The sequence below is a fragment of the Pseudaquabacterium inlustre genome, assembly GCF_038066595.1.
Taxonomy (GTDB): Bacteria; Pseudomonadota; Gammaproteobacteria; order Burkholderiales; family Burkholderiaceae_C; genus Pseudaquabacterium; species Pseudaquabacterium inlustre.
Window position 1 is genome coordinate 452,597 of sequence record NZ_JBBUTH010000001.1, and the last position, 113,247, is coordinate 565,843.

Sequence of the window (113,247 nt, forward strand, 5' to 3'; positions counted from 1 at the left end):
CGATAAAAATGTCCGCTGGTGTTGTAGAGGCCGCGACGCAGCTCCACCGGCTTGTCGCCATAGGTGAAGGACAGCCGCTCGACGCTGAGCAGCGGCGCGCCCGCGGGCACGGCCAGCAACTCGGCGTCGGCCGCATCGGCGGCCAGCGCGCGGATCTTTTCCTCGGCGCGGATCATGCGCACGCCGAATTCGGTTTCGAACATGCCGTACATCGGGCCCTTGTAGTCGGCCAGGCGTTCGGCCGTGAGGCCCTTGAACAGCGCGCCGGGCAGCCAGATCTCGTCCAGCACCACCGGGCGCTCGGCCGCAGGGGCGGCGCTCTTGTCGGGCATCAGCAGCAGGCGGCGCAACTGCACCACGGCGTCGCCGCTCTTGATCTCGAGCGCGCGCGCCACATCGGCGGGCGCGCGGGCGCGGCGGCAGTCCAGCAGGCGGCGCGCCAGGCGCTGGTCGCTGCCGTCGTCGGGCATCAGGCGCAGGAAGCGGTACTGGATGTGTTGCTCGGCATGCGTGGCCACGAACGTGCCCTTGCCCTGGCGGCGCACCAGCAGGTTCTCGGCGGCCAGCTCGTCGATGGCCTTGCGCACCGTGCCCTGGCTGACCTTGTAGCGCGCGGCCAGCTCCAGCTCGCTGGGAATGGCCTCGGCCGGTTTCCAGGTGCCGGCCTGCAGCTCGCGCGTGATCAGGCCCTTGATCTGCTGGTAAAGCGGCGCGAACGCCGGCCCAGCCTCGCCTGCCTCGGCGGCATGGGCAGGGGTGGACGAAGGCGGCTGCACGGGCATGTGCCGCATTGCAGCACAGCCCGCCGGCATGCGTCCAGCAAATGCTGACAGATGTCTTATATAAGACATGAGACCTTTGACAAGCTTCGGGGCAACCCTTAGACTCGCCTACACTGCGCGGTGCCCCCGCTCGGCAGCGCGCCGCCAGATGTTCCGGCCTCGCGCAGGTGCCCAGGCCCATGTGGCCGGCGCCCGCCGGGCCCGCGGTCAAGCGCACCGGCCTTGCGCCGGTACATGACGGTTACATCATCCCTCCCTGATCCCTTCCTGGAGCCCACCATGAGCAAGAAGCCCGTTCGCGTCGCTGTCACCGGCGCCGCCGGCCAGATCGGTTACGCCCTGCTGTTCCGCATCGCCTCGGGCGAAATGCTCGGCAAGGACCAGCCGGTGATCCTGCAACTGCTGGAGATCCCCGACGAGAAGGCCCAGAACGCGCTGAAGGGCGTGATCATGGAGCTGGAAGACTGCGCCTTCCCGCTGCTGGCCGGCATCGAAGCCCACAGCGACCCGATGACCGCCTTCAAGGACACCGACTACGCCCTGCTGGTCGGCGCCCGTCCCCGCGGCCCCGGCATGGAGCGCGCCGACCTGCTGGCCGCCAACGCCCAGATCTTCACCGCCCAGGGCAAGGCCCTGAACGCCGTGGCCAGCCGCAACGTGCGCGTGCTGGTGGTGGGCAACCCCGCCAACACCAACGCCTACATCGCGATGAAGTCGGCCCCGGACCTGCCGGCCAAGAACTTCACCGCCATGCTGCGCCTGGACCACAACCGCGCCGCCAGCCAGATCGCCAGCAAGATGGGCGTGGCCGTGGGTGACATCGAGAAGCTGGCCGTGTGGGGCAACCACTCGCCGACGATGTACGCCGACTACCGCTTTGCCACCGTGAACGGCAAGTCGGTGAAGGACACCATCAACGACCACGAGTGGAACGCCAACACCTTCCTGCCCACCGTGGGCAAGCGTGGCGCTGCCATCATCGCCGCCCGCGGCCTGTCGTCGGCCGCCTCGGCCGCCAACGCCGCCATCGACCACATGCGCGACTGGGCCCTGGGCACCAACGGCAAGTGGGTCACGATGGGCATCCCGTCGAACGGCGAATACGGCATCCCCAAGGAAGTGATGTTCGGCTACCCGGTCACCTGCGAAGGCGGCGAGTACAAGATCGTCGAGGGCCTGCCCATCGATGCCTTCTCGCAAGAGTGCATCAACAAGACCCTGGCCGAGCTCGAAGGCGAGAAGGACGGCGTCAAGCATCTGCTGTGACCGTTTGAGCCCCGGGCGCCTGGCGCCCACCCCCGAGGGGTTTGCAAAGCCGGACTGGGCAACCCAGATCCGGCTTTGTCGTTTCTGTCACCAGCGCGCGCCCCTGGCCGCTGGGTGGCCTGTCCCCTGCCGGGGACCGGTCTCGGGCTTTGCGTGGGGCAGGGATACTTGCGGCATGACACAAGCCCTGCTGCCCCACCAGGCGCTCGTCGACGAAGGCGACGCGGCGCCCGACATCCCGGTTTGCGACCACTACTGCGGCACCGAGCAGCGCATGCGCAAGGCGCTGGCGCTGCAGGCCGAGCTCGGCCCGGTGTTCGACATCACGCTCGACTGCGAGGACGGTGCCCCGGTGGGCGCCGAGGCCGAGCACGCCGCGCTGTGCGCCGAGCTGGCGCTGTCGGCCGACAACCGCTTCGGCCGCGTGGGCGCACGCGTGCACCCGGTGGACCACCCGCACTTCGAGGCCGATCTGGACACGCTGATCGGCCGCGCCGGCGACCGCCTGGCCTTCTTGATGGTGCCCAAGCCGCGCCACCTGGCCGATGCGCAGCTGGCACTCGATCGGATCGCGCAGGCCGCGCAGCGCCATGGCCGCGGCCAGGCCTTGCCGGTGCACATGCTGGTGGAAACGCACGGCGCGCTGCGCGACGTGCACGCCATCGCGCAGCTGCCGCGCATCGAGAGCCTGTCCTTCGGGCTGATGGATTTCGTCTCGGCGCACCGCGGCGCCATCCCGCACACCGCGATGGGCGTGCCGGGCCAGTTCACGCACCCACTGGTGGTGCGCGCCAAGCTCGAGATCGCCGCCGCCTGCCATGCCGCGGCCAAGGTGCCCTCGCACTGTGTGGTCACCGAGTTCAAGGACAGCAAGGCGCTGGCCGCCGCCGCCACGCGAGCCGCGCGCGAGTTCGGCTACACGCGCATGTGGAGCATCCACCCCGACCAGGTGCGCGTGATCGTCGATGCCTTCGCCCCCAGCACGGCCGAGGTCGACCAGGCGCTGGAGATCCTGCTGGCCGCCCAGGCAGCCCAGTGGGCACCGATCCGCCACCGCCATGGCGGCCAGGACCAACTGCACGACCGCGCCAGCTACCGCTTCTTCTGGCAGGTGCTGTTGCGCGCCCGCCGCACCGGCCAGCCACTGCCCGCCGAGGCCGCGCTGGCACTGTTCGGAGAACCCGCCTGATGCGCCGCCCTGCAATGCACGCCGCCCGGCGCGCCGGCTGCAGCCTGGTGCTGCTGGCCGCCACCGGCCTGGCCCAGGCGGCCGACAAGGCCCCCGTCCAGACCCCCGCCAAGCCGGTTGCCAAGTCGGCCACCCAGCCAGCGATCAAGCCGGCCGCCAAGCCCACCGTCAAGCCGGCACCGACACCTGGGGCAGCCCCCTTGGCCGCGGCCACGGCGCCGGCCGAGCCACTGAACCCCGGCCAGCTCGACGTGGCCGACCGTGTGCTCACCGGCGTGGCCGACTGCGAGTTCAAGCAGCAGATCTCGGTGCAGCCAGTGGCCGGCCAGCACGGGCACTTCGAGGTGCGCTTCCAGAAGGCGCGCTATGTGATGGTGCCGCGCGAGACTGCCACCGGCGCCGTGCGCCTGGAAGACCCGCGCAGCGGCATGCTGTGGATCCAGATCCCGGCCAAGTCCATGCTGATGGACAGCCGCCGCGGCCAGCGCGTGGTCGACCATTGCATGCAGGCCGAGCAGCGTGCGGCCGTGGCCGCCGTCAAGGACGCTGCCACCAGCCTGGGCATCGAGCCCGTGAGCCCCACCGCGGCCGCACCCTCGCTGGCCGCCACCGCCACCGCCACCGCCACCGCCACCGCGCCGCTGGCCTCGGCCGCCGCATCGGCCCCCAGCAGCCAGCAACCGTGAACTGAGGCACGCCGGGCCGGCCCGCACCGGGCCGCTGCCGGCGCCGCGGGCTCAAGTCGCACCGCCCGGCGCCGAACAGGCCGGCGGAGACCGCGCCGACGGCGCGGCCTCCCGGCAAGGCCCGGGTTGTTCAGGGGTCTTTCAGGTCATTCCCGGCGCAGCGGACACGCCAGGCCGGGCTTCCGTATGCTGCGCCGCGGCATTGACTTTCATCAACCCGAAACTTCCATCATGACGACTGTGTTCCTGGCCCTCGTGCCGCTCCTGTTCGCAACCGGCAGCCTCGCCTGGCTGATGACCATGGGTGCGAAGTCGCAAGCCGAGGCCGACGCCTGGGCCGAGCAATGGGTGCGCGACAACGGCTGAGCCGGACCCTGCCCTGCAGCAACCCGCCCTGTCGGCGGGTTTTTTTTCGCCGGTTCCGGCCGGCCGCAGCCCTCAACAGCCGCACGCGGGCGCGCTTTGTCAGCCACAGGCATGGTGCGCTGCGTCAGAATGTCCAGTTCCCGTGTCGCGCGCTGCGGATTCCGCTTGGCAAGTCTTATATAAGACATAAAATATCGGACAAACCCGAATGCCAAGCCGGGGTGCGCCAGGGCGCGCCGCAGCGCAACGCATCGCCACACCATCTCTCCCGTCGTCGAACCCCCTCTCACAGGAGCCCTCGAGATGCTGCAAGCCTATCGCCAACACGTGGCCGAACGTGCCGCCCTCGGCATCCCCCCGCTGCCGCTGTCCGCAGCCCAAGTTTCCGAGCTGATCGAGCTGATCAAGGCCCCGCCCGCGGGTGAAGACGCCTTCCTGCTCGACCTGCTGACGCACCGCGTGCCCCCGGGCGTGGACGACGCCGCCAAGGTCAAGGCCAGCTTCCTGGCCGCCGTGGCGCACGGCGAGCTGAGCGTGGGCCTGATCTCCAAGGCCAAGGCCACCGAGCTGCTGGGCACCATGGTGGGCGGCTACAACGTGCATCCGCTGATCGAGCTGCTCGACGACGCCGAAGTCGCCGGCGTGGCCGCCGAAGGTCTGAAGAAGACCCTGCTGATGTTCGACTACTTCAACGACGTGGCCGCCAAGGCCAAGGCCGGCAACGCCAAGGCCGCCGAAGTCGTGAAGAGCTGGGCCGATGCCGAGTGGTTCACCTCGCGCCCCGAGGTCGAGAAGAAGATCACCGTCACCGTGTTCAAGGTGCCCGGCGAGACCAACACCGACGACCTGTCGCCGGCCCCCGATGCCTGGAGCCGCCCGGACATCCCGCTGCACTACCTGGCGATGCTGAAGAACACCCGCAGCGATGCGGCCTTCAAGCCCGAGGAAGACGGCAAGCGCGGCCCGATGCAGTTCATCGAGGACCTGAAGAAGAAGGGCCACCTGGTGGCCTACGTTGGCGACGTGGTGGGCACTGGCTCCAGCCGCAAGAGCGCCACCAACTCGGTGATCTGGGCCACCGGCCAGGACATCCCCTTCGTGCCGAACAAGCGCTTCGGCGGCGTCACGCTGGGCGGCAAGATCGCCCCGATCTTCTTCAACACGCAGGAAGACTCGGGCTCGCTGCCGATCGAGGTGGACGTCAGCAAGCTGGAGATGGGCGATGTCATCGACATCCTGCCCTACGACGGCAAGATCGTGAAGGACGGCGCCACCGTCACCGAGTTCAAGCTCAAGAGCGATGTGCTGTTCGACGAAGTGCGCGCCGGCGGCCGCATCAACCTGATCATCGGCCGCTCGCTCACCGCCAAGGCGCGTGAGTTCCTGGGCCTGCCCGCCAGCACGCTGTTCCGCCTGCCGCAGGCCCCGGCAGAGAGCAAGGCCGGCTTCACGCTGGCGCAGAAGATGGTGGGCCGCGCCGTCGGTCTGCCCGAGGGCCAGGGCGTGCGCCCGGGCACCTACTGCGAGCCGAAGATGACCACCGTGGGTTCGCAAGACACCACCGGCCCGATGACCCGCGACGAGCTGAAGGACCTGGCCTGCCTGGGCTTCAGCGCCGACCTGGTGATGCAGTCGTTCTGCCACACCGCGGCCTACCCGAAGCCGGTGGACGCCAAGATGCACCGCGAGCTGCCGCCCTTCATCAGCAGCCGTGGCGGCGTGGCCCTGCGCCCGGGCGACGGCGTGATCCACAGCTGGCTGAACCGCCTGCTGCTGCCCGACACCGTGGGCACCGGCGGCGACAGCCACACCCGCTTCCCGATCGGCATCAGCTTCCCGGCCGGCTCGGGCCTGGTGGCCTTCGGCGCGGCCACCGGCGTGATGCCGCTGGACATGCCCGAATCGGTGCTGGTGCGCTTCAAGGGCCAGATGCAGCCCGGCGTCACGTTGCGTGACCTGGTGCATGCCATCCCGCTGTACGCCATCAAGGCCGGTCTGCTGACCGTGGCCAAGGCCGGCAAGAAGAACATCTTCTCTGGCCGCATCCTCGAGATCGAAGGCCTGCCCGACCTGAAGGTGGAGCAAGCCTTCGAGCTGAGCGACGCCTCGGCCGAGCGCAGCGCCGCCGGCTGCACCATCAAGCTCAACAAGGAGCCGGTGCAGGAGTACCTGAAGTCCAACATCGTTCTGATGAAGAACATGATCGCCGACGGCTACCAGGACGCGAAGACGCTGGCCCGCCGCATCGAGAAGGTGGAGCAGTGGCTGGCCAACCCGCAGCTGCTGGAAGCCGATGCCGACGCCGAGTACGCCGCCGTCATCGAGATCGACCTGGCCGAGATCACCGAGCCCATCGTCTGCTGCCCGAACGATCCGGACGACGCCAAGACGCTGAGCGACGTGGCCGGCACGAAGATCGACGAGGCCTTCATCGGCTCGTGCATGACCAACATCGGCCACTTCCGTGCCGCGGCCACCGTGCTGGGCGGCGCCCGTGACATCCCGGTCAAGCTGTGGGTGGCCCCGCCGACCAAGATGGACGCCAGCGAGCTGATGAAGGAAGGCCATTACGCCAACTTCGGCGCCGCCGGTGCCCGCACCGAGATGCCCGGCTGCAGCCTGTGCATGGGCAACCAGGCCCAGGTGAAGGAAGGCGCGACCGTCATCTCGACGTCGACCCGCAACTTCCCGAACCGCCTGGGCAAGAACACCAACGTGTTCCTGGGCTCGGCCGAGCTGGCCGCCGTGGCCTCCAAGCTGGGCAAGCTGCCGACGAAGGACGAGTACCTGGCCGCCACCGGCGTGATCACCGCCAAGGCCGACCAGATTTACAAGTACATGAACTTCGACCAGATCGGCGAATACGCCGACGTGGCCAAAAGCGTGACGGTCTGAGCCTTCTGACGGGCGCACAGCCCGCCTGAGCAACGGCCCGCCGGGGAGACCCGGCGGGCCGTTGTGCTTTCAGCGCCGGTGGCCCGCCCCCCGCCGCACCGCCCGCCAGGCTGCCCGCAGCGACATCACTGCACCGGTCAGCATCAGGCCCAGCGCCACCAGCGCGGCCGCGCGCAGCCACGGCGTGTTGAAGTCCTCGCCATCGGGCCAGTCCATCACGTGCAGGCGCCAGAAGAAGTCGTACCAGACCCAGGCCTCGTTGCGCACGGCCAGCAGTTCGCCGCTGTGGGCGTCGACGTACAGGCGGGTCTGCAGCGCATCGTCGAAGCGCACGCGCCACAGGCCCTGGGCGCCGCCCTGGGCCTCGCGCACGATGCCCAGGCGCTGCGGTGCGCGGCCCAGGTGCCGCACCTCGGCCAGCGGGCCACCGCCGCGGTACAGCTGCGCGGCAAAGGCCTGCACCGCGGCCGCATCGGGCGGGGCCCAGGGCTGGCCGTCGGCGCGCAGCCAGCGGGGCTCGGCGCCACCGGCCACGCGCACGCGCCAGGCCGGGCCGGCAGCGCTGGGCACGGCCTGCATCGCCGTCACCGGGCCCGGCAGTTGCGCCAGGGCCGTGGCGCTGCGGGCCAGCGCCTCGACCGGCAGCGCCAGCTGCGGCGTCGACACGGCCTCGCGGCCCTTCACCCAGGCCTGGAACGGCAGCCACGCGAACAGCGCCCCGCCCAGCACCCAGGCCAGCACCTGCAGGCCCACCACCCAACCCAGCCAGCGGTGCCAGCGGAACAGCCGCGCCGCCAGCGAGGGCGGGGCATGGCGGGGGCCGGCGGCGGCGTTGGCAGGGGTGGTCGTGGCGCGCATCGCCGGATGCTACGGCCCGCCCTGGCGCGCCGGTGGCGATGGCGGGTTTGTCGCCATCCGCACAGCCGGCGGGCGGTGGCCGCTCAGCCGTGGCGCCCGCCGCCGCCGATGATCAGGTTGAACACCTCGCGCAGCAGGCCCAACTCCACCGCCGCGGCGCCACGCAGCTGCGGCAGCGGCTTGAAGACCGCCCCGTGCGCGGCCAGCAGCGGCTTGGGTGCATCGGGCGTGGTGAAGCGCAGCAGGTGCACGCGCACCACGCTGCCGTCGGCCGCGCGCACATGCTCGATGAAGCGCGGGCTGTGCACCACCACCTCGTCGTCAGGCAGACCCAGCCGGGCCACGGCGGCCTGGCGCACGGCCTCGGCGTCGGCCGGGCTGGCGCCATCCACCTCGGCCGGCGTGGCGCCCTCGGGCAGCGGGCCGGGCCACAGCAGGCTGCCGTCCGGCCAGTGGGCGAACACCAGCGCGGTGCTGTAACTGTCGAAATGGCAGAGGATGGCGCGGTGGCTGGCCAGCAGCGCGCCGCTGCTGGCCAGCGGGGCCGGCTCGGCCGTGAGGGTTGGCGGCGATGTCATGAATGCTCCATTCGGGGCCCCGGATGGGCGCACCGTCTGCAAGCGCCGCGCCAGTGCCTTGGCCAGGGCCGTTCACGCCCTCGCAGGCCATGCCGTGCCTGCTACGCTTGCCGGCCCTGGCGCCCACCGGCGCCGCCTGCCGATGACCGGATCGATGACCGTTGACACCCGCTCCCGCCGCGCCCCCATCCCCCAGGGCGCCGTTCTCCGCCGCCCGCTGCGCCCGCTGGCCCTGGGCCTGGCCGGCCTGATCGCCTGCACGGCCGGCACCACCGCCAGTGCCGCCGAGCTGAAGCTGCGCATCCTGGAGACCACCGACCTGCACATGAACCTGCTGGCCTGGGACTACTACCAGGACAAGCCCACCGACGAGTACGGCCTGGCGCGCACCGCCACGCTGATCAAGGCCGCGCGTGCCGAGGCGAAGAACAGCCTGCTGTTCGACAACGGTGACCTGATCCAGGGCTCGCCGCTGGGCGACTACGTGGCGCGCGTCAAGCCGCTGCCGGCCGGCCAGGTGCACCCGGCCTACAAGGTGCTCAATGCGCTGGGCGTGGACGCCGGCAACATCGGCAACCACGAGTTCAACTACGGCCTGCCCTTCCTGCGCCAGGTGATCGCCGGCGCGGCCTTCCCGTATGTCAGCGCGAACGTCACGCTCGACGACGGCGACGGCAACCCCGCCAACGACAAGCCTGCCTTCACGCCCTACGTGATCCTGGAGCGCAGCTTTGCCGACGAGACGGGCGCGAAGCGCACGCTGAAGATCGGCGTCATCGGCTTCGTGCCGCCGCAGATCCTCACCTGGGACCGCGCGCAGCTGACCGGCCGCGTGACGGTGCAGGACATCCAGGAGACCGCCCGCCGCTACGTGCCCGAGATCCGCGCCAAGGGCGCCGACCTCGTGGTGGCCATTCCGCACTCGGGCTTCGAGCGCGGCGAGACGCCGCGCTTTGCCGAGAACTCGGTGGCGCGGCTGGCCGAGATCCCCGGCATCGACGCCATCCTGTTCGGCCACTCGCATGGCGAGTTCCCGGGCCGCTTCTTCGCCAGCTACCCCAAGGTGGACCTGGCCCGCGGCACGATCAACGGCGTGCCCTCGGTGATGCCCGGCCGCTGGGGCGACCACCTCGGCGTCGTCGACCTGGTACTTGACGACAGCCGCGGCGCCTGGAAGGTGAAAGACAGCCGCGCCGAGATCCGCCCGATCCGCGACCGCGCCACGCGCAAGGCCCTGGTCGAGCCCGACCCGCTGGTGGCGCAGCTGATCGCGCCCGAGCACGAGGCCACGCTGCGCTATGTGCGCGGCGAGGTGGCACGCAGCACCGCACCGATCACCAGCTACTTCGCCCAGGTGGCCGACGATCCCTCGGTGCAACTGGTCAACAACGCGCAGATCGCCTATGCGAAGCGCGCGCTGGCCGGCACCGAGTACGAGGGCCTGCCCATCGTCTCGGCCGCCGCGCCGTTCAAGTCGGGCGGGCGCATGGGCTGGAGCTACTACACCGACATCCCGGCCGGCACGCTGTCGATCCGCCACATCGCCGACCTCTACATCTACCCCAACACCATCAAGGCCGTGAAGCTGAGCGGCGCCCAGGTGCGCGAGTGGCTGGAGATGTCGGCCGGCGCCTTCCGCCGCATCGACCCCCAGGGCCCGGCCGAGCAGGCGCTGATCGACGAGCGCTACGTGCCCTACAACTTCGACATGATCGATGGGCTGAGCTACCGCATCGACGTCACGCAGCCGGCGCGCTATGACGTGGCCGGCAAGCTGGTGGCGCCCGAAGCGCGGCGCATCGTCGACCTGCGCCACCAGGGCCAGCCGGTGAAGGACGACGCGCCCTTCATCGTGGTGACCAACAACTACCGCGCGGCCGGTGGCGGCAGCTTCCCCGGCCTGGACGGCCGCCAGATCGTGATGGACGCGCCCGACGAGAACCGCGAGGCGCTGGTGCAGTACCTGCGCTCGGCCGACCGGCTGGACCCAAGCGCCGACGGCAACTGGCGCATCCAGCCGGTGCCGGGCGTGTCGCTGCGCTTCACGTCCAGCGCGGCGGGCATCGCGCAGCTGCCGCGCACGCCCCAGGTGCGGCTGGTGAAGGACAACGGCGACGGCTCGGCGCTGTACGAGCTGGTGCGGTGAGCGCGCCGCTGCAGCTCACGCGCGAGGACGCGGCGATCGCCGAGCGCCTGCACCGCGCGGTCGAGCACCTGCGCCAGCACGGGCTGAGCGCCGAGATCGAGCAGCTGGCCCCGCTGGCCGCGCAGGCGCGGCACCCGGTGCTGCGCGGCGAAATCCACCGCCTGCTCGGCTTCTACTGGCTGCGGTGCGAGCGCTACGCGCTGGCGCTGCAGCACAGCGACGCCGCGGCGCAGGCACTGCCGGCCAGCACCGACTGCAGCTACAACGCGATGTACGCGTGCTTCCGCCTGGGCCGGTATGACGAGGCCGTGGCCCGCGGCCATGCCGCCATCGCCCGCCATGGCGAAAGCCATGTCTGGCACAACCTGATGTCCACCACGCTGGGCCATGCCGGCCGCAGCCATGAGGGCCGGCCACACGGCACGCGCGCGCTGGCGCTCAAGGATGCGCTGACGGCCGGCGTGGCCGGGTGCGACCTGTCGGCCGTGCCCTGCGCGCCACCCGCGCAACGGCCGGCGCCGGGCCGCTGGGTGATCAGCTTCTCGCTGTTCGGCCAGGGCGCCAAGTACCTGCGCGGCGCAGTGCACAACGCCCAGGCCGCGCGCTACCTCTACCCCGAGTGGCGCTGCCGCTTCCATGTCGATGCCAGCGTGCCGGCCGACACGCTGCAGGCACTGCGCGACGCCGGGGCCGAGTTGCGCATGCAGCCCGAATCGCTGCCGGCCGCGCGCTGGGGCACGCTGTGGCGCTTCCTGGTGGCCGACGATCCGGCGGTGGACCGCTACCTGGTGCGCGACGCCGACTCGCTGCTGAACCTGCGCGAGGCCGCGGCGGTGCAGGAATGGCTGGCCAGCGGCCGCCACTTCCACCTGATGCGCGACCACTTCGACCACAGCGAGCTGGTGCTGGCCGGCATGTGGGGCGGCGTGCGCGGCGCGCTGCCGCCCTTGCAGGCCCTGGCCACCGCCTTCCTGGCGCAGGAAGCACGCGTGCAGGCCCGCACCGCCGACCAGGAGTTCCTGCGCGAACAGCTGTGGCCCACCATGCGCCAGAGCGTGCTGGCGCACGACAGCCAGTTCGGCTTCGGCGAGGTGCACCCGTTCCCGGCGTGGGCGCGGCTGCCGGACGGCTGCCATGTCGGCGGCGCGTGGGAAGCCCTGCTCGGCGAGCCGCCGGCGGGCTGACGGCCGCTCAGCCCGCCTCGGGCGCGATCATCTCCGCCCAGTCGTACAGCGCACCCAGGATGTCCTGCGCGCGCTCGTCCTCACCCGCCTGCTCGCCCAGCGTGTCGATGCGGGCCATGAAGTCGGCCACCGTCATCACGCCGCCCATGCCCTCGTGCAGCCGGGCGCTGCAATGCGCCTGCCAGCGGCCGCGCTCGGCATCGGTCAGGCTGTCGGGCCAGTTGCGGGCGCGGTAGCGGAACAGCAGCTCGTCGAGCCGCCCGTCCTCGAAGGCCGGGTGCTTGCCGGCCAGCGCCGTGCCGTCCAGCGTGCGCAGGCGCTCCAGCGTGCGGCGGTCTCCGGGGCCGATGAAGCCGCCGTACAGGTCTTCGTCGACGTCGGGCGTGCTGCCAGTCTCAGGCCGCTGGAACACCTGCGCCCAGGGCACGCTGGCCAGCTCGGCGGCATGGGCCTGCGCCCAGGCGGCACGCTGCAGCCCGCCCTCGATGTCCTGGCCCCAGTGCGCGGCGCGGGCCGGCGGCAAGGTCTTGAGGTTGCCGATGACCACCGGGCTCTTGTTGACGTGGATGGTCTTGACCGGCAGGCGCGTCATGCCCTCGGGCAGCTGGTCGCTGCGCGTGAACATGCGCAGGCGCAGCGTCTCGACATCGAGCTCGGGCAGTTCGGCCGGGTCGGCCGACAGGTCCCACACGATCAGCTCGTTCTTGTTGGTGGGGTGCACGCCCAGCGGCCACACCAGGGCCAGGCAGCCGCGCTCCACCGGGTACATGCCCGACAGGTGCCAGAAGGGCTTTCCCATGCCGATCTCGGACCACACGGCGTCCTTCCGGCGCAGCTTCAGGCAGAAGTCCCACAGCCGCGGCTGGCGACTGCGGATCAGCCGCGCCAGCGCGATGGTGGCGCGCACGTCGCTCACGGCGTCGTGGGCCGATTCATGCGCCAGCGCATTGGCCGCGCTCAGGTGCTCGAGCTTGAAGCTGGGCCGGCCGTCGTCGTGCTTCGGCCACTCGATGCCCTCGGGCCGCAGCGCCCAGGCGCAGCGCACGGTGTCCAGCAGGTCCCAGCGGCCGCAGCCGTTCTGCCACTCGCGGCCGTAGGGGTCGATCAGGTTGCGCCAGAACAGGTGGCGCGTGACCTCGTCGTCGAAGCGGATGGTGTTGTAGCCCACGCCCACCGTGCCGGGCGCGGCCAGCGCGGCGTGGATCTGCGCGGCGAAGGCGTGCTCGGGCAGGCCGGCTTGCGCGCACTGCTGCGGCGTGATGCCGGTCAGCAGGCAGCTCTCGGGATCGGGCAGCGTGTCCAGCGGCGGCTGGCAGAACAGCTCCAGCGGCGGGGCGATCTCGTTCAGCTCGGCATCGGTGCGGATGCCGGCGAACTGCGCCGGCCGGTCGCGGCGCGGCACGCGGCCGAAGGTCTCGTAGTCGTGCCAGAAGAAGCTGAAGTCTGAATCGCTCATCCCGGCACGATACGCGATGACTGGCCCCCGGCGGGGCCGGCCCTCACTTGCGGCGCGCGGCCTTGGGCGCCTCGGCGGTGTCACCGCCCTGGCGCAGCGCGTCGGCCATGCCGATCAGCACGCCACTGGCCAGCGCGGCATAGCTCTCGGCCAGGGTCTGCGCGGCCTTCAGGCCGGCGGCGCGGGTCTCGCGCATGGCGGCCTGCATCTGCGCCAGCTGGCCTTCGAGCTGCTCGGTGGCGGCCCCGGCGCGTGCGCCGGTCTGCGTGGCACCGGGCACCAGCTTGTCCATCACCTGCTGCCAGGGGCCGGCCAGGCCGTCGCCGGCGGCGCCGGTGGCCTTTTTCACGGCGCCGAACAGCAGGTCTTCCATCTTCTCCAGGTCGCCCAGGGCCTTCTTCAGCTGGGTCTCGCGCAGGTCGACACCGCGGTCGACGAACTGCTGCAGCGCCACGCGGTTGGCCTCCACGGCCTTGAGCAGCGCATCGTCCATGCCGGCCACCGCAGTGTCCAGCATCTTCTCCACCTGGGCCGGGGCGGCCGGGTTCTGCGCGGCACCGGCGCTGGCGGCCTGGGCCACCGTGTCGAGCACCTTGCGGATGTTCTTCAGGCTCAGCTCACGGCCCTGCAGCGCGCGCAGCGTGCTGTCGTACACCGCCTGGCGCAGCTGCGCGGTCTGCTTGGCGCTGGCGCTGGCGAACATCTCGGCCAGGGCTTGCGGATCGACGCCGGACTTCATCATCGGTAGCCTCCTCGGGGTTCACGTGGGTGGATGCGACACGCGGCGGCACAGCGCCGCTGCCCGTGCATGGTGCCATGCGTGACCGCCGCGAGGCTGACAAACAGGTTCAGCGGGCGCGCACCGCGCGCGCCACGTCGTCGGCATCGAGCTGCAGCTTGACGAACAGCTCGTTGCCGCGCGAGACGCCGGCCGCCCCGCCCTCGCCCTGGCGGCTGCGTGTGGCGCCCACGTACAGCACGCTGCCGGCCGAGCGCCGCCACGAATAGGTCAGCGAGCCGGTGTGGCCCATGTCGCGCTGCGCCAGCACGCCGGGCTCGGCCAGGCGGTCGAAGGAGGTGCGCTGCCAGATCAGGCGCAGCTTCTGCTGCGCGTCCAGGTGCCACACACCCAGCACCTGGCCCGCCGTCTCGCGGTAGGTGCGGCGGCCGTCGCGTTCCAGCCAGGCGGCCGAGACGCTGGGCTCCAGCTCCAGCCGGGGCAGCGGCCGCGTGGTCAGCGACAGCGAGCCGCTGGCGCCTGGGCGCACGGCATTGGCCTGCACATCGGCCAGGCGGCCCAGCTGCGCGTCCAGCGACAGCAGCGGCGCCCAGGTGGCTGGCGTGAACACCACGGCGGTCTTCCAGAAGCGCGGCTGCAGCCAGCGCTGGCCGACGCCGGTGCGCACACCCTCGCCACCGTGCCAGTACAGCGAGGCCTCGAGGTTGTGCGCGCCGGTGAGCCACACGCCCGGGCTCAGCGCCTGGCTGACGGCCTGGCCCGAGGCCTTGTCGCGCACCCGCTCGCCCTCCAGGTTGAACCAGAACTCGTTGAACGGCCCCAGTGCGTGCCAGCCACGCGCCACGCGGCCGCCCAGGCGCGTGATGCCGGCCTGGTTGACGAAGCCCACGTCGTCGCGGAAGCCGCTGGCGATGTCGTCCAGCGTCAGGTCGGCCTCGTGCTCGGGCTGCTGAAGCGCCAGCCGCAGGTAGGCGCGGTGGCCGGCGCGCGCCGGGCCGCGCTGCAACTGGCCGGCGCCGTCGGGCTGGGCGCTGGTGTGCGAGCCCAGCAGCTGCGCCCGCACGCGCCAGGCCTCGTCGATCTGCCAGGCCAGGTCGGGGCCAGCCACCTGGTTGTCACCGCGGTCGCCGTCGTAGCGCCGCACGGCAGCCAGCGCGCCCCACTGCAGCGCGCCGCCATCGGCGCGCAGCCGCGCCACGGCCACGCGCGAGGCCGGCTGCTCGGCCGCATCGGTGCCGAAGGCACCCGGCAGCAGCACGGCGCCGCCGCCACGGTCGTCGATGGCGAAGGCGCTGCCGGCCAGGCGGGCACCGCGCCAGGTGGCGCGCAGGCCGCCGCGCGGCGCGGTGAGGCTGCGCGTGTAGACCGCATCGGTGGGCGAGCGCAGCAGGTCGCTCGATTCGTAGAAGAACGGCCGCTTCTCCGGAAACGACAGCGCGAAGCGCGTGTTGCCGGCCAGCTGCGGCACATCCAGCGCCACCTGCGAGAAGTCGGGGTTCAGCGTGGCATCCACCACCAGCTCGGGCAGCGGCCGCCACTTCACGTCCAGCGCGGCCTCGGTGCGGGTGCGCCGGGTGTCGGGCCCGCCGGCGGGCTGCTCGCGCTCGCGCCGCCAGGTCAGGCTGGGCCGCAGCGTCAGGAACTGGTGGTCGTCGGGCATCACCAGGCCCTGCAGCGGCTGCAGTGTGGCGATGAAGCTGGGCGCCTCGCGCGGCACCAGCACCGAGGTGTGCAGGAAGAACTGCTCGCGCGGGATGCGCCGGCCGACCATGATGCGCCAGGGGCCGTCGTGCTCGCGCGTGAAGCGCAGGCTGGCGAACGGGATGCGCATCACCGCCGTCCAGCCCTGGGCGTCGCGGTGGGCGGCGCCGTCCCAGTCGAAGTCGGGCGCGAAATCCTCGTTGTCGTCGGCCGCGGTGTGCATGCCGTCGGCGGTGCTGCCGGCGGCGTTGACGCGGAAGAACTGCGCCGACTGGCGCGCGCCGATGGCGTCGAGGTAGACCACCACGAAGTCCTGCGTGCGGTTCACCAGGTCGTGCCGCACCAGCGGCGCGCGGATGGCCTGCGGCTGAGCGTCGAAGCAGCGCACGCCCACGTAGATGGCCTGGTCGTCGAACAGCACGCGGGCCTCGGTGGCCTGGGCCGGCCGGTTGCCGGTGAGCGGCGCCTTCTCGACGAAGTCACGGTGCACCGGGGCGCGCTGCCAGGCCGGGTGGTCGAGCCGGCCGTCCAGCGGCGGGCGCTCGCCAGGGGCCAGGCGCAGGGCCTGCATCGGCAGGCCGGCGGCCGCTGCGGCGGGCCCGGCGCCCCCCGGTGGCGACCCCGGGAGCACCGGCTGCGCGCTGGCCGCCCCCAGCGCCACGGCCGTCAGCAGCGGCACGGCCAGCCGGTGCGTGGCGCGGGCCCGCCGGCGCAGGCCGCGGGCATCCTCTTGTGTGTGTTCTCCCATGGGCCGGATTCTGCCGGGCGCGGGCACCGGGCCGGCACAGCGCCCCCAGGCCGCTGCAGGCCATCGGCCACCCTCACACGGTGGGACGCGGCGTGCGGCCGGGGCGGCGCGAGCGCTGTTGCAGCGCCTGCGCCTTGATCAGCGTGACCAGCGGCGGCGCGCTGCGGAAGGCGGCGGCCCGCGCCGCCATGGCCTGCTGCAGCAGGGCCTGCACATCGGGACGCGACAGGTCGGCGGCACTGCGCAGGCGCAGGCCCAGCCGGTCGTCGCCGGCCGGCTGCAGCAGGCCCGCCGGCGCCTGCAGACCGCTGCCGTGCAGGAAGAACAGGCCCACCCAGCGCGGGTAGCCCACCACCGACAGCAGCGCATCGGCACTGCGCGGCGTGGGCCCGATGGCCAGCACCAGCGCGTCACGGGTGTCGTAGACCAGTTCGTAGCCGCGCGGGACCAGCGCATGCAGCCGCGCCCGCGCCTCGCGCATCTGCGCGGCGATGTCGGGGCTGTACTTGTCGCAGAAGGCGGCGATGCGCTCGTCCACCGCGCGCAGGGCCTGGGCCGGGCCGGGGCCCGGCGCGGGCGACGGGGCCACCGGCTCGCTGGCGCGCGCGCCGCCACGGCCCACCCATTGGCCCCACCCCGCCAGAATGCCCATCGCTGCCCCCTGCCCTTGGGCGGCCGTGCTGGTGCCGGCCGCGTGGCGCGGATTGTCCGGGGCCGGCCACCGTGCCGGGCGGCGCGGCCCAGGTAACGCCGCGCAACAGGCGCTGCCGAACGTGGTACGCAGCGGTTCCGCCGTGGCGCTCAGCGCAGGCCGGCGCGCGCGGCGTCCGGGCTGTCGTACAGGTGGGGCGCCACGCCGCGTGCGGCCAGCGCCCGGCCCAGCTTGGCGCGCAGGAAGCCCGAGGTGCTGTAGCGCGTGACGTTCAGGTAGTGGCGGTCCACCAGCTCGCGCACCATCGCGGCCCAGGCGTCCTGCGCCGGCTCGTCGAGCGTGAAGTGGTCGTAGTTCACCACCGCGTAGACGCGCTCGCCCAGCGGCGCCAGCTGCGCCTCGATGGCGGCGCGCACCTCGGCCACGTCGGCCGGCGTGCGCACGGCCAGGTGCTCGAAGTCGATGAACAGCGTGCGCTGCGCGGCATCGAACTGGAAGCGCCGGGCCAGCGGCAGGTGCAGCAGCCGTTCGCGCAGGCCCATCGGGGCATCGGCGAACAGCGCCGCGTCCATCGTGCGCGGCGGCTGCTCGATCACCGGCCGGAAGTCCATCGCGTCCAGGATGTCGCGCTGCAGGTCCAGGCCCGGCGCCACCTCCACCAAGGCCAGGCCCTGCGGGTGCAGCGCGAACACCGCGCGCTCGGTCACGTACAGCACCTGCTGGCCGCGCCGGCGCGCCTGCTCGCCCGAGAAAGTGATCTGCTCGACCTGCTGCACGAACTTCCGCACCGGCGCGCCATCCGGCCCCGGCGCGGTGAAGGTGCCCACGAACACCACCCGCCGCGCGTTCTGGCTGATGTTGATGAAGCCCCCGGCGCCGGCCAGGCGGCTGCCGAAGCGGCTGACGTTGAGGTTGCCCTGGGCATCGGCCTGGGCCAGGCCCAGGATGGCGATGTCCAGCCCGCCACCGTCGTAGAAGTCGAACTGGTAGGGCTGGTCGATCACCGCCTGGGTGTTCACCGCGGCGCCGAAGTTCAGCCCGCCAGCCGGGATGCCGCCGATCACGCCGGGCTCGGCGGTCAGCGTGATCAGGTCGATGACGCGCTCCTCGGCGGCCACCGCGGCCACGCCCTCGGGCATGCCGATGCCCAGGTTGACCACCTGGTTCGGGCGCAGCTCCAGCGCCGCGCGGCGGGCGATGACGCGGCGCGGGTGCACCACCGGCCGGGCACTGTGGTGCAGCGCATCGGGCAGCTTGGCCGGCGGCGGGCTCAGTCGCGCCAGCACCTCGCTGGCCGGCAGGCGGATCTCGCCGGCGAAGGCCGGGCTGTAGGGCTCGGCGAAGGTCTGCTGGTGGTACTCGGACCGCTCGGCCACCACCACGCAATCCACCAGCACGCCCGGGATCTTGACCTGGCGCGGCGGCAGCGAGTGGCCTTCCGCCAGCCGCTCCACCTGCACGATGACGATGCCGCCGGAGTTGCGCGCCGCCATCGCAATCGCCAGCGCCTCCAGCGTCAGCGCCTCGCGCTCCATCGTGATGTTGCCGTCGGTGTCGGCGGTGGTGCCGCGGATGAAGGCCACGTCGATCGGGAAGGCCTTGTAGAACAGGTACTCCTCGCCATCCAGCTCGATCAGGCGCACGCGCTCTTCGGTGCTGTGCGCATTGATCGCGCCGCCGCCCTGGCGCGGGTCGACGAAGGTGCCCAGCCCCACCTTGCTGAGGTGGCCGGGCTTGCCGGCGGCGATGTCGCGGAACAGGTGCGAGATCACGCCCTGCGGCAGGTTCCAGCCCTGGGCCTGGCCGCTGGTGGCCAGCTTCTGCAGCGCCGGCACCAGGCCCCAGTGACCGCCGATCACGCGGCCCACCAGGCCGGCGTGGCCCAGGTGGTTCAGGCCGCGGTGGGCGCCGTCGCCCTGGCCGGCGGCGTACACCAGGCCCAGGTTGCGCGGCGCGCCACTGGCCAGGAAGCGTTCTTCCAGCGCCACCGCCAGGTTCTCGGGAAAGCCGATGCCGACGAAGCCGCCGGTGGCCAGCATGTCGCCATCGGCCAGCAGGGCCACGGCCTCGGCGGCGCTGACCACCTTGCCGCGGTGGCGCCCGCGCAGCGCGGACATGCGTTCATGGGCATGGGACGGCGGGGCGGACATCGCGAAGCTCCGGGCGGTGACGACAGCCCCGATCTTCGCCTGCCTGCGGCCCGCAGCCGCCGGCCGCGCGCGTTACTTGATGAACTGGCGCAGCACCGCGCGCAGCGCCTCGACCAGCATGGTGTGGTCGATCGGCTGGCTGTGGCGAAAGCGCAGCGTGCGCGGATCGGGCCCGCGCAGCACGCGCTTGGGCGCGCGCCGCGGGCCGGCGGCGGCATGCACCAGCTGCAGCTGCGTGGCGTTGCGGTGCGGCGTCAGCGACAGGAAGGGCCGGCCGTTGTTCAGGTACACCAGGTTGCCCCACTTGAGGCTGGGCACCAGCAGCGGCGAGGCAGCCATCACCGCCTGGTGCACGGCGCGCGTGGTGTGGGCCTGGCGCTCGGGCATCAGCTCCAGCCAGGCATCGAGCAACTGGTCGGGCAGCACCAGCGGATGCGCCCGGGCCCCGGCCGGCAGCGGCGCGCGGCGGGGCGTGACACGCATGTCCATCACGCCCTCCGGCGACGCGCGGTCATCGGGACTGGCAAGCGACACATCGGCGCCTCAGTGCCGGGTCCAGCCCAGGTACTGCTCGAACAGGCGCAGCGCCAGCGCGCGCAGCGCGTCGTCGCCGCGCGCATGGGCCAGCTCCAGGCACTGCATCGCGTAGCGGCGGTCGTAGCGCATGCGCTGCGGCCCCACCACGATGCCGGCCGCACGCGCGCCATCGGCGAACTGCTGCAGCAGGCCACGGCTCAGGCAGGCGCCAGGCACCAGCGCCGGCACCACACCGCCCACCAGCCAATCGGCCGGCAGCGGCGGAAATTCGGTCACCTCGGGCACGGGGATCATCGCGGCACCTCCTGTTTTGGGGTTGCTGGCGATGATGGGCCCCGGCCACCTGGGCCGAAGGGCCGAGAAGGGCCGGAAAGCCCGCCCGTTAGCGCCGATGTGGGTGCGCGCTCACCTGCCCTGCGCCGCGCGCCGCCGCCAGGCCAGCAGCGCCACGGCACCGCCCAGCCACAGCGGCACGGTGGCCGGCTCGGGCACGGCGCTGACTTCGAAGTGGAAAGTGGCCCGCGTGACGCCGTGGCCACCGACGTTCAGGAAACCGTAGGCCTGGCCCTTGTTCAGGTAACCGTCCCAGGGCATCGCGGCGGTGGTGGTGAGGTCCCAGCTGTCGCCGTCGAACAGGCTGTCGTCGGCCCGGTGAAAGCTCAGCACCGCGCGGTCGAGCTTCACCGTGCGCTGCAGCTGCAGCGGCTGGCTGTCGACGCCGACGTTGACCCACACCGTCTCGTCGGGCACGGTAAACAGATCGGTGGTGGCGTACATGCTGATGTCGATGGACCAGCGGCCGCCGCCCAGGTCCTGCTCCTGCTCACGGATGCCGAAGTGCAGCGTCCGGCCATCGGCCCAGACGGTGTCGAAGCCCTCGTCGATGCCGTCGAACTGCACCACGGCGGACGATGCGCCGGTCTGCGAGCCCCTGAAGAAGAAGCTGTACGTGCTGCCCGGCAGCACCAGCGATTCGGCCTGGGCCGACAAGGGCGCGGCCAGGGCCGCGGTGGTGGCCAGCGCCAGGGCCTGGCGCAAGAACGGACGGTGCATGGACAGGGTCTCCGTTGAATTTGACGACGTTGTGCGTCAGATTCTGGCGAAGCCCTGCCGACACGGGAAGCCCCGTTCCCCCGCGAGCCAGGGGGGTGGATTGGTAACAGGCTGTCAGGCGGCGCCGGCGCGCGGCCGGGCGCAGGCGCTCAGGTCTTGGGCAGCGTGACGCCGCGCTGGCCCTGGTACTTGCCGCCGCGGTCCTTGTAGCTGGTCTCGCAGACCTCGTCGCTCTCGAAGAACAGCACCTGGGCGCAGCCCTCGCCGGCGTAGATCTTGGCCGGCAGCGGCGTGGTGTTGCTGAACTCCAGCGTCACGTAGCCTTCCCACTCGGGCTCGAAGGGCGTGACGTTGACGATGATGCCGCAGCGCGCATAGGTGCTCTTGCCCAGGCAGATGGTCAGCACGTTGCGCGGGATGCGGAAGTACTCCACCGTGCGCGCCAGCGCGAAGCTGTTGGGCGGGATGATGCAGACATCGCTCTCGATGTCGACGAAGCTCTTCTCGTCGAAGTTCTTCGGGTCCACCACGGTGCTGTGGATGTTGGTGAAGACCTTGAACTCGGGCGCGCAGCGGATGTCGTAGCCGTAGCTGCTGGTGCCGTAGCTGACGATCTTCTGCCCCGCGGGCGACTGGCGCACCTGGCCGGGCTCGAACGGCTCGATCATGCCGTGCTGTTCGGCCATGCGGCGGATCCACTTGTCGCTCTTGATCGTCATCGTCGTTCACTCCGGGAATGCCCGGGCATTCTAGGTGGGGGCGGTTGGGGCGGCCCCGCATGGCGGCGCGGCGCGCGCTGTGTTGCACTGCACACTCCACCCGACCGACCGGAGCATGCCGCCATGGCCGCCAGCCCCTTGCGTCCCGCCAACGAACTGCTGGTGCAGTACGCCGCCTACCACCGCGACCGGCGCAACATCCTGAGCCACTTCGTCGGCATCCCGATGATCGTGCTGGCCATCGGCGTGCTGCTGGCGCGCGTGCCGCTGGGGCCCACCAACCTGTCGTGGGTGGTGTGTGCGCTGGCCGCGCTGTGGTACCTGGGCCGCGGCCAGCCGGTGCTGGGCGCAGCCACCGTGGCGGTCAACGCCGTGCTGATTGCGCTGGCCCAGCCGCTGGCCGCCGGCGGCACCGGCACCTGGCTGGGCTGGGGGCTGGGCCTGTTCATCGTCGGCTGGGTGATCCAGTTCGTCGGCCACCACTGGGAGGGACGCAAGCCGGCCTTCGTCGACGACCTGGTGGGCCTGCTGGTGGGCCCGATGTTCGTGGTGGCCGAATGGCTGTTCGCGCTGGGCTGGGGCCGTGCGCTGGCCGACGAGATCACGCAGCGGGCCGGCCCCGAGCGGCGCGGCACCGCCGCCGCCGGCGCACCGCAACCGCACTGAACGCTGCTGACCGCGCCCGACACCCGCCCGATGCCCCCACCCGCCCTCGGCCCCGACGCCTGCGACCCGGTGCTGGTGATGGGCGCGGGCAGCATCGGCGGCTGGCTGGGGGGCCGCCTGGCCGCCGCCGACGTGCCGGTGGTGATGGTGGGCCGGCCGCGCACGCTGGATGCGATGCGCGCACGCGGCCTGACGCTGACCGACTGCGACGGCGGCCGCCTGCACCTGCCGCCCGAGCGCCTGACGCTGGCCGAATCGGTGCCCGAGGGCCTGCGTCCCGGCCTGGCGCTGATGTGCGTGAAGACCGCCGCCACGCCCACCGCCGCGGCCGAGCTGGGCGAGAAGCTGCCAGCCGGCACGCCGGTGATCTCGATGCAGAACGGCCTGGGCAATGCAGCGCGCATTGCCGCCGCCGCGCCGCGCCTGGCCGCGCTGCCCGGCATGGTGCCCTACAACGTGGCCGAGCTGTCGCCCGGACACCTGCACCGCGGCACCGGCGGGCGGCTGGCGGCGCAGGCCCATCCGGCGTTGGCGCCCTGGTGGCCGGTGCTGCAGGCCGCGGGCCTGGACGTCGACGTGCACGAGGACCTCACCGCCGTGCAGTGGGGCAAGCTGCTGCTGAACCTGAACAACGCGGTCAACGCGCTGTCGGGCCTGCCCTTGCGCGCGCAGCTGCTCGACCGCGACCTGCGCCGCTGCACCGCCGCGCTGATGCGCGAGACGCTGCGCTTGCTCGACCGCGCGGGCATCGTGCCGGCACGGCTGTCACCGCTGCCGCCGGCCTGGCTGCCGGAGGTGCTGTCGCTGCCCTCGCCGCTGTTCCGCGCGGTGGCCGCACGCATGCTGCGCATCGACGACAAGGCGCGCTCCAGCATGGCCGATGACCTGGCGCTGGGCCGCGTCACCGAGGTCGACGCGCTCAACGGCGAGGTGCTGCGCCTGGCCGCGCAGCTGGGCCTGGCGGCGCCGGTCAACGCGCGCCTGGTGGCGCTGGTGCACAGCTGGTCGCGGCTGTCGCCGCCGCTCGGCGGCCCGGCACTGCGCGAGGCCCTCGGCGTGTAGCCGCGGCGCGGGCCCTCACAGGCCGTGCGCCGCCTCCAGCAGGCTGCTGGCGCCCTCGTACTGGCCCAGCAGCTTGACCAGCACCGGCAGCGCCTCGGCCAGCAGCGGCTTGAGCGTGTGCGGCGGATTGATCACGAACATGCCGCTGCCCAGCATGCCGAAGCCGCGCTCGTCGGGCTCGGTCACGGTCAGGCGGGCGTGCAGCCAGCCCTTGCGGGCCTGGGCTTCGGCCACGGTGCGCAGCCGGGGCGCCAGCTGGGCCGAATCGCGCAGCGTGAGCTGCGGGTACCAGACCAGGATCACGCATTCGGCAAAGCGCGTCAGCGCATCGCGGCAGGCGGCCACCACGGCGGCGTAATCGGTCTTGATCTCGTAGGACGGATCGATCAGCAGCACGCCACGGCGGCTGGTGGGCGGCAGCTGGCCCTTGATGCCGGCAAAGCCATCGGACTTGCTGACCGCCACCTGCCGGTCGCCCGCGAAGGCCTGGGCCAGCAGGTCGTGGTCGGTGGGGTGCAGTTCGAACAGGCGCAGCTGGTCCTGCGGCCGCATCATCGCGCGGGTGAGCTTGGGGCTGCCGGGGTAGAACTGCAGTTCGCCGGGCGGGTTGAAGGCCCGCACCTGCGCCACGTAGTCGGCCAGCAGCGGCGGCAGGCGCTTGCCCTCCAGCACGCGGGCCACACCGCGCTGGTATTCGGCATGCTTTTGCGCCTGCGGCGCGTGCAGCGCGTAGGCGCCGGCGCCGGCATGGGTGTCCACCAGACGCCAGGTCTTGTCCTTCTGGTTCATGTGGTGCAGCACGGCCAGCAAGGTGGCGTGCTTGAGCACGTCGGCATGGTTGCCGGCGTGGAAAGCGTGGCGGTAGGCGAGCATGGGCCGCACTGTGCCATGAGACGCGCACCGCGCCGGCCCTGCACCGCGGGCCGGCCCCAAGTTGAACGGCGATTCATGTTTGCCTACGATCGGCAGATCGCCGCGCACCGGAGCCTGCATGACCGCCCTGCCCTACCACGCCATTCCCCTGGTCAAGGGCCTGCCCCTGGTGGGCAACCTGCCCAAATTCCTGCGCGATCCGCTGGCCAATGCGCAGGGCCTGGCCGAGCATGGCAACGTGGTGCGCTCGCGCACCTTCTTCGAGACCGTCACGCTGCTGGGCCCCGAGGCCAACCAGTTCGTGCTGCACGACCGCGAGGGCAACTTCAGCAGCCGCGGCGGCTGGGCCTACTGGATCGACCAAGTGTTTCCCGGCGCCATCATGGCCATGGACGACCCGCAGCACAAACACCACCGCCGCATCATGCAGGGCGCCTTCAAGCGCCAGGCCATGGACCGCTATGTGCGCGACATGGGCCCGGTGATCGAGGCCGTGGTGGGCGCCTGGCCGGCCGGGCGGCTGCTGGTGTTCCCGCAGGTCAAGGCGCTGACGCTGAACATCGCCGCGCGGGTGTTCATGGGCCTGGCGCTGGGCCCCGAGGCCGACCGCATGAACCAGGCCTTCGTCGACACGGTGGCCGCCTCGCTGGCCCTGGTGCGGCGCAGCGTGCCGCCGCTGGCCATGTGGCGCGGCGTGCGCGCCCGCCGCTACCTGGTGGGCCTGATGCGCAGCAGGATCGCCGAGAAGCGCGCCACCGAGACGCCCGACCTGTTCAGCCAGCTGTGCCACGCCCGCAGCGAGGACGGCGAGGCCTTCACGGATGACGAGGTGGTCGACCACATGATCTTCCTGATGATGGCCGCGCACGACACCACCACCTCGGCGCTGACCACGATGTTCTATTGCCTGGCACGCGAGCCCGAATGGCAGGAGCGCCTGCGCGCCGACGCCCAGGCGCTGGCCCCCGCCCATCTGGCGCTGGCCGATCTGCCCGGCCGCGAGCGCACCGAGTGGGTGATGAAGGAGGCGCTGCGCCTGTACCCGCCGCTCACCTCCATCCCACGCAAGGCCGCGCGCGACTGCGAGTTCGGCGGCTACCGCATCCCGCGCGGCACGCCGGTGGGCGTGTCACCGATCCACACCCACCACATGCCCGAGCTGTGGACCGAACCCACGCGCTTCGACCCCGAGCGCTTCTCGCCGGCCCGCGCCGAGCACAAGCGCCATGCCTATGCCTACCTGCCCTTCGGCGGCGGTGCGCACCTGTGCATCGGCCAGCACTTCGCCGACATGGAGGTCAAGGCCGTGATGCACCAGGTGCTGCGCCGCTGGCGCTGGACGGTGCCCGAGGGCTACCGCATGCCCTACCAGCTGGTGCCCATCGCCAAGCCGCGCGACGGCCTGCCGATCACGCTGCAGCCGGTCTGACCGCCGCCGGCACGCCCACCGCGGCCAGGAAGCAGCGCGCCAGTTCGCGAGCCAGCGCCGCGTCGTGCAGGCGCACCGGGCCGCCGTCGTGCAGCACGGCGTTGACCAGGGTGCTGAACACCATCTGGAAGGCGAAGTCCATACGCCGGCGGCGCTGGCGGGCCGGCACCGCGCCAAGCTCGGGCCCCAGGCGGGCATAGACGCGGTCGACCACCTGGTCGTTCAGGCGCATCAGCGGGCCCCAGTACAGGTGGGTGCGTGCGGGGTCGCTGACCGCGGCGCGGAAGATGCCCTGGTGCGCGCGGTGCACCTGCACCAGCCACTGCATCAGCAGCGCCACCTGGCGCGCCGCGCCGGCGCGCTGCATCGCGGCCGAGGCCAGCAACTGCTGCAGATCGGCAAAGGCGGCGGCCCCGGCCTCGCGGCACAGCTCGGCAAACCAGGCGTTCTTGTCCTCGAAGCGGGTGTAGAACGAGCCCACGGCCACGCCGGCGGCCGCCGCCACCTGGGCCACCGACAGCGAGGGCAGGTCGTGCGTGGCCAGCAGCGTGCGGCCGGCGTCCAGCAGCGCCTGGTGCTTGCGCTGGCTGCGCGCCTGCTTGGCCGCGCGCACGCCCACGCGGGCCGGCACAGGCGCGGCATCGGGCACGGCGGGTGGCGGCGGCGGCATGGCGGGCACGGCAGAACGCAGCAGGCTGAGATGGGGGCCACGGCATGATGCCATCGGCCAGGCTGCCGTCGTCCACACGCCACAACCTGTGCTGCCGCTTGACGCCGGCCGCGGCCAGCCCGCACCATCGCGGCACCATGCTGATGACCCAGGCCCGCTCGCTGCGACGCCGCTCACGACGACATCGTTGAGCGGAATCGCTGTTGCCGGGCCTTGATCGACGCAAGGCCACCCTCCGAAGGCCACGATTCCCATCGTGGCCTTCGTCATTTCCGGGTTCCGGCTGCTGCGCGCCAGGGCGAGCAGGCGCTGCGGACCCGGCGGCCTGGGGCACATGGGGCGTGATCCCTTCGGTTTCCTTCTCCCGGCATCGATGCCACCGAACCCCGAACCCGCCATGACTGCCCTGCTGCAAGCCACCCCGCCTGTCGCCGCCCCCTTCCACCCGCCCCCGGCCGTGATGCCCGTGGCCCAGCGCCCGCCGCAGGTCTTCGTGCGCGGTCAGGGCAGCTGGCTGTGGGACGCCCAGGATCGCCGTTACTTCGATGCCGTGCAGGGCTGGGCCGTGAACACGCTGGGCCATGCGCCGCCCGCGGTGGCCGAGGCGCTGGCGCACCAGGCCGGCACGCTGCTGCAGGCCGGACCGGGCTTCTACAACGCACCGGCCATCGCGCTGTGCGAGCGGCTGTGCGCGCTGAGCGGCCTGGCCCATGCCTTCATCACCACCAGCGGTGCCGAGGCCAACGAGGGCGCGGTGAAGCTGGCGCGCAAGTGGGGCCAGCAGCAGCGCGGCGGCGCGGCCACGGTGATCACGATGGCCAACAGCTTTCACGGCCGCACGCTGGCCATGATGGCGGCCAGCGGCAAGCCCGGCTTCGACCGCATCTTCGCGCCGGCCGTGCCGGGCTTCGTGCACATGCCCTTCAATGACCTGGCGGCGGTGCGGCAGGCCATCGGCACCGACACCGTGGCCGTGATGCTGGAACTGGTGCAGGGCGAGGCCGGCGTGGTCGAGGCGCAGCCGGGCTTCGTGCAAGGCCTGCGCGCGCTGTGCGATGCCCACGGCCTGCTGCTGATCGTCGACGAGGTGCAGACCGGCATCGGCCGCTGCGGCACGCTGTTCGCGCACACCCAGTGGGATGTGCAGCCCGACATCGTGACGCTGGGCAAGGGCCTGGGCGCCGGCGTGCCGGCCGGTGCGGTACTGGCGCGCGCAGGTGTGTGCCGCTTCGTGCCCGGTGACCAGGGCGGCACCTACAACGGCAATGCGCTGGTGTGCGCCGCCGCGCTGGCGGTGCTGGACGCGGTGAGCGCACCCGGCTTCATGCAGAACGTACACAACCGGGGAGAACAACTGGCCGCCGGGCTGGCGCGGCTGTCGGCCCGCCACGGCCTGGGCGGCGTGCACGGCCGCGGCCTGCTGCGCGCGCTGGCGCTGCCACCGCAGCTGGCCTCGGGCGTGGTGGCCGACGCGGCACGCACGCTGCCAGGCGACTGCGGCCTGCTGGTCAACCCGGCCCAGCCGCAGCGCCTGCGCCTGATGCCGGCGCTGAACATCACGGCGGCCGAGGTCGACACCCTGCTCGCGCTGCTGGACCGCGCACTGGCCATCGCCACCGCGCCCCCAGCCTGACACGGGCGCCGGCGGGCCGGCGGCCACGTCGTCAATCGAGGGAAATGTTCAGCGAGGTGGCCAGCGCGATCCACTCGGCCGAGTCGCCGTCCCATTCCTTGCGCACCTCGGCCGGCTGGGCCATCGGCATCAGCGGAATGCCGAACTGCTCGCGCAGGTCCTTCATGCGCTGGCTGGCCGAGGCCTCGCGCACCGCCTCGGCCAGCTTGTCGAGGATGTCGCGCGGCGTGCCGGCCGGCGCCGCGAAGGGCAGCCAGCCCTCCATCGTGTACACCGGCGCGCTGAAGCCCTGTTCGGCCAGGGTGCTCAGCTCGGGCAGCTTGGGCGTGCGCGCACGGCCGGTGGCGGCCACCGCCCGCAGCGTGCCCTTCTGGATGTGCGGCAGCAGGCCCTGCACGCTGCCCACGGCGGCCTGGATCTGGCCCGAGACCAGGTCGACCACCATCGGTGCCTCGCCACGGTAATGGGCGATGACCATGTCGAGCTTTTCCTGCTTGTTCAGCGCGTCGCCCAGCATGTGTGCCCACGAGCCGGCGCCGTAGGTGCCCCAGGCCACGGGGTTCTTGCGCGCATGGGCGACCAGCTCGCGCGTGGTCTTGACCGGCACCTTGTCGTTGACCGCCAGCAGCAGCGCCCCGCTGGGGAACAGCGCGATCGGATCGAAGTCCTTCACCGGCGTGTAGCTGAGCTTCTTGTACAGCGCCTTGGCCTGCCACAGCGGCCCCGAGGTGCTGATGATCAGCGTGTGACCGTCCGGCGCGGCCTTGGCCACCTCGGCCGCACCCAGCGTGCCGCCGGCGCCGGTCTTGTTGTCGACCACGAAGGACTGGCCGAACTTGCGCGTCAGCGCCTCGCAGTAGGCGCGGGCATAGGCATCGGTCAGGCCACCGGGCGGGAACGGCACCACCACGCGCACCGGCTTGCTGGGCCAGCCGCCCTGGGCGCGCACGCCCGCGGCGGGCAGCAGCGCGGCGCCGGCCACCGCGGTGGCGGCGCCCAGCAGCTGGCGGCGGCGCAGGCCGGCAGCGGCTGCGCAGGTGTCATCGGATGCCGGGCCGGTCGGGCGCGGGGCGTCGTCGTGCATCGGGGTGTCTCCTGGGGTGTGGGCCGATTCGGCCGCCATGCTGTCGTGCATGGCACCGATCTGCTTGTCACCCGGTGGACACCGCCAGCGCGCAGCGGTTCCGCCTTTGCGAACCCGGTGTTTTCCCGGGCTGCCGCAGATGCCAGGATCAGGCGCCCAGGTAGGCCGCCTGCACCTTGGGATCGGACAGCAGGGCCTGGCCCGCGCCGTCCATGGTGATCACGCCCGACTCCATCACGTAGCCGCGGTCGGCCAGGGCCAGCGCGCGGCTGGCGTTCTGCTCGACCAGCAGGATGGTGGTGCCGCGACTGTGGATGTCGGCCACCACCTCGAAGATCTTGTCGACCATGATCGGCGACAGGCCCATGCTGGGCTCGTCGAGCAGCAGCACCTTGGGCCGGGCCATCAGCGCGCGGCCCATGGCCAGCATCTGCTGCTCGCCGCCGCTCATGGTGCCGGCCAGCTGCGTGGCACGCTCCTTCAGGCGCGGGAAGATCGCGAACACCTTGTCGATGTCGGTCTCCACCTCCCCGTCATTGCGGGTGTAGGCGCCCATCTGCAGGTTCTCGACGATGGTCATGCGCGTGAAGGTGCCGCGGCCCTCGGGCACCATCACCAGGCCCTGCTTCACCAGGTCCCAGGCGCCCTGGCCCTTGATGGGCTTGCCCAGGTAGCGGATCTCGCCGTTGGCCACCGGCTGGGTGCCGGTCACGGCCTTCAGCGTGGTGGTCTTGCCGGCACCGTTGGCGCCGATCAGGCACACCAGTTCGCCCTGGCGCACCTGGAAGCTCGCGCCCTTGACGGCCTGGATGCCGCCATAGGCCACCTGCAGGCCCGAGACCTCGAGCAGCACGTCGTTCTTGTTCGTCATGTGGGGTGCCCCGCGAAAGTCAATGCGCCTTGTGGCCGGAACCGAGGTAGGCCTCGATCACCTTCTCGTTGCGCTGCACGTCGGCCGGCGAGCCCTCGGCGATCTGCTTGCCGTAGTCGAGCACGGTGAGCCGGTCGCACAGGCCCATCACCAGCTTCACGTCGTGCTCGATCAGCAGGATGGTGCGGCCGTCGTTGCGGATGCGGTCGATCAGCTCGCGCAGCACCAGCTTCTCGCTGGCGTTCATGCCGGCGGCCGGCTCGTCCAGCGCGATCAGCTTGGGGTCGGTGGCCAGCGCGCGGGCGATCTCCAGGCGGCGCTGGTCGCCGTAGCTCAGCGTGCGCGCCTTGTAGTCGGCGAAGCGGCCGATGCCCACGTAGTCCAGCAGCTCGCGGGCCCGCTCGGCGATGGCCTTCTCCTCGGCCTTGAAGCCCGGCGTGCGCAGGATGGCGCCGACCAGGCCCGACTGGCTGCGCACATGGCGGCCGACCATCACGTTCTCCACCGCCGTCATCTCGGCGAACAGGCGGATGTTCTGGAAGGTGCGCGCGATGCCGGCCTTGGCCACCTCGTGCACGGCAGTGGGCTGGTAGGGCGCGCCGCCCAGCTGGAAGCTGCCGCTGTCGGGCGTGTACAGGCCGGTGATCACGTTGAAGAACGTGGTTTTGCCAGCGCCGTTGGGACCGATCAGGCCATACACCTGGCCCTTGTGGATGCTGATGCCCACGTCGCTCAGGGCCTGCAGGCCGCCGAAGCGCTTGGACACGTTCTTGACGTCGAGGACGATGTCGCTCATCGGTGAATACTCCGTTCGTCCCCGGGGATCAGGCCTTGACCGGCTGCGGCGCAGCCTTGCCATGCTCGGGCGAGGGCCACAGGCCGCGCGGGCGCAGCAGCATGATGGCGATCATGGCCAGCGCGATCAGCAGCTGGCGCAGGATGGCGGCGTCGATGCGGCCGTCGGTGACGCGCTGCAGGTCCAGCTCGCCGGCCACCCAGCGCAGTGCCTCGGGCAGCGCCGCCAGCAGCACCGCGCCCAGCACCACGCCCGGGATGTGGCCGATGCCGCCCAGCACCACCATGGCCACGATCATCACGCTCTCCTGCAGCGAGAACGATTCGGGCGAGACGAAGTTCTGGAAGGTGGCGAACATCACGCCCGACACGCCGCCGAAGGTGGCGCCCATGCCGAAGGCCAGCAGCTTCATGTTGCGGGTGTTGATGCCCATGGCCTTGGCGGCGATCTCGTCCTCGCGGATGGCCATCCAGGCGCGGCCGATGCGGCTGGTCTCCAGGCGGTGGCAGATGATCACGCTGACCACCACCAGCAGCAGGAACAGGTAGTAGTACTTGGTGACCGACGAGAACTCGATGCCGAACAGCTCGCCGGAGCGGCCGAAGTCCATGCCGAAGATCTTGATGCTGTCGATCTGCTGCAGGCCCTTGGGACCGTTGGTGATGTTCACCGGGCGGTCCAGGTTGTTCATGAACACGCGGATGATCTCGCCGAAGCCCAGCGTCACGATGGCGAGATAGTCACCGCGCAGCTTCAGCGTGGGCGCGCCCAGCAGCATGCCGGCGATGCCCGCCAGTGCCGCCCCCAGCGGGATGACCGCCCACACGGGCAGGTGCATGCCGTAGGGGAACATGGCCTTGATGGCCGGGAAGGTGTCGGTCAGGTGCGGGCTGGCCAGCAGGCCGAACATGTAGGCACCCACGGCGTAGAAGGCCACGTAGCCCAGGTCGAGCAGGCCGGCATAGCCCACCACGATGTTCAGGCCCAGCGCCAGCAGCACGTACAGCAGCGCGAAGTCCAGCATGCGCACCCAGAAGTTGCCGGCATGCTGGGCCAGCAGCGGCAGCAGCAACAGGCCCACCGCGGCGATCAGGAACACGACGAGTTTGTTCTTCATGGTTCTTGCTCCGTCGTCAGGTCAGGCGCGGTCGGCCACGCGCTCGCCCAGCAGGCCCTGCGGCCGCACGGTGAGCACCAGGATCAGCACCGCGAAGGCGAAGATGTCGGCGTACTGGCTACCCAGCACGCCGCCGGTCAGGGCGCCGATGTAGCCCGAGCCCAGTGCCTCGATCACGCCCAGCAGGATGCCGCCCACCACCGCACCGGCCAGGTTGCCGATGCCGCCGAACACCGCGGCAGTGAAGGCCTTCAGGCCCGGCAGGAAGCCCATGGTGTGCTGCACGGTGCCGTAGTTGGCGGCGTACATCACGCCGGCCAGCGCGGCCAGCGCGGCGCCGATGATGAAGGTGGCCGAGATCACCATGTCGGGCTTGACGCCCATCAGCGCGGCGACGCGCGGGTTCTCGGCCGTGGCGCGCATCGCGCGGCCCAGCTTGGTCTTGTTGACCAGGTACATCAGGCCGGCCAGCGCCATGGCGGTGACCGCCAGGATCAGGATCTGCGTGGTGTTGATGACCGCGCCGCCGACGAAGAAGGGCTCGCTGGGCAGCAGGATCGGGTAAGGCTTGGTGCTGGGCTTCCAGATCATCATCGCGATGGTCTGCAGCAGCAGGCTCATGCCCATGGCCGTGATCAGCGGCGCCAGCTTGGGTGCGTTGCGCAGCGGCCGGTAGGCGATCTTCTCGATCGCGAAGTTCAGCAGCGCACACACCACGATGGCCGCCACCAGCGAGATGATCAGCAGCAGCCAGCCGGGCAGACCGGCATCCTTGAGCGCCATGACCACGGTCCAGCTGGTCAAGGCCCCGACCATCAGCACTTCGCCGTGGGCGAAGTTGATCAGGTTGATGATCCCGTAGACCATCGTGTAGCCCAGTGCCACGAGCGCATACATGCTCCCGAGCACCAGACCGTTGATGATCTGTTGCAAAAAGATGTCCATCGCGGAGGGTCTCCGTTCCTGAAGGGCCGCCCGGTGCGGTGCGGCGGAGTGCCCCACCCGACGACCCGGGGAAATCGTTGTCTTGTCGTTATTAGCAAGAAGCCGGCCGGGCTGCATCGGGGGCCGTCTCCAGGCTGGGCGGGATTGTAGGCAGGGGGTATCCGGCAATTGCCCGGTAGTTGCCCCCGCACGGCCGAACATTGTTCGGAATCAGGGCCCGGCCACCGAGGATGGCTCGGCTCTCAGGGGCTTCCCGCATACGCCATCCGGGCCCTGAAATGGCTGCTCAAAGGCCGCTGGACAACCGGCCCACCACACCCCGGCGACGCGCGGCGAACGGAAATCCGGCCGCTGCGGCGGCCGTGCGAACGGACATCCGTTCAGGTCGGCGGCTCGGCCTCGTCGTCCAGCCGCCGCAGGAAGGCCAGCTTCTCGGCGATCTTGCCCTCCAGGCCGCGCGGCACCGGCTGGTACCAGCGCGGTTCGGGCATGCCCTCGGGCAGATAGGTCTCGCCGGCCGCATAGGCATGCGGCTCGTCGTGGGCGTAGCGGTAGGCGTGGCCGTAGCCCAGTTCCTTCATCAGCCGGGTCGGCGCATTGCGCAGGTGGACGGGCACCTCGCGGCTCTTGTCCTGCTTCACGAAGGCGCGCGCGGCGTTGTAGGCGTTGTAGCCGGCATTGCTCTTGGCCGCCACGGCCAGGTAGATCACGGCCTGGCCCAGCGCCAGTTCGCCCTCGGGGCTGCCCAGGCGCTCATAGGTGAGCGCAGCGTCGTTGGCGATCTGCATCGCGCGCGGATCGGCCAGGCCGATGTCTTCCCAGGCCATGCGCACGATGCGCCGCGCCAGGTAGCGCGGATCGGCGCCACCGTCGAGCATGCGGGTCAGCCAGTACAGCGCGGCATCGGGGTGCGAGCCGCGCACCGACTTGTGCAGCGCCGAGATCTGGTCGTAGAAGTTGTCGCCGCCCTTGTCGAAGCGGCGTGCATTCAGGCTCAGCGCATTGCCGACGAATTCCGCCGTCACGCGGTTCACGCGCGCGGCGCCGGCGGCCGTCTGGCACTGCTCCAGCAGGTTCAGGAAACGCCGGGCATCGCCGTCGGCATAGCCCACCAGCGTGTCGACCGCGGCCTCGTCGAAGTCCAGATCCGCCAGGGCCGTGGCGCGCGCGCGGGCCAGCAACTGCTTCAGTTCGTCGTCGCCCAGCGACTTCAGCACGTAGACCTGGGCGCGCGACAGCAGCGCCGAGTTGACCTCGAAGGACGGGTTCTCGGTGGTGGCGCCGATGAAGGTGAACAGGCCCGATTCCACATGCGGCAGCAGCGCGTCCTGCTGTGCCTTGTTGAAACGGTGGATCTCGTCGACGAACAGGATCGTCGGCTTGCCATGCGCCAGGTGTGCCTCGGCCTGCTCCATCGCGGCACGGATGTCCTTGACGCCCGAGAACACCGCCGACAGCGCGATGAACTCGCAGCCGAAGGCATGGGCGGTCAGGCGCGCCAGCGTGGTCTTGCCCACGCCCGGCGGGCCCCAGAAGATCATCGAGTGCGGCTTGCCCGACTGGAAGGCCAGGCGCAGCGGCTTGCCCTCGCCCAGCAGGTGGCGCTGGCCGATCACCTCGTCCAGCGTACGGGGCCGCAGCGCCTCGGCCAGCGGCGGTGCCGGTTCGGCCGAGAACAGGTCAGGCATGGGCAGACGGCGGAAGACTCATGCCGGCATTGTCGCAGTGGCCCGGCGCCGGCCAGCGCCCGGCCGCGGCACGGGTCTGGGCAGGAACAGGCCGGTGCGTGGGGCGCTTTTCAGCGCTTCGCGCCGGCGTGGCCGGCCCATGATGCCGGCAACTCTATCCAGGCCGGCCGAACGCCGGCACACCCAGCCCGCGAGGACTTGCCATGAGCGCCACCACCGCCATCGAAAACCAAGCCGTCTCCCAGGCCGCGCAGGCCGCCGCCGTGCGGGGCGCGCCGCGCGAGGTGCTGTCGTTCAAGCTGGGCGCCGAGGAATACGGCATCGACATCCTGAAGGTGCAGGAAATCCGCGGCTACGAGTCGCCGACCCGCATCGCCAACGCGCCCAGCTTCATGAAAGGCGTGGTCAACCTGCGCGGCGTGATCGTGCCCATCGTCGACATGCGCGTGCGCTTCGCCCTCGACGAGGTGCGCTACGACGCCTTCACCGTGGTCATCATCCTGAACGTGGCCCAGCGCACCGTGGGCATCGTGGTCGACTCGGTCAGCGACGTGCTGGACCTGGGCGGCGAGCAGATCAAGCCCGCGCCCGAGTTCCACGGCAGCATCGACGCCAGCTACATCACCGGCCTGGGCACCGTGAAGACCGGCGACGTGGAACGCATGTTGATCCTGCTGGACATCGAGCAGATGATGAGCAGCCCCGAGATGGGCCTGACCGACCACTTCTCGCACTGAGCCCTCCGCTCACACACCCTCGGCTGGCTGCGCCGGTCATGCCGGCATGCATCCCGCCGGGGCGCTGTCGCCCCACCTTGCCAAGCCACGCGCCCACCGGGCGCCCAGCCCGCGGAACATGCACATGCCCAGCCAGCGTCCGCAGTACCACCGCCGCCGCCACACGCACGGCGGGTCAGGCGTGCTCCGCGCCGGCCTCGCCTCGCTGGCGTTGACACTGGCCGCCATTGGCCCGGTGCATGCCGAGTTGCCCCTGGTGAGCGAGACAGCCGACTCGCCCGCTTCGGGTGAGTGCCAGGTCGAGATGGCGCTCCTGCGCACCACCGCGCTGGGCCAGTCACGCCTGCATGGGCAGCAGGCCTATGCCTCCTGCGGCACCCCCTGGAACGGCCAGTTGGGCCTGCTGATCGCGCGCGAGCATGGTGGCGGCGGTCCGCGCGCCACGCTGCTGGGCCTCCATGGCAAATCCACGCTGGTGGCCCCGGACGAGACACGCACCGGCTGGGGCATTGCCTACGGCATCACCAGCGACCACCTCAGCGGCGAAGGCTGGCAGCACGGCAGCTCGCACCTGACACTGGTGGCCACGCGGCGCCTGGGCGCCGCGCTGATCGGCCATGCCAACCTCGGCTGGCAGCGCGCGCAGCGTGACCATTCCAGCACCACCGTGTGGTCGCTGGGCATGGAGACCGAAGGCGGCACCTGGGGCTGGGCCGCCGACGTCTATGGCGACGACGAGAGCCGTCCGTGGATCTCGGTCGGTGTCGTGCTGTGGCCCAACGATCGGCTGGCCCTGAGCCTCAACCATTCGCGCCAGTTCGACGCGCAGCGTGCCACGCAGTGGACGCTGGGCAGCCGCATCAAGTTCTGACGCCGCGCCCGCGGCAGATCACTGCTGCATCAGTTCCGCCCCCTTGGGCGGCTCGAAGCGGAAGGTGTCGGCCGGCAACGCCACGCCCTGCTGCACGGCGCTGAACTGCAGCAGCGAGCGCTGGCCGAAGCTGTCGGTGATCTCCAGCGCCGCCAGCTCGCGGCCCTTGAAGCCCACACGCAGTTGCTTCACGGTGCCCTCGGCCGCCTTGGGCGTGGCCAGCACCCACTCGATGCCATCGGCCGCCGGCTGGGCCTTGAGCGTGAAGTCGCGCTCCAGCCCGGCGCCGGCCAGCAGCGCCGCCGGCGTGCCGCTGACGGCCTTCTCGGCCGGGCGCACGCTCACCTGGTTCAGGTCGGCGTCGAACAGCCACACCTTGGCGCCATCGCCGACGATCAGCTGCTGGTAGGGCTTGTCGTAGCTGAAGCGGAAGCGGTCGGGCCGCTGGAAGGCGAAGCTGCCCGACGAGGTCTTCTTCTTGGCGCCATCGGGCGAGCTCACCGTCTGCGTGAACTGCGCGCGGGCCGACTTCACGTCGCGCACGAACTCGCGCAGCGTGTCCACGGCATCGGCCTGCGCCGCGCCGGCAAACAGCATCGCGGCGGGCAGCGTCAGGGCTCGCAGCGCCGCGGCGCCGGTCTTCAGCAAGGGGGTCATTCTTCGCGCTTGGGCACCAGCAGTTCGCGGTTGCCATTCGTGGCCATGCTGGATACGAGGCCGGATTTCTCCATTTGTTCCAGCAGGCGCGCGGCGCGGTTGTAGCCGATGCGCAGGTGGCGCTGCACCAGCGAGATGCTGGCCTTCTTGTTCTGCAGCACGATGGCCACCGCCTGGTCGTACATCGGGTCGCTCTCGCCATCCCCGCCGCCGGCGCCGCCTGCGCCACCACCGCCATCACCGTCACCGTCCAGCACGCCGCCCTCCAAGATGCCCTCGATGTAGTTGGGCTCGCCCTGGCTCTTCAGGTACTCGACCACGCGGTGCACCTCGTCGTCGCTGACAAAGGCGCCGTGCACGCGCACCGGCAGGCCGCCGCCGGGCGTCAGGTACAGCATGTCGCCCTGGCCCAGCAGGGCCTCGGCGCCCATCTGGTCGAGGATGGTGCGGCTGTCGATCTTGCTGCTGACCTGGAAGCTCAGGCGCGTGGGGATGTTGGCCTTGATCAGGCCGGTGATCACGTCCACGCTGGGGCGCTGCGTGGCCAGGATCAGGTGGATGCCGGCGGCACGCGCCTTCTGCGCCAGGCGGGCGATCAGTTCCTCGATCTTCTTGCCCACCACCATCATCAGGTCGGCCAGCTCGTCGATGACCACCACGGTGTAGGGCAGGCGCTCCAGCGGCTCGGGCTCCTCCGGCGTCAAGCTGAAGGGATTGGGGATCTTCTCCTCGCGCGCCGCCGCCTCGTCGATCTTCTTGTTGTAGCCGGCCAGGTTGCGCACGCCCATCTTGGACATGAGCTTGTAGCGCCGCTCCATCTCGCCCACACACCAGTTCAGCGCGTTGGCGGCCTGCTTCATGTCCGTCACCACCGGGCACAGCAGGTGCGGGATGCCCTCGTAGACGCTCATCTCCAGCATCTTGGGGTCGATCAGGATCAGGCGCACGTCGCGCGCCTCGGCCTTGTAGAGCAGGCTGAGGATCATCGCGTTGATGCCCACCGACTTGCCCGAGCCGGTGGTGCCGGCCACCAGGCAGTGCGGCATCTTGGCCAGATCGGCCACCACCGGCGCGCCGATGATGTCCTTGCCCAGGCCCATGGTCAGCTGGCTGGCCGCGCTGTTGTAGACCTCGCTGCCCAGGATCTCGGCCAGGCGGATCATCTGCCGCTTGGCGTTGGGCAGTTCCAGCGCCATGGTGTTCTTGCCGGGAATGGTCTCGACCACGCGGATGCTCACCAGCGACAGCGCGCGCGCCAGGTCCTTGGCCAGGTTCACCACCTGCGAGCCCTTGACGCCGGTGGCCGGCTCGATCTCGTAGCGCGTGATCACAGGGCCGGGGCTGGCCGCCACCACGCGCACCTCGACGCCGAAGTCCTTGAGCTTCTTCTCGATCAGCCGGCTGGTCATCTCCAGCGACTCGGCCGACACAGAATCCTGACGCGTCGGCGCGCTGTCCAGCAGGTCCACCTGCGGCAGCTTGGTGTCGGTGAGCTCGCGGAACAGCGGCTGCTGGCGCTCCTTGGCCACGCGCGCGCTCTTGGGCACCTCCACCACCTCGGGCTCGATGACGATGGGCACGTGGTCCTCGATCTCGGCGCGCTCGACCTCGACCTCGATCTCCCGCTCGCGGGTCATCACCTCGGCGATGCGCAGGTCTTCCTTCTGCTCGCGCGCCTGCTCGCGGCGCTGCCACAGGCCCTCGATCCAGCCGCCCAGCCGGTCGGCCGCCCGCGCCCACGAGAACTGCAGCGCCAGCGCCGCCCCCACCACGCCGAGGGCGATCCACAGCACGCCCGAGCCGGCGAAGCCCAGCCACTTCATCGACAGCTGGCCCACCACCGCGCCCAGCACGCCGCCGGCCTGGCCGCCGGGCAGCACGCCGTCCAGGCGATACAGCCGCGTCCATTCCAGGCCGCAGCTGCCCAGCATCAGCAGGGCCACGCCCAGCCACACCATCCACTCGGGGCGCGCCGTGGCATCGGCGCCGGCCTCGCCACGCAGCCAGCGCGCCAGCGTGGCCAGCCAGGCGCGCGCGCTGGCCAGCATCAGCCACCACGCCGAGTAGCCGAAGACGAACAGGCTCAGATCGGAGAACCAGGCGCCCAGCAGACCGGCGCGGTTGGCGATGGCGCCGCCGCTGCCCGAGGTCGAGAAACCCGGGTCGCCCGTGTTGTGCGTGGCTAGCGCCAGCAGCGCCAGCAGCCACAGCAGGCCACCGCCCAGCAAGGCGAACTGCGCCCGCAGGCGCGAGATGGGGGCGCCCCCGTCAGCGGGACGCTGCGTGGCCAATCCGGCCGCGCCGTCGCCGCGCAGGGAACCGAGCGGATAGGTCATGCGCCAGATTGTGGCGCATGGCCTGGGTCACTCTTGCGTGGCGCGTTCCTTGATGATCACAGAGCCGTTTTCCTGCGTCTCGATGACGCCGCGCTCTTCCAGGTCCTTCATGACCCGGCTGACCATCTCGCGCGAGGCGCCCACCACCTTGGCCATGTCCTGGCGCGAGACCTTGCTGCGGATGATCTTGACGCCGTTCACGTCTTCGGCCATCTCCAGCAGCGTGCGCGCCACGCGGCCATACACATCCAGCAGCGCCAGCGACTCGATCTGCCGGTCGGCATGGCGCAGGCGGCGCACCAGGCCGCGCAGGATGGAGTAGCTCAGCGACGAATGCTCGGGCAGGCAGCGCTGGAAGTCGGCGCGGCCCAGGATCAGCATGTCGGTCTGCACCTCGCAGCGCACCGTGGCCGAGTGGGCCTCGTTGTCGATCAGGCTCATCTCGCCCACATAGTCGCCGGCCTCCAGCACCGCCAGGATGACCTCGCGGCCCCGGGTGTCGGCGGTCAGCACGCGCGCCCGGCCATTGAGCAGGATGAACAGCGCATTGCTCTTGCGGCCCTGCTCCACCACCAGTTCGCCACGCCTGAAGCGCCGCTTGACCACGCTGTCGGCAATCGCCTGCGCCTGGTCGTTGGTCAGCATCGAGAACAGCGGAACGCGCCGGATCAGGTCCAGGTTGCTCAACATCGACATCGTTTGTCCCTTCCTACCGTGTGCGGGCAGTGTGCTTTTGTCTTCGGCGATCTGTAACCTGAAGCAACGGTGACAAACCACCGCATTTCTGTACGGTTTTCTCTATTGTGCCGATTGAATGCCTTCACCCACGTCGGGGAAGACCGCGTGACAGAATTTGCGCCTTGCTGCAGTCCGCTGCGCTGCCGTCCATCCCGGCGGCCCCAACCCGAGTCCATCCATGAGCGCCACCTCCACCCACGCCCAGCTGTTGATCCTGGGCTCCGGCCCCGCCGGCTACACCGCCGCCATCTACGCCGCCCGCGCCAACCTGAAGCCGCTGCTGGTCACCGGCCTGGCCCAGGGCGGCCAGCTGATGACCACCACCGAGGTCGACAACTGGCCCGCCGACGTGATGGGCGTGCAGGGCCCCGAGTTGATGGAGCGTTTCCAGAAGCATGCCGAGCGCTTCAACACGCAGATCGTGTTCGATCACATCCATACGGTCGACTTCTCGAAGCGCCCGTTCACGCTCACCGGTGATTCGGGCAGCTACACCTGCGACGCGCTGATCATCGCCACCGGCGCCTCGGCCAAGTACCTGGGCCTGCCCAGCGAAGAGGCCTTCATGGGCCGTGGCGTCTCGGCCTGCGCCACCTGCGACGGCTTCTTCTACCGCAACGACGTGGTGGCGGTGGTCGGCGGCGGCAACACTGCGGTCGAGGAAGCGCTGTACCTGTCCAACATCGCCGCCACCGTGCACCTGGTTCACCGCCGCGACAAGTTCCGCGCCGAGCCGATCATGGTCGACAAGCTGATGGAGAAGGTGGCGGCCGGCAAGATCGTGCTGCACACCCACCGCGTGCTCGACGAGGTGCTGGGCGACCCATCCGGCGTGACTGGCGTGCGCCTGAAGGCCACCGAGGGCGAGGCCACCGAGGACATCCCGCTCAAGGGCTGCTTCATCGCCATCGGCCACCAGCCCAACACCGAGATCTTCCAGGGCCAGCTGGAGATGAAGGACGGCTACCTGGTCACGCGCTCGGGCCTGAACGGCTTCGCCACGATGACCAGCGTGCCCGGCATCTTCGCCGCCGGCGACGTGCAGGACCATGTCTACCGCCAGGCCATCACCTCGGCCGGCACGGGTTGCATGGCCGCGCTGGACGCACAGCGCTTCCTCGAACAGCAAGCCTGAATCTTCAGCACCCGGCCGCCGGGTACGGCGACCACCCGCAGGGCGGGTGCGGGCCGGTTTGGGGCGGCCCGGCACTCGGCCCGCGTCGCGCCAGCAGTGCCTGCTAGCCCGTCGGGCGATTTCAGGCTATAATCATTGTCTTTGCCGAATTCGGCCGGCGCGAAGCATTGGTTTTCCAGTGTTGGGATTTCCAGTGCGTCGGGCAAGCCGGCTTAGAACGCAATTCGAAGGGCAGCCACCAGGCGACGCGGGACACCGGTACCAACCGATCCCACATCCCCTGCTCTGGTTGCCGTGCCTGCAACAGTCATTCAGAGTCTGGAGAAGCGTCATGGCACGCGTCTGTCAAGTCACGGGCAAGGGCCCGATGGTGGGTCACAATGTTTCCCACGCCAACAACAAGACCAAGCGTCGCTGGCTGCCCAATCTGCAGTACCGCCGCTTCTGGGTCGAGAGCGAGAACCGCTGGGTGCGCCTGCGCATCACCAACGCGGCGCTGCGCCTGATCGACAAGGTGGGCATCGACACCGTCGTCGCCGATCTGCGCGCCCGCGGCGAGCTGTGATCGCCGTTCGCTAACCTCACGCACACCCGGAGCACACCATGGCCACCAAAGGCGGACGCGAAAAGATCAAGCTGGAATCCACCGCGGGTACCGGCTTCTTCTACACCACCAACAAGAACAAGAAGACCACGCCCGAGAAGCTTGAATTCATGAAGTTCGACCCGAAGGCGCGCAAGCACGTCCTGTTCAAGGAAATCAAGCTGAAGTGATGCACCGGCCGCTGTGCGCGGCCCCGGTTCATCCCTGCTGATCGAAGCCCACCCTGGCGGTGGGCTTTGCGCTTTGGGGCACCGCCTTTTCGCGGTGATCAGCCCTGCCAGGCGGCCATGTAGGCCGCGGCACGCCGCGCCACCTCGGCCGCCGGCGCCCCCTCGGGGTACAGCGCCGAGCCCAGGCCCGCGCCGGTGGCCCCGGCCGCGCGCCAGGCCGCCAGGTTGTCAGGCGACACGCCGCCCACCGGCCACAGCGGCACGTCGGCCGGCAGCACCGCGCGCAAGGCCTTCAGGCCCGCCGGCTGCAGCACCTCGGCCGGAAACAGCTTCAGGGCATCGGCCCCGGCGGCCAGCGCCGCAAAGGCTTCGGTGGCCGTGAACACGCCCGGCGCCACGCGCAGCCCGGCCGGGTGCGCGTGGGCATGGGCGATCACGGCCACATCCGCATGCGGCATCACGATCAGCCGGCCACCCGCGGCGACCACGGCATCGACCTGGGCGGTACTCAGCACCGTGCCGGCCCCCACCAGCGCGTCGGCCGGTGCCAGACGAGCCAGGATGGCCAGGCTGTCCAGCGCGCCGGGGCGGTTGAGCGGCACCTCCAGTGTGCGGAAGCCCGCATCGAACAGCGCCCGGCCAACGGCCGGCGCATCGGCCGGGGGCAGGCCGCGCAGGATGGCCACCAGTGGCGGCGCAGGCGGCCAGGCGGGGCGTTGCAGGGAGTCCGGGGCAGAGGTGGTCATGGGCTCGAGCCGAAGCGGCGAAAGAAGGTTCAAGGACGAGCGTCGGCCGCGCCCAGCGCCTGCCAGGCCGCCATCTGCACCGCCTCGATGTCGAGCGTGACGGTGCGCCGGCCCAGCAACTCGGCACAGCGGGCATGCAGCCGGCACAGCGCCGGGCTGCCGATCAGTTGCACCGGCGCCTCGTCGGCGGGGCTCCAGGCCGCCGCCTCGTGCCACTCGGCACCCAGCAGCAGGCCGCTGAGGTAGGCACCCGAGGCCGCGGCATCGAGCGCCCCGGTGACCACGCGCGCACGCAGCCCGAACAGCGCACGGCTGAGCGCAGCCTGGCCGGCGGCCTGCACACCCAGCGCAAAGACCTCGGGCCGGGCCAGCGGATCGGTGTCAGCCGCCGCGCGCAGCAGCGGGGCCAGCGTGCCGCCGCCCGACAGCAGCGCATGCAGTTCGCCGCTCAGGTAGGTGTGCAGGCGCTGCACCGCCCCGCCCTGCAGGCGCACCCACTTGCTGTGGGTGCCGGGCAGCACGGTCCAGCCGTCGCGCGGGGCCAGGCGCCAGGCGCCCAGCAACTGCGTCTCCTCGCCGCGCATCACGTCCACCGCGCCGCTGGCGGCGCCCTCACCGTCCTCGCGCCAGCGGCAGCCCGGCACGATGTAGCAGCCCGGCGCCCCGGCCACCGGCACCAGGGCCTGCGCCCAGTCGGCGAGCGGCCGGCCGGCGTCCAGGTACGGCACCTCCTGCCAGCCGCTGGCGCTGCCCACCATGCCGGCCATCACCACGGTGGCGTCGTCCGGCGCCGCCAGGCGCTGGCGCAGCGCGGCCAGGGCGTCGGCGAAATGCGGCGCGGCCTTCAGCAGACCCTGGTCGTCATCGGCGCGGCCACGCAGCACGCCGTCGACGAAGCACCAGGCACGCCGGTGCGTGGTGCCCCAGTCCACCCCGATCCAGGTGCGGCCGGCCGGCGTCATGCCTGCGCCGGGCCCTGGAAGCCGCCGCGGCGGTAGGTCAGCACCAGCGTGTCGCGGTAGCCGCCGGCCTGGGCGTCCAGCGGCTGGATCGGTGTGGATTCGTGGATCACGCGTTCGTCGTCGAGCAGCAGCACGCTCCAGGGCTCGGTCAGCGTGAAGCGCATGCCCTGCGGGCCGCGCGCGTCGAACACACGCGTCTCGCCGCCCTTGATGCCGTGGCGCGCCACCAGGATCACCACCACCAGATCCACGCCGTCGCGGTGTGCGCCCTCGGGCGTGGGCCGGCCGATGCCGTCGGTGGTGTCGATGCGGAAGGGGTGGGCCTCGACGAACCACGCGGCCGCCGGGTCGCCGCGCAGCGTCGCGGCCGTGCGGGCCAGCGCCGCCAGCAGCCGGGGCCAGGCCGGGCTGTCGCTCATGGCCGGCACCATCGGCTCGAACCAACGCTCGATGCCGCCGTGCAGCGCGTTGTATTCCACCGGCTGCCAGTGGGCGCGGTGCGGCATGGCCTGCACCTGGCCGTCGGCCGCCACCGTGAAGCAGCCGTGGCGGCGGCGGCGGTAGCGGCCGCCGTCCTTCAGGTAGTTGTCGGGCGGCAGATCGTTCCAGGTGGGCGCCCAGGCGGCCAGAGCGGCCGCGTCCACCGCCGCATGGCGCGCCAGCGAGGCCGCATCCAGCACGGCATAGCCGCTGCCGGCCAGTTGGGCGTCGAGGGCGGTCAGGGCGGTCAGGGGCGGCGGCAGGGTCATGGCACGGCACCGCCGGTGGCGCACCAGCGGCCAGGTGGGTCGATCGGATCAGCCGGCCATTGTGCGGCAGGGGCGGCTGCAACCAGGCCAGCCCCGACTGCGGGCAAGCCTGAAGCACGCGATCACGCGCCACCCCCTTAGACTGCAGTTGCCGCCTCCCACCGGCTGCACCCCGCCACGATGCACGCCGCCCCGTCCGCCATCGACACCGATCCCGACACCTTGCGCATGGCCGCGGGCCTGGCCGATCTGGCGATCTGGCGCTGGCCGCGCGGCGGCGACCGCCTGAACGCCAACGCCGCCGGCTGGGCGCTGCTGGGCCTGCCGCCGCAAGACCCGGGGCTGACGCTGGCGCAATGGCTGGACCGCGTGCACCCCGACGACCGCGCACGCCTGGCGCCCCCCGGCCTGGCCGACCGCGCCGCGCTGCGCCGCGGCACGCCGCTGGATCTGGTGCTGCGCCTGTATGCCGGTGATGGCCAGTGGCGCCGCCTGCTGCTGCGCCGCCTGCCCTGGCGTGACGGCCACGGCCGCCTGCTGGGCCTGACCGGCATCGTGCAGGACCACACCGCGCACTTCGACGAGCAGCAGCGCATGCTGGCGCTGACCCGCCGGCTGGAACTGGCCACCATGGCCGCCGGCGTGGGGGTGTGGAGCGCCACGCCGGGCGCCCCGGCGCCCGGCCGCGTGCACTGGGATGCGCAGATGCACCTGCTGCACGACCTGCCCGGCGATGCGCTGGCGCCCGACTTCGACGACTACGTACGCCAGCATGTGCACCCCGACGACCGCCAGGCCGTGCGCGAAGGCTTCGCCACGCTGATGGCGCGGCGCGAGGGCCGTCTGGACATGGACCTGCGCGTGATGCGCCCGGACGGCAGCGTGCGCCGCCTGGCCACGCGCAGCGCCATCGACACCGGCCTGGACGGCCAGCGCCGGCTGTACGGCGTGATGCTCGACGTCACCGAGCGCCACGCCGCTGAAGCCCGGCTGCGCGAGGCCGGCGAGCGCGCGGCCCTGGCTGCGCGCGGCGCGGGCATCGGCACCTGGGAGGTCGACGAGCGTGGCGAGCAGTGCTGGTGGGATGCGCAGATGTTCCGCCTGCGCGGCCTGCCGCCACGGCCGGGCCCGGTGATGCGCGAAGAGTGGCAGGCCTGGCTGCACCCGGCCGACCGCGACCACAACCAGGCCGAACTGCTGGGCGCGCTGGCCCAGGACCGGCCCTCGCACCATGAGTTCCGCGTGGTGTGGCCCGACGGCAGCGTGCGCTGGCTGGCCTCGCGCTCGACCGCCGTGCGCGACGAACTGGGCCGCCCGGTGCGCCGCATCGGCATCAACTGGGACATCACCGATGCCCGCCTGGCCGGCGAGGCGCGCCAGGACCGCCTGCTGGCCCAGCGCGAGAGCCAGGCCAAGTCACGCCTGCTGGCGCGCATCAGCCACGAGTTGCGCACGCCGCTGAACGCGGTGCTGGGCTTTGCCCAGCTGCTGCTGCACGACGGCGTGGATGGCGATCCGGCCGTCTGGCGCCGGCGCGTCGAGCAGGTGCAGACCTCGGGCCGGCACTTGCTGGCGCTGATCGACGACGTGCTCGATCTGTCCAGCCTTCAGTCGGGCGAGTTGCCGCAGCAGTTACAGCCGGTGGAGGTGGCCCCGCTGGTGCGCAGCACACTGCCGCTGGTGGAGCTGAACGCCCGCGAGCGTGACGTGGGCCTGCACCTGGACACGTTGGACGGCTGGGTGCGCGCCGACCCGGTGCGCCTGCGCCAGGTGCTGCTGAACCTGCTGAGCAACGCCATCAAGTACAACCGCGCCGGCGGCCGCGTGACGGTGCGCACGCGTGTCTCGCACGAGCACCTGGTGATCACCGTGCACGACACCGGCCGCGGCCTCAGCGAGGCGCAGATCGCGCGCCTGTTCGAGCCCTTCAACCGCCTGGGCGCTGAGCGCGACGGCATCGCCGGCACCGGCATCGGCCTGGCCATCGTGAAGAGCGCGGTGCAGCAGATGGGCGGCGAGGTGCGCGTGCACAGCCGCCTGGGCGAAGGCAGCAGCTTCGAGGTGCGGCTGCCGCTCAGCCAGGCCCCAGCGCGCCAGCATCAGCCGCCCACCGAGGGCGATGCGCTGCCGCCGGCACGCGGCGGCAACGGGCGCCTGCTCTACATCGAGGACAACGAGGTCAATGTGCTGATCGTGCAGGAGCTGATGGCACGCCGGCCCGACCTGGTCTTCCTGAGCGCGGCCGACGGCGCCAGCGGCCTGGCCGCCGCGCGCGAGCACCTGCCGCAGCTGGTGCTGCTGGACATCCACCTGCCCGACATGGACGGCCATGCCGTGCTGCAGGCGCTGCGTGCCGACCCGGCGACCGCCGGGCTGCGCTGCATCGCGCTGTCGGCCAATGCCATGCCCGAGGACATCCGCCGCGCCCAGGCCGCCGGCTTCGACGGCTACTGGACCAAGCCGCTGGACATGGTGGCCTTCCTGCAGGCGCTGGACACGCTGTTCGGGCCGGCGCCGCCAACACCGGCCAGCTGATCGCTCAGATCAGCCCACGCTCGCGCAGCATCGGCTCGATCACCGCGTCGCGGCCGCGGAAGGCGCGGAACGCGGCACCCGGCTCCACGCTGTCGCCACGGCTGAAGATGCAGGCCTTCAGGCGCGCGGCGGTGGCGGCGTCGAAGGCGCTGCCGGCCTCGGTGAAGGCGTCGAAGGCATCGGCCTCCAGCACCTCGGCCCACAGGTACACGTAGTAGCCGGCGGCATAGCTGTCGCCCGAGAACAGGTGTTGGAAGTGCGGCAGCCGGTGGTTCATGCCGGTGTCGGCCGGCAGGCCGCGCGCGGCCATCACCTGCTGCTCGAAGGCCACGATGTCGTCGATCGGCTCGGCCGCCTCGTGCGCGGCCAGGTCGACGATGGCGCTGGCGGTGTAACGCACGGTCTCGTAGCCCTGGCCGAAGCGGCGCGCCGCCTCCAGCCGGTCGATCAGCGCCTCGGGCAGCGGCTCGCCGGTCTGCCAGTGGCGGGCATGCTTGCGCAGCACCTCGCGCTCGACGCCCCAGTGTTCCATCAGCTGCGAGGGCAGCTCGACGAAGTCACGCAGCACATGCGTGCCCGACAGGCGCCGGTAGCCCACGTCCGACAGCAGGCCGTGCAGGCCGTGGCCGAACTCGTGGAACAGCGTGCGCACGTCGTCGGGCGACAGCAGCGTGGGCTGGCCCGGCGCCGCCTTGGCGAAGTTGTTGTTGTTCAGCACGACGGGCGGCACGGCGCGGCCGGCGGCATCGGCATTGCGGTGCTGCACGGCCAGCGTGCTCATCCAGGCGCCGCTGCGCTTGCTCGGACGCGAGAAGTTGTCGTGCAGGAACAGACCCAGCGGCGCACCGCCCGCCTCGGGCAGCACCTCGTACACGTCGACATCGGGGTGGTAGGCCTGCAGGTCGGTACGGCGCCGCAGCACGATGCCGAACAGGCGCTGTGCGCACTCGAAGGCCGCTGCCACCATGTTGGGCAGCGCGAAATAGGGCTTGAGCTGGGCCTCGTCCAGCGCGTAGTGCTGCTGACGCACACGCTCGGCCCAGAAGCGCCAGTCCCAGGCCTGCAGCGGGTGGTCGACCCCGGCCTCGGCCATGGCCGTGCGCAGCAGGTCGCGCTCGCGCCCCAGCGCCGGCAGCGCGCGCTGCCACACCTCGTCGAGCAGGGCCCACACGCGCTGGCGCGTCTGCGCCATGGTGTCGGCAAGCTTGAAGTCGGCATAGCAGGCCGCGCCCATCAGCGCCGCCTGGCGCCGGCGCAGCGCCAGGATGTCGCGCACCAGCGCGCGGTTGTCATGCTCGCCGTCGTGCTCGCCGCGGCTGACCCAGGCGCGCCAGGCGGCCTCGCGCAGGTCGCGCCGCCGCGAGAAGCTCAGGAAAGGCACGATCAGCGAGCGCGACAGCGTGATCACCGGCACGTCCAGCCCGCGCTCGGCCGCGGCCTGGCGGGCGGCGGCGCGCACGAACTCGGGCAGGCCGGCCATCGCCGCCTCGTCAGGCAGCGCCAGCGTGTAGGCGGCCTCGTCGTGCAGCACGTTCTGGGCGAAGCGCGTGGTCAGCTCGGCATGGCGCTGGGCCAGCGTGGCGAACTCGGCGCGCGCCGGTTCGGGCAGGCCGGCACCGGCGCGCTCGAAGTCGCGCATCAGCCGCTCGCACAGGCGCTGCTGCTCAGGGCTCAGGCCGGCCTCGGCGCGGCGGGCATGCACGGCGGCCAGGCGCGCGTACAGCGCCGGGTCTTGCAGCACCGCGCTCCAGTGCGCGGCCAGCGGGGCGGCCAGGGCGCGCTGCTGGGCCTGCAGCTCGGGCGTGGTGGCCGAGGCAGACAGGTTGTGGAACACCGCCTCCACGCGCGCCAGCAACGCGCCGGCGCGGTCGAACGCGGCCACGGTGTTGTCGAAGTCGGGCGGCGCGGCCTGCGCCGTGATGGCGGCGATGTCGGCGCGATGCAGCGCCATCGCGCGCTCGAAGGCGGGGCCGAAGTGCGCGGCCTGGATGCGGTCGAAGGCAGGCAGCGCGAGGGCGTCGTCGCCGGTGATCAGCAGCGGATTGGTGAGTGCGTCCATGGGTTGTGGCGGCAGGTGCGCAGCGCCCTCGTGGGGCCTTGCGCAGGGTGCGGTGAGTGCGAGCGGGCGATGATGCCACCCGCCCGACCCCCGCACGGGCCGCCCAGGGAATCTCCCCAGCCCGGTGGATGGCAAGCACCGGCCGGTCCGGCGCACCGCCGCAGCCCGGTGGCCGGGGACGCGATGCCGTGCATTCTGGGCGATACTGGCCCGGCCACAGCCCGCGCGCCGTCCCCCGGGCCAGGTGCTGTCAACCACCGCCGCCATTGCCGGGAGCCGTGTCTGACCCCCCGTAACCGTTGGCCGATCCAGCCCGCGCTCGACCGCGCGGCCCGAGACCTCGGGCTGACGCTGACCGATGGCCAGCGCGCGCAGATCACGCACGAGCAGTTGCGCATGGTGCTGCTGCACACCCGCGTGGGCACGGTGGCGGCCACGCTGTTTGCCGCGCTGCTGGTGTGGCACCTGCGCGGCACGCTGCCCGATCCCTGGCTGAACGCCTGGCTGGGCGCCAAGGTGCTGGTGGCCGCGGCACGCCTGGGCCATGCGCAGGCCTACACGCGGCAGCTGCGGGCACAGCCCCACCCGGGCTTCGTGTCGGGGCGCTGGTCCTGGGGCATTTTGGGCCTGCTGGCCCTCGATGGCGGGCTGTGGGGCCTGGCCGGCTGGCAGCTGGCCCACCAGCCGGTGCCGGTGGCTGCGCTGGCCACCGCGGCGCTGGACGGCGTGAGCTGCGTGGCCACCTTCGGCCTGCAGGTGCGCCTGGGCGCCACCGCCGCCTACACGCTGCCGATGCTGCTGCCGATGGCGCTGGGCCTGGCGCTGCGCCACGACGAGGTGGGCTGGTTCGGCGCGCCGGGCCAGCTGATCCTGGCCGGCCTGCTGCTGAGCACCGCCTACGCCACCTCGCGCCAGCTCACCGGCGGCATGCTGCTGCGCCTGCACGCGGCCATCCTGCTGCGCCAGAAGGAAGACGCGCTGAAGCTGGCCGAGGACCGCAGCGCCGAGCGCGACCGCTTCCTGGCCAAGGTGAGCCACGAGTTGCGCACGCCGCTGCACGGCATGCTGGGCCTGACCCGGCTGATCCACCTGGAGGCCAGCGATCCGGCCACCATCCACCGGCTGGAGCTGGTCGAGGATTCGGGCACCCACCTGCTGGCGCTGATCAACGACCTGCTGGAGGTCTCGAGCATCGGTGCCGGCCATTTCGTGCTGCGCGAGGACGCCTTCGACCTGGCCGCCCTGCTCGACCAGGTGGGCGACGTGTTCGCGCTGCGCGCTGCCGACAAGGGCCTGAAGTTCACGCTGCGCCTGGGCTTCACGCGGCCGCAGTGGGTGCGCGGCGACCCGGCGCGGCTGCGCCAGGTGCTCAACAACCTGCTGGGCAATGCGGTGAAGTTCACCGAGCAGGGTGCCATCACGCTGGAGGCCGGGCCCTCGGCCACGCCCGACCGCGTGCGCCTGAGCGTCATCGACACCGGCCAGGGCATCGAGCAGGACGCGCAGGCGCGCATCTTCCAGGCCTTCCAGCAGGGCCAGGAAGGCCGCCAGGCGCCGCCCACCGAGGGTGTGGGCCTGGGCCTGACCATCGCCCGCGAGATCGCCAACGCGATGCGCAGCGACATCGAGGTGAGCAGCCTGCCGGGCCGCGGCTCGCGCTTCACGGTCGAGCCGCTGCTGCCGCCGGCGCGGCCCGACGACGCCGCGTCGGCCGGCGCCGAGATCCACACCCGCCTGCCGCGCCGCGTGCTGGTGGCCGAGGACGACGAGGTCAATGCGCTGATCGTGCACGCCTTCCTCGACGGCCTGGGCGTGCGCAGCGAGCGCGTCACCGACGGCAAGCAGGCCGTGGGCCACGCGCTGCGCGAGACCGACCGGCCCGACCTGGTGCTGATGGACTGCCGCATGCCGCTGATGGACGGCCTGAGCGCCACGGCCGAGATCCGCCGCCAGGAGCGCGTGCTGGGCCTGCCGCGCATCCCGATCCTGGCGCTCACCGCCACCACCACCGACGCCGAGCGCCGAGCCTGCTTCGACTGCGGCATGGACGAGGTGGTGGGCAAGCCCTTCACGCCCGAGCAACTGGCCCAGGCCATGCGCGACGCGATGGCCCGGCGCGCCGGCGCGGGCTGAGCGCCCCGCCAGCGGCGTCCAGCTCAGGCCGGCTCAGGCCGGCTGTGCCTGCGGCACCGGCAGGTCGGCCACCGGCTGGTCGGCCACCAGTTGCAGATCGGGGTGCCAGGTCTCCACCATGAACGGGTAGAGGTTGTGCTGCAACGCATGCCAGGTGCGCTCGGCCGCCACCACGTCGAAGGCCAGCACCGCATGCGGCAGGCCGCCGGCATGGGCCAGCGGCACCCGCTCGGCGCCCGGCAGCAGGTCGGCAAAGCCCAGGCGGCGGTAGATGCGGATCAGCGAATCGCTGCGCGCGCCGATCACCAGCCAGCGGATCTGCGCCGCCACGGCGTACAGGTAGCAGGCCTTCACCAGCATCGGCCGCACCAGCGGGTCGGCCCCCGGCACGATGGCCAGGCGCGTGATCTCGGCCCGCGTCTGGCGCGCCACCGGCTCGGGCAGCACGACGCTGGCCTCCAGCGCCAGCGGCCGCGGATGGTTGCGCTGGATGCGCGCGGTGCCGATGGCGCGGCCGCTGGCCTTGTCACGCGCCACCAGCACCACCGTGCCGGGCAGGCGGTCGGTGGCATCGGGCGTCTGCAGCGCGGCCTGCAGCTCGGGCACATGGTGACCGTAGGAATGCGCACGCACGGCGCACACCTCGTGCAGTTCACGCTCGCCGCGCACGAGGCGCACGGTGAAATCCATACGGGCCGTGGTCATGGTGAAGCGCTCCCAACGTGACGGGTTTGTGACGGGGCTGGCGTGGTTGCCGCCCATCGGTGGTGATAGCTTGGTGCCAGCCGGCCACCCTGATCGGCCGATAAGGCCGATTCCGAGCGTCCAGTTCCGCCGCCGGGCCGGTTCGACGCTTCAGCGCAGCCGGGTGCGGCGGGCCGGGCCGGCGGGTCGGCGGCGCTACAGTAGCGGCCTCGGCGCCCCGCGCCCTCCACCCCAGCCCCTTGCCGGCCCCCTTGCCGCCGGCCTGCCGATGCCTTCCGCCAAGCGTTCCACCCGCACCGCCCGTTCCTCCGTCTCCTCCACGCCGCTGGCCCTGTGGCTCGGCCTGGCCCTGCTGGTGATCCTGGCCGACCAGCTGAGCAAGACCCTGGTCGTGGCCCGCTTCACGCTGGGCGACGTGCTGCCCGTCACCGGCTTCTTCGACCTGGTGCGCGCCCACAACACCGGCGCCGCGTTCTCGTTCCTGGCCGGCGCCTCGGGCTGGCAGCGCTGGTTCTTCGTGGGCCTGGGCGCGGTGGCCTCGGTGTTCATCGTGTGGATGCTGCGCCGCCACCCGGGCCAGAAGCTGTTCTGCTTCTCGATCAGCATGATCCTGGGCGGCGCCATCGGCAATGTCATCGACCGGCTGCTGCACGGCTACGTGGTCGACTTCCTGCAGTTCCACTGGAGCTGGCTGGCGCCGATGTTCCACGGCGGCTACTTCCCGGCCTTCAACATCGCCGATTCGGCCATCACCGCCGGCGCCATCGGCCTGATCCTCGACGAGCTGCTGCGCGTGCGTCGGGGCAGCTGACCGCCACCGGGCCATGCCGCTGCTGCAAACCCTGGTGAGCGCCCGCGACCTGGGCCGGCTGCAGCACATCGCCGCGGTGTTTGTGCGCCACGGCCTGGGCGATGCGGTGCACCGCCTGGGCTGGGCCGATGCGCTGGACCGGGCCGGCCACGCCCTGCACCGCGAGCACGCCGCCGACCTGGCGCGCCTGACCCCGCCCGAGCAGCTGCGCAGCGCGCTGGAGGAGCTGGGCCCCACCTTCGTCAAGCTCGGCCAGATCCTGGCCGGCCGCGCCGACCTGTTCGGTCCCGACTGGATCGCCCAGTTCGAGAAGCTGCACAGCCGTGCGCCGGCGGCCGACATCGCCGCGCTGCGGGCGCAGATCACCGAAGACCTGGGCGCGCCGCCTGAAGGCCTGTTCGCCACCTGGAGCGACGAGCCGCTGGCCGCCGCCAGCATCGCCCAGGTGCACGCCGCCACGCTGACCGACGGCACCGAGGTGGTGGTGAAGGTGCGCCGCCCCGGCATCGCCGCCGACGTGGAGGCCGACCTGCGCCTGCTGGCCCGCCTGGCCGCCGCCGCCGAGCGCCAGTGGCCCGACCTCAAGCCCTACCGCCCGGTGGCGCTGGCCCAGCAGCTGGGCCGCTCGCTGCGCCGCGAGCTCGACCTGGCCACCGAGGGCCGCAACGCCGAGCGCATCGCCGCGGCCTTCGCCACGCACCCCGAGATCGTGATCCCCAGGGTGTACTGGGACTTCACGCACGAGCGCATCAACGTGCAGCAGCGCATCCGTGGTGTGCCGGCCGAGGACCAGGCCGCCATCGACGCCGCCGGCATCGTGCGCCGCGAGGTGGCGCGGCGTGGCGCCCGCGCGGTGCTGAAGATGGTCATCGAGGACGGCTTCTTCCACGCCGACCCGCATGCCGGCAACCTGTTCTTCCTGCCCGGCGAGCGCATCGCCTTCATCGACTTCGGCATGGTCGGCCGCGTCACGCCCGAGCGCCGCGAGCAGCTGCTGAGCCTGATGCTGGGCTTGGTGCAGCGCGACGCCGAAGCCGTGGCCGATGTGCTGCTGGACTGGGCCCAGGCCCATGGCGACGGCGAGGACGCGCTGGACGAGGACGGCCTGCGCGGCGACATCGACGCCTTCGTCGACCAGTACCACGGCGTGCCGCTGGCCCAGCTCAGCATCGGCGGCATGCTGGCCGATGTGACGAACATCCTGCGCAGCCACCGCCTGGCGCTGCCTGCCGACCTGGCGCTGCTGATCAAGACCTTCATCACGCTGGAAGGCCTGGGCCGCGGCCTCGACCCCGACTTCCACATGGCCGAGGAAGCCACGCCGATGCTGCGCCAGGCCCTGCATGCGCGCTACCGGCCCGAGGCCCTGGCACGCCGCGGCTGGGACGGCCTGCGCCGCGCCGCCGCACTGCTGGGCAGCATCCCGCGCGACCTGTCGCGCCTGCTGGCCACGGCGCGGCGCGGCCGCATCGGCATCGACATCGAGGTGCGCGACATCCACGCCGTGGCCGACCAGCTCGACCGCGCCGCCTCGCGCATCGCCATCGGCCTGGTGGTGGCGGCGCTGATCATCGGCTCGTCGATCGTGATGACCGTGCGCGGCGGGCCCGAACTGCTGGGCCTGCCGGCGTTCGGGCTGCTGGGCTTTGGCGGGGCGGTGGTCGGGGCGCTGTGGCTGATGCTGGGCGGACGCGACCGGGGGTGATTGGCGTTGCGGCTGCCGGCTTTCGGCTGTCGGTTGAGGTTGCCCATGGCTCGTTGCAGCGCGCCGGGATTTCGCCCCGGCGGGCGACCTACTTTCTTTTCGCGAAAAGAAAGTAGGCAAAGAAAGCGCTGCCCAAACTTTCCGACACCGCACTGCTGCTCTCCACGCATCGAGGCGGGCGCCTCGCCCGCCCGGCGGGCTCGAACATAGCCAGTCGGAAACGCCACGGATCTCTCAACGGCCGTGCACCCCCGGTCAAGACTTGCGTGAGGAACGCCGCTGGGCACGGGGCTGCCAGAGCGCAGCAATGCGACGGTCTGGCCATCGGCGGCATAGCCTCCTTATTCAAGCCCTTGTTCGGCAGCCTGTTCGAGCCCGCCGGGCGGGCGAGGCGCCCGTCTCGATGGTGGACGAGCAGCAGGGCCTGATCGGAAAGTTTGGAAGCGCTTCTTTGGGTCCTTTCTTGTCGCGACAAGAAAGGACCTCGCCGGCCGGGCGAGACCGGCGGGCTGCAACGAAAAATGGGAAGCCATCGCCAAGAGCACCGGGCGCTGCGCACAGCGCACAGCGCACAGCGCACAGCGCACAGCGCTCAGCCCCCATAGGGCCAATCCCGGTGGACGCCACGCAGCCCGCGCCCTAGTCTGCGGCTTCATGACCGACATCAACGCGAGCGTGGCAGTCCCGATGGCAGCTTCCGGCCCCGACGACAACCCGGCGGCGGCGGCCGACGAGGGCGCCCGCACCGCCGCCGCGCTGGCCATCGAGTTGCGCACGCTGCGCATCACCGATCCGCTGCACTGGCTGGTCGCCGGCTGGCGCGATTTCCTGCGCTGCCCCGGCATCGGCCTGTTCTACGGCGGCTGCTTCGCGCTGATGGGCTGGGCGCTGATCGGCGTGTACCAGCATGCACCGGCCTATGTGCTGGCGCTGTCGGCCGGCTTCCTGCTGACCGGGCCCTTCCTGTGCCTGGGCCTGTACCAGGCCAGCCGCCGGCTGGAGGCCGGCGAGAAGCCCGACCTGGGCGAATCGCTGCTGGCCTGGGACCGCAAGCTGTCCACGCTGGCCATCTTCGGCTTCGTGCTGCTGGTGCTCGAGATGCTGTGGGGCCGCGCCTCGCTGATCGTGTTCGCGGTCAGCTTCGACGGCATGCCCGACTTCAAGGGCTCGCTGCTGGCGCTGCTCGACCCCGAGAACATCAACTTCATCGTCGCCTACGTGCTGGTGGGCGCGGTGTTCGCAGGGCTGATCTTTTCGATCAGCGTGGTGTCGATCCCGATGATCCTGGATCAGCAGACCGATGCCATCACCGCCGGCCTGACCAGCATGCGCCTGGTGCTCACGCAGCCCGGCGTGATGCTGTGCTGGGGCGCGGTGATCACCGTGCTGATCGTGCTGGCCATGCTGCCGGGCTTTGCCGGCCTGCTGCTGGCCGGTCCGGTGCTGGGCCATGCCTCCTGGCATGCCTACCGCGGCGCGGTGGTGGTTGGCAGCGAGGCAGCCGCCAACGCCTGAGCACCGGAGGCTTGTTCGGCGGCTTCTTCAACGGCTTCCACGGCCGCGGCTGCGGTTAGAGTGGGTGGGTCCCAGCCACCCGGCCGGCGTTGCAGACGCCCGGCCCGCCCACCGCCCATGCCCGCCCTGCCCCGCCGCCAACTGATCCACCTCGGCCTGGGCACACTGGCCGCTGCGGCGGCGCTGGCCGGCCTGCCCGCCACGGCGCGGGCGGATCTGCCGGCCACGGTGGCCCAGGTCCGCCGCAGCGTGGTGGCGGTGGGCACCTTCGATCCGCTGGCCAGCCCGCGCTTCGCGTTCCGCGGCACCGGCTTCGTCATTGGCGACGGCCAGCTGCTGGTGACCAACGCCCATGTGCTGCCCGAACCCGGCGCCACCACCTCGCCCACGGCCGACACCCGGCTGGCCATCCAGGTGGGCCGGGTGCGGCTGGAATCCGACGGGCAGTACGACATCCGCACGCTGACGCTGCTGGGCATCGACCGCGACCATGACCTGGCGCTGCTGCGCATCTCGGGCGCGGCCCTGCCGCCGCTGGTGCTGGCCGAGTCCGACAGCGCGCGCGAGGGTCAGGCCATCGGGCTGATGGGGTTCCCGATCGGCGGGGTGCTGGGCTTCTCGCCGGTCACGCACCGCGGCATCGTGGCCTCGATCACGCCCATCGTGTTGCCGCCGGCCAATGCCCGGCAGCTGGATGCCGCCGCGGTGGCCCGGATGCGGCGCGGCGCCTTCGACATCCTGCAGCTCGACGCCATCGCCTACCCCGGCAACAGCGGCGGCCCGGTGTTCGATGCCGACACCGGCCAGGTGGTCGGCGTGGTGAACATGGTCTTCGTCAAGGGCAGCCGCGAATCGGCCCTGAGCAACCCCACCGGCATCACCTACGCCATCCCGGTGCGCTGGGTGCACGCGCTGCTGGCCAGCCAGCAGCGCTGACCGGCCCGGCACCGCCATCACGGCGGCGCCACGGCTCGGCGCAGTGGCCGGGTCAGGGGCCGGTCGGCAACCTGGCCAGTTCGATGCCGGCCGCGAAGTGCTCGATGTAGAACGTGACGCCATGGGCGCGGCACTGTTCGAAGGCCCGCCGCGCGGCCGCCACATCGCCCCGTTGGAGATGGTACTGACCCAGGTAGAACCAGGCCTCCACGCGTGCCAGCGTGCGCTCGTCACCGCTCAGCCGTTCCACCTGCTGCCAAATCGCCTCGGGCGTCAGCTCACCCAGCGCCAGGGCGAGCGCCGGGCGTGGCCACTCGCCTTGCGGTGCCTCGCGGGCCAGCGCCAGCAGGTCCGCCGGCAACGCGGTACCGGCCCGCTGCAGGGACCAGATGCGCCACAGGCTGGGATAGAGCGAATCACTGCCATCCTGGGTTCGGGCCGCCGCGGCGAAATCATCGGCCGCGTCCTGGAAGCGGCCCTGGTAGTACCGCGCCATGCCGCGCCAGTACTGCACATCGAAGGGCGAGTCGGATCCCAGGGCCAGTGCCCGGCTCAGGGCCTGTTCAGCCAGCGCGAACTGCCCGACATGGATCAGCACCTTGCCGCGGCAATCCCAGACGTCCGGCCGGTCTGGCGCCAGCGCCACGGCCTCTGCACTGACCGGCATCGCCTGCACATCGCGGCCCAGTTGCCTCAAGGCAGACGCCTTCAGGCACAGCGCCTCGCCGCGGTCAGCGCCCTTCAGCAGCGGGCCTGCCAGCGCCGCATCGATGCGCGCGATGCGCTCCTCGATCTCGGTGCGCCGCGCAGCCGTGGCGGCCGCCCCCTCTGCCGCCGGTGTGCCGGGGGGCGCGGCAGCCATGCGGCTGGCTTCGGCCACCCCCTGGCGCCGCACCTCGGCCGGATCGACTGCCACGCGCCCGTCGATCAGGCCCATCAGCCGGTCCAGGTCCTGCATCAGCGTGGGCAGGCCGCTGGGCGGCAGCGCACCGGTGCGCGAGCGCAGCTCGAACTCGAAGGCAAAGCGGTTGCCGCGGAACGAGCGCGTGGCCTTGGCCTCGTACAGCGCCGTCTCCTGCCGGCGTGTGCGTGGATCCTCCATCACCGCCACAGCCTGCGGCCACTGCACCTGGATCTGCTGTCGCAGCAGCAGCGGGTGGTCCATCACCTGCACGGGCTGGGTGCGCTGCAGCGACGGCGGCAGGTGCACCTCGCCCTGCAACACGGTGGGGAAGAACTCGAACACCCAGTGCCCGCCCACCTGCCGGATCAGCTGCGGAACGCGAAAGCGCGCCTCGATGGTGACCCGGTTGTGCGCCGCGTCGTCGGCCAGCTCCGGCTCGCCGTCGAACGTCAATCCGGGGTAGCGGCGCTCGTACATGCCCACGGCGATCTGCTGGCGTTGTGCCGGCGCAGCCATGCCCCACACCATGCGCATGAACTCGGCCCGCAGCCCGTGCAGCGTGATGCGGGTCAGCAACCAGCCTTCAGGCGCCAGCGCGGGCACGGTGAACTGCTCGTCGATCTGCATCAGCGCGGCCTGCGCATCGCGCGTGGGCGGCAAGGCCTGCGGCGCCTGCGTGCCGGCGGCCACGGCCAGGCCCAGCGTGGCGGCCGGCAAGGTGGCGCGCCAGGCCGACGGCACGGGCTGCGCCGGGCGCGTGGGGTCCAGCACCAGATCACCGTCGGGCAGCGTCACGCGCAGCACCACATGGTCCAGCAGGCCCGGTGAGGGCAGCACGCGGCCCGGCAGGGCCGGCGTCTGCGTGGACACCAGCACCGGCACCGCCGGGATGCCCAGCGCCTGCAGCAGGCGGGCCAGCAGCAGCGTCTTGTCCTTGCAGTCGCCGAAGCGCCGATGCAGCACCACCGCGGGCGGCTGCGGGCGGTGCGAGTTCTCCCCCAGCGACAAGGCGTAGTAGCGGATCTCGCCCTGCACCCAGCGCAGCGCGGCATCCACGCGCGCCGCCGGATCGGGCAGCGCGGCGAAGCGCCGCACCAGTGCATCGAACTCCTCCGAGCCCTGCGCCGGCGGCGAGAACAGGTCCAGCGCCCACTGCGCCACCTCGGACCACTGCCGGTACTCGCTGAACTGCAGCATGCGCCGAGGCACATGGTCGGCCGGTACCGCGGGCTCGACCGGCACGGCCGCCACATCGCGCTGCTCGAAGCTGAGCTGCCGCCAGCCATCGCGCTCGCTCAGCTGCGGCGCCGGCAGGCCTTGCACCGGGCCGTCGCCCAGCGCCTGCCAGGCGATGCTGCGCGCCGCCGGGTGCTGCAGCAGCACACGCCGGTGCACCACCGGACTCGGCAGATCCCAGGGCAGGAACATGAAGAAGCGCTCGCCGAACACCGGGTTGGTGCCCTGGATGCTGAAGGCCAGGCTGAGGGTGTCGCCCACGCGCACATCGGGCACCAGCAGCATCACGTTCACCTGGCCGGTGTCGACCGGTGGCGCCGCGTCGTTGCCGCGCGGCGGCTGCAGGTAGCGCAACTGCAGGTCGGCCATGTGGTCGATGACGCGCTCGCCCCGCAGCACCCGCACCGCATGCAGTCGCAGGCGCTGGAAGGCGGGCAGCAGCGGGATCTCGTATTCGCCCAGCTGCCCCAGCATGGCGCTGGCATTCGCCTGCAGCGCCACGTCGAAGAACTGCGTGGTCTGCGCCGCCTCGGCGCCCACGCGCAACTGCACATCCAGCAGGCGCAGCACCAGCGGCTCCGCGCGGGCAGCGGCGGGAACCGGCAGGCGCTGCACACCGTCAGGCAGCGGCTCGCCGCGCGTGACCACGCCGGCCGGCAGCTGCACCTCGCGCAGTGCCGGGGCCGCGTCGCCGCCCGCTGGCTGGGCCAATACCGGTAGCGCCACCAGTGACTGCGCCAGCGCCAAGGCCAGCGCCAGCGGCATGGCCCAAGCCACCGGCCGCAGGCCCTGCCTCCAGCGCGCCACAACGCATCGCACCGCGCCCAGCATCTTGCCCATGCCGCCCCTCCCTGAATCCAACGCTCAGGGTGCGGCCGAACGGCCGCCTTGCCTGGCGCGTTGTTCAGCTTCGCGCGGGGTGGCGGCGCGGGTCTTGATCGCGCGCAAGCCATGCGCCCGCAGCGGGCGCGCGCCTGCGCTGCGTCAAGGGCTCATGCCGCGAGGCGGCTCAGTAGCCGGCGATCGTGGCCGCGCGATCGATGTGATAGGCGGAATCGCCCAGCCATTCCTGCAGCACGCGGGCGCGCTTCATGAACAGGCCGAAGTCCACCGCGTCGGTCATGCCGATGCCTCCGTGCATCTGCACGCCCTCCTGCACCGCGCGGTTGGCGGTGAGCGCGGCGCGTGCCTTGGCCTGCGAGACGATCAGCCGCGCCGCCGCCGGATCGACCGCCGCGGCGTCGAGCGCGGCGCCGACGATGGCGCGGGTGAGTTCCAGATCGCAGTGCAGTTCGGCCGCGCGGTGCTGCAGCGCCTGGAATTCGCCGATCAGCCGGTCGAACTGCTTGCGCTCCTTCAAGTACTGCACGGTGCGGGCGAACACCTCGTCCGCCAGGCCCAGCAGTTCGGCGGCGACGACCGCACGGCCCACGTCCAGCGTGGCCTCCAGCAGCGCGGCGCCGTCGGCCACGCTGCCGATCAGCGCGTCGGCGGCGAGCGTCACGCCGTCGAACTGCACGCGCGCGGCGTTGTGTGAATCGACCATCGCCGTGCGCTCCACCCGCACACCGGCGGCATCGGCCGGCACCAGCAGCAGCGCGGTGCCCCCCTCGGTGCGCGCGGCGACGATGAAGGCCTCGGCCACATGGCCGTCCACCACGAACAGCTTGCTGCCCTGCAGGCGCCAGCCGTCGCCGGTCTGCGTGGCGGTGGTGGCGATGGTCTGCGGCCGGTGGCGCGCCGCCTCATCGATCGCCAGTGCCAGCACCGTGCCGGCCGCGGCGATGCGCGGCAGCCAGGCCGATTGCTGGGCCGCGCTACCGGCGCGCTGCAACAGCCAGGCCGCCAGCACCGCCGTGGGCAGCCACGGCGTGGGCGTGAGGTTGCGGCCGATCTGCTCGGCGATCACGCCGGCTTCCACCAGGCCCAGGCCCAGGCCGCCATGCGCCTCAGGCACCAGCACAGCGCTGTAGCCCTGCTCGGCAAAGGCCTGCCACAGCGCCGGGCTGTGGCCCTGTGCGTCGCTGCCATCGCGCAGCGCGCGCAGGTGCGCCACCGGCGCACGCTCGGCCATAAAGGTGCGCGCGCTGTCGCGCAGCAGGCGCTGGGATTCGTCGAGGTTCCAGGTCATGGTCTTGTCGCTCCGCTCAAGCGCCAGGGAGATTCAGGATTCGTTTGGCAACGACGTTGAGTTGCACCTCACTCGTGCCGCCCTCGATCGAATTGGCCTTGGTGCGCAGCCAGGTGCGCGCGGCCGCGCCGTCGCGCGAGCGCTCGCCCTCCCATTCCAGCGCATCGGCGCCGCCGATGGCCATCATCAGCTCCCAGCGGCGCTTGTTCAGCTCGGCACCGTAGTACTTCAGCGCCGAGGCCGTGGCCGGGTTGGCCTCGCCGCGGCGCGCCTGCGTGGCGGCCATCTTCATCCAGGCGCGAAACGCCGCCTCATCCACCTCGAAGCGCGCGATCTCGGCACGCAGCACCGGCTCGTCGAGCCGTCCGCTGGCATCGCGGCCCAGGCGCTCCACGGCGCTGGCGCCCACCGGCTTGGGCAGGTCGCGGTCGCCGATGGCGCTGATCATCTCGCGCTCGTGCTGCAGCAGGTACTTGGCCACCGTCCAGCCGTCGTTCAACGTGCCCACCAGGTTCTCGCGCGGCACCGGCACGCTGTCGAAGAAGGTCTCGCAGAACGGGCTCTTGCCCGAGATCAGCTTGATCGGCCGCGTGCTGACGCCCGGCGTGCTCATGTCGATCAGCAAAAAGCTGATGCCGGTGTGCTTGGCGGCGGTGCTGGTGCGGGTGAGGCAGAAAATCCAGTCGGCCTCATCCGCATACGAGGTCCAGACCTTCTGGCCGGTGACGATGAAGCCGCTGTCGGTGATCTCGGCCTTGGTGGCCAGTGAGGCCAGATCCGAGCCTGCATTCGGCTCGCTGTAGCCCTGGCACCAGCGGATCTCGCCGCGGGCGATCCTGGGCAGGTGCTCGCGCTTTTGCGCCTCGTTGCCGTACTTCAGCAGCGCCGGGCCCAGCATCCAGATGCCGAAGCTGGCCAGCGGGATGCGGCATTTCAGGGCCGCCATCTCCTCGCGCAGCACGGCGGCCTGGGCGGCGTCCAGGCCACCACCGCCGTACTCCTTCGGCCAGGTGGGCACGGTCCAGCCGCGCTCGCCCATGCGCTGCAGCCACAGGCGCTGCGCCTCGCTCTGGAACTGGAAGCGCTTGCCGCCCCAGCAGGTGTCGGCCTCGCTCTTCACCGGCTGGCGCATCTCGGGCGGGCAGTTGGCCTCGAGCCAGGCGCGCGTCTCGGCGCGGAAGCTGTCGATCTCGCTCATGAGGAACTCCGGGGATCAAATGGTGTTGCCACCGTCGCAGACGAGGGTCTGGCCGGTGGTGAAGCTGCTGGCCTTCGACGCCAGGTACACCGCGGCACCGGCAATCTCGTCGGGCTCGCCGATGCGGCGCAGTGGCACGCCCACGGTGTGCTGGGCCAGCACCTCGGGGTTCTCCCAGAGCGCGCGGGCGAAGTCGGTCTTCACCAGGCCCGGGGCGATGCAGTTCACGCGCACGCCGTGCGGGCCGTACTCGTGCGCCAGGTTGCGCGCCAGCTGCATGTCGGCGGCCTTGCTGATGTTGTAGGCGCCGATCGTGGTGTTGCCACGCAGCCCGCCGATCGACGACACGATGATCACCGAGCCCTGGCGTCGCTCGATCATCTGCGGCACGCACATCTGGATCAGCCAGTGGTTGCTGATGACGTTGTTGTCGAGGATCTTGCGGAACTGGTCGTCGCTGATGCCGGCCATCGGCCCGTAGTACGGGTTGCTGGCCGCATTGCACACCAGCACGTCGATGCGGCCGAAAGCGGCCATCGTGGCCTCCACCAGGGCCTCCAGCTGATCCTTGCTGCTGATGCTGGCGGCCACCGCCAGCGCGCGGCCGGCGCCGTGCTTCGCGTTGATGGCGGCGGCCACCTCATCACAGGCCGCCTGCTTGCGCGAGCTGATCACCACGCGAGCGCCCTGCTCGGCCAGCCGCTCGGCAATGGCACGGCCGATGCCGCGCGACGAACCCGTGACCACGGCCACCTGGCCGCTCAAGTCGAACAACCCACTCATGCGCGCGTCTCCTGCGTGTTTTCCCTTGCCAGGGCTTTCTTTCCAATCTTCCCTATGGCAGTTGGCGAAAGCCTGCTCTATAACCTGCGAACTCACCATACCGTGCACTCGAAAAATCCACAAGGAGACAAACGGTGATGAGACCCGTCCCGCAGGTGACAGGGCGCTGCGCAGCCCTGCCCGCGCCGATCGTCCGCATCGCATCCCCACGGGCCGCGATCGCCCGGATCACACGTTAGGCCGCCATGGGTGCCTACCTCGCGCGCCGGCTGCTGGCCCTGCTGCCCACGCTGGTGCTGGCCTCGCTGATCGTGTTCGTCACCATCCGCCTGATCCCGGGCGACGTGATCGACCTGATGCTGAGCCAGAACGATGTCTCGGCCGACAAGATGAGCCGCGAGCAGTTGGTGGCCGCACTCGGCTTCGACCGCCCGGTGGCCGAGCAGTACGGGCGCTGGGTGTCGGCCATCGTGCTGCACGGCGATCTGGGCAAGTCGCTGTGGCAGGCCACGCCAGTGACCGAACTGCTGGCCACGCGCCTGCCGGTCACGTTCGAGCTGGGGCTGATGTCGCTGATCGTGGCGCTGACCATCGCGCTGCCGATCGGCACCTGGTCGGCCATGCGACAGGACACGGCGGGCGACTACCTCGGCCGCTCGTTCTCCATCCTGCTGCTGGCTGTGCCCAGCTTCTGGCTGGCCACCATGGTGGTGGTGTTCCCGTCGATCTGGTGGGGCTGGAGCCCCGAGGTGAACTACGTGCGCTTCAGTGATGCGCCGTGGCAGAACCTCAAGCAGATGGCCCTGCCGGCGCTGGTGCTGGGCGCCGGCCTGTCGGCCATCACCATGCGGCTGATGCGCACCATGATGCTGGAGGTGCTGCGCCAGGACTACATCCGCACCGCCTGGGCCAAGGGCCTGCCCGAGCGCCTGGTGGTGGTGCGCCACGCGCTGCGCAACGCCCTGGTGCCGGTGATCACGCTGGTGGGCCTGCAGGTGCCGCTGCTGATCGGCGGCGCGGTGATCATCGAGCAGATCTTCGTCATTCCCGGCATGGGCCTGCTGCTGCTGGAGGCCGTGAACCAGCGCGACTACCCGGTCATCACCGGTGTGTTCCTGGTGGTGGGCTGCGGCGTGATGGCCATCAACCTGCTGGTCGACCTGAGCTACGGCCTGCTCGACCCCAAGGTGCGCTACCGATGAACGCGGCGATCCGTTTCACCCGCCGCCTGTTCGCCGACAAGCCGCTGGGCGCGGCCGGTGGCGTGCTGCTGCTGGCCTTCGTGATCGTGGGGCTCACGGCCGACTGGATCGCGCCCTACGGCTTCAACGAGATCTCGCCGATCGACCGGCTGCAGGCGCCGTCGTGGGAGCACTGGTTCGGCACCGACAACCTGGGCCGCGACCTGCTCAGCCGCTGCATCCACGGCGCGCAGCTGAGCGTCATCATCGGCTGCGCCGCGGCCACGCTGGCCACGCTGATCTCGGGCCTGATTGGCATCGTCAGCGGCTACTTCGGCGGCAAGGTCGATCTGGTGATCCAGCGCTTCGTCGATGCGTGGATGAGCTTCCCCGACCTGATCATCCTGATCGTCGTGGTGTCGGTGGTGGGGCCGGGCATGCCGCAGATCATCGGCACGCTGGGCCTGCTGCTGGGCATCGGCGGCTCGCGCATCGTGCGCAGCGCGGTGCTGGGTGTGCGCGAGCAGATGTACGTGCACGCCGCGCAATCGGTGGGCGCGTCCACCGCGCGCATGCTGTGGCGCCACATCCTGCCCAATGTGCTGCCGCCGATCATCGTGCTGTTCACCACCCGCGTGGGCACGGTGATCCTGGCCGAGTCGGGCCTGGCCTTCCTGGGCCTGGGCGTGCCACCGCCGGCGCCCACCTGGGGCGCCATGCTGTCGGGCAGCGGCCGCACCTACATGTTCCAGGGGCCCTGGCTGGCGCTGGCGCCGGGCCTGTGCCTCACCGCGGTGGTGTATGCCACCAATGTGTTCGGCGATGCGCTGCGGGATCTGCTCGATCCGCGCATGCGCGGCAGCCGTTGATGTCACCCCGAGGAGACGCCGCCATGATCCGCATCCCGACCTTGAGCCTGCTGGCCGCCGCCCTGATGGCTGCCGGTGCAGCCCATGCCCAGGCACCTGCTGCTGCCGCCAAGGCCGCGCCCGTCAAACCGCAGTACGGCGGCGAACTGAACATCGGCAACGTGTACGTCACCGTCTCGCCGATGTCGGCCGACCATGCCGACTGGGCCTGGAAGCACAGCCAGGACACCGGGCTGGTCTACGAGCACCTGTTCGCCGCCGACCTGGACAAGAGCCAGCGCAAGGGCGGCAAGTACGACTTCACGGCCGATGCCTTCCTGCCGCCCGACGCCATCCGCGGCGAGCTGGCCGAGAAATGGGAGATGAAGCCCAACCCCTTGCGCGTGGAGATCCAGTTGCGCAAGGGCGTGATGTTCCCGGCCAAGCCCGGCGTGATGGAAGCGCGCGAGCTCACCAGTGACGACGTGGTGGGTACCTTCGAGCGCCTGAACAAGAGCCCGAAGAAGATCCCCGGCTACTTCGACCATGTGGACCGCGTGGAGGCCAACGGCAAGCACGGCGTCACGGTGTTCCTGAAGCAGTACAACGCCGAGTGGGACTACCGCTTCGGCTGGGGCTATTACAGCGCCATCGTGCCCAAGGAGGTGGCGGCCGCCGGCGGCGGCAACTGGAAGAACGTCAACGGCACCGGCCCGTTCTCGGTGCAGGAATACGTGCAGGGCAACTCGCTGATCTTCGCGAAGAACCCCGGCTACTGGGACAAGGAGAAGATCGGCGGCGCCGAGCACAAGCTGCCCTTCGTCGACAAGATCACCTACCGCTTCATCAAGGACGAGGCCACCTTCGTCACCGCGCTGCGCACCGGCAAGCTCGACATCCTGGAATCGGTGCGCTGGAGCCATGTGGACGAGCTGAAGAAAACCGCGCCCAAGATCCAGTGGCACCGCTACCTGGCCAATGGCGGGCAGTTCATCTCGATGCGCATGGACACCAAGCCCTTCGACGACATCCGCGTGCGCCGCGCGCTGAACCTGGCGGTGGACAAGAACGCCATCATCAAGAGCTACTACGGCGGCAACGCCGAGATGCTGGCCTACCCGATGCATCCCACCTACACCGGCTACTACGAGCCGCTGAAGGACATGCCCGACAGCGTGAAGGAGCTCTACAGCTACGACCCCGCCAAGGCCAAGAAGCTGCTGGCCGAGGCCGGGCTGGACAAGGGCTTCACGTTCAAGGTGCAGACCAGCAGTTCCAGCGTCGAGGGCGACCTGCTGCAGATGGTGGCCGCCTACCTGGCCAAGGTGGGCGTGAAGATGGAGATCCAGACGCTGGAGTACGGCGCCTACTTCAGCGCCATGATGACCAAGACCAACGCGCCGGGCTACTTCATGTACCTGGGCAACACCAACCCGACCACGGCGCTGCGCAAGAGCTTCGTCAAGGGCAATGTGTGGAACCCCGCCCAGTTCAGCGATCCCGAGATCGACAAGAAGATGGCCGAGACCTATGCCGAGCCCGACGAGCGCGTGCGCCAGGTGAAAGTGCGGCTGATGACCCGCCAGGTGCTGGAGAAGGCGCCGATCATCGTGCTGCCCACGCCCTACACCTACACCGGCTGGTGGCCCTGGGTGCAGAACTACGGCGGCGAGCTGCGCGCCGGCGCCGAGCGGCCGGGCCCGATCCACGCCCGCATCTGGGTCGATCAGGAGATGAAGAAGAAGATGGGCTTCTGAACGCCGCTCACACCTGACGATATGACGGAACCCTTGCTCTCGGTGCGTGGCCTGACCACGCGCTTTCGCACCGACCGCGGCACAGTCAACGCGGTGGAGGACGTGAGCTTCGACCTGATGCCGGGCCAGACCCTGGCCATCGTCGGCGAATCGGGCTCGGGCAAGAGCGTCACGGCCATGTCGCTGATGCGCCTGATCCCCGATCCGCCGGGCCGCATCGTGGCCGGCCAGGTGCTGTTCGAAGGGCAGGATCTGCTGAAGCTCAGCGAAGCGCAGATGCGCGCAGTGCGCGGCGACCGCATCGCGATGATCTTCCAGGAGCCGATGAGTTCGCTGAACCCGGCGCTGACCGTGGGCTTCCAGATCGCCGAGCCCATCCACCAGCACCGGCGCACGCCCTGGGTGCAGGCCCTGGCCCAGGCGGTGGGCCTGCTCGAGCGCGTGCGCGTGCCCGATGCGGCCGAGCGCGCCCGTGCCTGGCCGCACCAGTTCTCTGGCGGCATGCGCCAGCGCGCGATGATCGCCACCGCGCTGGCCTGCCAGCCGCGGCTGATCATCGCCGACGAGCCCACCACGGCGCTCGATGTCACGGTGCAGGCGCAGATCCTCGACCTGCTGAAGGAACTGACCCGCGAGACCGGCGCCGCGCTGATCCTGATCACGCACGACCTGGGCGTGGTGGCCCGCTATGCCGATCGCGTGGCCGTGATGTACGGCGGGCGCATCGTCGAGCAGGCCGATGCCCGCACGCTGTACCGCCAGCCGCGCCACCCGTACACGCAAGGGTTGCTGGCTTCGGTGCCCAAGCTGGACGGAGACACCAGCGAACGTCTCGTGCCCATCGAGGGCTCGCCACCCGATCTGGCCGCGCTGCCGCCGGGCTGCGCCTTCGCGCCGCGCTGCCGCCAGGCCACGGCCGAGTGCCTCGCCCAGCGCCCTGAACTCCGCCCCGCCAGTGCGGGCTCGCAACACCTCCACGCCTGCCTGCGCGCTGATGAACCCGCCCAAGCCTGAGCCCACCGACGCGCCGCTGCTGCAGGTTGACGGCCTGAAGGTGCACTTTCCGGTCACGCGCGGCATCGTGATGCAGCGCACCGTGGGCCATGTGAAGGCGGTGGACGGCGTGTCGTTCAGCCTGCGGCGCGGTGAAACCCTGGGCCTGGTGGGCGAAAGCGGCTGCGGCAAGAGCACCACCGCGATGGCCGTGCTGCGCATGCAGCCCATCACCGCCGGCAAGGTACTGTTCGAGGGCGAGGACATCACCTTGCAAGACCGCCGCAGCGGGCGCTTTCGCCGCCGCATGCAGATGGTCTACCAGGACCCGTATGGCTCGCTGGACCCGCGCATGACGGTGCGCGACATCGTCGCCGAACCGCTGGAGGTGCACGGCGTGGGCGCCAGCCGCGCCGAGCGTGATGCGCGCGTGGCGGAGTTGCTGGCCACCGTGGGCCTGCTGCCCGGCATGGCCCAGCGCTACCCGCACGAGTTCTCGGGCGGCCAGCGCCAGCGCGTGGGCATCGCGCGCGCGCTGGCGCTGAACCCCAGCCTGGTGATCTGCGACGAGCCGGTGTCGGCGCTGGATGTGTCCATCCAGGCCCAGGTGGTCAACATGCTGATGGACCTGCAGCAGCGCCTGGGCCTGTCGTACCTGTTCGTCGCGCACGATCTGGCGGTGGTGCGCCACATCAGCCAGCGCGTGGCGGTGATGTACCTGGGCCGCATCGTCGAGATCGCCGACCGCGATGCGTTGTACCGCCAGCCGCTGCACCCCTACACCCAGGCCCTGCTGGCGGCCGTGCCGCTGGCCGACCCCGAGGCCGAGGCGCGGCGGCCACGCGCCCCCATCCTGGGCGAGGTGCCCAGCGTGATGAAGCCGCCCAGCGGCTGCCGCTTCCACCCGCGCTGCCCACAGGCCATGGCGCGCTGCCGCGAGGAGGATCCGGCGCTGAGGGCCATGGATGCGTCGCGCTCGGTGGCCTGCCACCTGCATGCTAGCGGGCCGAGCGCCGGGCCGCTCCCAAGCCGGCCCGCCATCCCCTCGGGGGATCGGCCGATGTACCCATCGGCCGAGGGGCAGCCATGACCCAGGGCACCCACCGCTTCAAGGAAAAGCGCGAGGCCATCCTCGATGGCGCGGCGCGGCTGTTCAACCAGCACGGCATCCGCGGCGGCACGCTGGCCGACGTGGCGCGCAGCGTGGGCCTGGCCACCAACAGCATCACCTACTACTACCGCCGCAAGGAAGACCTGGCCTGCGCCTGCCTGCAGCGCGCCATGGACGCGATGAGCCAGGACGCCGCCACCGCCGTGGCCCTGGCCAACACGCTGGACGAGCGCGTGCGGGTGTTCCTGTCGCGCTACCTGGGCCGGCTGGCCGACATCGCCGAGGGCCGCCACCCCGAACTGGTGGTGTTCTCCGACCTGCTGACGCTGGCACCGCCGCACGACGCGCAGATGGCCGAGGCCTACACCGCCATGTTCCGCCAGGTGCGCGCGGTGCTGGAGGCTCCCGACGCGCCGCCACTGGAGCGCGACGCGTTGAACGCCCGCGCCCACCTGCTGCTGTCCACCGCCTCGTGGGCGCGTGCCTGGGTGCACCGCTTCGAGCCACAAGACTACCCGGTGGTGGCCGCGCGCATGGCCGACCTGCTGCTGGAAGGCCTGGCCAGTGCCACCGCCCGCACCCAGGGCACGCCCGCCGAAGGCCTGGTGCTGGCCCTGCCCGTGTCGGCCGCGGGCGCGCTCGACGACACCGCCACCGCCTACCTGCGCGCCGCCACGCGCCTGGTCAACGAGCATGGCTACCACGGCGCCTCGGTGGACCGCATCGCGGCCGAACTGCAGCTCACCAAGGGCAGCTTCTACCACCACCACGAGACCAAGGAAGACCTGATCGCTGCCTGCTTCACGCGCACCTTCGCGGTGGTGCGCGCGGCGCAGAGCGAGGCACTGGCAATGCGCGGCGCCCAGGGCCAGGCACTGCCGGGTCTGGACCGCCTGGCCCTGGCCTGCCGCACGCTGCTTGACTTCCAGATGGGTGAGTTGGGCCCGCTGCTGCGCATCACCGCCTGGACGGCCCTGCCCGAGGCCATCCGCCGCGACACGCAACGCACCATGGGCCGGCTGGGCGAGCGCTTCGCCAGCTTCGTGATCGACGGCATGGCCGATGGCTCGGTGCGCGTGCTCGATCCGTCGGTGGCCGCGCAGGTGATCAACGGCATGATCAACGCCACCGCCGAGATGCAACGCTGGGCGCGCGGCCTGAATGCCGGCAATGCCTTCGTGCTGTACACGCTGCCGCTGTTCACCGGCCTGCGGCGCGCGCCACCGGCGGCCGGCACCACGCACAAAGCTGCAGAGACATCCGGCGCGGCGCCTGTCGCCCAGGTGTCGAGCGCAGACATCCTGGCTGCGCTAGCGTCGTCGGCGCGCGAGCGTCTGCCCCCTGCGTCGCAGGTGCGCGTGCGCCGCAAACCTTCCTGACCCATCCATGACCACCGCTGCCCACCCCGCCTCGCCCATCCAGACCACGGGCCAGCACGACCCCTCGCTGGAGCTACCCGACTTTCGCGACCTGCCCGGCATGATCGCCGGCCACGCCCGCCAGCAGCCCGACGCCCCGGCGCTGACCACCGGCGAGCAGACGCTCAGCTATGCCCAGCTGGATGCGCTGATCGACCGCATCGCCGCCACGCTGCAGCGCGACGGGTTGACGCCGGGCGACACCATCGCCATCGACGCATTCGCCAACAACGCCTATGTGGCGCTGTTCATGGGCGCGCTGCGCGCCGGCCTGGCCGTGGCGCCGCTGGCCCCCAGTAGCACGCCGGCGCAGATCGGCACCATGACCGGTGACGCCGGCGCGCGCCACCTGTTCCTGGACGCGCCGAACGCCGCGGCCGTGCCGGCCGACATCACCGGCCACGGCGTGCGCCGCATCCGTCTCGACGACAGCACCGACGGCGACGAACGCCTGAGCGACTGGCTGGCGCCCGAAGGCGCCAGGCCCACACCTGTGACGCTGGGCTGGACGCACCCGTTCAACATCATCTACAGCAGCGGCACCACCGGCACGCCCAAGGGCATCGTGCACTCGCACGGCCTGCGCTGGGGCCAGATCCGGCGTGCCGAGGCCGCAGGCTACGGCCCGGGCAACGTGACGCTGATCGCCACGCCGCTGTACAGCAACACCACGCTGGTGGTGGTGATCCCCACGCTGGCGCGCGGCGGGCATCTGGTGATGATGTCGAAGTTCGACACCCGCGGCTACCTGGAGCTGGCGCAGAAGCACCGCGCCACGCACACCATGCTGGTGCCGGTGCAGTACCAGCGGCTGATGGACTATGCCGACTTCGACCGCTACGACCTCAGCAGCTTCACGTTCAAGGCCTGCACCAGTGCCCCGTTCAATGCCGCGCTGAAGGCCCAGGTGCTCCAGCGCTGGCCCGGCGGCCTGACCGAGTACTACGGCATGACCGAGGGCGGCGGCAGCTGCATCCTGTACTGCCATCTGTTCCCGAACAAGCTGCACACGGTGGGCCAGCCGGCCGAAGGGCATGAGATCCGCCTGATCGACGAGGACGGCAAGGAACTGCCGCGCGAGCCGGAACTGATGGGCGAACTGGTGGGACGCTCACCCAGCATGATGATGGGCTATCAAAATCAGCCCGAGAAGACGCGCGAGGCCGAGTGGTTCGACGCCGAAGGCCGCCGCTTCATCCGCACCGGCGACGTGGGCCGCTTCGATGCCGACGGCTTCCTGATCCTGATGGACCGCCGCAAGGACATGGTCATCAGCGGCGGCTTCAACATCTACCCCAGCGATCTGGAAGCCGAACTGCGCCAACATCCCGCGGTGGCCGATGTGGCCGTGGTGGGCGTGCCCAGCAAGGAATGGGGCGAGACACCGGTGGCCTTCGTGGTGCGCAAGGCGGGTTCGACCGACGACGCCGAGTCGATCCGTGCGTGGATGAATGGCCGTGTGGGCAAGACGCAGCGGCTGCACGCCTTGCGCTTCATCGACGAGCTGCCGCGCAGTGCGATCGGCAAGATCCTGAAGCGGGAGTTGCGGGAGACCTATTCGGAGACTTGAGCGGTCTTTTGGGATCTCATTTGTTCGCGCGCTGGCCTTCCACGGTCTGCTCGTGGCCAAGGCCGCCGGGTATCGGGCTGACTCCATGTCCCCCGGGCCTGCGGCCCTCCTCCTTTACTTACGTCAGCCCGATACCCGACGTCCTCGTCCCGAGGCACCGTGGCGCGCCACGAATCGCATGCCACGATGGTGCGGCCAAGCCGGGGCCGGGTGTCCGGCGGCGTGAATCTGCGGCGGTGAGGAGCGGAGGATGCGTGGCAGCGGGCGCAGCCCGCATCGACTTCTGACTCGCATCGCTTGTCCGAGCACAGTGAGCGTCAGCGAACGGCGCGAGTTGCGATGCGCTGCCACGCAGCCGAGCACCGCAACGAAGTCGGCCGCCCACGCGGCCGACCGCCGCAGTTGAGCGCTGCCGGACACCCGGCCCCGGCTTGGCTTGCTCAGACCGCAGCACGCATGAAGTAACTCGACTCAATACACAGCAGAAGCAGCCAAAGCATGCCGCCACTGAAACCAGCACAACACGCCAAACCCCACCGCCAGCACCTGAAACCCTGACTGCGGACCCCAATGCTGGCTGAGCACCCCACCCACCAGCGTGCCCAGCACCCCGCCCGCCGGCGGCCCGAGCGAGATCAACCCACCCACCCGACCCCGACCATGACGCTGCAGCGCAACGGCCATGCGATTCACGCTGGTGATGCCCTGCACCGCCAGCCCCACGCCCAGCAAGGCCGCGCCCAGCCACAGCACCCACGGTGCCCAGGCCCAGCCCAGCAGCACGGCCTGCAGCAGCAGGCACACACAGGCGCCCAGGTAGGTCCAGCCCTGCGGCCAGCGTGACAGCCAGTGGCCACCGGCCAGCAGCAGCGCCACGAACACCACCCCCTGCAGCGTCACCAGCCCGGCGGCAGCCTGCACCGGCAGATGGAAGACCCGCATCGCCAACACCAGCACGAACACCGCAAAGTAGCCCACGGCCATCTGCGTGAGGAAGTCGATGGCCATGGTGCGGCGCAGGTCGGCGTCGTCGCGCAGCACAGCGGCGGAATGGCGCGTGCGCGCCATCAATGCCCCCCAGCCACCGGGCAGCGCGGCAGCCGCGGGATGCGCCGGCTCCAGCGCATGGCGGCCCATCGCCCAGGCCACCACCAGCAGCGCCCCGGCGATGCGGAAGGCCCAGGCATAGCCCAGCGCGCCGATCAGCAGCGCCGCCAGCGTGGGGCCGGTGAAGAACATGCCCAGCATGCTGGCCGCGCGGTTCCAGCCCGCCTGGGCCGGTGCCAGGCGCGGCATCAGCAGCAGGAACTCGGCATGCACCGGCACCACGCGGAACGGCAGCGCCAGGCCCTGCATCGCGGCCACCGCCACCAGCAACCCCACGCCACCCCAGGCAGCCACCGCCGGCAGCGCCAGCGCGAACATCGCCGCGGCCACGGCCACACCGAAGCCGAACAGCGCCCGGCTGCCATGGCGCTCCATCCACAGCCCCATCGGCAGCGCCAGCAGCAGCAGGCCGGTGTAGCCCAGCCCGCCCACCAGGCCCACCTGCCAGGGCTGCGCGCCCAGCGAGGTGGCAAACAGCGGCAGCGCCACCCGCGACAGGCCGTTGGTGGTGCCCACCAGCACGCCGATCAGCAGCAAGCCCGTCAGCGTGGCGCCCACCGGGCGGCCCGCATCCTGGCGCGGGTCGGCGCTGGGGGCTGGCGGTCGGTCCTGCATGGTGCAGCATGGCCGCGGCCGCTGCCGCCCGCCCATCACCCAGGTGACACCGGCGGGCCGGGCATGTCTGGATTGCCAGCCCACGCTGCGGGCGACTAGCATCGTACCGATGCTTCGAACGCATGCCCCGCCTACAGCACACATGCGCCGAACCCATTTTTCGAAGCGCGCCAGCCCAGCAGGCCCGGCGCGCACCTCCACACCTTCATCCCACAGGAGCAGCCTGCGATGAGCAGCACCCGCTACGAGCTTCGCGGCCATACCGCGGTCATCACGCTGGACAACCCGCCGATCAACGGCCTGGGCCTGGCCCTGCGCACCGGCATCATCGATTCGCTGGACCAGGCGCTGGCCGATCCGGCCGTGAAGGCCATCGTGCTCACCGGCACGGCCCGCGCCTTCTCGGGCGGTGCCGACGTCAAGGAGTTCGGCACGCCCAAGGCCGGCATGGAGCCGCGCCTGCCGGTGGTCATCTCTGCGCTGGAAAACTCGCCCAAGCCCGTGGTGGCGGCGATTGCCGGCGTGTGCATGGGCGGCGGGCTGGAACTGGCACTCGGCGCGCATTTCCGCGTGGCCAAGCGCGATGCGCAGATCGCCCTGCCCGAAGTGAAGCTGGGCCTGATCCCCGGCGCCGGTGGCACGCAGCGCCTGCCGCGCCTGGTGGGCCTGGAAGCGGCGATGAACCTCATCGTCTCGGGCGCCATCGTCAAGGCCCAGCAGTTCGAGGGCACGGCGCTGTTCGACGCGCTGACCGATGGCGACGTGGTCGAGGCCGGTGTGGCCTTCGCCGAGCAGGCCGTGGCCGAGGGCAAGCCGCTCAAGCGCGCACGTGACCTGAAGGTGAAGGACCCGCAGGCCGAGGCCTGGCTGCAGTTCGCCCGCAACACCGTGGCCGCCACCGCCAAGGGCTGGCCCGCGCCGCTGAAGTGCGTGGAGGCCGTGGCACTGTCGGCCAGCAAGTCTTTCGACGAAGGCCTGCGCCTGGAGCGGGACATCTTCCTGGGCCTGATGGCCACCACCGAGAGCCGCGCGCTGCGCCATGTGTTCACCGCAGAGCGCGCCGCCGCCAAGATCCCCGACGTGGCCGACGACACGCCGCTGCGCACCATCACCAAGGTGGGCGTGATCGGCGCCGGCACCATGGGTGGCGGCATCACGATGAACTTCCTGAACGCCGGCATCCCCGTGGTGCTGCTGGAGATGAAGCAGGAGGCGCTCGACCGCGGCATCGCCACCATCCGCAAGAACTACGAAAACTCGATGAAGAAGGGCAAGCTGAAAGCCGAGCAGGTGGAGCAGCGCATGGCGCTGATCACGCCCACGCTGGGCTACGAGGGCCTGGCCGATGTGGATCTGGTGATCGAGGCCGTGTTCGAGGAGATGGGCGTCAAGGAGAAGGTGTTCCGCACGCTCGACGAGGTGTGCAAGCCCGGCGCCATCCTGGCCAGCAACACCAGCTACCTGAACGTCGACAAGATCGCGCAGTTCACCCAGCGCCCGCAGGATGTGATCGGCCTGCACTTCTTCAGCCCGGCCAATGTGATGCGCCTGCTGGAGGTGGTGCGCGGCAAGGAGACGGCCAAGGACGTGCTGGCCACCAGCATGGCCCTGGCCAAGAAGATCAAGAAGGTGGCCATCGTCTCGGGCGTGTGCGACGGCTTCATCGGCAACCGCATGCTGGCGCGCTATGGCGCCGCCGCCCAAGGGCTGGTGAATGCCGGCGCGCTGCCGCAGCAGGTGGACAAGGCCCTGCAAAGCGTCTACGGCCTGGCCATGGGCCCGTTCCGCATGGGCGATCTGGCCGGCCTGGACATCGGCTGGGCCACGCGCAAGCGCAAGGCCGCCGAGGCCGGCGTCGAGATGACGCCCATCGTGGCCGACAAGCTGTGCGAGGCCGGCCGCTACGGCCAGAAGACCGGCGCGGGCTGGTACCGCTACGAAGCCGGCAAGCGCGACCCGATCCCCGATCCGGTGACTGAAGCGCTCATCACCGAGTACCGCGCCGCGAACGGCATCACGCCGCGCAAGGTCAGCGATGACGAGATCGTCGAGCGCTGCATCTACGCGCTGGTGAACGAGGGCGCGCGCATCCTCGAAGAAGGCATCGCCGCCCGCGCGTCGGACATCGACCTGGTCTACCTGAACGGCTACGGCCACCCCGCACAGCGCGGCGGCCCGATGCTGTTTGCCGACACCGTGGGCCTGGCCAACGTGGTGCGCGCACTCAAGCGCTTTGCGGCAGAACCTGGCGCTGATCCGAGCTGGCAACCGGCTCCGCTGCTCGCCAAGCTCGCCGCCGAAGGCAAGACCTTCAACTGAACCCGATCTGAAAGACCACCACCATGGTTGACGCTGTCATTGTCTCCACCGCCCGCACCGGCCTGGCCAAGAGCTGGAAAGGCGCCTTCAACATGACCTATGGCGCCACGCTGGGCGGCCATGCGGTGCAACACGCCGTCGCGCGCTCGGGCCTGGATCCGGCCGAGATCGAGGACGTGATCATGGGCGGCACCTTCGGCGAAGGCACCACGGGCGGCAACATCGCCCGCGCCATCGCGTTGCGTGCCGGCCTGCCGGTCACCACCGCCGGCCTGACCATCAACCGCTTCTGCTCGTCGGGCCTGCAGAGCATTGCGCTGGCGGCCCAGCGCGTGATGACCGAAGGCTGCCCGGCCATCGCGGCCGGCGGTGTCGAGAGCATCAGCTGCGTGCAGAACGAGGCCAACAAGCACATGCGCGTGGACCCCTGGCTGGCCGAGCACAAGCCCGAGCTGTACTGGAACATGCTGCAGACGGCCGAACAGGTCATCAAGCGCTACGGCATCACCAAGCTGGCGCAGGACGAATACGGCGTGCGCAGCCAGCAGCGCGCCGCGGCGGCCCAGGCCGCCGGCAAGTTCGCCGACGAGATCGTGCCGATGACCACCGTGATGGGCGTGGTCGACAAGGCCACCGGCCGCCTGACGCGCAAGGAAGTCACGATCGACAGCGACGAAGGCATCCGCGCCGACACCACGCTGGAATCGATCAGCGGCCTGCGCTCGGCCCTGCCGGGCGGCATCGTCACCGCCGGCAATGCGAGCCAGTTCTCGGACGGCGCTTCGGCCGTGGTGGTGATGAACGGCAAGCTGGCCGAGCAGCGTGGCCTGCAGCCGCTGGGCATCTTCCGCGGCTTCGCCATCGCCGGCTGCGAGCCGGATGAAATGGGCATCGGCCCGGTGTTCGCGGTGCCGCGCCTGCTGCAGCGCGCCGGCCTGAAGGTGTCCGACATCGGCCTGTGGGAGCTGAACGAGGCCTTCGCCTGCCAGGTGCTGTACTGCCGCGACAAGCTGGGCATCCCCGACGAACTGCTGAACGTCAACGGCGGCGCCATCGCCGTGGGCCATCCCTACGGCGTGAGCGGCGCGCGGCTGACCGGCCATGCGCTGATCGAGGGCAAGCGCCGCGGCGCCAAGTACGTGGTCGTCACCATGTGCATCGGCGGCGGCCAGGGCGCGGCCGGCCTGTTCGAAGTGGCCTGACGATGGCTGACGAGTACGACCACTTCACCGGCACCAAGCCGGTCTCGCCCCAGCACGCGTTCGACGTGGCCGCGCTGTCGGCCTGGGCACGTGACCAGCGCGTGCCGGGCTTCGACGGCACGGTCACGGTCGAGCAGTTCAAGGGCGGGCAATCCAACCCCACGTTCCAGGTCACGGCCGATGGCCACCGCTACGTGCTGCGCCGCAAGCCGCCCGGCAACCTGCTGCCGTCGGCGCACGCGGTGGACCGCGAGTTCAAGGTCATCAGCGCGCTGCACGGCACCGATGTGCCGGTGGCCAGGCCCTGGGCGCTGTGCACAGACACGGCCGTCATCGGCTCGATGTTCTACCTGATGGACTGCGTGGACGGCCGCGTGCTGTGGGACCCCACGCTGCCGGGCATGACACCCGAACAGCGCACCGCCCACTACGACGAACTGGGCCGCGTGATGGCCGCGCTGCACTGCGTGGACGTGCAGGCCGTGGGCCTGGGCGACTACGGCAAGCCCGGCCAGTACGTGGCCCGCCAGGTCGACCGCTGGACCAAGCAGTACCGCGCCGCCGAGACCGAGCCCATCGAGGCCATGAACCGGCTGATCGAGTGGCTGCCGGCGCGCATTCCGGCCGGTGACGAGACGCGCGTGGTGCACGGCGACTACCGCTTCGACAACGTGATCTTCCACCCCACCGAGCCGCGCATCCTGGCGGTGCTGGACTGGGAGCTCTCCACGCTGGGCCATCCGCTGGTCGACTTCGCCTACCACTGCATGACCTGGCACATGGCCAACGGCGCCAACAACCGTGGCCTGCTGGGCGCCGATTTCGCCGGACTGGGCATCCCGACCGAAGCCGCGTACCTGGAACGCTATCTGCAGCGCACCGGCCGCCCGGCCGGCAGCATCAGCGCGGCCGACTGGAACTACTACCTGGTGTTCAACATGTTCCGCCTGGCCGGCATCCTGCAGGGCATCCTGGCACGCGCGCTGCAGGGCAATGCCTCGAACGCCCGTGCGCTGGAAGCCGGCAAGCGCGCGCGGCCACTGGCCGAGCAAGCCTGGGCCTTGGCACAGACGCTCTGAGAAGGCACACCATGGAACTGAAGGACAAGGTCATCATCGTCACCGGCGGAGGCTCGGGCATCGGTGCGGCGGCGTGCCGGCGCTTCGCGCAGGAGAAGCCGGCGGCCATCATCGTGGCCGATCGCAACCAGGCCGGCGCGGCCGCCACCGCCGCCACGCTGGTGCAGCACACCACGGCCCAGGCCGTGGCCTGCGACGTGGGCGTGGAGGCCGAAGTGCAGGCCCTGGTGCAGGGCGCCATCCAGCGCTTCGGCCGGGTGGACGTGTTCTTCGCCAACGCCGGCATCGCGCTGCCCGGCGGCCTGGATGCGCCCAACGAGAGCTGGCAGCGCTGCTGGGACGTGAACCTGATGGCCCATGTGTACGCGGCGCGCGCCGTGGTGCCGCAGATGGTGGCCAACGGCGGCGGCTACTTCCTCAGCACGGCCTCGGCCGCCGGCCTGCTGTCGCATGTGGACTCACCCACCTATGCCGTCACCAAGCATGGCGCCGTGGCCTTTGCCGAATGGCTGGCCATCAACCACGGCCACGAGGGCCTGCGCGTCAGTTGCCTGTGCCCGCAGGGCGTGCGCACGCCGATGCTGATGGGCGCCGAGGGCGACCGCAAGAGCTTCCTGCAGGACGGCATGCTCGAGCCCGAGCAGGTGGCCGACGAGATCGTCAAGGTGATCCGCGCCGAGACCTTTCTGATCCTGCCCCACCCCGAGGTGGCCGATTACGTGCGCCACAAGGCCAACGACATCGACCGCTGGCTGGGCGGCATGCGCAAGGTGAAGGCCAAGTCGCGGGCGCTGCTGGGGCAGTGAGCGGCGGTGGCTGCGGCCTCAGGCGGCAGCCACCACAGCGGCCGGCGCAACCAGCACGGCCACCACGTGGCATGCGCTGCCAGCCATCACGAACAGGTGCCAGACGAAGTGCGCATAGCGCACCCGCTCGTCCAGCAGGAACACCACCGCACCCAGCGTGTAGGCCACGCCGCCGCCCACCAGCCAGGCCAGCGCATCGCCGGGCAGGCGCTGCACCAGCGGCGCCGCGGCGATCAGCGCCACCCAGCCCATGGCCACGTACAGGCCGGTGGACCACAGCGGATGGCGCAGCCGGTTGAACAGCTTGGCCGCGATGCCGAAGGCCGCCGCGCTCCACACGATGCCGAACAGCGTCCAGCCCCAGGCGCCGCGCAGCACGCCCAGCAAGTAGGGCATGTAGCTGCCGGCGATGAACAGGTAGATCGCCGCATGGTCCATGCGGTTGAACCAGTGCTTGGCACGCCCAGCCGGCAGCGCGTGGTACAGCGTGGACACGAGGTACAGCACGATCATCGTGCCGGCAAACAGGCTGGCCGCCACCACCTGGGCCGTGCCGCCACGCTGCAGCGCCGCCTGCACCAGGATGGGCAGCGAGGCCACCGCCAGCAGGCAGCCCAGCCCGTGGCTGATGGCGTTGGCGATTTCCTCGCCCAGGGATTGGTCACGCGACACGGTGGATTTCATGCCCCGCATCCTAGGCCCTGCGCGGGTCAGGGCGTCCCCCGAAGCGCCCGCCAGGGTCATGCGGGCGCTGGTCACAATGCGCAGGATCAAGCCCGCCCCTGAAGCCCGCCCCCGACACGAGGAGACCCCCCATGCGCGCAGCCTTTTATGAACGCCCCGGCCCGGCCGACGAGGTGCTGGTGCTGGGCGACCTGGCCGACCCCGTGCCCGGCCCGGGCGAGGTGAAGGTGGCGCTGCAATGGTCGGGCGTGAACCCGTCCGACGTGAAGGGCCGCGCCGGCTCGCGCGGGCCCACGCTGCCCTTCGCGCGCATCGTGCCGCACAGCGACGGCATGGGCGTGATCGAGGCCGTGGGCGCGGGCGTCGATCCGGCGCGCATCGGTCAGCGCGCGTGGCTGTGGAACGCGGCCTGGGGCCGGCCCTTCGGCACCGCGGCCCAGGCCATCGTGCTGCCGGCCGCCCAGGCCGTGCCCTTGCCGGATGGCACCAGCGGCGAGGCCGGCGCCTGCCTGGGCATCCCGGCGCTCACCGCGCTGCAGGCGGTGCTCACCGATGGCGGCATCGAAGGCCAGAGCGTGCTGGTGGCCGGCGGCGCCGGCGCGGTGGGCCACTACGCGGTGCAGTTCGCGCGGCTGCTGGGCGCGCGCCAGGTCATCGCCACGGTCAGTTCGGCCGAGAAGGCGGCCATCGCCCGCGCCGCCGGCGCTGACCTGGCCATCGACTACAAGACCGACAACGTGGCCGAGCGCGTGCGCGAGGCCACCGGCGGCCAGGGCGTGGACCGCATCATCGAGGTCGACATCGCCGCCAATGCCGCCACCAACCTGCAGGCGCTGCGGCCCGACGGCCTGATCGTGGTCTACGGCAGCGGCCAGCGCGAAGTGACCCTGCCCTTCTTCCCGCTGATCGCGGGCAACGTGGGCCTGCGCTTCTTCATCGTCTACCACCTCAGCCTGGCCGACCGCCACCGCGCCATCACCACGCTGGATGGCCTGCTGCGCCGCGGGGTGCTGCAGCACGCCATTGCGCTGCGCCTGCCGCTGGACCGCATCGCCGAGGCGCACCGCGCTGTGGAGAGCGGGCGCACCGTGGGCAACGTGGTGTTGCAGATCGGCTGAAGCGCCGGCGCCAAAGACGAAACCCCGCAGGTCTTGCAACCTGCGGGGCTTGTGCTTGGTGGGCGGTGCAGGGTTCGAACCTGCGACCCCTGCCGTGTGAAGGCAGTGCTCTACCGCTGAGCTAACCGCCCGGAAATCTGGCGGAAATCAACGCATCGTGGTGGGCGGTGCAGGGTTCGAACCTGCGACCCCTGCCGTGTGAAGGCAGTGCTCTACCGCTGAGCTAACCGCCCCGCGTGCGTTGGTCTCTGATCAGTCAGAGTCCGGGTGAGCCCGCTATTGTGCCACAGCTTCAGCGGGTTTCGGCAGTACCGCGCGCCACAGCGTTTTGCCACCGCTGGCCTTGTCCAGATCGGCCAGTTGCGCCTCGTGCGCGGCCAGCTCTTCCGGCGTGGGGTCCAGCACGGCCAGCGTGAACTGGCTGAAGTCGACCGCCGCCGCGCTGGTGGCCTGGACGCCGGTGCCGCCCTCGTCGTCATGGATGACCAGCGAATCCTGGCCGCGGGTGAGGCGGATGTACACCTCGGCCAGCAGCCCGGCGTCCAGCAGCGCGCCGTGGAAGGTGCGGTGCGTGTTGTCCACCTCCAGGCGGCGGCACAGCGCGTCCAGCGAGTTGGCCTTGCCGGGGTACATCTCGCGCGCCATCAGCAGGGTGTCGGTCACCTTGCCGGCGATCTGCGCCGTCTTGCCCAGCTTGCAGCGCGCGAACTCGGCATCGAGGAAGCCCACGTCGAAGGCCGCGTTGTGGATGATCAGCTCGGCGCCGCGGATGAAGTCGACCACCTGCTGCGCCACCTCGCCGAACTTGGGCTTGTCGGCCAGGAAGTCGTCGGTCAGGCCGTGCACGCGGATGGCCTCTTCGTTGCCCTTGCGCTCGGGGTTGATGTAGAGGTGCAGCGTGTTGCCGGTGAGCCGGCGGTTCTCCATCTCGATGCAGCCGATCTCGACCAGGCGATCGCCGTTGTTGGCCTCGAGGCCGGTGGTTTCGGTGTCCAGGAAGATCTGTCGCATGGGGCGAATGCTAGCGTGGGGCCAGCCGCCGGTAGTGGTTGTCGAATTCGCTGCGGCCGATCAGCGCGAAGCCGTGGCGCAGGTAGAAGCGGTTGGCGTCGCTGTCGCGCAGCGCGCCCAGGCGCAGCTCCAGGCCGGCGGCGTCGGCCTCGGCCATCACCTGCCGCAGCACCGCCGCACCCAGGCCGCGGCCTTGCGCATCGGGGTGCAGGTACAGGTGCTCGAGCCGCCAGTGCGCGGGCGCGTCGTCACTGACCGGCTGGGGCAGCACGACGACGAAGCCCACGCGCTGCCCGCCCGCAACGATGTGGCGCGTGTGCGCGGGCGAGAAGCCGGCGCGCAGTCGCTCGCGGGCGCGCTGCGGGTCGAAGCGGCCCACGCGCTCCAGGCTCTCGCGCATCGCGGCAATGCGCAGTTCGGCCAGCGCGTCGAAGTCGTCGGCGCTGGCCGGCAGCAGTTGCCAGGCTGGCGGTGTGCCGGTCATGGCCGAGGGGCTCAGCGGGCCGCGGGCGCCACGGCCGGCGGCGCGTCACGCCGCGTGGCCCAGGCCCACAGCAGAGCGCCGCCTGCGATCATCGGCACGCACAGCCACTGGCCCATGCTCATGCCCAGGGCCAGCAGGCCCAGGTGGGCATCGGGCTCGCGGAAGTATTCGGCCACGAAGCGGAACACGCCGTAGCCGAACAGGAAGGCGCCCGACACCTGGCCCATCGCACGCGGCTTGCGCGCATACAGCCACAGCAGCACGAACAGCAGCACGCCCTCCAGCGCGAACTGGTAGAGCTGCGACGGGTGGCGCGGGATGTCCACGCCCGACTGCGGGAACACCATGGCCCAGGGCAGGGAGGCATCGGCCTGGCGGCCCCACAGCTCGCCGTTGATGAAGTTGCCAATGCGCCCGCTGGCCAGGCCGGTGGGCACGGCCGGGGCGATCAGGTCGGTGACCTCCAGCCACGAGCGGCCGCGTGAACGCGCAAAGCCCACCATCGCCAGGATCACGCCCAGCATGCCGCCATGGAAGGACATGCCACCCTTCCACACCGCGGCGATCTCCAGCGGGTTGGCCAGGTAATGGCCGGGCTTGTAGAACAGCGCATAGCCGATGCGCCCGCCCAGCACCACGCCCAGCACGCCCCAGAACAGCAGGTCCTCCACGTCGCGCCGGGTCCAGCCGGCCTGGGCATACCAGGGCTGGCGCACACGCCAGCCGGCCAGCAGCATGAACAGCGCGAAGGCCACCAGATAGGTCAGGCCGTACCAGTGGATCTGCACCGGGCCGAGGGCCAGGGCAATGGGGTCGAACTGCGGGTGCACCAGCATGGCGGGCGGTCTCTCGGATCAGGCGTGGGGACGGTGGCGGCGGCGGATTGTCCGCCGGCCAGGTGGCGGCGTGGCGGCGTGGCGCGTGGGCCGTGGCGATCAGGCGCCGGGCCGTTGCTCACTGTCGGCGGGCGGCGCCGGACGGTTGCCGCGGCGGCCCGCATCGGGCAGCCGCAGCCCCAGGTGCTCGGCCTGCGCCTCGCGGCGGCGGCGCACGCGCTCTTCCTCGCGGCGCATGGCGCGGCGCTGCGTGATGCCGGTCTGGTCGGCAATGGCCCACCACAACGCGGCCAGGCCGAAGGGCAGCAACACGGCCCACCAGGGCCACAGCGCCACCGGCCCGAGGGCGAACAGTTTCAGGGCCAGCAGCAGCAGGCCCAGCAGCACGAAGAACATCCCGACACCTCTGTGTGACGCGCCGCATCTCGACAGGCTGGCGTCAACCGGCGCGCTCTAGAATCCGTTGCGGAGACTGTAGCTCAGCCCTGCCCGCCACGATCCACCGAAAGGACACCATGAAGAAGTTTGCCCTGCTCGCCGCCGCAGCCGCCGCCCTGGTGGCAGCGCCCGCCTTCGCCAACCAGGAACTGGCTCAGAAGAAGAGCTGCCTGGCCTGCCACGCCACCGACAAGAAGCTGGTCGGCCCGGCCTACAAGGACGTGGCTGCCAAGTACGCCGGCCAGAAGGACGCCGTGGCCAAGCTGGCCGAGAAGATCCAGAAGGGCAGCACGGGCGTGTGGGGCCAGGTGCCGATGCCGGCCAACCCCCAGGTCAACGCCGAGGAAGCCAAGCAGCTGGCCACCTGGGTGATGTCGATCAAGTGATCGCCACCCGCGGCGGCCACCGGGGCTGACACCCCGGCACCCAGGCCGCCGCCCCGCAGCCCACAGCCCCGCTCCGCGGGGCTGTGTCGTTTCCGGCCCATCCCTGCGGCCCATCCCCCCGGCAATGGGCCTGCCGGCCGGGCCCCTGCCGGACGCGGGTTATCGTCGGGGGCATGCAACGCCCCGCTGCCCCCGCCCCCTGCGTGATCGACATCGAGGCCTCGGGCTTCGGCCGCGGCAGCTACCCGGTGGAGGTGGGCTATGCCCATGCCGACGGCCGCGCCTGGTGCACGCTGGTGCAGCCGGCCCCCGACTGGCAGCACTGGGACACCGGCGCCGAGCAGGTGCACGGCATCAGCCGCGCGATGCTGGCCAGCCACGGCCGACCGCCAGCCGAGGTGGCACAGCGGCTGAACGCCGATCTGGCCGGCCTGACCGTCTACACCGACGCCTGGGCCCATGACTACCCCTGGCTGGCCCGGCTGTTCGACTGCGCGGCGCTGTCGCCCAGCTTCCGGCTGGAGGCGGTGAGCACGCTGCTGGATGCGCAGCGCATGTCGCAGCTCGACAACCTGCGCCGCCAGGCCTTCACCACGCTGGGCATCACGCGCCACCGCGCCAGCAGCGACGCACGCGCGCTGCAATGGGCGCTGAGCCAGCTGTCCTGATCCGCCCGGCGCCATGAAGAAGGGGCGCCGTAGCGCCCCTTGCTGCAAACCGCCGCCACCGCGGCAGCCGTACCGGGATCAGTGGTTGTCGCCCAGCTGTTCCAGGATGGCCGGGTTCTCCAGCGTGCTGGTGTCCTGCGTGATGGCCTCGTTCTTGGCCAGGCTGCGCAGCAGGCGGCGCATGATCTTGCCGCTGCGGGTCTTGGGCAGGTTGTCGCCGAAGCGGATGTCCTTGGGCTTGGCGATCGGGCCGATTTCCTTGCCCACCCAGTCGCGCAGCTGCTTGGCAATCGCCTTGGCCTCGTCGCCGGTGGGACGCGGACGCTTGAGCACCACGAAGGCGCAGATGGCCTCGCCGGTGGTGTCGTCGGGGCGGCCGACCACGGCGGCCTCGGCCACCAGCTCGGTGCAGCTGACCAGGGCGCTTTCGATCTCCATCGTGCCCATGCGGTGGCCGCTGACGTTCAGCACGTCGTCGATGCGGCCGGTGATGGTGAAGTAGCCGGTCTTGGCGTCACGGATGGCGCCGTCGCCCGCGAGGTAGTACTTGCCCTTGAAGTCCTCGGGGTAGTAGCTCTTCTTGAAGCGCTCGGGGTCGCCCCAGATGGTGCGGATCATCGACGGCCACGGCTTCTTGACCACCAGGATGCCGCCCTGGCCCCAGGGCACGTCCTTGCCGGTTTCATCGACCACGGCGGCCTGGATGCCCGGGAAGGGCAGCGTGCACGAGCCCGGCACCAGCGGCGTGGCGCCCGGCAGCGGGGTGATCATGTGGCCGCCGGTCTCGGTCTGCCAGAAGGTGTCGACGATGGGGCAGCGGCCGCCGCCCACGTGCTGGTGGTACCACTCCCAGGCGGCCGGGTTGATCGGCTCGCCCACCGAGCCCAGGATGCGCAGGCTGCTGAGGTTGTAGCTCTTGGGATGCACCGCGTCGTTGGCCTCGGCGGCCTTGATCAGGCTGCGGATGGCGGTGGGCGCGGTGTAGAAGATGCTGACCTTGTGGTCCTGGATCATCTTCCAGAAGCGGCCGGCATCCGGGTAGGTGGGCACGCCCTCGAACACGATCTCGGTGCCGCCGAGTGCCAGCGGGCCGTAGGTGATGTAGGTGTGGCCGGTGACCCAGCCGATGTCGGCCGTGCACCAGAACACGTCGTCGGCCTTCAAGTCGAAGGTGAGCTTGGTGGTCAGCGCGGCATGCAGCAGGTAGCCGCCGGTGCTGTGCTGAACGCCCTTGGGCTTGCCGGTGGAGCCGCTGGTGTACAGCAGGAACAGCGGGTGCTCGGCGCTCACCCACTCGGGTTCGCAGCTGGTGGGCTGGCTGGCCACCACGTCGGCCATCCACAGGTCGCGGCCGGCGGTCATGGCGATGGCCGCGCCGCTGCGCTTGACCACCAGCACGTTCTTCACCGAGTCGCAGCCGCCCAGCGCCAGGGCTTCGTCGACGATGCTCTTGAGCGGCAACTGCTTGCCGCCGCGCACCTGGTTGTCGGCGGTGATCACGGCCACGGCGCCGGTGTCCTCGATGCGGTCGCGCAGGCTCTGCGCCGAGAAGCCGCCGAACACCACCGAGTGCGTGGCGCCGATGCGCGCGCAGGCCTGCATGGCGGCCACGCCGTCGATCGACATGGCGATGTAGATCACCACGCGGTCGCCCTTCTTGATGCCCAGGCTCTTCAGGCCGTTGGCGATCTGGCAGGTCTTGGCCAGCAGTTCCTTGTAGGTGACCTTGGTGACCTCGCCACCGTCGGCCTCGAAGATGATGGCCGTCTTGTCGCCCAGGCCACGCTCGATGTTGCGATCGAGGCAGTTGTAGCTGGCGTTCAGCGTGCCGTCCTCGAACCACTTGAAGAACGGCGCCTCGCTCTCGTTGAGCACCTTGGTGAACGGCGTCTTCCAGCTCAGCAGCTCACGGGCGTGGCCGGCCCAGAAGCCTTCGTAGTCGGCCTCGGCGGCCTGGCACATGGCCTCGTAAGCGGCCATCCCGGAGACATGGGCGCTGCCGGCCAGGGCGGCGGGCGGCTGGTAGATCTTCAGTTCGGTGGAACCTTCGGTGGCACTCATGCACGTCTCCTGGATGGATGTCGAACGGACTCTTCAACGTTGGCCCTCGGTGGGGCATCGCGTGATGCTCGCACGTTAGGCAGGGGCTCTTACGAACCCCTTACTCTGGCCCTGACAGGGCAAACTTCGGGCCAGCCCCGCCCGCTGGCGCCACGACGCCACAAGGGATTCACCCGCGCCAGCGTGACACAGGCGCTGCCTAGAATCCACGGGTTTTTCCCATACCCCACCGCTTCACGATGGCACAGACCCCACAACGCGCTGCCGGCGCCGCCCCCCGACTGTCGACGCTGGCGTCGCTGATCTTTGCCAGCCGCTGGCTGCAGCTGCCGCTGTACCTGGGCCTGATCCTGGCGCAGGCGGTCTACGTCTACCACTTCTGGGTGGAGCTGGTGCACCTGATCGAGGCCGCCTTCGGCAACCAGGGCGCGCTGGCCAGCCTGGTCAACAGCCTGGGCTACAAGGGCGCGCCGATCATGTCGCCCGACGGCAAGACGGTGATGGGCTACGAGCCGATCAAGAACCTCAGCGAGACCATCATCATGCTGGTGGTGCTGGGCCTGATCGACGTGGTGATGATCAGCAACCTGCTGATCATGGTGATCGTGGGCGGCTACGAGACCTTCGTCTCGCGCCTGGGCCTCGAAGGCCATCCCGACCAGCCCGAGTGGCTGAGCCACGTGAACGCCTCGGTGCTGAAGGTCAAGCTGGCCACGGCCATCATCGGCATCAGCTCGATCCACCTGCTCAAGACCTTCATCAACGCCGCCAACTACGAGGAGAAGGTGCTGATCTGGCAGACGCTGATCCACATCGCGTTCCTGTTCTCCGCACTGGCCATCGCCGCCGCCGACCGGCTGATGCCGCACGGCAAAGAGGATCACTGAAGCGCCAACCAGATCTCGCGCGTCTCGCCGGCTGCCGAGGCCGGCTCGAGTGTGAAACCCAGCGCGCGCGCCAGGTCCAGCATGCGCTGGTTCTCGCGCAGCACGGTGGCCACCAGGCGGCGGGTGCCGCGCTCCTTCAGCGTGCGCATCAGCTTGTGCATCAGCAGCTCGCCCAGGCCGGCGCCCTTGAGCTGCGAGCGCACGATGATGCCGAACTCGGCGTCGTGGTTGTCGGGGTCGATCACCGCGCGGGCCACACCCAGCGTGTGCTCCTCGCCATCGGCGCCGATCTCGGTGGCCACGAAGGCGATCTCGCGCGCATGGTCCACCTGGGTCAGGCGCGCCAGTTCGCTGTGCTCGATGCTGCGGCGGCTGTAGAACACGCGCATGCGCACGTCCTCGGGGTCCAGCTCGGCCAGGAAGGCCAGGTGCTGGGCCTCGTCCTCGGGGCGGATGGGCCGCAACGTCAGCGCACGGCCCTGCCACTGCACACGCTCCACCCACTGCTGCGGGTAAGGCAGGATCGCGAAGTGCGCGGCACCGGCCGGACCGGCCGCGTCCAGCCGCACGCGCGCGTCCAGCGCCACCACGCCGCGCGCATCGGCCAGCAGCGGGTTGATATCCAGCTCGGCCAGCTCGGGGATGTCGGCCAGCAACTGCGACACCGCGATCAGCGCGCCGTTCAGCGCCGCCTCGTCCACCGCCGGCGTGTCGCGCCAGGCGCCCAGCAGCCGCGCCACGCGGGTGCGCGCCACCAGCGCGCGGGCCAGCGGCACGTTCAGCGGCGGCAGGCCGATGGCACGGTCGGCCACCAGTTCCACCGCGGTGCCGCCCTGGCCGAACAGGATCACCGGGCCGAACACCGGGTCGATGCTGGCGCCCACGATCAACTCGCGCGCCTGCGGCCAGCGCACCAGTTGCTGCACCGTGAAGCCGTTGATCTGCGCCTCGGGCCGGCGCTCGGCCACGCGGCGCAGCATGGCCTCGGCCGCGGCTCGCAGCGCGTCGGCGTCGCCGATGTCCAGCACCACGCCGCCCACGTCGCTCTTGTGGCTGATCTGCGGTGACAGGATCTTCAGCGCCACCGGATAACCCGGCCCGCCCTGGGCCGGATCGGCCGCGGCCACCGCCGCCTCGGGCGTGGGCGCGCAGGTGCGCGTGAGCACCACCGGGATGCGGTAGGCCGCCAGCAGGGCCTTGGCCTCGGGCTCGTCGAGCCGGGTGCGGCCGGCGGCCAGCGCCGCGCGCACGATGGCGCGGGCGGCCGCCAGGTCGGCGCCCTCGCCCGGCCCGGTGCCCGGCGGTGCGGCCGGCGGGGTCTCGATCAGCTGGGCCTGGTTGCGGCGGTAGGCCACGCCCATCGCGAAGGCGCGCACCGCCTCCTCGGGCGTGGCGTAGCAGGCGATGCCGGCCTCGGCGAAAACCTGCTGCGCCTCGGCCACCGCCGGCCCGCCCAGCCAGCAGGCCAGCACGCGCGCCGGCTGGCCCGGGGCCGAGGCCATGCGCGGCGCCAGCGCGCGGGCGATCTCGGCACTGGGCACGATGGCCGTGGGTGCGTGCACGAACAGCAGCGCACGGGCCGCGGCGTCACCGTCCAGCGCGTCCAGCGTGTCGAGATAACGCTGCACCGGCGCGTCGCCGATGATGTCCAGCGGGTTGCCGTGCGACCAGTTGGCGGGCAGCACCGCATCCAGCCGCGCGCGGGCCGGTGCCGACAGCTCGGCCAGCGCGATGCCCTCGTGCTCTGCCGCGTCGGCGGCCATCACGCCAGCGCCGCCGCCGTTGGTGAAGACCAGCAGTTCGTCGGCCGTGTTGCCGCGCCAGCGCGCCAGCGTCTCGGCGGCCAGGAACAGCTCGTCCAGCGTGTCCACGCGCAGCATGCCGGCGCGGCGGATCGCGGCGTCCACCACCTGGTCGGCACCGGCCAGCGCGCCGGTGTGCGAGGCGGCGGCCTTCTGCCCCTGCGCCGAACGCCCGGCCTTGACCACGATGACCGGCTTGTTGCGCGCCGCGGCGCGTGCCGCCGACATGAACTTGCGCGCCGAGCTGACCGACTCGATGTAGAGCAGGATGGCCCGCGTGTGCGGGTCGCTGGCCAGCCAGTCGAGCATGTCGCCGAAGTCCACATCCGCATGCTCGCCCAGCGACACCACCTGCGAGAAGCCGATGCCGCGGCCGCGCGCCCAGTCGAGCATGGCCGTGACCAGCGCGCCCGACTGCGACACGAAGGCCAGCCCGCCCGGCAGCGCGCAGGTGTGCGCGAAGCTGGCATCCAGGCCCAGGCGCGGCACCTGCAGACCCAGGCAGTTGGGGCCCAGGATGCGCAGCAGCTTCGGCCGCGCGGCGTCCAGCATGGCCTGGCGCTGCGCGGCGTCGAGCCCGGCCGACAGCACCACCGCCGCGCGCGTGCCGCGCTCGGCCAGCTCGGCGATCAGGCCCGGCACCGTGGCCGGCGGCGTGCACACCACGGCCAGCTCGGGCGCGGTGGGCAGGTCGGCCACGCGGGCCACGACGGGCAGGCCGCTGGCGCCACGGCTGGCGTGCAGCGTCTGCGCACGGCGGTTCACCGCCACCAGTTCGCCGGCATAGCCCGCGGCGCGCAGGTTGCGCCACACCAGCGAGCCCACGCTGCCGGGCCGGTCGGAGGCGCCGATCACCGCCACCGAGGCGGGGTCGAACAGGGAATCGAGGTTGCGGATGCTCATGGGCAAGGGGGCGGCAGACGCCGGGTACGACGGGCCGGCCGGGCGCCGGCAGGCAGCCCCGATGCTGCCCGCCCGGAGGCCCCGGCGCCTGACCAAGATCAATGCTGCAACGCAACACGTCTGGGCAGCCATCCCCAGGACTTGAGCGTGCGCAAGCCGCCCGCGCCTGGCACGGCCTGCCGACGGCCACGGCACCCTGGCCGGGGCCATGATGCGGCCAGGGGCGCCGCGCCCCGCTGGGAGATTGCCCTTGCCGCCGATCTTCGACCCGCTGCGCGCCGGCGCCGTGGCGCTGGATGTGCTGGCAGCCGCCGGCGACACGCCGGCCCGCCTGGCCGCTCGCCAGGCCAGCCGCCTGGCGGCCCTGCTGGCCCATGCCCGGCAGGCCAGCCCGCTGATGCGCGAGCAACTGGCCGGCATCGACCCGACGCGCACACCGCTGACCGCGCTGCCGGTGAACCGGCGCGATGCGCTGATGGCGCAGTTCGACCGCTGGGTCACCGATCCCGCCCTGCGCCTGGCCGATCTGCGCGCCTTCATCGCCGACCCCACGCGCATCGCCGAGCCCTGGCTGGGCCGCTACCAGGTGTGGGAGAGCTCGGGCAGCAGCGGCCAGCCCGGCGTGTTCGTGCAGGACGCGGCCACGCTGGCCGTGTACGACGCGCTGGAGGCGCTGCGCCGCTGCGAGCCGCAGGCCTGGCGGCGCTGGCTCGACCCGGCCCAGGCCGGTGAGCGCCTGGTGTTCCTGGGTGCCACCGGCGGGCATTTCGCCAGCCTGGTGAGCCTGCTGCGGCTGCAGAGCCTGCTGCGGCTGCAGAGCCTGCAGCCCTGGCGTGGCGGCGCCCTGGCCTGCGTGTCGATCCTGCAGCCCACGGCGGCGCTGGTGGCCGAGCTGAACACGCTGCGGCCCAGCCAGCTGGCCACCTACCCCACCGCGGCCGCGCTGCTGGCCGACGAGGCCGCCGCCGGGCGGCTGCGCATCCGCCCGCGCTGCGTGTGGACCGGCGGCGAGACGCTCAGCGCGGCGCAGCGTGCGCACATCACCCAGCAGCTGGGCTGCCCGGTGCGCGACAGCTACGGCGCCTCGGAGTTCCTGCCCATCGCCTGGGAGTGCGCCCACGGCGCACTGCATGTGAATGCCGACTGGGTGATCCTGGAGGCGGTGGACGAGGCGCACCGCCCGGTGCCGCCCGGCACGCCATCGGCCACCACGCTGCTGACCCACCTGGCCAACCGCGTGCAGCCGCTGATCCGCTACGAACTGGGCGACCGCATCACGCTCGCGCCGGGGCGCTGCGCCTGCGGCTCACCGCTGCCGGTGGTGCAGGTGCAGGGCCGCCACGACGACCGCCTGCGCATGGCCGGCGCGGACGGCCGGCCGGTGAGCCTGCTGCCGCTGGCCCTGAGCACGGTGCTGGAGGAGGAGGCCGGGCTGTACGACTTCTCGCTGGCCCAGCGCGACCGCCACACGCTGGTGCTGCAGCTGCCGCTGCCGGCCAGCGAGGCGGCGGCCCCGCTGGCCCGCGGCTGCCAGGTGCTCACCGCCTTCGCGCTGCGCCAGGGCGTGGACCGCCCGCGCGTGCTGGGCGAGGCCGGCGTGCCCGCGGCCCATGGGCGCAGCGGCAAGGCGCGGCGCATCACGGCCCTGGCCTGACCCGGCGGTGCGCGGCACCGGCCCGCCGGCCGGCCGACGCTCAGGCCCAGAGGTCCAGCGGCGGATCGGCCGCCAGCGCGCGCATCAGGTCGCCGCGGCCGATGTAGCCCTGGATCTGGCCGCCGTCGTCCACCACCGGCAGGCCGGGCAGGCCGGTGGCGGCCAGCACCTGGGCCAGGCGGCGCACATCGGTCTCGGCATCCACCGCGGGCACCGGCGTGCGCATGCGCGCCGACACCGGCTGCGCCCAGAAGGCCGCCAGCCGCGACGGATCGACGAAGGGCGGCGGCGCCAGGTCGGCCAGCCGGGCCAGGCCCACCAGGCGGCCGTCGGCGTCGCGCACCGGCGCCTGGGCCACACCGCGCGCGGACAGCATCTGCCAGGCCTGGCGCAGTGGCGCATCGGCGGGCAGCAGCAGCACGTCGTGGCTCATCAACTCGGCCACGGTGGTGATGCGGTGGCGGGCCACGTCGCTGCCCGGCGCATAGGCGGCCATGGCCTCGCGGCGGGCCTGCACGGCGGCCTGGGCCTGTGCCGCTCCCTGGCCGGCACGCTCGCCCTGGCGCTCCACCGCCCGGCCGGCGTCGTCCAGCGCGCCGACGAAGGTGATCTCGCGGTCGTCCACCGGGGCCACGCGCAGGCCCTGGCCCACGCCGGGCACACGCCGCAGCTGCTCCAGCGAGCCCGAAAACACCCGCCCTGTCGTGCCATAGATGCTGAACATCGCGCCACGCCCCCGCCCCTGTGGAGATGCGCAAGGATACGACGCACGGCCGCCGGCCGGGCCGGGGCATGGCCCAGGGGGTCAGCTGCGCGTCGGGCGCGGTGGCTAAACTCCACGGGTTTGCCCGGGCCCGCGCGCAGTCTGCGGGGCCGGGGCCATCGCCCTCCCCCCTCCTTCCGGCGCGCACCCCCATGAGCACCACCACCACGATCCGCCAGCAAGACCTGATCGACAGCATCGCCGCAGCGCTGCAGTACATCAGCTACTACCACCCGGCCGACTACATCGCCCACCTGGCGCGCGCCTACGAGCGCGAGGAAAGCGCCGCGGCCAAGGACGCCATCGCGCAGATCCTGACCAACAGCCGCATGTGCGCCGAGGGCCGCCGCCCGATCTGCCAGGACACCGGCATCGTCAACGTGTTCCTGAAGGTGGGCATGGACGTGCGCTGGGAAGGCTTCACCGGCAGCCTGGACGACGCCGTGAACGCCGGCGTGCGCAAGGGCTACCTGAACCCCGACAACGTGCTGCGCGCCAGCGTGCTGGACGACCCCATCTTCGCGCGCAAGAACACCAAGGACAACACGCCCGCCGTGCTGCACGTGGAGTTGGTGCCCGGCAACACCGTGGACGTGACCGTTGCTGCGAAGGGTGGCGGTTCCGAGAACAAGAGCAAGGTCTACATGCTCAACCCCAGCGACGACATCGTCGAGTGGGTGCTCAAGACCGTGCCGACCATGGGCGCCGGCTGGTGCCCGCCGGGCATGCTGGGCATCGGCGTGGGCGGCACGGCCGAGAAGGCGGTGCTGCTGGCCAAGCAGGCGCTGATGGACGACATCGACATGTACGAGCTGCTCGAGCGCGGGCCGCGCAACAAGCTCGAAGAGCTGCGCATCGAGCTGTACGAGAAGGTCAATGCGCTGGGCATCGGCGCGCAAGGCCTGGGCGGCCTGACCACCGTGCTGGACGTGAAGATCAAGACCTTCCCGACCCACGCCGCCAGCAAGCCGATCGCGATGATCCCCAACTGCGCGGCCACCCGCCACGCCCACTTCGTGATGGACGGCTCGGGCCCGGTGTACCTCGATCCGCCCAGCCTGGACCTGTGGCCCGACGTGCACTGGGCGCCCGACTACAACAAGAGCAAGGCCGTCGACCTGGACACGCTGACCCCCGCCGAGGTGGCCAGCTGGAAGCCGGGCCAGACCTTGCTGCTCAGCGGCAAGCTGCTCACCGGCCGCGACGCCGCACACAAGCGCATCCAGGACATGCTGGCCAAGGGCGAGCCGCTGCCGGTCGACTTCACCAACCGCGTCATCTACTACGTGGGCCCGGTCGACCCGGTGCGTGATGAAGTGGTGGGCCCGGCCGGCCCGACCACCGCCACGCGCATGGACAAGTTCACCCGCATGATGCTGGAGAAGACCGGCCTGATCGCGATGGTGGGCAAGAGCGAGCGCGGCCCGGTCGCCATCCAGGCCATCAAGGACAACAAGAGTGCCTACCTGATGGCCGTGGGCGGCAGCGCCTACCTGGTGGCCAAGGCCATCAAGGCGGCCAAGGTGCTGGCCTTCGAAGACCTGGGCATGGAAGCCATCTACGAGTTCACCGTCAAGGACATGCCAGTGACCGTGGCCGTCGATTCGGCCGGCACCAGCGTGCACGAGACCGGCCCGAAGGAGTGGCAGGCCCGCATCGGCAAGATCCCGGTGACGGTGGCCTGAGCCACTGGCGGCGGCGTCAGGCCAGCGGCGCGGCCTCGGCCGCGCGCAGGGGCGTGAAGCGCCAGCGCAGCCGGGCGCTGCCGGCCGGTGCGTCCTGCGTGCCGGCGCGGGCCGGCCCCGGCACGGCGGCCAGGCCGCCCGGGCGGTAGCCCGAATCCAGCAGCCGCGGCTGCGCCGGCACCTGCTGCGCGCCGGCCAGCACCGGCAGGCCATCGGTGCCCGGCACCGGCAGCACGCCGGGCTGGCTGACCGACAGGCGGCCCAGTTCCTGCAGCGGCACGGCCAGCGTCTGGCCGGCCTGGCGCGACGTGGCGTCCAGCGCCAGGCGCGCGGCATAACGCAGCCGGCAGTCGGCAGTCGGCAAACTCCACCCGCACCGTCACCACGCTGCCGGCCAGCGCCTCGCCGCTGCGCGGTGCGCCACGCCCGGCCAGCTGCTGTGCGGCGCGGCCCAGCGTGCCCTCGATGCGGTCGTCCAGCGCCAGCTGGCCCTGCTGCACCGGCCCGCTCCACACGGCGCCGCTGTCGTCGCGCTGCAGCAGCGGCAGCGTGGCCTGCACATCGGCGCCATGGCGCTGGCGCAGCTGGCCGCCGGCAGGCAGCGGCCGCAACTGCTGGTAGTCCAGCGCCAGGCGGGCGTCCAGCCGGTCGGCCTGGCGCAGCGCGGCGCAGCGCTCCTGCGGCGCGCTGGCGACGAGCACCTCCTCCCCCGGCTCGATGCAGGCCGTCTGCGTGACGGCGGCCAGCGCGGCCACGGCCAGCGTGGCCTGGGTGGCCCAGCGGCCCGGCGCTGAGGTGGCGGGCGTCGGTGACGGCGGAGCGGCGATCGGTGCGCGGGTCATGGTGGCTTCCTGATTGAGGGTGTGTTCGATGTGCCGCCAGTGTGGCCAGCGCTGGCCCGCGCGACATCGCCCACAGGAGCCATCGCCCGGCGCGCGGCGGGCCATCGCGCGGGCCCGGGCCTGCCACGGCGCATGAGCGGCCAGGCCCGCCGCAGGACGGCCTGTCGCCGCTGCCGACGCTTCGTCGCATGCGCCGTGCGCGCGGCGGCGCGCATTTCCACAATGCGCGCCATGCTCGCCACCCTGCCCACCCACGCCACGCCGGCGGTCTGCCCGCCGGCACCCGCCCCCCGTTGGTCCCGGTCAGGGGTGGCGCGTGCACCTGTTCAGGCCCTAGCATCGGGTGTTTTGCCGACGGCGCAGCCCGCGCCACCGCGTCCGAGCCCGCCTGTCGCCATGCCCTTCGCCCGCACCAAGATCCAGTGGCCCCGGCTGCGTGCCGGCCAGCAGGTGGAACGCCCTGCGCTGCAGCAGGCGCTGGCCGAGGCCCTGGCCACGCAGCGCCTGGTGTTGGTGTGCGCACCGGCCGGCTATGGCAAGACCTCGGCCCTGGCACAACAGGCGGTGCGGCTGGCGCAGACCGCACCCGAGCAGGCGCTGGCCTGGGTGGCGCTGGACGACAGCGACGACCTGCCGCACCTGCTGGAATGCCTGATCGGCGCGCTGGAGCCGCACGACCCGCCCTGGCGCATCGCGCCCGAGGCCCTGGTGGCCATGGCCGAGGCCGGCGTGCCGCCGGCGCAGATCGGTGCCGAGCTGGTCAACACGCTGGACGCCTGCGACACGCCGCACGGCCTGATCGTGCTGGACGACCTGCACCGCCTGAGCGACGCCCCTGCGCTGGCCTTCCTGTCGCACCTGGTGGAGCGGCTGAGCCCGCGCTGGACGCTGGCCGTGACCACCCGCCACGAGCCCGCGCTGCCGGTGGCCCGGCTGCGCGCGCTGGGCGAGCTGGCCGAGTTCCGCCTGGAGGCGCTGCGCTTCTCGCCCGACGAGGCCCGCGCGCTGGCGCAGTGCCTGGGCCAGGACGAAGCGGCCGCCGCCGGCCTGCACGCCCGCACCGAAGGCTGGCCAGCCGGCCTGCGACTGGCGCTCAACGCCGGTGCGCGCAGCACGCCGGGCGCCATCGACCGCCATGTGTTCGACTTCCTCGCCGCCGAGGTGATCGACCAGCTCGACGACGAGCTGCGCGAGTTCCTGCTGGCCATCTCGGTGCTGCCCGAGCTGGAGCCGGCGCGCTGCGCCGAGGTCAGCGGCAACCCGCGCGCCGCCCAGCTGCTGGCCGAGGTGGAGCGCCGCGGCCTGTTCGCCACCGCGGTGGACGGCGAGGCCGGCACGCTGCGCCTGCACGACCTGTTCCGCCAGGCGCTGGCGCAGTGCCTGGTGCGCCGCCATCCCGAGCGCGTGCCGCAGCTGCTGCGCCGCGCCGCCGCGGCCGAGCCCGATCCACAGCAACGCATCGCGCTGCTGCTGCGCGCCGATGCGCCCGAGCAGGCCGCCGAGGTGCTGGCCGCGCATGGCGGGCGCTGGCTCACCGAGGGCGCGGTGCACACGGTGCAGCGCACGCTGGCGCAGTTTGCGCCGGCGGTGCGCGCCGAATCGGCGGCGCTGCAGATCGTCAGCGCCCAGCTGGCCTGGGCGCGCTGGGACTTCACCGCCATGGTGCAGGCGGCCGAGCAGGCAGTGGCCCTGGCGGCCGCGCAGCCCGCCCAGCACCAGCGCGCCCGCGCCTACCTGGCGCTGGCGCTCAACGCCCAGGGCCGCGTGGACGACGGCGCGGCCGTGCTGGGCCCGCTGCGCCGCGAGGCGCTGGACGACGAGACCCGCATCCTGGCCCTGGTGGCCTCGGGCTGGCATGCGCTGGACATGGGCTCGCTGCACCGCGTGGGCCCGGTGCTCGACGAGATGCTGCTGCTGCTGGAACGCACGCCGCGCATCGAGTACTGGTACATGGCCACGCCGCTGTCGCGCTTCCACGGCCTGCCCGACACCGCCGACGCGCTGCGCCGCCATGCCGCCGGCGTGCGGCGCCTGACCGGCGACACGCCCACCGCGCTGAGCGCCGTGGCCCGGCTCACCGAGGCCTGGCTGGCCGTGTGGACCGGCCGGCTCGACGAGGCCGACGTGCTGGTGGCCAATGCCGACGACGACTGCCGCTGGGTGGGCGATCCGATCAACGTGCGGCGCATGGTGCGACAGCAGCAGGCGCTGATGCACGCGCTGCGCGGCCGCCACGACGCGGCGCTGGAGCTGGCGCGCTTTCCGCTGCAGCGCCAGGTGGACCATGGCAGCGCCTGGTCGGCCTGGCAGTCGGTGTTCCTGTCGGCACGGGTGGCCGTGGTGTGTGGCGACGCGCCGCTGCTGCGCGACTGCCTGGCCGCGCTGGACCCGTCGGCCGTGGCGCCCAGCGCCCGCGCGCTGGCCGCCCGCGCGCGGCCCCAGCTGGCCCTGCCCGGCCACCTGTCCTGGCTGGAGGGCCGCGCCGACGAGGCCATCGCGCACTGGCAGGCCGCGCTGGCGCACGAAGAGCAGATCGACGTGCTGGGCCAGGCGGCCGAGCTGCGCCTGTACCTGGCGTGGGCCCTGCTGCGCGCCGGCCGCGACGCCGAGGCCGCCGCCACGCTGGCCCCGGCCATTGCCCGTGCGCAGCGCGAGCATGGGCCAGGCGGCCTGCTGTTCGCCCGCGCACCGCTGGCCGCGCTGATGGAGCCGGCGCTGCGCGCGCGCCTGCCGCAGGCCCTGGCCGAGCCGCTGGCGCGCTGGGCCCGGCTGTCGCTGGGCCGGCCGGCGCATGGCGGCGAGCCGGTCGATCCGGCGCGGCTGGCCGGGGCCGACGAGACCCTCGACGGCGACCTGGACGACGACCTCGACCACGGGCTGGACGAGGACGGAGATGGCAACGACGCACCACCCGGCGCCGGCCTCGCGTTGCCGGCCGCACACGGTGCAGCGCCGGCCGGCCAGACCACGGCCGTTGGCCGTGCCGGCCTGAGCCCGCGCGAGGTGGAGGTGCTGCAGCGCATCGCCGCCGGCGACAGCAACAAGCTGATCGCCCGCGTGTTCGACCTCAGCCCGCACACCGTCAAGCGCCATGTGGCCAATGTGCTGGGCAAGCTGGGCGTGGCCAGCCGCGGCCAGGCCGCCGCCTGGTGGCGCGACCACGGCCTGCGCTGACCCAGGCCGCGGCACGCTGACCGGGCGGGCCATGGCCCGCCGGATGGCTCCTGTGGGCGATGTGGCGGCGGGGCCGGCTGCCGACACTGGCCGCCATGCCCTCCCACCCCGAGTTCGACGCCGACGGCGCGGCCCCGCCCGCCCGCACCGACCCCTATGCCCATGCGCACAAGGCCTTGCGCCACGCGCTGGCCGCGCTGCTGCTGCGCCTGGGCACGCTGGACGCGCACGACGACGCCCAGGTGCAGGCCGCGCTGCGCGAACTGCAGGCGGTGCTGGCCCTGGCCGCCACGCACCGGCGCCTGGCCGACGGGCAGCTGCACCCGGCCCTGGCCGAACGCCAGCCGCCTGCCTGCCACGCCGCTGACGGCTGCGGCACCCCGCCTGCCAGAACGGCCGAGACGACCGCCCCGGGCGACCCGGCCCACGAGATCGCCCGGCTCACCGCACTGGCCGATTCCGCCGGCCGCTGCCACCACCCGGCCCGGCGCGCCGAGCTGCTCGACCGGCTGTACCGCGCCTATGCCGGCCATGCCGCCGCACTGCTGCAGCAGCTGGCGCTGGAGCAGGAATCGCAGCTGCCGCGCTTTCACGTGCTGTTCAGCGACACCGAGCTGCAGGCGCTGCAGCGTCGCGCCACCGCCGACCTGCCGCGCTGGGAACGGCTGGACCTGCTGCTGCGCCTGGCCGACGGGCTGAACCCCGACGAACTGGCGGCCCTGCTGCTGGCCCGCCGCGACGACGGCGCGCCCGAGGCCTGGCTGGCCGGCGCCATGGCCGTGCAGGGCCGCGTGGGCGCCACGCGCTGGGACGCCATCGCCGCCCGCCTGCAGGCCGCCGGTGCACTGCCACCGGCGCGCTGAGCCGCCCACCGCCGGCCCCTTCCACCACCCCACCCACCCCTACATCCACCCCGAGGACACCCAAGATGAACCGCTGGATCCGCCGCGGCCTGATGACCGCCACCGTGCTGGGCATGCTGGCCGGTGCCACCGTGATCACCGGCCTGCAGATGGCCGACGAACGCATGAACCGCCGCGTCGACATCGCGCCCTACGACCTGGCCGTGCCCACCGGCGCCGACGCGCTGGCCCGCGGCCGCTACCTGTATGCCAGCCGCGGCTGCGTGGACTGCCACGGCGCCGACGGCGCCGGCCGCTCGCTGGTCAACCAGGGCGCGCTGCACATCAAGGGCCCCAACATCACGCCGGGGCCCGGCGGCGTGGTCGGCGCCTACCGCGCCGCTGACTGGGAACGCGCGCTGCGCCACGGCGTGCGGCCCGACGGCAAGCCGCTGCGCGTGATGCCCAGCCAGGACTACGCCGGCCTCACCGACGGGGACCTGGGCGCGCTGGTGGCCTACCTGCGCGCGCTGCCGCCGGTGGCGGGCACCGGGGCCATCGTCCAGCTGCCGCTGCCGGCACGGGTGCTCTACGGCTTCGGGCAGATCCCCGACGCGGCGGCGCTGATCGACCACAGCCGCCCGCCCGCCACACCGGTGCCCGAGGCGGTGAGCGTCGAGCATGGCCGCTATGTGGCCGGCATGTGCATCGGCTGCCACGGGCCGCAGCTGGCGGGCGGCCGCATCCCCGGCGCACCGCCGGACTGGCCGGCCGCGCCCGACCTGCGCCAGGTGGCCGGTGGCGTGATGGCCACGCGCTACACCGATGCGCAGCGACTGCAGCGCATGTTCCGCAGCGGCCAGCGCGACGACGGCTCGGCCATCCAGGTGATGCCCTTTGAGGCGCTGAAGCACCTGAGCGACGTGGACACCGCGGCGCTGCAGCTGTACCTGGCCTCGCTGAAGACCGGCCCGGCCGCGGGCCAGGCGCGGGCCGACACCCCGGTCAGCCGCCGGCCGGGCTGACCGGCGCCGCAGCCGGCGGCAGCGCGCGCACCACGCGCTGCGGGAACGGGATCTCCACGCCCAGCGCCTCCAGCGCGCGCAGCACGGCCAGATTGACCTCGCTGCGCACATTGCCCTGGCCGTTCTCCATGTCGGCGATCCAGAACACCAGGGTCAGCTCCAGGCCGTCGGCGGCAAAGGCGCTCAGCTGCACCGCCGGCATGGGGTCGTGCAGCACGCGGGCCACGCCGGCCATCGCGCGCACCAGCTCGGGCATCAGCGCGGGCACGTCGCTGCCGTAGGCCACCTGCACGGTGCTGGTCAGCGCCACCTTGGGGTCGGCGAACGAGCAGTTCTCCACCCGCTGGGTGATCATCATCTCGTTGGGCACGATGGACTCGCGGCCGTTGTTGGCGCGGATCACCGTGTAGCGTGTGCTGATGTCGGTGATGCGGCCCTCGAAGTTGTCGACCCGCACCACGTCGCCGATGCGCAGCGAGCGCTCGGCCAGGATCACGAAGCCCGACACGTAGTTGGCGGCCAGCTTCTGCAGGCCCAGGCCGATGCCCACGCCCACCGCGCCACCCAGCACGCCGAGTGCGCCCAGCGGGATGCCGGCCGCCGACATGGCCAACAGCAGGCCGATCAGCAGCAGGCCGGCGCGGGTGGCGTTGGCGGCGATCTTGCGCACGCTGAGGTTCACGCCGGTGGCCCGCATCAGCCGCGCCTCGATCGAGGCCGACAGCCACAACACCGCCACCAGCACGGCGGCGGCGGTCAGTGCACCTTCCACCAGGCTGCGCAGCGTGACCGGCGCGCCGCCGATCTTCCAGCTCACGGCCTCCATCTCGGCCAGCAGCACCGGCAGCAGGCCGGTGATCCACAGCACCAGCACGATCCACACGCCCCAGCTGACCGTGCGCTCGGTGGCCCGCACCAGCGGCGACTTGGGAAAGGCCGCATGCAGCACCCGCACGGCGATGCGGATCACCGCCAGGCTGGCCAGGATGGGCACGGCCACGTGGAACACCGCGATCGGCAGCTTGTGCGCCAGCGCGGCCACGCGCGCCCCTTGGGCCAGGCCGAGGGCCAGCAGCGGGAACAGCACGCCGTCGAAACCGCGCTCGCCGTACAGAATGCCCGCCCCGCCGGCCGGGCGCGTGAGCCGCACCACCAGCCAGGCCAGGCCCAGGCAGGCGGCCAGCACGCCCAGTTCGGCCAGGGCCGTGGGGTGCAGCAGCGCGCGGAAGAGTTCGAAGAATGCGTCGAGACCGTTCATGCCGCCATTGTGGGGCGGCCCGGATGACGCTCAGGTCTCCTGCACCATGTCGATCGCGCCACAGGGGCACTCTGCGGCGCACACGCCGCAGCCCTTGCAGTAGTCGAGGTTGATCGCGAAACGCTGGCCCGGTCCCAGCTTGATCACCGCGTTGTCGGGGCACACGCCGTAGCAGTTGTCGCACTCGAAGCAGTTGCCGCAACTCAGGCAACGCCGCGCCTCGAACAGCGCATTGGCCTCGGTGAGTCCGCCCTGCACCTCGTCGAAGCTGCTGGTGCGGCGCGCGGCATCCAGCTGCGGGCGCACGGTGGCCGGGGCGTCGCTGTAGTACCAGGGGTTCAGGCGCTCGAAGCTGGCCGGCGCATGCTTGGCAGCGGCGGGCAGCGGCGCGTCGCGCAGCCAGGCGTCGATCTGGCGCGCGGCCTTCTTGCCGTGGCCCACCGCGACGGTGACATTCCTTTCGGCCGGCACCATGTCGCCGCCGGCGAACAGGCCCGGGCAGCCGGTCATCAGCGTCGCCGGATCGACCTGCACCACGCCGTCATGCAGGCTCAGGCCGGGCACGCCGTCCAGCAGGCCCAGGTCCACGTCCTGGCCCAGGGCCAGCACCAGGCTGTCGGCCTGCAGCGTCTCGAACTCGCCGGTGGGCTGCGGCCGGCCGTCGGCATCGAGCACCATCTTCTCGAGGGTCAGCGTGTCGCCGGCGGCCTGCGAGATGGTGGACAGCCACTTCACCTGCACGCCCTCTTGCAGCGCTTCTTCCACCTCGAAGTCGTGCGCCGGCATCTGGCCGCGGGTGCGGCGGTAGACGATGACCGCCTCGGTGGCGCCCAGGCGGCGCGCGGTGCGCGCCACGTCGATGGCGGTGTTGCCGCCGCCGTACACGGCCACGCGCCGGCCCAGCAGCGGCTGCTCGTCGCCTTCCATCGAACGCAGCACGCTCACCGCATCGAGGATGCGCGCCGAATCCTTGGCCGGAATGAATGCGCGCTTGGCGATGTGCGCGCCCACGGCCAGGAAGGTGGCGTCGAAGCCGCGCATCTCGGCGCGCAGGTCTTCCACCCGGGTGTTCAGCTGCACATCCACGCCCAGCGCCACGATGCGCTGCATCTCGGCCTCCAGCACCTCGCGCGGCAGCCGGTAGCGCGGAATGCCGAAGCGCATCATGCCGCCCAGCGCCGGCCCGGCCTCCTTGACCGTGACGCGGTGGCCCAGGCGCCGCAGGTGATACGCCGCCGACATGCCCGAGGGCCCGGCACCCACCACCAGCACATGGCGGTCGGTGTCCTGCACGGGCGGCGTGAAGGCCCAGCCACGCGCGATGGCGATGTCACCGAGGAAGCGCTCCACCGAGTTGATGCCCACCGCGGCATCCAATTTGCCGCGGTTGCAGGCCGCTTCACACGTGTGATAGCACACCCGACCCATGGTGGCCGGAAAAGGGTTGTCGCGGGTCAGGTGGCGCCAGGCGGCTTCGTAGTCGCCGCTTTCGGCGTGGAACAGCCAGCCCTGGATGTCTTCACCGGCCGGACACTGGGCATTGCAGGGCGGCAGGTGGTCGGCATACACCGGGCGCTGGCTGCGCCAGCTGCCGGTGTGGTTGGCCAAAGAACTTCCAGGATCCAGCGTGATCGCGAAGGGCTTGTGCATGGTCAGGCCTCCTGCGCTGCGTCAATCAAGCCAAAGCGGCGGATGTTGCGATCGGCATCCGCCTGGATGCGCGCCAGCATCTCCGGGTGGCCGGTTTGACTGCCATGCGCGAACAGGTGGGCGAAGCGCTTCTGCGGCCGCAGGTACTCGTCCACCGGCACGCGGTGGCGGATCTTCTGCACCGCCGTGACCTCGCCACGCTCGGCCTCGAACACCGGGAACAGCCCGCTCTCGCGCGCCAGCCGCGCCAGGCGGATGGTGTCGTGGCTGGCCGCGCCCCAGCCCAGTGGGCACGGCACCAGGATGTGCAGGTAGCGCGCGCCGCGGATGGCCATCGCGCGCTGCACCTTGGCTTCCAGGTCATGCAGGTCGGCCACGGTGGCGGTGGCCACATACGGGATCTCGTGCGCCATCGCGATCAGCGGCAGGTTCTTGCCCTGGCCGAACACCGCCCCAGGCTCGCTGCCCAGCGCCTGCGTGGTGGCCGTGCGCGCGGCTGCCGGCGTGGCGCTGCTGCGCTGCACGCCGGTGTTCATGTAGGCCTCGTTGTCGTAGCAGATGTAGAGCACGTCGTCGTTGCGCTCGAACATGCCACTCAGGCAGCCGAAGCCTATGTCGGTGGTGCCGCCGTCGCCGCCCTGGGCGATCACGCGCACCGGCTTGTTGCCGCGGTCGCGCCCTTTCACCTTCAGCGCCGCGGCGATGCCGGTGCCCACGGCCGCGGCATTGCCGAAGAGCGAATGGATCCACGGCAGCTGCCAGCTGGTCTCGGGGTACGGCGTGGAGAACACCTCCAGGCAGCCGGTGGCGTTGGCGGCGATCAGCTGGCCGCCGGTGGCGCGCATCGCGGCATCCACCGCATAGCGCGCGCCCAGCGCCTCGCCGCAGCCCTGGCAGGCACGGTGGCCGCTGTTGAGCGAGTTGTTGCGCTCGGTGCTGGCCTGCACGCTGCGCTGCTCGGGCGCGAGCAGGCGATTGCCCACCGTGAACGTACCCGTCTGATAGAACTTGATGGCAGTCATTGGAGCCCCTCGTCCGACAGGTACGTCGGCCGGTCCCCCGAGGGGACGCGGGCCGGCTTGGGAGCGGCCCGGCGCTCGGCCCGCTCGCTCTGATCCGCACCGCGAACTGCCGGCATGCTGCCCAGATCGCGCAGCAGGTTCTCCGCGATCGGCCCGCTGCGGCGCCGCGCCGCCTCACGCTCCAGTTGGCGGTTGACGATGCGCCAGTCCAGATCGAGGAAGCTCAAGGCCGGCAGCGTGCCGACCACCGCCTCCTTCAGCATGCGCGCCAGCGAGGCCTGCGTGATGGCCCGGCCGCCCAGCCCGGCCACGACCGTGTGGCCATGCAGGTGCAGGCCCGACAGCGCCAGGCGCACATCGGTGCTGACCACGCCACCCAAGCCCACCGAGAAACTCTTCTCCAGCACCACCACGCGCTGCGCGCCCTGCAGCGCCTCGCGCACCGCCGCCAGCGGGAACGGCCGGAAGCTGTGGATGCCCAGCACGCCGATCTTCAACCCGTCCTCACGCAAGGCGTCCACCGTGTCCTTCAGCGTGCCGATCACCGAGCCCAGCGCCACGACGATGGTGCTCGCGTCTTCGCAGCGGTAGGCGCGCACCAAGCCGCCCGAGCGCCGGCCGAAGCGCTGCGCGAATTCATCGGCGATCTGCGGGATGCGCTCCAGCGCCTGCAGCTGCCGCGCATGGGCCAGGTAGCGCACCTCCATGAAGGCCTCGGGCCCGACCATCGCGCCGATGGACACCGGCTCGGCCGGATCCAGCACCTGGCGCGGCTCATATGGGGGCAGGAAGGCATCCACCTCGGCCTGGTCGGGCAGGTGCACCGGCTCGTAGGCGTGGGTCAGGATGAAGCCGTCCATGCACACCATCACCGGCAGCGACAACTCCTCGCCCAGTTTGAAGGCCTGCAGGTGCAGGTCCAGCGCCTCCTGGTTGTTCTCGGCGAACAGCTGGATCCAGCCGCAATCGCGCTGGCTCATGCTGTCGGAGTGGTCGTTCCAGATGTTGATCGGCGCGCCGATGGCCCGGTTGGCCACGGTCATCACGATCGGCAGGCCCAAGCCGCTGGCGTTGTAGACCGCCTCGGCCATGAACAGCAGGCCCTGGCTGGCGGTGGCGGTGTAGGCGCGCGCACCGGCGGCCGAGGCGCCGATGGCCACGCTCATCGCCGCGAACTCGCTCTCCACGTTGATGAACTCGCAAGGGCTCAGCTGCCCGCTCTTCACCAGCGCGCCCAGGCCCTCGACGATGTGCGTCTGCGGCGAGATCGGGTAAGCGCAGATCACCTCGGGCCGGGCCAGGGCCACGGCGCGCGCCACGGCCACCGAGCCTTCCATCTGCTCGCGGTGCCCGCCGGCACCGCGTGGGTCATTGCTCGGCATGGCGAAGCTCCTCGATCTCGCGGCGCACATGGTCAAAGGCCTCGGTGGCCGCCGCCACGTTCGCCTCGGCCAGCTTGCCGCTGAACTTGTCGCGGATGGCATGCGCCACCGCATCCAGCGACACCAGGCCGGCCAGCGCCGCGAAGCCGCCCAGCAGCACGGCGTTCGGCAGCGGCCGGCCCAGGTGCTTGAGCGCGATGTCGGTGGCCGGCACGGTGGTGAGCCGCTCGTGGCGGAAGCGCGCCGCCATGTCGCCCAGGCCCAGGGCGTCGAAGCTCTGGCGGCTGTTGATCAGCACATAGCCGTCGGGCTGCAGGCCCTGGAACACGTCCACCTGGTGCAGCAGCGTGGCGTCCTGCACGATCAGCACATCGGGCGCCATGATCGGCTCGCGCAGCCGGATCTCGCGGTCATCGATGCGGCAGAAGGCCACCACCGGCGCGCCGGTGCGCTCGGAGCCGAAGCTGGGAAAGGCCTGGGCGCAACGGCCCTGCCAGAACGCGGCGATCGAGAGCATCTCGGCGGCGGTGACCACCCCCTGCCCGCCTCGCCCGTGGATGCGGATCTGCAGCATGCGCGCTCCTCAACGCCCCGTTGTGCGGGGCTGAAGCGGGCATTCTTCGGCGCTGCTCCGGCGCGCAGGTTGAGCGGCATCAAGTGCCGCAGCACGATCAGCGCACGGCGGGTTCCAGCAGGCGTAGGGTGCCGGCCGTGGCGTCGATCTCGGCCGGCACGCCGATCGGCACGGTGAACTTCTGGCGGATGTGGCCGATCATCGCGCCGCGGTAGACCGGCACCTTCAGCGGCGCGAACCAGTCGTCGAACACCTCGTCCAGCGTCAGCGTGCCGAAGCCCTCGCCCGGCGTGCACTTGGTGAACTGGCCGATGGCCACGCCGGCCAGGCCGTCGAACACGCCGGCCAGCTTCAGCGTGGACAGCATGCGATCGACGCGGTAGATGTACTCGTTGATCTCTTCGAGGAACAGGATCGCACCGTCGAAGCTGGGCAGGTAATCGGAGCCAGCCATCGCGCTCAGCACCGCCAGGTTGCCGCCCAGCAGCGGGCCACGCGCCACGCCGGGCGTGATCGTGCGCGTGCGGTGCTCGGCCGGCGCCGGCAGGCCGTCCAGCTCGCGCGGGTTGCGCAGCGTCATCGCCTCGCCGTCCATCGCCACGCCGCGGAAGTGGCGCAGGCTGAAGGCGTTCCACGACGACACGCCCACCGGCGCATGGAAGGTGACCAGGCCGGTGCGCGCGTGCACGGCGTTGATCAGCGCGGTGATGTCGGAAAAGCCGCCCAGGAACTTCGGGTTGCCGCGGATCAGGCCGTAGTCCAGCAGCGGCAGGATGCGGTTGCCACCCGAGCCGCCGGTGAGCGCCAGGATGCCCTGCACGCCGGGATCGGCGAAGAAGCCGTCGAGGTCGGCCGCGCGGTGGGCGTCGCTGCCGGCCAGGTGGCCGCGGCGATCGCGCAGGTGCGCGCCCTCCACCACCTTGAAACCCATCGCCGTGAGCGTGTCGATGGCGATGTCGTAGGGCTCGCGCTCGTAGATGGCGTGCGACGGATTGACCAGGCCGATGGTGTCGCCGGCCTTCAGCCGCGGCGGCTTGATCGTCGGCAGGCGAGTGCTGCCGCCGGCGGCCCGGGCCATGCCGCCAGCGCCCGCCAGACCCGCCCCCAGCAGCGCCGTGATGCCGGCCTGCAGCGCGCGGCGTCGTGGGTTCACGGCGTCAGAGCACACGCGGGAACTCCCGGCGCACGCGCTCGCGGTCGCCGTGGTCGAAGTGCCACCACTCGGTGGGAATGCCGTGGAAGCCGCCATGCGCCATCGCGGCATACAGCCAGCCGCGCTCGGCCACCTGGGCGGCGGTCAGCACGCCGAGCGCCAGGTGCTGGGCGTCGAGCGCCGCGTGCGAGCGCAGCGCCATCTCGTCGTAGCCCGCGCCCATGTCGCGCTCGGCGCCGTCGGGGCCTAGCACGGTGACGTCCACTGCCATGCCGAAGCTGTGGATCGAGCCGCGCACCGGCTCGGCGAAGTAGTGGGCCATGTCGGTGCCGGCCACGTCGGCCCAGATCGCCTCCTGCACGCGCTGCGGGCGCAGCGCATCCAGCACCAGCAGGCGGTGGCCGGGGCGCTGCGCTGCCAGCCAGGCGGCCGCGGCCTCCAGGCCCTCGGCCGCCTCGCGGCGGATCCAGGCGCAATCCAGGCCCGGGTACAGCACGCGGCCGGCGAAGTTGTTCGTGCCGGCATAACGAAGATCGTGCGCGACTCCCTTCACGCTGGCCAGGCGGCGGAAATCCGGGTGCGCGGCAATGGCCTCGACCGGCAGGCTGCCGCCACTGATGCCACCGATCATGCCGCCACTCATGCCGCCACCTCCTCAGCTTGCGCCAGGCAGGCCGTGGCGGCCTCGCCCAGAAAGCTCACCAGGCGCCGCGCGCCCTGCGACAGCGGCAGGGCCGCCGGCGTCAGCAGGTACAGCGTCACCGGCAGCTCGGGCGCCAGCGGACGCACCAGCACGCGCTGGCGGTCGGCGGCCGCGGCGGTGAACGGGTCGACCACGGCCGCGCCCAGGCCCGATTCGGCCAGCGCGCGCGCCAGCTGGTAGGTCTGCACGGTGATGCGGAACTGCAGGTGCACGCCCAGCGCCTCGCACTCCTGGCTGACGCGCAGGCCCAGCGGGTCATCACCGGCCAGGCCGATCAGTTCGGCTGGCAGGTCCTCGATGGCCAGCGGCGTGCCGCCGGCCTCCATGGCCTTGCGCCCGCGCGCCGGCTTGCGCGGCTGCAGCACCATCAGCCGGCCGTGGGCCAGCGGCTCGGCGCGGATGCCGGGGTGCTTGGGATCGTGCAGCGCCAGGCCCAGCTCGGCCTCGCCCAGCAGCAGCGCATTGACCAGCTCGCGCGTGTGGTGCGTGGCGAGCTCGCAGCGGCCATCGGGCACAGCCTGGGCCCAGCGTGTCATCGCGCCCGGCACCACGGTGGCGCCGAGCGCCGGCGTGACCGACAGCTTGACCGTCTGCGCCTGGCCGTTCTTCAGGCTCACCGCCAGGCGGCGGATGGCCACCAGGTCGGCATGCAGCTTGTCCACCTCGGTAAACAGGCGCAGCGCCTCGGGTGTGGGGTAGAACTTGCCGCGCACGCGCTCGAACAGCAGCAGGCCCAGCTGCGCCTCGGCATGCTGCAGCACCTTGGTGACGGCCGGCTGCGAGATGTGCAGCAGATGCGCCGCGCCGCTGACGGTGCCCGCACGCATCACGGCGTGGAAGACCTCGATGTGGCGCAGCCTCATGCGGCCCGGCCCTGTGCGTGACGGGAAGACTGGGGTGTGGCAGCGGGCATGCCGGAACGGTCCTGGGTCTGGAATGGAAAACGGGGCCTGCGCGAGGCCCCGTCCATTGTGGCGCGCCGGCGCGGCGTCAGAAGAACTTGTAGTCGACCGACAGCACCAGCGAGCGGCCACGCGGGTCGGCCACGCGCGGCTCCCACGAGCTGCCGGCGCCGGTGTTGCTGTCGTAGGCGGCCGAGAACGGCGGCGTCTTGTCGAACAGGTTCTTCACGCCCACGGTCAGGCCCAGGTTCTTGATGCCGGTGTACTTCACGCTGGCGTGGTACAGCGTGTAGGCCGGCACGGTGGGGCTCCAGTTGGCCGGCACCACGGTGCCATTGGCCACGCCGGGCAGCACGGCGTCGAGGTAGGCCGAGCTGTACTGCTGGATCAGCGCGCCCGACCAGGCGCCGCGGCTGTAGGTGAAGGACAGCGTGTGCTTCCAGCGCAGGCCCAGGTCGTCGGCCCGCGTGAAGCGCGCCACCTCGCTGGCACCGAACGGCGCGCTGGCCACCAGGCGCGACTTCTTCTCGATCAGGTAGGTGCCTTCGAGCTTGGCGGCCAGCTTGCCGTCCATCACCGGCAGGCTGCCCTGCACATTGAGGTCCACGCCCTTGGTGATGGTTTCACCGGCGTTGATCCAGCGGTCGTCGATGACCAGCAGCGTGCCGGCGCCATCGGTGATGAAGCGGTCGCGGAACAGGCCGTAGTTGCCGACCAGGGTGCTCAGGCTCAGGCTCTGGATGGTGCCGTTGCGGCGGATGCTCCACCAGTCGGCGCCCACGCTGAAGTCGGCCCGCGGCGCCCACACGAAGCCGGCCGTCCACTGCTTGCTTTCCTCGGGGCCCAGGTCTTCCTTGCCGCCGGTGCGGATGATCGGCGTGATCGCCTCGCAACCCACCACGGTGCTGTCGACCTTGCCGCTGGCGCACTTGGCCGGGTCGACCAGGTCCTTGCCGGCGTAGGTGGTGTCGGTGATGCCGTTGTAGAGCTGGTTGAAGGTGGGCACGCGGAAGCCCGTGCTGTACGAGGCGCGCAGCAGCAGGCTGTCCATCGGCGTGAAGCGCAGCGACACCTTCGGGTTGGTGGTGCTGCCGAAGCCCGAGTAGTCGTCGTAGCGGGCGGCCAGATTCAGCTCCAGCTGCTTCATGATCGGCAGCTGCACCTCGCCGAAGGCGGCGCGCACGCTGCGCGAGACGCCGGCCAGCGCATTGGCATCGTCGAACGGGGCCAGGAAGATCACCGGGCGCGCCGACGCGGCGCGCTGGTCGCCGTTGAACTTGTAGTTCTCGTTGCGCGCGTTCAGGCCGGCAGCCACCATCACATCGCCACCCGGCAGCTTGCCCACCGGGCCGCTGGCGGTGACGTCCGCCTCGGTGACCTCGTACTTGCCGCCGTACAGCGTGACGCCGCGCGCCGAGGTGCTTTCCAGCAGCGCCAGGCCTTCGGCCGTCTGGCTCTGGCCCGCGGCCAGGAACGGGTTGATCTTGCCGGTGTTCATCGCGGCCACCAGCGCATCGCGGTAGTAGTAGCCGCTGCCCAGCGTGGAGCTCACGTCGCTGAAGGCGTAGGACAGGCCGCTGCGGTAGTCCCAGCCGGCCAGCCAGGGCAGCGGGCCGTCGGCCGCCAGCAGCACACGGCCGGTGTCGGACACGGTCTTGATCTCGCGCTCGCCGCAGGCCATGCAGCGCCAGCGGTAGGCGATGGGCTTGCCGTAGTTGGCGCTGATGCTGGGGAACACCGCGGCCAGGGCGTTGAACACCGTGTCGTACGCGGCACCGGTGCTGGGGTACAGGAAGGGCGTGGTGGCGCTGGTGGACAGCTGCGCGTTCGAGAAGCTCTTGGCCGACTCGCTGCGCGCCATCACCACTTCGCCGGTCAGCTGGTGCTCGCCCAGGCGCAGCGTGCCGCGGGTCACCAGGTTGCTGTTCTGCACCGGCTGCTGCAGCACCGCGGCACGGCCGGTGTCCCAGGCGCAGCCATAGGCCGCGGCCGGCGTGGCCCACAGCTTCTCGTCGTAGGCCGACATGCCGTCGATCGAGCTGCAGCCCGCCTGGCCCGGCAGGTCGAGCACGTTGATGCCGTTGTAGGCCTGGGTGCCGCCCGGCAGCTTGGGGCCGGTGGTGCTCTTGTTGCTGAGGATGGTGTCGGCATTGCTGACCGCGAACACCGTGGCATAGGGCGTGCCGCGCGTGTCCACCGACAGGCCGCGGTCGGGCTGGAAGGTGTTGACGAAGCTGCGCTGGTCGCCGCGCAGCTTCTGGCTGTCGGAGAACGAGGCCGCGAACAGCAGGTTGTAGCGGTCGCGGTCCAGATCGCCGAAGCCGCCCGTCAGGCCCACGCGGGCGATGTTGCCGCCGCCGTGCTGCGTGGTGTCGGTGAAGACCTGGGCCTGCAGGCCGTTGAAGTTCTTCTTCAGGATGAAGTTGATGACGCCGCCGATGGCATCGGTGCCGTAGATGGCCGAGGCCCCGTCCTTCAGGATCTCGATGCGCTCCACCGCGGCCATCGGGATCTGGTTCAGGTCGACCGCACCACCGTTGAGGCCGTGCGAGGCGACGCGGCGGCCGTTCAGCAGGATCAGCGTGGACGCCGCGCCCTGGTTGCGCAGGTTGGCCGAGGTGGCACCGTTGTTGCCGCGCGCCGCGCCCGACACCACGTCGGCGTTCGAGGCCAGGTTGTCCAGGCCGTTGCCGTTGATGGCCAGCGAGCTGATCAGTTGCTCGGCACTGCTGATGCCCTGCCGCTCCAGCTCCTGCGGCGTGATGATCTGCACCGGCAGCGCACCTTCGCTGGCGATGCGCTTGATGCTGGAGCCGGTGATCTCCACCCGCTGCGGCGCGTCGGGCGTCTGGGCCCAGACGGGCAAGGTGGCGCCCAGCAGGGCGATCGCACGAACGATGGACTTCAACTGCATGTTCCCTCCGGAGGTCGACCGCTGCCGCCTCGGATGGGCGGCCATGACGGCTGCTGCATCAGTGGTCATCGCGCCGACACGATGCCGCAACACTGGTTGCGATTGACTTTACCCGAGGGGGTCTGCCGGCAACATTTCCGCACACGTGCCGGATCCCCATCCGCCCATAACCTGATGGCATGGGTGGCCGCCCGGCGCCGCGTCGTTCCCAGGGAAGGCGGCCACGGCGCACCAGCGCTGGGCGCTACAGTGGGCGCCGCGGCGTTGCGCCGTGCAGACACCCGACGGACGCTTGCGCTTGCCTTCGCCCCACGCCGCCCCCGCCAACCCGCCCGCGCGCGCGCCCTCGCCCTGGCGCTGGATCCCCACGCTGTACTTCGGCCAGGGCCTGCCCTATGTGGTGGTCATGACGCTGGCGGTGGTGATGTACAAGAACCTGGGCGTCAGCAACACCGAGATCGCGCTCGTCACCGGCTGGCTGTACCTGCCGTGGGTGATCAAGCCGCTGTGGAGCCCGCTGGTCGAGCTGATCGGCACGCCGCGGCGCTGGATCCTGGCGATGCAGTGGCTGATCGGCGCAGCACTCGGCGGCGTGGCCCTGGTGCTGCCCGGGCCCGAGCCGCTGCGCGCCACGCTGGCCGTGCTGTGGCTGCTGGCCTTCGCCTCGGCCACGCACGACATCGCCGCCGACGGCTTCTACCTGCAGGCCCTGGCGCAGCGCCAGCGCGCGGCCTTCGTCGGCGTGCGCAGCACCTGCTACCGGCTGGCGATGATCGCCGGCCAGGGCGGGCTGATCGCGCTGGCCGGCTGGTGGCAGCAGCAGCACCCCGAGGGCGGCGCGGCCGGCGCCTGGCTGCGCGTGTTCGGGCTGCTGGCGCTGGGCTTCGCGGCGCTGGCGCTGCTGCACACGGTCAGCCTGCCAAGGCCCGCCGAGCCGCCACGGCAGCCACAGCGGTCCGCGCGCGGGATGCTGCGCGAATTCGTCACCGTGTTCGCCAGCTTCCTGCGCCAGCCCGGCATCGGCCGCGTGCTGGCCTTCCTGCTGCTGTACCGCTTTGCCGAGGCGCAGCTGCTGAAGCTGGTGGCGCCCTTTCTGCTGGACGGCACCGCCGCCGGTGGCCTGGGCCTGAGCAACCAGCAGCTGGGCCTGGCCTACGGCACGCTGGGCGTGGCGGCGCTCACCGCCGGCGGGCTGCTGGGCGGCTGGGTGATCTCGCGCCGCGGGCTCGACCGCATGCTGTGGCCGATGGTGATCGCCATGCACGCGCCCAACCTGCTGTTCGTGGCGCTGGCGCTGGCCCAGCCGCAACAGCTGGGCTGGATCAGCGCGGCCCTGGTGGCCGAGCAGTTCGGCTACGGCTTCGGCTTCGCGGCCTACATGGTGTTCATGATGATGGTGGCCGAGGGCCCGCACCAGACCGCGCACTACGCCATCTGCACCGGCTTCATGGCCCTGGGCATGATGCTGCCGGGCATGGCCGCCGGCTGGCTGCAGGCGCAGCTGGGCTATGCCGGCTTCTTCGCC

95 protein-coding genes and 2 tRNA genes (2 of these 97 only partly in view) are annotated in these 113,247 nt (G+C 71.5%); 44 read left to right on the top strand and 53 right to left on the bottom strand.

The features are described 5' to 3' along the window. Positions 1-782, bottom strand: the 5' portion of a protein-coding gene (locus AACH10_RS02040) for a GntR family transcriptional regulator (protein ID WP_341408683.1). Its footprint begins 16 nt before the window's first position; 782 of the gene's 798 nt are visible here — the first part of the coding sequence; its start codon is at positions 780-782; the stop codon falls past the left edge of the window. Between the two features lie 279 nt (positions 783-1,061). Here AACH10_RS02040 and AACH10_RS02045 point away from each other — a divergent pair, with 279 nt between their 5' ends. The 5 genes from AACH10_RS02045 to acnB all read left to right on the top strand — a co-directional run bounded on the left by AACH10_RS02045 (position 1,062) and on the right by acnB (position 7,184). Then, the gene (locus AACH10_RS02045; RefSeq protein ID WP_341408684.1) at positions 1,062-2,048 is read left to right on the top strand and encodes a malate dehydrogenase; all 987 of its coding nucleotides are present in this window, start codon (positions 1,062-1,064) and stop codon (positions 2,046-2,048) included. Between the two features lie 175 nt (positions 2,049-2,223). Further along, the gene (locus AACH10_RS02050; RefSeq protein ID WP_341408685.1) at positions 2,224-3,237 is read left to right on the top strand and encodes an HpcH/HpaI aldolase/citrate lyase family protein; all 1,014 of its coding nucleotides are present in this window, start codon (positions 2,224-2,226) and stop codon (positions 3,235-3,237) included. Further along, positions 3,237-3,923 (top strand): hypothetical protein, encoded by a 687-nt coding sequence (locus AACH10_RS02055; protein WP_341408686.1) that lies wholly within the window; start codon positions 3,237-3,239, stop codon positions 3,921-3,923. Before AACH10_RS02050 ends, AACH10_RS02055 begins: the two co-directional genes overlap by 1 nt. Before the next feature lie 231 nt (positions 3,924-4,154). Beyond that, positions 4,155-4,289 (top strand): hypothetical protein, encoded by a 135-nt coding sequence (locus AACH10_RS02060; protein ID WP_341408687.1) that lies wholly within the window; start codon positions 4,155-4,157, stop codon positions 4,287-4,289. Positions 4,290-4,592: 303 nt separating this feature from the next. Then, positions 4,593-7,184, top strand: a complete 2,592-nt coding sequence (acnB, locus tag AACH10_RS02065) for a bifunctional aconitate hydratase 2/2-methylisocitrate dehydratase (RefSeq protein WP_341408688.1) — start codon at positions 4,593-4,595, stop codon at positions 7,182-7,184. A gap of 69 nt (positions 7,185-7,253) precedes the next feature. Here the strand turns inward: acnB and AACH10_RS02070 are convergent, their stop codons facing one another. After that, entirely contained in the window at positions 7,254-8,042 is a 789-nt protein-coding gene (locus tag AACH10_RS02070; protein WP_341408689.1) for a PepSY domain-containing protein, read from the bottom strand. Between the two features lie 83 nt (positions 8,043-8,125). Next, entirely contained in the window at positions 8,126-8,620 is a 495-nt protein-coding gene (locus tag AACH10_RS02075; RefSeq protein WP_341408690.1) for a hypothetical protein, read from the bottom strand. 154 nt (positions 8,621-8,774) lie between these two features. On the opposite strand from AACH10_RS02075, the gene AACH10_RS02080 reads away from it, so the two are divergent. Further along, positions 8,775-10,766 (top strand): bifunctional 2',3'-cyclic-nucleotide 2'-phosphodiesterase/3'-nucleotidase, encoded by a 1,992-nt coding sequence (locus AACH10_RS02080; protein WP_341408691.1) that lies wholly within the window; start codon positions 8,775-8,777, stop codon positions 10,764-10,766. After that, the gene (locus AACH10_RS02085; protein WP_341408692.1) at positions 10,763-11,950 is read left to right on the top strand and encodes a tetratricopeptide repeat protein; all 1,188 of its coding nucleotides are present in this window, start codon (positions 10,763-10,765) and stop codon (positions 11,948-11,950) included. Before AACH10_RS02080 ends, AACH10_RS02085 begins: the two co-directional genes overlap by 4 nt. Before the next feature lie 7 nt (positions 11,951-11,957). Here the strand turns inward: AACH10_RS02085 and sbcB are convergent, their stop codons facing one another. From sbcB to dcd, 9 genes are all read right to left on the bottom strand, one after another. Beyond that, positions 11,958-13,406 (bottom strand): exodeoxyribonuclease I, encoded by a 1,449-nt coding sequence (gene sbcB, locus AACH10_RS02090; RefSeq protein ID WP_341408693.1) that lies wholly within the window; start codon positions 13,404-13,406, stop codon positions 11,958-11,960. 43 nt (positions 13,407-13,449) lie between these two features. Continuing rightward, the gene (locus AACH10_RS02095) at positions 13,450-14,148 is read right to left on the bottom strand and encodes a DUF6781 family protein (RefSeq protein ID WP_341408694.1); all 699 of its coding nucleotides are present in this window, start codon (positions 14,146-14,148) and stop codon (positions 13,450-13,452) included. A gap of 106 nt (positions 14,149-14,254) precedes the next feature. After that, positions 14,255-16,594: a DUF5916 domain-containing protein gene (locus tag AACH10_RS02100; RefSeq protein WP_341408695.1), complete on the bottom strand. Its 2,340-nt coding sequence runs from the start codon at positions 16,592-16,594 to the stop codon at positions 14,255-14,257. A gap of 73 nt (positions 16,595-16,667) precedes the next feature. Next, positions 16,668-17,246 (bottom strand): hypothetical protein, encoded by a 579-nt coding sequence (locus AACH10_RS02105; protein WP_341408696.1) that lies wholly within the window; start codon positions 17,244-17,246, stop codon positions 16,668-16,670. Positions 17,247-17,395: 149 nt separating this feature from the next. Beyond that, a complete protein-coding gene (locus AACH10_RS02110) occupies positions 17,396-19,363 on the bottom strand; it encodes an acyl CoA:acetate/3-ketoacid CoA transferase (RefSeq protein WP_341408697.1) in 1,968 nt (655 codons plus the stop codon). A 105-nt stretch (positions 19,364-19,468) separates the two neighbouring features. Then, positions 19,469-19,885: a DUF1801 domain-containing protein gene (locus AACH10_RS02115; protein ID WP_341408698.1), complete on the bottom strand. Its 417-nt coding sequence runs from the start codon at positions 19,883-19,885 to the stop codon at positions 19,469-19,471. Positions 19,886-19,939: 54 nt separating this feature from the next. Further along, the gene (locus AACH10_RS02120; protein WP_341408699.1) at positions 19,940-20,227 is read right to left on the bottom strand and encodes a hypothetical protein; all 288 of its coding nucleotides are present in this window, start codon (positions 20,225-20,227) and stop codon (positions 19,940-19,942) included. 111 nt (positions 20,228-20,338) lie between these two features. Beyond that, complete coding sequence (locus tag AACH10_RS02125; RefSeq protein WP_341408700.1) at positions 20,339-20,986, bottom strand: PEP-CTERM sorting domain-containing protein; 648 nt, start codon at positions 20,984-20,986, stop codon at positions 20,339-20,341. A gap of 149 nt (positions 20,987-21,135) precedes the next feature. Next, positions 21,136-21,705 (bottom strand): dCTP deaminase, encoded by a 570-nt coding sequence (gene dcd, locus AACH10_RS02130; protein ID WP_341408701.1) that lies wholly within the window; start codon positions 21,703-21,705, stop codon positions 21,136-21,138. Positions 21,706-21,828: 123 nt separating this feature from the next. On the opposite strand from dcd, the gene AACH10_RS02135 reads away from it, so the two are divergent. Continuing rightward, the gene (locus AACH10_RS02135) at positions 21,829-22,371 is read left to right on the top strand and encodes an Mpo1 family 2-hydroxy fatty acid dioxygenase (protein ID WP_341408702.1); all 543 of its coding nucleotides are present in this window, start codon (positions 21,829-21,831) and stop codon (positions 22,369-22,371) included. Between the two features lie 30 nt (positions 22,372-22,401). Next, a complete protein-coding gene (locus AACH10_RS02140) occupies positions 22,402-23,433 on the top strand; it encodes a 2-dehydropantoate 2-reductase (protein WP_341408703.1) in 1,032 nt (343 codons plus the stop codon). A 15-nt stretch (positions 23,434-23,448) separates the two neighbouring features. Here the strand turns inward: AACH10_RS02140 and AACH10_RS02145 are convergent, their stop codons facing one another. Beyond that, a complete protein-coding gene (locus AACH10_RS02145) occupies positions 23,449-24,306 on the bottom strand; it encodes a 23S rRNA (adenine(2030)-N(6))-methyltransferase RlmJ (protein ID WP_341408704.1) in 858 nt (285 codons plus the stop codon). 118 nt (positions 24,307-24,424) lie between these two features. On the opposite strand from AACH10_RS02145, the gene AACH10_RS02150 reads away from it, so the two are divergent. After that, entirely contained in the window at positions 24,425-25,735 is a 1,311-nt protein-coding gene (locus tag AACH10_RS02150) for a cytochrome P450 (RefSeq protein WP_341408705.1), read from the top strand. On the opposite strand, the gene AACH10_RS02155 is transcribed toward AACH10_RS02150, so the two are convergent. Further along, a complete protein-coding gene (locus AACH10_RS02155) occupies positions 25,716-26,405 on the bottom strand; it encodes a TetR family transcriptional regulator (protein WP_341408706.1) in 690 nt (229 codons plus the stop codon). The two genes, AACH10_RS02150 and AACH10_RS02155, sit on opposite strands and share 20 nt — an antisense overlap. Positions 26,406-26,802: 397 nt before the next feature. On the opposite strand from AACH10_RS02155, the gene AACH10_RS02160 reads away from it, so the two are divergent. After that, on the top strand, positions 26,803-28,038 hold the full coding sequence (locus AACH10_RS02160) for an aminotransferase class III-fold pyridoxal phosphate-dependent enzyme (RefSeq protein ID WP_341408707.1): 1,236 nt from the start codon (positions 26,803-26,805) through the stop codon (positions 28,036-28,038). Between the two features lie 31 nt (positions 28,039-28,069). Here the strand turns inward: AACH10_RS02160 and AACH10_RS02165 are convergent, their stop codons facing one another. The 6 genes from AACH10_RS02165 to AACH10_RS02190 all read right to left on the bottom strand — a co-directional run bounded on the left by AACH10_RS02165 (position 28,070) and on the right by AACH10_RS02190 (position 34,539). Then, a complete protein-coding gene (locus AACH10_RS02165) occupies positions 28,070-29,122 on the bottom strand; it encodes a Bug family tripartite tricarboxylate transporter substrate binding protein (RefSeq protein WP_341408708.1) in 1,053 nt (350 codons plus the stop codon). Positions 29,123-29,270: 148 nt separating this feature from the next. After that, a complete protein-coding gene (locus AACH10_RS02170; protein WP_341408709.1) occupies positions 29,271-29,993 on the bottom strand; it encodes an ABC transporter ATP-binding protein in 723 nt (240 codons plus the stop codon). Positions 29,994-30,012: 19 nt separating this feature from the next. Then, entirely contained in the window at positions 30,013-30,789 is a 777-nt protein-coding gene (locus tag AACH10_RS02175) for an ABC transporter ATP-binding protein (protein WP_341408710.1), read from the bottom strand. Positions 30,790-30,817: 28 nt separating this feature from the next. After that, the gene (locus AACH10_RS02180) at positions 30,818-31,906 is read right to left on the bottom strand and encodes a branched-chain amino acid ABC transporter permease (protein ID WP_341408711.1); all 1,089 of its coding nucleotides are present in this window, start codon (positions 31,904-31,906) and stop codon (positions 30,818-30,820) included. A 21-nt stretch (positions 31,907-31,927) separates the two neighbouring features. Further along, the gene (locus AACH10_RS02185; RefSeq protein ID WP_341408712.1) at positions 31,928-32,851 is read right to left on the bottom strand and encodes a branched-chain amino acid ABC transporter permease; all 924 of its coding nucleotides are present in this window, start codon (positions 32,849-32,851) and stop codon (positions 31,928-31,930) included. A gap of 380 nt (positions 32,852-33,231) precedes the next feature. Continuing rightward, positions 33,232-34,539 (bottom strand): replication-associated recombination protein A, encoded by a 1,308-nt coding sequence (locus AACH10_RS02190; RefSeq protein WP_341408713.1) that lies wholly within the window; start codon positions 34,537-34,539, stop codon positions 33,232-33,234. A 203-nt stretch (positions 34,540-34,742) separates the two neighbouring features. On the opposite strand from AACH10_RS02190, the gene AACH10_RS02195 reads away from it, so the two are divergent. Beyond that, a complete protein-coding gene (locus AACH10_RS02195) occupies positions 34,743-35,276 on the top strand; it encodes a chemotaxis protein CheW (RefSeq protein WP_341408714.1) in 534 nt (177 codons plus the stop codon). A 124-nt stretch (positions 35,277-35,400) separates the two neighbouring features. Next, positions 35,401-36,147 (top strand): hypothetical protein, encoded by a 747-nt coding sequence (locus tag AACH10_RS02200; RefSeq protein ID WP_341408715.1) that lies wholly within the window; start codon positions 35,401-35,403, stop codon positions 36,145-36,147. A gap of 18 nt (positions 36,148-36,165) precedes the next feature. Here the strand turns inward: AACH10_RS02200 and lolA are convergent, their stop codons facing one another. The 3 genes from lolA to AACH10_RS02215 are packed head-to-tail and all read right to left on the bottom strand — an operon-like array spanning position 36,166 to position 39,836. Beyond that, positions 36,166-36,804, bottom strand: coding sequence for an outer membrane lipoprotein periplasmic chaperone LolA (lolA, locus tag AACH10_RS02205; protein WP_423228544.1), 639 nt, complete (start codon positions 36,802-36,804; stop codon positions 36,166-36,168). After that, positions 36,801-39,140 (bottom strand): DNA translocase FtsK, encoded by a 2,340-nt coding sequence (locus AACH10_RS02210; RefSeq protein ID WP_341408716.1) that lies wholly within the window; start codon positions 39,138-39,140, stop codon positions 36,801-36,803. The genes lolA and AACH10_RS02210 overlap by 4 nt, the downstream gene beginning before the upstream one ends. Positions 39,141-39,167: 27 nt before the next feature. Further along, entirely contained in the window at positions 39,168-39,836 is a 669-nt protein-coding gene (locus tag AACH10_RS02215; RefSeq protein WP_341408717.1) for a Crp/Fnr family transcriptional regulator, read from the bottom strand. Between the two features lie 220 nt (positions 39,837-40,056). On the opposite strand from AACH10_RS02215, the gene trxB reads away from it, so the two are divergent. The 3 genes from trxB to rpmG all read left to right on the top strand — a co-directional run bounded on the left by trxB (position 40,057) and on the right by rpmG (position 41,787). Continuing rightward, the gene (trxB, locus tag AACH10_RS02220; protein ID WP_341408718.1) at positions 40,057-41,013 is read left to right on the top strand and encodes a thioredoxin-disulfide reductase; all 957 of its coding nucleotides are present in this window, start codon (positions 40,057-40,059) and stop codon (positions 41,011-41,013) included. Between the two features lie 331 nt (positions 41,014-41,344). Next, on the top strand, positions 41,345-41,578 hold the full coding sequence (gene rpmB, locus AACH10_RS02225) for a 50S ribosomal protein L28 (protein ID WP_341408719.1): 234 nt from the start codon (positions 41,345-41,347) through the stop codon (positions 41,576-41,578). A 38-nt stretch (positions 41,579-41,616) separates the two neighbouring features. Then, on the top strand, positions 41,617-41,787 hold the full coding sequence (gene rpmG, locus AACH10_RS02230; protein ID WP_341408720.1) for a 50S ribosomal protein L33: 171 nt from the start codon (positions 41,617-41,619) through the stop codon (positions 41,785-41,787). A gap of 98 nt (positions 41,788-41,885) precedes the next feature. On the opposite strand, the gene AACH10_RS02235 is transcribed toward rpmG, so the two are convergent. Genes AACH10_RS02235 through AACH10_RS02245 form a run of 3 tightly spaced genes read right to left on the bottom strand, consistent with a single transcriptional unit; the run spans position 41,886 to position 44,244 of the window. Next, complete coding sequence (locus AACH10_RS02235) at positions 41,886-42,533, bottom strand: 2-dehydro-3-deoxy-6-phosphogalactonate aldolase (RefSeq protein ID WP_341408721.1); 648 nt, start codon at positions 42,531-42,533, stop codon at positions 41,886-41,888. Between the two features lie 29 nt (positions 42,534-42,562). Continuing rightward, entirely contained in the window at positions 42,563-43,495 is a 933-nt protein-coding gene (locus tag AACH10_RS02240) for a 2-dehydro-3-deoxygalactonokinase (RefSeq protein ID WP_341408722.1), read from the bottom strand. Beyond that, positions 43,492-44,244, bottom strand: a complete 753-nt coding sequence (locus AACH10_RS02245; RefSeq protein WP_341408723.1) for a 2OG-Fe dioxygenase family protein — start codon at positions 44,242-44,244, stop codon at positions 43,492-43,494. Before AACH10_RS02245 ends, AACH10_RS02240 begins: the two co-directional genes overlap by 4 nt. 180 nt (positions 44,245-44,424) lie before the next feature. On the opposite strand from AACH10_RS02245, the gene AACH10_RS02250 reads away from it, so the two are divergent. After that, positions 44,425-46,779, top strand: a complete 2,355-nt coding sequence (locus AACH10_RS02250) for a PAS domain-containing protein (RefSeq protein WP_341408724.1) — start codon at positions 44,425-44,427, stop codon at positions 46,777-46,779. A 4-nt stretch (positions 46,780-46,783) separates the two neighbouring features. Here AACH10_RS02250 and AACH10_RS02255 read toward each other — a convergent pair whose 3' ends face one another. After that, on the bottom strand, positions 46,784-48,838 hold the full coding sequence (locus AACH10_RS02255) for a M3 family metallopeptidase (protein ID WP_341408725.1): 2,055 nt from the start codon (positions 48,836-48,838) through the stop codon (positions 46,784-46,786). A gap of 396 nt (positions 48,839-49,234) precedes the next feature. On the opposite strand from AACH10_RS02255, the gene AACH10_RS02260 reads away from it, so the two are divergent. Beyond that, positions 49,235-50,971, top strand: a complete 1,737-nt coding sequence (locus AACH10_RS02260) for an ATP-binding protein (RefSeq protein WP_341408727.1) — start codon at positions 49,235-49,237, stop codon at positions 50,969-50,971. A gap of 33 nt (positions 50,972-51,004) precedes the next feature. On the opposite strand, the gene AACH10_RS02265 is transcribed toward AACH10_RS02260, so the two are convergent. Next, the gene (locus tag AACH10_RS02265) at positions 51,005-51,676 is read right to left on the bottom strand and encodes a hypothetical protein (RefSeq protein WP_341408728.1); all 672 of its coding nucleotides are present in this window, start codon (positions 51,674-51,676) and stop codon (positions 51,005-51,007) included. A gap of 268 nt (positions 51,677-51,944) precedes the next feature. On the opposite strand from AACH10_RS02265, the gene lspA reads away from it, so the two are divergent. From lspA to AACH10_RS02285, 4 genes are all read left to right on the top strand, one after another. Then, positions 51,945-52,487: a signal peptidase II gene (lspA, locus tag AACH10_RS02270; RefSeq protein ID WP_341408729.1), complete on the top strand. Its 543-nt coding sequence runs from the start codon at positions 51,945-51,947 to the stop codon at positions 52,485-52,487. A 13-nt stretch (positions 52,488-52,500) separates the two neighbouring features. Continuing rightward, positions 52,501-54,192 (top strand): ABC1 kinase family protein, encoded by a 1,692-nt coding sequence (locus tag AACH10_RS02275; protein WP_341408730.1) that lies wholly within the window; start codon positions 52,501-52,503, stop codon positions 54,190-54,192. A gap of 687 nt (positions 54,193-54,879) precedes the next feature. Next, positions 54,880-55,707: a DUF2189 domain-containing protein gene (locus tag AACH10_RS02280; RefSeq protein WP_341408731.1), complete on the top strand. Its 828-nt coding sequence runs from the start codon at positions 54,880-54,882 to the stop codon at positions 55,705-55,707. 117 nt (positions 55,708-55,824) lie between these two features. After that, entirely contained in the window at positions 55,825-56,643 is an 819-nt protein-coding gene (locus tag AACH10_RS02285; RefSeq protein ID WP_341408732.1) for a S1 family peptidase, read from the top strand. A 52-nt stretch (positions 56,644-56,695) separates the two neighbouring features. Here AACH10_RS02285 and AACH10_RS02290 read toward each other — a convergent pair whose 3' ends face one another. The 4 genes from AACH10_RS02290 to AACH10_RS02305 all read right to left on the bottom strand — a co-directional run bounded on the left by AACH10_RS02290 (position 56,696) and on the right by AACH10_RS02305 (position 62,895). Further along, a complete protein-coding gene (locus AACH10_RS02290) occupies positions 56,696-59,623 on the bottom strand; it encodes a DUF3857 domain-containing protein (protein WP_341408733.1) in 2,928 nt (975 codons plus the stop codon). A 169-nt stretch (positions 59,624-59,792) separates the two neighbouring features. Next, positions 59,793-60,914 (bottom strand): acyl-CoA dehydrogenase family protein, encoded by a 1,122-nt coding sequence (locus AACH10_RS02295; RefSeq protein WP_341408734.1) that lies wholly within the window; start codon positions 60,912-60,914, stop codon positions 59,793-59,795. Between the two features lie 16 nt (positions 60,915-60,930). Then, positions 60,931-62,112 carry an acyl-CoA dehydrogenase family protein gene (locus AACH10_RS02300; RefSeq protein WP_341408735.1) on the bottom strand — a complete coding sequence of 394 codons (1,182 nt, stop codon included), beginning with the start codon at positions 62,110-62,112 and terminating at the stop codon, positions 60,931-60,933. A gap of 15 nt (positions 62,113-62,127) precedes the next feature. Then, the gene (locus tag AACH10_RS02305) at positions 62,128-62,895 is read right to left on the bottom strand and encodes an SDR family oxidoreductase (protein WP_341408736.1); all 768 of its coding nucleotides are present in this window, start codon (positions 62,893-62,895) and stop codon (positions 62,128-62,130) included. Between the two features lie 245 nt (positions 62,896-63,140). On the opposite strand from AACH10_RS02305, the gene AACH10_RS02310 reads away from it, so the two are divergent. Genes AACH10_RS02310 through AACH10_RS02340 form a run of 7 tightly spaced genes read left to right on the top strand, consistent with a single transcriptional unit; the run spans position 63,141 to position 71,773 of the window. After that, on the top strand, positions 63,141-64,097 hold the full coding sequence (locus AACH10_RS02310) for an ABC transporter permease (RefSeq protein WP_341408737.1): 957 nt from the start codon (positions 63,141-63,143) through the stop codon (positions 64,095-64,097). Beyond that, positions 64,094-64,945 carry an ABC transporter permease gene (locus tag AACH10_RS02315; protein WP_341408738.1) on the top strand — a complete coding sequence of 284 codons (852 nt, stop codon included), beginning with the start codon at positions 64,094-64,096 and terminating at the stop codon, positions 64,943-64,945. Before AACH10_RS02310 ends, AACH10_RS02315 begins: the two co-directional genes overlap by 4 nt. Positions 64,946-64,968: 23 nt before the next feature. Then, positions 64,969-66,681 (top strand): ABC transporter substrate-binding protein, encoded by a 1,713-nt coding sequence (locus AACH10_RS02320; protein WP_341408739.1) that lies wholly within the window; start codon positions 64,969-64,971, stop codon positions 66,679-66,681. 21 nt (positions 66,682-66,702) lie between these two features. After that, entirely contained in the window at positions 66,703-67,695 is a 993-nt protein-coding gene (locus AACH10_RS02325) for an ABC transporter ATP-binding protein (protein WP_341408740.1), read from the top strand. Beyond that, positions 67,676-68,764 (top strand): ABC transporter ATP-binding protein, encoded by a 1,089-nt coding sequence (locus AACH10_RS02330; RefSeq protein ID WP_341408741.1) that lies wholly within the window; start codon positions 67,676-67,678, stop codon positions 68,762-68,764. The genes AACH10_RS02325 and AACH10_RS02330 overlap by 20 nt, the downstream gene beginning before the upstream one ends. Further along, a complete protein-coding gene (locus AACH10_RS02335) occupies positions 68,761-70,164 on the top strand; it encodes a TetR/AcrR family transcriptional regulator (RefSeq protein WP_341408742.1) in 1,404 nt (467 codons plus the stop codon). The genes AACH10_RS02330 and AACH10_RS02335 overlap by 4 nt, the downstream gene beginning before the upstream one ends. Positions 70,165-70,171: 7 nt before the next feature. Then, entirely contained in the window at positions 70,172-71,773 is a 1,602-nt protein-coding gene (locus AACH10_RS02340) for a class I adenylate-forming enzyme family protein (RefSeq protein WP_423228545.1), read from the top strand. 471 nt (positions 71,774-72,244) lie between these two features. On the opposite strand, the gene AACH10_RS02345 is transcribed toward AACH10_RS02340, so the two are convergent. Then, positions 72,245-73,495: an MFS transporter gene (locus AACH10_RS02345; protein WP_341408743.1), complete on the bottom strand. Its 1,251-nt coding sequence runs from the start codon at positions 73,493-73,495 to the stop codon at positions 72,245-72,247. Positions 73,496-73,723: 228 nt separating this feature from the next. Between AACH10_RS02345 and AACH10_RS02350 the strand changes: the two genes are divergently transcribed. Genes AACH10_RS02350 through AACH10_RS02365 form a run of 4 tightly spaced genes read left to right on the top strand, consistent with a single transcriptional unit; the run spans position 73,724 to position 78,901 of the window. After that, the gene (locus AACH10_RS02350; protein WP_341408744.1) at positions 73,724-75,814 is read left to right on the top strand and encodes a 3-hydroxyacyl-CoA dehydrogenase NAD-binding domain-containing protein; all 2,091 of its coding nucleotides are present in this window, start codon (positions 73,724-73,726) and stop codon (positions 75,812-75,814) included. Positions 75,815-75,837: 23 nt separating this feature from the next. Then, positions 75,838-77,016, top strand: a complete 1,179-nt coding sequence (locus AACH10_RS02355) for an acetyl-CoA C-acyltransferase (protein ID WP_341408745.1) — start codon at positions 75,838-75,840, stop codon at positions 77,014-77,016. Positions 77,017-77,018: 2 nt separating this feature from the next. After that, positions 77,019-78,095: a phosphotransferase gene (locus AACH10_RS02360; RefSeq protein ID WP_341408746.1), complete on the top strand. Its 1,077-nt coding sequence runs from the start codon at positions 77,019-77,021 to the stop codon at positions 78,093-78,095. A gap of 11 nt (positions 78,096-78,106) precedes the next feature. Continuing rightward, complete coding sequence (locus AACH10_RS02365) at positions 78,107-78,901, top strand: SDR family oxidoreductase (protein ID WP_341408747.1); 795 nt, start codon at positions 78,107-78,109, stop codon at positions 78,899-78,901. A gap of 18 nt (positions 78,902-78,919) precedes the next feature. Here the strand turns inward: AACH10_RS02365 and trhA are convergent, their stop codons facing one another. Further along, positions 78,920-79,585 (bottom strand): PAQR family membrane homeostasis protein TrhA, encoded by a 666-nt coding sequence (gene trhA / locus AACH10_RS02370; RefSeq protein WP_423228546.1) that lies wholly within the window; start codon positions 79,583-79,585, stop codon positions 78,920-78,922. A 131-nt stretch (positions 79,586-79,716) separates the two neighbouring features. Between trhA and AACH10_RS02375 the strand changes: the two genes are divergently transcribed. Further along, positions 79,717-80,703: an NADPH:quinone reductase gene (locus tag AACH10_RS02375; protein ID WP_341408749.1), complete on the top strand. Its 987-nt coding sequence runs from the start codon at positions 79,717-79,719 to the stop codon at positions 80,701-80,703. Between the two features lie 56 nt (positions 80,704-80,759). Here AACH10_RS02375 and AACH10_RS02380 read toward each other — a convergent pair. The 6 genes from AACH10_RS02380 to AACH10_RS02405 all read right to left on the bottom strand — a co-directional run bounded on the left by AACH10_RS02380 (position 80,760) and on the right by AACH10_RS02405 (position 83,430). Beyond that, positions 80,760-80,834 (bottom strand) — tRNA-Val (locus tag AACH10_RS02380). A 27-nt stretch (positions 80,835-80,861) separates the two neighbouring features. After that, positions 80,862-80,936: transfer RNA gene (locus AACH10_RS02385), tRNA-Val, on the bottom strand. Positions 80,937-80,979: 43 nt separating this feature from the next. After that, positions 80,980-81,714 carry a DNA polymerase III subunit epsilon gene (gene dnaQ / locus AACH10_RS02390; RefSeq protein ID WP_341408750.1) on the bottom strand — a complete coding sequence of 245 codons (735 nt, stop codon included), beginning with the start codon at positions 81,712-81,714 and terminating at the stop codon, positions 80,980-80,982. A 10-nt stretch (positions 81,715-81,724) separates the two neighbouring features. Continuing rightward, positions 81,725-82,198, bottom strand: coding sequence for a GNAT family N-acetyltransferase (locus AACH10_RS02395; RefSeq protein WP_341408751.1), 474 nt, complete (start codon positions 82,196-82,198; stop codon positions 81,725-81,727). A gap of 11 nt (positions 82,199-82,209) precedes the next feature. Further along, entirely contained in the window at positions 82,210-83,034 is an 825-nt protein-coding gene (gene lgt / locus AACH10_RS02400; protein ID WP_341408752.1) for a prolipoprotein diacylglyceryl transferase, read from the bottom strand. 99 nt (positions 83,035-83,133) lie between these two features. After that, positions 83,134-83,430, bottom strand: a complete 297-nt coding sequence (locus tag AACH10_RS02405) for a TIGR04438 family Trp-rich protein (RefSeq protein ID WP_341408753.1) — start codon at positions 83,428-83,430, stop codon at positions 83,134-83,136. A 119-nt stretch (positions 83,431-83,549) separates the two neighbouring features. Here AACH10_RS02405 and AACH10_RS02410 point away from each other — a divergent pair, with 119 nt between their 5' ends. After that, complete coding sequence (locus tag AACH10_RS02410) at positions 83,550-83,858, top strand: c-type cytochrome (protein WP_341408754.1); 309 nt, start codon at positions 83,550-83,552, stop codon at positions 83,856-83,858. A gap of 173 nt (positions 83,859-84,031) precedes the next feature. Next, the gene (locus AACH10_RS02415) at positions 84,032-84,526 is read left to right on the top strand and encodes a 3'-5' exonuclease (protein WP_341408755.1); all 495 of its coding nucleotides are present in this window, start codon (positions 84,032-84,034) and stop codon (positions 84,524-84,526) included. Positions 84,527-84,604: 78 nt separating this feature from the next. On the opposite strand, the gene acs is transcribed toward AACH10_RS02415, so the two are convergent. Beyond that, positions 84,605-86,587 carry an acetate--CoA ligase gene (gene acs / locus AACH10_RS02420; protein WP_341408756.1) on the bottom strand — a complete coding sequence of 661 codons (1,983 nt, stop codon included), beginning with the start codon at positions 86,585-86,587 and terminating at the stop codon, positions 84,605-84,607. Between the two features lie 239 nt (positions 86,588-86,826). Between acs and AACH10_RS02425 the strand changes: the two genes are divergently transcribed. After that, the gene (locus tag AACH10_RS02425; RefSeq protein WP_341408757.1) at positions 86,827-87,474 is read left to right on the top strand and encodes a TIGR00645 family protein; all 648 of its coding nucleotides are present in this window, start codon (positions 86,827-86,829) and stop codon (positions 87,472-87,474) included. Here the strand turns inward: AACH10_RS02425 and AACH10_RS02430 are convergent. Continuing rightward, positions 87,468-90,179 carry a bifunctional acetate--CoA ligase family protein/GNAT family N-acetyltransferase gene (locus tag AACH10_RS02430; RefSeq protein WP_341408758.1) on the bottom strand — a complete coding sequence of 904 codons (2,712 nt, stop codon included), beginning with the start codon at positions 90,177-90,179 and terminating at the stop codon, positions 87,468-87,470. The two genes, AACH10_RS02425 and AACH10_RS02430, sit on opposite strands and share 7 nt — an antisense overlap. Positions 90,180-90,429: 250 nt before the next feature. Between AACH10_RS02430 and AACH10_RS02435 the strand changes: the two genes are divergently transcribed. After that, positions 90,430-91,833, top strand: coding sequence for a phenylacetate--CoA ligase family protein (locus tag AACH10_RS02435; RefSeq protein WP_341408759.1), 1,404 nt, complete (start codon positions 90,430-90,432; stop codon positions 91,831-91,833). 40 nt (positions 91,834-91,873) lie between these two features. Here the strand turns inward: AACH10_RS02435 and AACH10_RS02440 are convergent, their stop codons facing one another. Continuing rightward, positions 91,874-92,557, bottom strand: a complete 684-nt coding sequence (locus tag AACH10_RS02440; protein WP_341408760.1) for a CBS domain-containing protein — start codon at positions 92,555-92,557, stop codon at positions 91,874-91,876. A 191-nt stretch (positions 92,558-92,748) separates the two neighbouring features. On the opposite strand from AACH10_RS02440, the gene AACH10_RS02445 reads away from it, so the two are divergent. Then, complete coding sequence (locus tag AACH10_RS02445) at positions 92,749-94,281, top strand: fumarate hydratase (RefSeq protein ID WP_341408761.1); 1,533 nt, start codon at positions 92,749-92,751, stop codon at positions 94,279-94,281. A gap of 16 nt (positions 94,282-94,297) precedes the next feature. Here AACH10_RS02445 and AACH10_RS02450 read toward each other — a convergent pair whose 3' ends face one another. Beyond that, positions 94,298-94,645 carry a hypothetical protein gene (locus AACH10_RS02450; RefSeq protein WP_341408762.1) on the bottom strand — a complete coding sequence of 116 codons (348 nt, stop codon included), beginning with the start codon at positions 94,643-94,645 and terminating at the stop codon, positions 94,298-94,300. Positions 94,646-94,850: 205 nt separating this feature from the next. On the opposite strand from AACH10_RS02450, the gene AACH10_RS02455 reads away from it, so the two are divergent. From AACH10_RS02455 to AACH10_RS02470, 4 genes are all read left to right on the top strand, one after another. Next, a complete protein-coding gene (locus AACH10_RS02455) occupies positions 94,851-95,075 on the top strand; it encodes a hypothetical protein (RefSeq protein WP_341408763.1) in 225 nt (74 codons plus the stop codon). Positions 95,076-95,519: 444 nt separating this feature from the next. Continuing rightward, complete coding sequence (locus AACH10_RS02460) at positions 95,520-98,297, top strand: winged helix-turn-helix domain-containing protein (protein WP_341408764.1); 2,778 nt, start codon at positions 95,520-95,522, stop codon at positions 98,295-98,297. 95 nt (positions 98,298-98,392) lie between these two features. Continuing rightward, the gene (locus AACH10_RS02465) at positions 98,393-99,160 is read left to right on the top strand and encodes a hypothetical protein (RefSeq protein WP_341408765.1); all 768 of its coding nucleotides are present in this window, start codon (positions 98,393-98,395) and stop codon (positions 99,158-99,160) included. 65 nt (positions 99,161-99,225) lie between these two features. Further along, the gene (locus tag AACH10_RS02470) at positions 99,226-100,164 is read left to right on the top strand and encodes a c-type cytochrome (protein ID WP_341408766.1); all 939 of its coding nucleotides are present in this window, start codon (positions 99,226-99,228) and stop codon (positions 100,162-100,164) included. On the opposite strand, the gene AACH10_RS02475 is transcribed toward AACH10_RS02470, so the two are convergent. The 9 genes from AACH10_RS02475 to AACH10_RS02515 form a co-directional block, all read right to left on the bottom strand. Next, positions 100,145-101,422 (bottom strand): mechanosensitive ion channel family protein, encoded by a 1,278-nt coding sequence (locus tag AACH10_RS02475; protein ID WP_341408767.1) that lies wholly within the window; start codon positions 101,420-101,422, stop codon positions 100,145-100,147. The genes AACH10_RS02470 and AACH10_RS02475 overlap by 20 nt on opposite strands. A 30-nt stretch (positions 101,423-101,452) precedes the next feature. Beyond that, positions 101,453-103,072: an NAD(P)-binding protein gene (locus tag AACH10_RS02480; RefSeq protein ID WP_341408768.1), complete on the bottom strand. Its 1,620-nt coding sequence runs from the start codon at positions 103,070-103,072 to the stop codon at positions 101,453-101,455. Between the two features lie 2 nt (positions 103,073-103,074). Beyond that, positions 103,075-104,094, bottom strand: coding sequence for a thiamine pyrophosphate-dependent enzyme (locus AACH10_RS02485; protein WP_341408769.1), 1,020 nt, complete (start codon positions 104,092-104,094; stop codon positions 103,075-103,077). Beyond that, positions 104,091-105,476, bottom strand: coding sequence for a transketolase C-terminal domain-containing protein (locus AACH10_RS02490; protein ID WP_341408770.1), 1,386 nt, complete (start codon positions 105,474-105,476; stop codon positions 104,091-104,093). The genes AACH10_RS02485 and AACH10_RS02490 overlap by 4 nt, the downstream gene beginning before the upstream one ends. Next, on the bottom strand, positions 105,463-106,050 hold the full coding sequence (locus tag AACH10_RS02495; protein WP_341408771.1) for a 2-oxoacid:acceptor oxidoreductase family protein: 588 nt from the start codon (positions 106,048-106,050) through the stop codon (positions 105,463-105,465). The genes AACH10_RS02490 and AACH10_RS02495 overlap by 14 nt, the downstream gene beginning before the upstream one ends. A 97-nt stretch (positions 106,051-106,147) precedes the next feature. Beyond that, the gene (locus AACH10_RS02500) at positions 106,148-107,203 is read right to left on the bottom strand and encodes a S66 peptidase family protein (protein WP_341408772.1); all 1,056 of its coding nucleotides are present in this window, start codon (positions 107,201-107,203) and stop codon (positions 106,148-106,150) included. Positions 107,204-107,207: 4 nt separating this feature from the next. Then, a complete protein-coding gene (locus AACH10_RS02505) occupies positions 107,208-107,846 on the bottom strand; it encodes a M15 family metallopeptidase (protein WP_341408773.1) in 639 nt (212 codons plus the stop codon). Further along, positions 107,843-108,769 (bottom strand): LysR family transcriptional regulator, encoded by a 927-nt coding sequence (locus tag AACH10_RS02510; protein ID WP_341408774.1) that lies wholly within the window; start codon positions 108,767-108,769, stop codon positions 107,843-107,845. Before AACH10_RS02510 ends, AACH10_RS02505 begins: the two co-directional genes overlap by 4 nt. A gap of 127 nt (positions 108,770-108,896) precedes the next feature. Then, positions 108,897-111,722, bottom strand: a complete 2,826-nt coding sequence (locus AACH10_RS02515; RefSeq protein ID WP_341408775.1) for a TonB-dependent receptor domain-containing protein — start codon at positions 111,720-111,722, stop codon at positions 108,897-108,899. 298 nt (positions 111,723-112,020) lie between these two features. On the opposite strand from AACH10_RS02515, the gene AACH10_RS02520 reads away from it, so the two are divergent. Next, positions 112,021-113,247: the 5' portion of an MFS transporter gene (locus AACH10_RS02520; protein WP_341408776.1), read on the top strand. It continues 93 nt past the right edge of the window; 1,227 of the gene's 1,320 nt are visible here — the first part of the coding sequence; the start codon lies at positions 112,021-112,023; its stop codon lies off the right edge, out of view.

Coding starts and splice junctions, on each gene's coding strand:
- AACH10_RS02455 (WP_341408763.1), top strand. CDS start 94,851: ATGGCGCTGGCGCAGCTGGCCGCCGGCAGGCAGCGGCCGCAACTGCTG.
- AACH10_RS02235 (WP_341408721.1), bottom strand. CDS start 42,533: ATGACCACCTCTGCCCCGGACTCCCTGCAACGCCCCGCCTGGCCGCCT.
- AACH10_RS02125 (WP_341408700.1), bottom strand. CDS start 20,986: ATGCACCGTCCGTTCTTGCGCCAGGCCCTGGCGCTGGCCACCACCGCG.
- AACH10_RS02275 (WP_341408730.1), top strand. CDS start 52,501: ATGCCGCTGCTGCAAACCCTGGTGAGCGCCCGCGACCTGGGCCGGCTG.
- AACH10_RS02465 (WP_341408765.1), top strand. CDS start 98,393: ATGCCCTCCCACCCCGAGTTCGACGCCGACGGCGCGGCCCCGCCCGCC.
- lspA (WP_341408729.1), top strand. CDS start 51,945: ATGCCTTCCGCCAAGCGTTCCACCCGCACCGCCCGTTCCTCCGTCTCC.
- AACH10_RS02395 (WP_341408751.1), bottom strand. CDS start 82,198: ATGACCGGCACACCGCCAGCCTGGCAACTGCTGCCGGCCAGCGCCGAC.
- AACH10_RS02175 (WP_341408710.1), bottom strand. CDS start 30,789: ATGAGCGACATCGTCCTCGACGTCAAGAACGTGTCCAAGCGCTTCGGC.
- AACH10_RS02505 (WP_341408773.1), bottom strand. CDS start 107,846: ATGAGTGGCGGCATGATCGGTGGCATCAGTGGCGGCAGCCTGCCGGTC.
- AACH10_RS02245 (WP_341408723.1), bottom strand. CDS start 44,244: ATGACCCTGCCGCCGCCCCTGACCGCCCTGACCGCCCTCGACGCCCAA.
- AACH10_RS02115 (WP_341408698.1), bottom strand. CDS start 19,885: ATGGACATGCGTGTCACGCCCCGCCGCGCGCCGCTGCCGGCCGGGGCC.
- AACH10_RS02330 (WP_341408741.1), top strand. CDS start 67,676: ATGAACCCGCCCAAGCCTGAGCCCACCGACGCGCCGCTGCTGCAGGTT.
- AACH10_RS02425 (WP_341408757.1), top strand. CDS start 86,827: ATGGCACAGACCCCACAACGCGCTGCCGGCGCCGCCCCCCGACTGTCG.
- dnaQ (WP_341408750.1), bottom strand. CDS start 81,714: ATGCGACAGATCTTCCTGGACACCGAAACCACCGGCCTCGAGGCCAAC.
- AACH10_RS02430 (WP_341408758.1), bottom strand. CDS start 90,179: ATGAGCATCCGCAACCTCGATTCCCTGTTCGACCCCGCCTCGGTGGCG.
- acs (WP_341408756.1), bottom strand. CDS start 86,587: ATGAGTGCCACCGAAGGTTCCACCGAACTGAAGATCTACCAGCCGCCC.
- AACH10_RS02075 (WP_341408690.1), bottom strand. CDS start 8,620: ATGACATCGCCGCCAACCCTCACGGCCGAGCCGGCCCCGCTGGCCAGC.
- AACH10_RS02165 (WP_341408708.1), bottom strand. CDS start 29,122: ATGCACGACGACGCCCCGCGCCCGACCGGCCCGGCATCCGATGACACC.
- AACH10_RS02110 (WP_341408697.1), bottom strand. CDS start 19,363: ATGTCCGCGCTGCGCGGGCGCCACCGCGGCAAGGTGGTCAGCGCCGCC.
- AACH10_RS02475 (WP_341408767.1), bottom strand. CDS start 101,422: ATGAACGGTCTCGACGCATTCTTCGAACTCTTCCGCGCGCTGCTGCAC.
- AACH10_RS02515 (WP_341408775.1), bottom strand. CDS start 111,722: ATGCAGTTGAAGTCCATCGTTCGTGCGATCGCCCTGCTGGGCGCCACC.
- AACH10_RS02405 (WP_341408753.1), bottom strand. CDS start 83,430: ATGTTCTTCGTGCTGCTGGGCCTGCTGCTGCTGGCCCTGAAACTGTTC.
- AACH10_RS02135 (WP_341408702.1), top strand. CDS start 21,829: ATGGCCGCCAGCCCCTTGCGTCCCGCCAACGAACTGCTGGTGCAGTAC.
- AACH10_RS02100 (WP_341408695.1), bottom strand. CDS start 16,594: ATGGGAGAACACACACAAGAGGATGCCCGCGGCCTGCGCCGGCGGGCC.
- AACH10_RS02320 (WP_341408739.1), top strand. CDS start 64,969: ATGATCCGCATCCCGACCTTGAGCCTGCTGGCCGCCGCCCTGATGGCT.
- AACH10_RS02240 (WP_341408722.1), bottom strand. CDS start 43,495: ATGACGCCGGCCGGCCGCACCTGGATCGGGGTGGACTGGGGCACCACG.
- AACH10_RS02310 (WP_341408737.1), top strand. CDS start 63,141: ATGGGTGCCTACCTCGCGCGCCGGCTGCTGGCCCTGCTGCCCACGCTG.
- trxB (WP_341408718.1), top strand. CDS start 40,057: ATGAGCGCCACCTCCACCCACGCCCAGCTGTTGATCCTGGGCTCCGGC.
- AACH10_RS02190 (WP_341408713.1), bottom strand. CDS start 34,539: ATGCCTGACCTGTTCTCGGCCGAACCGGCACCGCCGCTGGCCGAGGCG.
- AACH10_RS02095 (WP_341408694.1), bottom strand. CDS start 14,148: ATGATGAAGTCCGGCGTCGATCCGCAAGCCCTGGCCGAGATGTTCGCC.
- AACH10_RS02345 (WP_341408743.1), bottom strand. CDS start 73,495: ATGCAGGACCGACCGCCAGCCCCCAGCGCCGACCCGCGCCAGGATGCG.
- AACH10_RS02480 (WP_341408768.1), bottom strand. CDS start 103,072: ATGCACAAGCCCTTCGCGATCACGCTGGATCCTGGAAGTTCTTTGGCC.
- AACH10_RS02055 (WP_341408686.1), top strand. CDS start 3,237: ATGCGCCGCCCTGCAATGCACGCCGCCCGGCGCGCCGGCTGCAGCCTG.
- AACH10_RS02180 (WP_341408711.1), bottom strand. CDS start 31,906: ATGAAGAACAAACTCGTCGTGTTCCTGATCGCCGCGGTGGGCCTGTTG.
- AACH10_RS02080 (WP_341408691.1), top strand. CDS start 8,775: ATGACCGTTGACACCCGCTCCCGCCGCGCCCCCATCCCCCAGGGCGCC.
- AACH10_RS02460 (WP_341408764.1), top strand. CDS start 95,520: ATGCCCTTCGCCCGCACCAAGATCCAGTGGCCCCGGCTGCGTGCCGGC.
- AACH10_RS02045 (WP_341408684.1), top strand. CDS start 1,062: ATGAGCAAGAAGCCCGTTCGCGTCGCTGTCACCGGCGCCGCCGGCCAG.
- AACH10_RS02140 (WP_341408703.1), top strand. CDS start 22,402: ATGCCCCCACCCGCCCTCGGCCCCGACGCCTGCGACCCGGTGCTGGTG.
- AACH10_RS02120 (WP_341408699.1), bottom strand. CDS start 20,227: ATGATCCCCGTGCCCGAGGTGACCGAATTTCCGCCGCTGCCGGCCGAT.
- acnB (WP_341408688.1), top strand. CDS start 4,593: ATGCTGCAAGCCTATCGCCAACACGTGGCCGAACGTGCCGCCCTCGGC.
- AACH10_RS02155 (WP_341408706.1), bottom strand. CDS start 26,405: ATGCCGCCGCCGCCACCCGCCGTGCCCGATGCCGCGCCTGTGCCGGCC.
- AACH10_RS02410 (WP_341408754.1), top strand. CDS start 83,550: ATGAAGAAGTTTGCCCTGCTCGCCGCCGCAGCCGCCGCCCTGGTGGCA.
- AACH10_RS02335 (WP_341408742.1), top strand. CDS start 68,761: ATGACCCAGGGCACCCACCGCTTCAAGGAAAAGCGCGAGGCCATCCTC.
- AACH10_RS02265 (WP_341408728.1), bottom strand. CDS start 51,676: ATGACCACGGCCCGTATGGATTTCACCGTGCGCCTCGTGCGCGGCGAG.
- rpmG (WP_341408720.1), top strand. CDS start 41,617: ATGGCCACCAAAGGCGGACGCGAAAAGATCAAGCTGGAATCCACCGCG.
- lolA (WP_423228544.1), bottom strand. CDS start 36,804: ATGACCCCCTTGCTGAAGACCGGCGCCGCGGCGCTGCGAGCCCTGACG.
- AACH10_RS02440 (WP_341408760.1), bottom strand. CDS start 92,557: ATGTTCAGCATCTATGGCACGACAGGGCGGGTGTTTTCGGGCTCGCTG.
- AACH10_RS02210 (WP_341408716.1), bottom strand. CDS start 39,140: ATGACCTATCCGCTCGGTTCCCTGCGCGGCGACGGCGCGGCCGGATTG.
- sbcB (WP_341408693.1), bottom strand. CDS start 13,406: ATGAGCGATTCAGACTTCAGCTTCTTCTGGCACGACTACGAGACCTTC.
- AACH10_RS02315 (WP_341408738.1), top strand. CDS start 64,094: ATGAACGCGGCGATCCGTTTCACCCGCCGCCTGTTCGCCGACAAGCCG.
- AACH10_RS02200 (WP_341408715.1), top strand. CDS start 35,401: ATGCCCAGCCAGCGTCCGCAGTACCACCGCCGCCGCCACACGCACGGC.
- AACH10_RS02285 (WP_341408732.1), top strand. CDS start 55,825: ATGCCCGCCCTGCCCCGCCGCCAACTGATCCACCTCGGCCTGGGCACA.
- AACH10_RS02340 (WP_423228545.1), top strand. CDS start 70,172: ATGACCACCGCTGCCCACCCCGCCTCGCCCATCCAGACCACGGGCCAG.
- AACH10_RS02050 (WP_341408685.1), top strand. CDS start 2,224: ATGACACAAGCCCTGCTGCCCCACCAGGCGCTCGTCGACGAAGGCGAC.
- AACH10_RS02260 (WP_341408727.1), top strand. CDS start 49,235: ATGGTGCTGCTGCACACCCGCGTGGGCACGGTGGCGGCCACGCTGTTT.
- AACH10_RS02145 (WP_341408704.1), bottom strand. CDS start 24,306: ATGCTCGCCTACCGCCACGCTTTCCACGCCGGCAACCATGCCGACGTG.
- AACH10_RS02445 (WP_341408761.1), top strand. CDS start 92,749: ATGAGCACCACCACCACGATCCGCCAGCAAGACCTGATCGACAGCATC.
- AACH10_RS02375 (WP_341408749.1), top strand. CDS start 79,717: ATGCGCGCAGCCTTTTATGAACGCCCCGGCCCGGCCGACGAGGTGCTG.
- AACH10_RS02150 (WP_341408705.1), top strand. CDS start 24,425: ATGACCGCCCTGCCCTACCACGCCATTCCCCTGGTCAAGGGCCTGCCC.
- AACH10_RS02470 (WP_341408766.1), top strand. CDS start 99,226: ATGAACCGCTGGATCCGCCGCGGCCTGATGACCGCCACCGTGCTGGGC.
- AACH10_RS02485 (WP_341408769.1), bottom strand. CDS start 104,094: ATGACTGCCATCAAGTTCTATCAGACGGGTACGTTCACGGTGGGCAAT.
- AACH10_RS02325 (WP_341408740.1), top strand. CDS start 66,703: ATGACGGAACCCTTGCTCTCGGTGCGTGGCCTGACCACGCGCTTTCGC.
- AACH10_RS02360 (WP_341408746.1), top strand. CDS start 77,019: ATGGCTGACGAGTACGACCACTTCACCGGCACCAAGCCGGTCTCGCCC.
- dcd (WP_341408701.1), bottom strand. CDS start 21,705: ATGACGATCAAGAGCGACAAGTGGATCCGCCGCATGGCCGAACAGCAC.
- rpmB (WP_341408719.1), top strand. CDS start 41,345: ATGGCACGCGTCTGTCAAGTCACGGGCAAGGGCCCGATGGTGGGTCAC.
- AACH10_RS02060 (WP_341408687.1), top strand. CDS start 4,155: ATGACGACTGTGTTCCTGGCCCTCGTGCCGCTCCTGTTCGCAACCGGC.
- AACH10_RS02365 (WP_341408747.1), top strand. CDS start 78,107: ATGGAACTGAAGGACAAGGTCATCATCGTCACCGGCGGAGGCTCGGGC.
- AACH10_RS02290 (WP_341408733.1), bottom strand. CDS start 59,623: ATGGGCAAGATGCTGGGCGCGGTGCGATGCGTTGTGGCGCGCTGGAGG.
- AACH10_RS02255 (WP_341408725.1), bottom strand. CDS start 48,838: ATGGACGCACTCACCAATCCGCTGCTGATCACCGGCGACGACGCCCTC.
- AACH10_RS02250 (WP_341408724.1), top strand. CDS start 44,425: ATGCACGCCGCCCCGTCCGCCATCGACACCGATCCCGACACCTTGCGC.
- trhA (WP_423228546.1), bottom strand. CDS start 79,585: ATGAAATCCACCGTGTCGCGTGACCAATCCCTGGGCGAGGAAATCGCC.
- AACH10_RS02415 (WP_341408755.1), top strand. CDS start 84,032: ATGCAACGCCCCGCTGCCCCCGCCCCCTGCGTGATCGACATCGAGGCC.
- AACH10_RS02185 (WP_341408712.1), bottom strand. CDS start 32,851: ATGGACATCTTTTTGCAACAGATCATCAACGGTCTGGTGCTCGGGAGC.
- AACH10_RS02350 (WP_341408744.1), top strand. CDS start 73,724: ATGAGCAGCACCCGCTACGAGCTTCGCGGCCATACCGCGGTCATCACG.
- lgt (WP_341408752.1), bottom strand. CDS start 83,034: ATGCTGGTGCACCCGCAGTTCGACCCCATTGCCCTGGCCCTCGGCCCG.
- AACH10_RS02295 (WP_341408734.1), bottom strand. CDS start 60,914: ATGACCTGGAACCTCGACGAATCCCAGCGCCTGCTGCGCGACAGCGCG.
- AACH10_RS02195 (WP_341408714.1), top strand. CDS start 34,743: ATGAGCGCCACCACCGCCATCGAAAACCAAGCCGTCTCCCAGGCCGCG.
- AACH10_RS02300 (WP_341408735.1), bottom strand. CDS start 62,112: ATGAGCGAGATCGACAGCTTCCGCGCCGAGACGCGCGCCTGGCTCGAG.
- AACH10_RS02495 (WP_341408771.1), bottom strand. CDS start 106,050: ATGCTGCAGATCCGCATCCACGGGCGAGGCGGGCAGGGGGTGGTCACC.
- AACH10_RS02510 (WP_341408774.1), bottom strand. CDS start 108,769: ATGAGGCTGCGCCACATCGAGGTCTTCCACGCCGTGATGCGTGCGGGC.
- AACH10_RS02215 (WP_341408717.1), bottom strand. CDS start 39,836: ATGTCGATGTTGAGCAACCTGGACCTGATCCGGCGCGTTCCGCTGTTC.
- AACH10_RS02280 (WP_341408731.1), top strand. CDS start 54,880: ATGGCAGCTTCCGGCCCCGACGACAACCCGGCGGCGGCGGCCGACGAG.
- AACH10_RS02490 (WP_341408770.1), bottom strand. CDS start 105,476: ATGCCGAGCAATGACCCACGCGGTGCCGGCGGGCACCGCGAGCAGATG.
- AACH10_RS02070 (WP_341408689.1), bottom strand. CDS start 8,042: ATGCGCGCCACGACCACCCCTGCCAACGCCGCCGCCGGCCCCCGCCAT.
- AACH10_RS02170 (WP_341408709.1), bottom strand. CDS start 29,993: ATGACGAACAAGAACGACGTGCTGCTCGAGGTCTCGGGCCTGCAGGTG.
- AACH10_RS02105 (WP_341408696.1), bottom strand. CDS start 17,246: ATGGGCATTCTGGCGGGGTGGGGCCAATGGGTGGGCCGTGGCGGCGCG.
- AACH10_RS02355 (WP_341408745.1), top strand. CDS start 75,838: ATGGTTGACGCTGTCATTGTCTCCACCGCCCGCACCGGCCTGGCCAAG.
- AACH10_RS02305 (WP_341408736.1), bottom strand. CDS start 62,895: ATGAGTGGGTTGTTCGACTTGAGCGGCCAGGTGGCCGTGGTCACGGGT.
- AACH10_RS02160 (WP_341408707.1), top strand. CDS start 26,803: ATGACTGCCCTGCTGCAAGCCACCCCGCCTGTCGCCGCCCCCTTCCAC.